The organism is Mangrovibrevibacter kandeliae (assembly GCF_024519155.1).
Lineage (GTDB): Bacteria > Pseudomonadota > Alphaproteobacteria > Rhizobiales > Rhizobiaceae > Mangrovibrevibacter > Mangrovibrevibacter kandeliae.
Map to the genome: position 1 here is coordinate 1 of NZ_JANIFJ010000010.1, position 91,354 is coordinate 91,354.

At 68.9% G+C, this 91,354-nt stretch carries 89 protein-coding genes, 2 tRNA genes and 1 other RNA gene; 61 read left to right on the forward strand and 31 right to left on the reverse strand.

Annotated features, from left to right (window positions below; genetic code table 11):
• Nucleotides 1–330 precede the first annotated feature (330 nt).
• Nucleotides 331–987 carry a helix-turn-helix transcriptional regulator gene (locus NPA30_RS18585; protein ID WP_256804304.1) on the reverse strand — a complete coding sequence of 219 codons (657 nt, stop codon included), beginning with the start codon at nt 985–987 and terminating at the stop codon, nt 331–333.
• A gap of 190 nt (nt 988–1,177) precedes the next feature.
• Between NPA30_RS18585 and NPA30_RS18590 the strand changes: the two genes are divergently transcribed.
• Nucleotides 1,178–2,191 carry a YihY/virulence factor BrkB family protein gene (locus NPA30_RS18590; RefSeq protein ID WP_256804306.1) on the forward strand — a complete coding sequence of 338 codons (1,014 nt, stop codon included), beginning with the start codon at nt 1,178–1,180 and terminating at the stop codon, nt 2,189–2,191.
• A 49-nt stretch (nt 2,192–2,240) separates the two neighbouring features.
• On the opposite strand, the gene NPA30_RS18595 is transcribed toward NPA30_RS18590, so the two are convergent.
• Nucleotides 2,241–2,711, reverse strand: coding sequence for a MerR family transcriptional regulator (locus NPA30_RS18595; RefSeq protein ID WP_256804307.1), 471 nt, complete (start codon nt 2,709–2,711; stop codon nt 2,241–2,243).
• Between the two features lie 261 nt (nt 2,712–2,972).
• Here NPA30_RS18595 and NPA30_RS18600 point away from each other — a divergent pair, with 261 nt between their 5' ends.
• The 3 genes from NPA30_RS18600 (at nt 2,973) to NPA30_RS18610 (ending at nt 8,710) form a co-directional block, all read left to right on the forward strand.
• Nucleotides 2,973–6,761 carry a peptidoglycan-binding protein gene (locus NPA30_RS18600; protein ID WP_256804308.1) on the forward strand — a complete coding sequence of 1,263 codons (3,789 nt, stop codon included), beginning with the start codon at nt 2,973–2,975 and terminating at the stop codon, nt 6,759–6,761.
• Between the two features lie 237 nt (nt 6,762–6,998).
• On the forward strand, nt 6,999–7,925 hold the full coding sequence (locus NPA30_RS18605) for a sulfite exporter TauE/SafE family protein (RefSeq protein WP_256804309.1): 927 nt from the start codon (nt 6,999–7,001) through the stop codon (nt 7,923–7,925).
• Nucleotides 7,925–8,710, forward strand: coding sequence for a TIGR02186 family protein (locus tag NPA30_RS18610; RefSeq protein WP_256804310.1), 786 nt, complete (start codon nt 7,925–7,927; stop codon nt 8,708–8,710). The genes NPA30_RS18605 and NPA30_RS18610 overlap by 1 nt, the downstream gene beginning before the upstream one ends.
• 42 nt (nt 8,711–8,752) lie before the next feature.
• On the opposite strand, the gene pdeM is transcribed toward NPA30_RS18610, so the two are convergent.
• Nucleotides 8,753–9,472 (reverse strand): ligase-associated DNA damage response endonuclease PdeM, encoded by a 720-nt coding sequence (gene pdeM, locus NPA30_RS18615; protein WP_256804311.1) that lies wholly within the window; start codon nt 9,470–9,472, stop codon nt 8,753–8,755.
• 221 nt (nt 9,473–9,693) lie between these two features.
• Between pdeM and NPA30_RS18620 the strand changes: the two genes are divergently transcribed.
• Genes NPA30_RS18620 through NPA30_RS18640 form a run of 5 tightly spaced genes read left to right on the forward strand, consistent with a single transcriptional unit; the run spans nt 9,694 to nt 11,877 of the window.
• Nucleotides 9,694–10,137 (forward strand): EF-hand domain-containing protein, encoded by a 444-nt coding sequence (locus NPA30_RS18620; protein ID WP_256804312.1) that lies wholly within the window; start codon nt 9,694–9,696, stop codon nt 10,135–10,137.
• A complete protein-coding gene (locus tag NPA30_RS18625; protein WP_256804313.1) occupies nt 10,134–10,319 on the forward strand; it encodes a hypothetical protein in 186 nt (61 codons plus the stop codon). Before NPA30_RS18620 ends, NPA30_RS18625 begins: the two co-directional genes overlap by 4 nt.
• Nucleotides 10,316–11,032, forward strand: a complete 717-nt coding sequence (locus NPA30_RS18630) for an RNA polymerase sigma factor (RefSeq protein WP_256804314.1) — start codon at nt 10,316–10,318, stop codon at nt 11,030–11,032. The genes NPA30_RS18625 and NPA30_RS18630 overlap by 4 nt, the downstream gene beginning before the upstream one ends.
• Nucleotide 11,033: 1 nt before the next feature.
• Nucleotides 11,034–11,486 carry a hypothetical protein gene (locus tag NPA30_RS18635; protein ID WP_256804315.1) on the forward strand — a complete coding sequence of 151 codons (453 nt, stop codon included), beginning with the start codon at nt 11,034–11,036 and terminating at the stop codon, nt 11,484–11,486.
• 1 nt (nt 11,487) lies between these two features.
• Complete coding sequence (locus NPA30_RS18640) at nt 11,488–11,877, forward strand: periplasmic heavy metal sensor (protein WP_256804316.1); 390 nt, start codon at nt 11,488–11,490, stop codon at nt 11,875–11,877.
• A gap of 12 nt (nt 11,878–11,889) precedes the next feature.
• On the opposite strand, the gene NPA30_RS18645 is transcribed toward NPA30_RS18640, so the two are convergent.
• The 3 genes from NPA30_RS18645 to NPA30_RS18655 form a co-directional block, all read right to left on the reverse strand.
• Nucleotides 11,890–14,418, reverse strand: coding sequence for a ligase-associated DNA damage response DEXH box helicase (locus NPA30_RS18645; protein WP_256804317.1), 2,529 nt, complete (start codon nt 14,416–14,418; stop codon nt 11,890–11,892).
• A gap of 43 nt (nt 14,419–14,461) precedes the next feature.
• Nucleotides 14,462–15,097: a YitT family protein gene (locus NPA30_RS18650; protein ID WP_256804318.1), complete on the reverse strand. Its 636-nt coding sequence runs from the start codon at nt 15,095–15,097 to the stop codon at nt 14,462–14,464.
• A gap of 102 nt (nt 15,098–15,199) precedes the next feature.
• Nucleotides 15,200–16,216, reverse strand: coding sequence for a class I SAM-dependent DNA methyltransferase (locus NPA30_RS18655; protein ID WP_256804319.1), 1,017 nt, complete (start codon nt 16,214–16,216; stop codon nt 15,200–15,202).
• 141 nt (nt 16,217–16,357) lie between these two features.
• On the opposite strand from NPA30_RS18655, the gene NPA30_RS18660 reads away from it, so the two are divergent.
• Nucleotides 16,358–16,774: a cytidine deaminase gene (locus tag NPA30_RS18660; RefSeq protein WP_256804320.1), complete on the forward strand. Its 417-nt coding sequence runs from the start codon at nt 16,358–16,360 to the stop codon at nt 16,772–16,774.
• A gap of 296 nt (nt 16,775–17,070) precedes the next feature.
• Here the strand turns inward: NPA30_RS18660 and NPA30_RS18665 are convergent, their stop codons facing one another.
• Complete coding sequence (locus tag NPA30_RS18665) at nt 17,071–17,466, reverse strand: winged helix-turn-helix transcriptional regulator (RefSeq protein ID WP_306229015.1); 396 nt, start codon at nt 17,464–17,466, stop codon at nt 17,071–17,073.
• A gap of 185 nt (nt 17,467–17,651) precedes the next feature.
• Here NPA30_RS18665 and NPA30_RS18670 point away from each other — a divergent pair, with 185 nt between their 5' ends.
• Both NPA30_RS18670 and NPA30_RS18675 read left to right on the forward strand, forming a co-directional pair.
• Nucleotides 17,652–18,428 (forward strand): SDR family oxidoreductase, encoded by a 777-nt coding sequence (locus NPA30_RS18670; protein ID WP_256804323.1) that lies wholly within the window; start codon nt 17,652–17,654, stop codon nt 18,426–18,428.
• A 291-nt stretch (nt 18,429–18,719) separates the two neighbouring features.
• Entirely contained in the window at nt 18,720–19,730 is a 1,011-nt protein-coding gene (locus NPA30_RS18675; protein ID WP_256804369.1) for a ligase-associated DNA damage response exonuclease, read from the forward strand.
• A gap of 99 nt (nt 19,731–19,829) precedes the next feature.
• Here the strand turns inward: NPA30_RS18675 and NPA30_RS18680 are convergent, their stop codons facing one another.
• The 3 genes from NPA30_RS18680 to gap form a co-directional block, all read right to left on the reverse strand.
• Entirely contained in the window at nt 19,830–21,023 is a 1,194-nt protein-coding gene (locus tag NPA30_RS18680) for a phosphoglycerate kinase (protein WP_256804370.1), read from the reverse strand.
• Nucleotides 21,024–21,147: 124 nt separating this feature from the next.
• A complete protein-coding gene (locus NPA30_RS18685; protein WP_256804324.1) occupies nt 21,148–22,932 on the reverse strand; it encodes a potassium/proton antiporter in 1,785 nt (594 codons plus the stop codon).
• 237 nt (nt 22,933–23,169) lie between these two features.
• A complete protein-coding gene (gap, locus tag NPA30_RS18690; protein ID WP_256804325.1) occupies nt 23,170–24,186 on the reverse strand; it encodes a type I glyceraldehyde-3-phosphate dehydrogenase in 1,017 nt (338 codons plus the stop codon).
• A gap of 295 nt (nt 24,187–24,481) precedes the next feature.
• On the opposite strand from gap, the gene NPA30_RS18695 reads away from it, so the two are divergent.
• From NPA30_RS18695 to NPA30_RS18710, 4 genes are all read left to right on the forward strand, one after another.
• Entirely contained in the window at nt 24,482–24,766 is a 285-nt protein-coding gene (locus tag NPA30_RS18695; protein WP_256804326.1) for a DUF4164 domain-containing protein, read from the forward strand.
• A gap of 49 nt (nt 24,767–24,815) precedes the next feature.
• Complete coding sequence (locus NPA30_RS18700; RefSeq protein ID WP_372338861.1) at nt 24,816–25,136, forward strand: cell division protein ZapA; 321 nt, start codon at nt 24,816–24,818, stop codon at nt 25,134–25,136.
• A 57-nt stretch (nt 25,137–25,193) separates the two neighbouring features.
• Nucleotides 25,194–25,350: non-coding RNA, 6S RNA (gene ssrS, locus NPA30_RS18705), on the forward strand.
• A gap of 83 nt (nt 25,351–25,433) precedes the next feature.
• On the forward strand, nt 25,434–26,033 hold the full coding sequence (locus tag NPA30_RS18710; protein WP_256804328.1) for a 5-formyltetrahydrofolate cyclo-ligase: 600 nt from the start codon (nt 25,434–25,436) through the stop codon (nt 26,031–26,033).
• A 43-nt stretch (nt 26,034–26,076) separates the two neighbouring features.
• Here the strand turns inward: NPA30_RS18710 and NPA30_RS18715 are convergent, their stop codons facing one another.
• The gene (locus NPA30_RS18715) at nt 26,077–26,586 is read right to left on the reverse strand and encodes a CAP domain-containing protein (protein ID WP_256804329.1); all 510 of its coding nucleotides are present in this window, start codon (nt 26,584–26,586) and stop codon (nt 26,077–26,079) included.
• Nucleotides 26,587–26,682: 96 nt separating this feature from the next.
• Here NPA30_RS18715 and NPA30_RS18720 point away from each other — a divergent pair, with 96 nt between their 5' ends.
• The 3 genes from NPA30_RS18720 to NPA30_RS18730 all read left to right on the forward strand — a co-directional run bounded on the left by NPA30_RS18720 (nt 26,683) and on the right by NPA30_RS18730 (nt 28,979).
• Nucleotides 26,683–27,315, forward strand: a complete 633-nt coding sequence (locus tag NPA30_RS18720; RefSeq protein ID WP_256804330.1) for a glutathione S-transferase N-terminal domain-containing protein — start codon at nt 26,683–26,685, stop codon at nt 27,313–27,315.
• 1 nt (nt 27,316) lies between these two features.
• Entirely contained in the window at nt 27,317–28,141 is an 825-nt protein-coding gene (locus tag NPA30_RS18725) for a TIGR00282 family metallophosphoesterase (protein ID WP_256804331.1), read from the forward strand.
• 91 nt (nt 28,142–28,232) lie between these two features.
• The gene (locus NPA30_RS18730) at nt 28,233–28,979 is read left to right on the forward strand and encodes a TerC family protein (RefSeq protein WP_256804332.1); all 747 of its coding nucleotides are present in this window, start codon (nt 28,233–28,235) and stop codon (nt 28,977–28,979) included.
• 29 nt (nt 28,980–29,008) lie between these two features.
• Here the strand turns inward: NPA30_RS18730 and NPA30_RS18735 are convergent, their stop codons facing one another.
• A complete protein-coding gene (locus NPA30_RS18735) occupies nt 29,009–30,094 on the reverse strand; it encodes a phosphatase PAP2 family protein (protein ID WP_256804333.1) in 1,086 nt (361 codons plus the stop codon).
• Nucleotides 30,095–30,616: 522 nt separating this feature from the next.
• Here NPA30_RS18735 and NPA30_RS18740 point away from each other — a divergent pair.
• Entirely contained in the window at nt 30,617–32,377 is a 1,761-nt protein-coding gene (locus NPA30_RS18740) for a B12-binding domain-containing radical SAM protein (RefSeq protein ID WP_256804334.1), read from the forward strand.
• A 53-nt stretch (nt 32,378–32,430) separates the two neighbouring features.
• Here the strand turns inward: NPA30_RS18740 and NPA30_RS18745 are convergent, their stop codons facing one another.
• The 3 genes from NPA30_RS18745 to NPA30_RS18755 form a co-directional block, all read right to left on the reverse strand.
• Nucleotides 32,431–33,381 (reverse strand): TadE/TadG family type IV pilus assembly protein, encoded by a 951-nt coding sequence (locus tag NPA30_RS18745; protein WP_256804371.1) that lies wholly within the window; start codon nt 33,379–33,381, stop codon nt 32,431–32,433.
• A gap of 130 nt (nt 33,382–33,511) precedes the next feature.
• A complete protein-coding gene (locus tag NPA30_RS18750; RefSeq protein ID WP_256804335.1) occupies nt 33,512–34,063 on the reverse strand; it encodes a TadE/TadG family type IV pilus assembly protein in 552 nt (183 codons plus the stop codon).
• Nucleotides 34,060–34,533 (reverse strand): TadE/TadG family type IV pilus assembly protein, encoded by a 474-nt coding sequence (locus NPA30_RS18755; RefSeq protein WP_256804336.1) that lies wholly within the window; start codon nt 34,531–34,533, stop codon nt 34,060–34,062. The genes NPA30_RS18750 and NPA30_RS18755 overlap by 4 nt, the downstream gene beginning before the upstream one ends.
• A gap of 291 nt (nt 34,534–34,824) precedes the next feature.
• Here NPA30_RS18755 and NPA30_RS18760 point away from each other — a divergent pair, with 291 nt between their 5' ends.
• The gene (locus NPA30_RS18760) at nt 34,825–35,574 is read left to right on the forward strand and encodes a YebC/PmpR family DNA-binding transcriptional regulator (protein ID WP_256804337.1); all 750 of its coding nucleotides are present in this window, start codon (nt 34,825–34,827) and stop codon (nt 35,572–35,574) included.
• 132 nt (nt 35,575–35,706) lie between these two features.
• Here NPA30_RS18760 and NPA30_RS18765 read toward each other — a convergent pair whose 3' ends face one another.
• Nucleotides 35,707–36,297 (reverse strand): Uma2 family endonuclease, encoded by a 591-nt coding sequence (locus tag NPA30_RS18765; protein ID WP_256804338.1) that lies wholly within the window; start codon nt 36,295–36,297, stop codon nt 35,707–35,709.
• 140 nt (nt 36,298–36,437) lie between these two features.
• On the opposite strand from NPA30_RS18765, the gene ruvC reads away from it, so the two are divergent.
• From ruvC to ruvB, 7 genes are read left to right on the forward strand one after another with little or no spacing between them, the layout of a single operon-like run.
• The gene (ruvC, locus tag NPA30_RS18770) at nt 36,438–36,956 is read left to right on the forward strand and encodes a crossover junction endodeoxyribonuclease RuvC (protein WP_256804339.1); all 519 of its coding nucleotides are present in this window, start codon (nt 36,438–36,440) and stop codon (nt 36,954–36,956) included.
• Between the two features lie 58 nt (nt 36,957–37,014).
• Complete coding sequence (locus NPA30_RS18775; RefSeq protein WP_256804340.1) at nt 37,015–37,269, forward strand: AbrB/MazE/SpoVT family DNA-binding domain-containing protein; 255 nt, start codon at nt 37,015–37,017, stop codon at nt 37,267–37,269.
• Nucleotides 37,269–37,682, forward strand: a complete 414-nt coding sequence (locus NPA30_RS18780; RefSeq protein ID WP_256804341.1) for a type II toxin-antitoxin system VapC family toxin — start codon at nt 37,269–37,271, stop codon at nt 37,680–37,682. Before NPA30_RS18775 ends, NPA30_RS18780 begins: the two co-directional genes overlap by 1 nt.
• Entirely contained in the window at nt 37,679–38,302 is a 624-nt protein-coding gene (gene ruvA, locus NPA30_RS18785; RefSeq protein WP_256804342.1) for a Holliday junction branch migration protein RuvA, read from the forward strand. Before NPA30_RS18780 ends, ruvA begins: the two co-directional genes overlap by 4 nt.
• A 55-nt stretch (nt 38,303–38,357) precedes the next feature.
• On the forward strand, nt 38,358–38,636 hold the full coding sequence (locus NPA30_RS18790) for an AbrB/MazE/SpoVT family DNA-binding domain-containing protein (protein ID WP_256804343.1): 279 nt from the start codon (nt 38,358–38,360) through the stop codon (nt 38,634–38,636).
• A gap of 2 nt (nt 38,637–38,638) precedes the next feature.
• A complete protein-coding gene (locus tag NPA30_RS18795; RefSeq protein ID WP_256804344.1) occupies nt 38,639–39,037 on the forward strand; it encodes a PIN domain-containing protein in 399 nt (132 codons plus the stop codon).
• The gene (gene ruvB / locus NPA30_RS18800) at nt 39,034–40,077 is read left to right on the forward strand and encodes a Holliday junction branch migration DNA helicase RuvB (RefSeq protein WP_256804345.1); all 1,044 of its coding nucleotides are present in this window, start codon (nt 39,034–39,036) and stop codon (nt 40,075–40,077) included. Before NPA30_RS18795 ends, ruvB begins: the two co-directional genes overlap by 4 nt.
• Nucleotides 40,078–40,119: 42 nt before the next feature.
• Here ruvB and NPA30_RS18805 read toward each other — a convergent pair whose 3' ends face one another.
• The gene (locus tag NPA30_RS18805) at nt 40,120–40,692 is read right to left on the reverse strand and encodes a TetR-like C-terminal domain-containing protein (protein ID WP_256804346.1); all 573 of its coding nucleotides are present in this window, start codon (nt 40,690–40,692) and stop codon (nt 40,120–40,122) included.
• 95 nt (nt 40,693–40,787) lie between these two features.
• Here NPA30_RS18805 and NPA30_RS18810 point away from each other — a divergent pair, with 95 nt between their 5' ends.
• On the forward strand, nt 40,788–41,984 hold the full coding sequence (locus NPA30_RS18810; protein ID WP_256804347.1) for an MFS transporter: 1,197 nt from the start codon (nt 40,788–40,790) through the stop codon (nt 41,982–41,984).
• A gap of 23 nt (nt 41,985–42,007) precedes the next feature.
• On the opposite strand, the gene NPA30_RS18815 is transcribed toward NPA30_RS18810, so the two are convergent.
• Together NPA30_RS18815 and NPA30_RS18820 are read right to left on the reverse strand one after the other, a co-directional pair.
• A complete protein-coding gene (locus NPA30_RS18815) occupies nt 42,008–43,450 on the reverse strand; it encodes a DUF2254 domain-containing protein (protein ID WP_256804348.1) in 1,443 nt (480 codons plus the stop codon).
• 185 nt (nt 43,451–43,635) lie between these two features.
• Nucleotides 43,636–45,810 carry an esterase-like activity of phytase family protein gene (locus NPA30_RS18820; RefSeq protein ID WP_256804349.1) on the reverse strand — a complete coding sequence of 725 codons (2,175 nt, stop codon included), beginning with the start codon at nt 45,808–45,810 and terminating at the stop codon, nt 43,636–43,638.
• A gap of 91 nt (nt 45,811–45,901) precedes the next feature.
• Between NPA30_RS18820 and ybgC the strand changes: the two genes are divergently transcribed.
• From ybgC to serA, 15 genes are all read left to right on the forward strand, one after another.
• A complete protein-coding gene (gene ybgC, locus NPA30_RS18825) occupies nt 45,902–46,372 on the forward strand; it encodes a tol-pal system-associated acyl-CoA thioesterase (protein WP_256804350.1) in 471 nt (156 codons plus the stop codon).
• 231 nt (nt 46,373–46,603) lie between these two features.
• Complete coding sequence (gene tolQ, locus NPA30_RS18830) at nt 46,604–47,320, forward strand: protein TolQ (RefSeq protein ID WP_256804351.1); 717 nt, start codon at nt 46,604–46,606, stop codon at nt 47,318–47,320.
• Nucleotides 47,321–47,389: 69 nt separating this feature from the next.
• Nucleotides 47,390–47,842: a protein TolR gene (gene tolR / locus NPA30_RS18835; protein WP_256804352.1), complete on the forward strand. Its 453-nt coding sequence runs from the start codon at nt 47,390–47,392 to the stop codon at nt 47,840–47,842.
• A gap of 16 nt (nt 47,843–47,858) precedes the next feature.
• Nucleotides 47,859–49,058, forward strand: a complete 1,200-nt coding sequence (locus NPA30_RS18840; protein ID WP_256804353.1) for a cell envelope integrity protein TolA — start codon at nt 47,859–47,861, stop codon at nt 49,056–49,058.
• Between the two features lie 84 nt (nt 49,059–49,142).
• Nucleotides 49,143–50,447 (forward strand): Tol-Pal system beta propeller repeat protein TolB, encoded by a 1,305-nt coding sequence (tolB, locus tag NPA30_RS18845; protein ID WP_256804354.1) that lies wholly within the window; start codon nt 49,143–49,145, stop codon nt 50,445–50,447.
• Between the two features lie 205 nt (nt 50,448–50,652).
• Nucleotides 50,653–51,189 (forward strand): peptidoglycan-associated lipoprotein Pal, encoded by a 537-nt coding sequence (pal, locus tag NPA30_RS18850; protein WP_256804355.1) that lies wholly within the window; start codon nt 50,653–50,655, stop codon nt 51,187–51,189.
• 230 nt (nt 51,190–51,419) lie between these two features.
• Complete coding sequence (ybgF, locus tag NPA30_RS18855; protein ID WP_256804356.1) at nt 51,420–52,394, forward strand: tol-pal system protein YbgF; 975 nt, start codon at nt 51,420–51,422, stop codon at nt 52,392–52,394.
• Between the two features lie 179 nt (nt 52,395–52,573).
• A complete protein-coding gene (gene tilS / locus NPA30_RS18860; protein ID WP_256804358.1) occupies nt 52,574–53,782 on the forward strand; it encodes a tRNA lysidine(34) synthetase TilS in 1,209 nt (402 codons plus the stop codon).
• A 172-nt stretch (nt 53,783–53,954) separates the two neighbouring features.
• Complete coding sequence (ftsH, locus tag NPA30_RS18865; RefSeq protein ID WP_256804359.1) at nt 53,955–55,883, forward strand: ATP-dependent zinc metalloprotease FtsH; 1,929 nt, start codon at nt 53,955–53,957, stop codon at nt 55,881–55,883.
• A 227-nt stretch (nt 55,884–56,110) separates the two neighbouring features.
• Nucleotides 56,111–57,457: a phosphoglucosamine mutase gene (gene glmM / locus NPA30_RS18870; protein WP_256804360.1), complete on the forward strand. Its 1,347-nt coding sequence runs from the start codon at nt 56,111–56,113 to the stop codon at nt 57,455–57,457.
• Nucleotides 57,458–57,594: 137 nt separating this feature from the next.
• A complete protein-coding gene (locus NPA30_RS18875; RefSeq protein ID WP_256804362.1) occupies nt 57,595–58,437 on the forward strand; it encodes an outer membrane protein in 843 nt (280 codons plus the stop codon).
• A 243-nt stretch (nt 58,438–58,680) separates the two neighbouring features.
• Nucleotides 58,681–59,397, forward strand: coding sequence for an outer membrane protein (locus NPA30_RS18880; RefSeq protein ID WP_256804363.1), 717 nt, complete (start codon nt 58,681–58,683; stop codon nt 59,395–59,397).
• Nucleotides 59,398–59,494: 97 nt separating this feature from the next.
• Nucleotides 59,495–59,908, forward strand: coding sequence for a DUF4864 domain-containing protein (locus NPA30_RS18885; RefSeq protein ID WP_256804364.1), 414 nt, complete (start codon nt 59,495–59,497; stop codon nt 59,906–59,908).
• A gap of 185 nt (nt 59,909–60,093) precedes the next feature.
• Nucleotides 60,094–61,269 carry a phosphoserine transaminase gene (locus NPA30_RS18890; protein WP_256804365.1) on the forward strand — a complete coding sequence of 392 codons (1,176 nt, stop codon included), beginning with the start codon at nt 60,094–60,096 and terminating at the stop codon, nt 61,267–61,269.
• Between the two features lie 357 nt (nt 61,270–61,626).
• Complete coding sequence (gene serA, locus NPA30_RS18895) at nt 61,627–63,219, forward strand: phosphoglycerate dehydrogenase (protein ID WP_256804366.1); 1,593 nt, start codon at nt 61,627–61,629, stop codon at nt 63,217–63,219.
• A 45-nt stretch (nt 63,220–63,264) separates the two neighbouring features.
• Here serA and NPA30_RS18900 read toward each other — a convergent pair whose 3' ends face one another.
• A complete protein-coding gene (locus NPA30_RS18900; protein ID WP_372338862.1) occupies nt 63,265–64,167 on the reverse strand; it encodes a DMT family transporter in 903 nt (300 codons plus the stop codon).
• Between the two features lie 175 nt (nt 64,168–64,342).
• Between NPA30_RS18900 and NPA30_RS18905 the strand changes: the two genes are divergently transcribed.
• Nucleotides 64,343–65,635, forward strand: a complete 1,293-nt coding sequence (locus tag NPA30_RS18905; protein WP_256804368.1) for an adenylosuccinate synthase — start codon at nt 64,343–64,345, stop codon at nt 65,633–65,635.
• An 849-nt stretch (nt 65,636–66,484) separates the two neighbouring features.
• Nucleotides 66,485–67,891 (forward strand): hypothetical protein, encoded by a 1,407-nt coding sequence (locus NPA30_RS18910; RefSeq protein ID WP_256804296.1) that lies wholly within the window; start codon nt 66,485–66,487, stop codon nt 67,889–67,891.
• A 101-nt stretch (nt 67,892–67,992) separates the two neighbouring features.
• Here the strand turns inward: NPA30_RS18910 and rpoH are convergent, their stop codons facing one another.
• Both rpoH and NPA30_RS18920 read right to left on the reverse strand, forming a co-directional pair.
• The gene (gene rpoH, locus NPA30_RS18915) at nt 67,993–68,904 is read right to left on the reverse strand and encodes an RNA polymerase sigma factor RpoH (protein WP_256804295.1); all 912 of its coding nucleotides are present in this window, start codon (nt 68,902–68,904) and stop codon (nt 67,993–67,995) included.
• A gap of 202 nt (nt 68,905–69,106) precedes the next feature.
• Nucleotides 69,107–70,129, reverse strand: a complete 1,023-nt coding sequence (locus tag NPA30_RS18920; RefSeq protein WP_256804303.1) for an RluA family pseudouridine synthase — start codon at nt 70,127–70,129, stop codon at nt 69,107–69,109.
• A gap of 88 nt (nt 70,130–70,217) precedes the next feature.
• On the opposite strand from NPA30_RS18920, the gene NPA30_RS18925 reads away from it, so the two are divergent.
• From NPA30_RS18925 to NPA30_RS18935, 3 genes are all read left to right on the forward strand, one after another.
• Nucleotides 70,218–70,514, forward strand: coding sequence for a hypothetical protein (locus tag NPA30_RS18925; protein ID WP_256804294.1), 297 nt, complete (start codon nt 70,218–70,220; stop codon nt 70,512–70,514).
• Nucleotides 70,515–70,592: 78 nt separating this feature from the next.
• Nucleotides 70,593–70,667 (forward strand) — tRNA-Glu (locus tag NPA30_RS18930).
• A gap of 106 nt (nt 70,668–70,773) precedes the next feature.
• Complete coding sequence (locus NPA30_RS18935) at nt 70,774–71,589, forward strand: TrmH family RNA methyltransferase (RefSeq protein ID WP_256804293.1); 816 nt, start codon at nt 70,774–70,776, stop codon at nt 71,587–71,589.
• Here the strand turns inward: NPA30_RS18935 and NPA30_RS18940 are convergent.
• Together NPA30_RS18940 and NPA30_RS18945 are read right to left on the reverse strand one after the other, a co-directional pair.
• Nucleotides 71,565–72,743: a hypothetical protein gene (locus NPA30_RS18940; RefSeq protein WP_256804292.1), complete on the reverse strand. Its 1,179-nt coding sequence runs from the start codon at nt 72,741–72,743 to the stop codon at nt 71,565–71,567. The two genes, NPA30_RS18935 and NPA30_RS18940, sit on opposite strands and share 25 nt — an antisense overlap.
• A 125-nt stretch (nt 72,744–72,868) precedes the next feature.
• Nucleotides 72,869–73,429 (reverse strand): DUF1134 domain-containing protein, encoded by a 561-nt coding sequence (locus tag NPA30_RS18945; protein WP_256804302.1) that lies wholly within the window; start codon nt 73,427–73,429, stop codon nt 72,869–72,871.
• A 246-nt stretch (nt 73,430–73,675) separates the two neighbouring features.
• Between NPA30_RS18945 and chpT the strand changes: the two genes are divergently transcribed.
• Together chpT and NPA30_RS18955 are read left to right on the forward strand one after the other, a co-directional pair.
• Nucleotides 73,676–74,323, forward strand: a complete 648-nt coding sequence (gene chpT, locus NPA30_RS18950; protein WP_256804291.1) for a histidine phosphotransferase ChpT — start codon at nt 73,676–73,678, stop codon at nt 74,321–74,323.
• Nucleotides 74,324–74,445: 122 nt separating this feature from the next.
• Nucleotides 74,446–74,820 carry a response regulator gene (locus NPA30_RS18955; RefSeq protein ID WP_256804290.1) on the forward strand — a complete coding sequence of 125 codons (375 nt, stop codon included), beginning with the start codon at nt 74,446–74,448 and terminating at the stop codon, nt 74,818–74,820.
• A 95-nt stretch (nt 74,821–74,915) separates the two neighbouring features.
• On the opposite strand, the gene ctrA is transcribed toward NPA30_RS18955, so the two are convergent.
• On the reverse strand, nt 74,916–75,611 hold the full coding sequence (gene ctrA, locus NPA30_RS18960) for a response regulator transcription factor CtrA (RefSeq protein ID WP_256804289.1): 696 nt from the start codon (nt 75,609–75,611) through the stop codon (nt 74,916–74,918).
• Nucleotides 75,612–75,985: 374 nt separating this feature from the next.
• Between ctrA and NPA30_RS18965 the strand changes: the two genes are divergently transcribed.
• Nucleotides 75,986–76,351 (forward strand): flagellar export protein FliJ, encoded by a 366-nt coding sequence (locus tag NPA30_RS18965; RefSeq protein WP_256804288.1) that lies wholly within the window; start codon nt 75,986–75,988, stop codon nt 76,349–76,351.
• A 185-nt stretch (nt 76,352–76,536) separates the two neighbouring features.
• Here NPA30_RS18965 and sciP read toward each other — a convergent pair whose 3' ends face one another.
• A complete protein-coding gene (gene sciP, locus NPA30_RS18970; protein ID WP_256804287.1) occupies nt 76,537–76,827 on the reverse strand; it encodes a CtrA inhibitor SciP in 291 nt (96 codons plus the stop codon).
• A gap of 245 nt (nt 76,828–77,072) precedes the next feature.
• Between sciP and mnmA the strand changes: the two genes are divergently transcribed.
• Nucleotides 77,073–78,257, forward strand: coding sequence for a tRNA 2-thiouridine(34) synthase MnmA (gene mnmA, locus NPA30_RS18975; protein WP_256804286.1), 1,185 nt, complete (start codon nt 77,073–77,075; stop codon nt 78,255–78,257).
• A gap of 101 nt (nt 78,258–78,358) precedes the next feature.
• Here mnmA and NPA30_RS18980 read toward each other — a convergent pair whose 3' ends face one another.
• From NPA30_RS18980 to NPA30_RS18995, 4 genes are all read right to left on the reverse strand, one after another.
• Nucleotides 78,359–79,306 (reverse strand): Gfo/Idh/MocA family protein, encoded by a 948-nt coding sequence (locus NPA30_RS18980; protein ID WP_256804285.1) that lies wholly within the window; start codon nt 79,304–79,306, stop codon nt 78,359–78,361.
• A gap of 60 nt (nt 79,307–79,366) precedes the next feature.
• A tRNA-Met gene (locus tag NPA30_RS18985) sits at nt 79,367–79,443 on the reverse strand.
• A gap of 185 nt (nt 79,444–79,628) precedes the next feature.
• Complete coding sequence (locus tag NPA30_RS18990; protein ID WP_256804284.1) at nt 79,629–80,378, reverse strand: SDR family NAD(P)-dependent oxidoreductase; 750 nt, start codon at nt 80,376–80,378, stop codon at nt 79,629–79,631.
• Nucleotides 80,379–80,427: 49 nt separating this feature from the next.
• Complete coding sequence (locus NPA30_RS18995) at nt 80,428–81,159, reverse strand: TSUP family transporter (RefSeq protein ID WP_256804283.1); 732 nt, start codon at nt 81,157–81,159, stop codon at nt 80,428–80,430.
• Between the two features lie 196 nt (nt 81,160–81,355).
• On the opposite strand from NPA30_RS18995, the gene NPA30_RS19000 reads away from it, so the two are divergent.
• On the forward strand, nt 81,356–82,675 hold the full coding sequence (locus NPA30_RS19000; protein WP_256804282.1) for an aminotransferase class III-fold pyridoxal phosphate-dependent enzyme: 1,320 nt from the start codon (nt 81,356–81,358) through the stop codon (nt 82,673–82,675).
• 37 nt (nt 82,676–82,712) lie between these two features.
• On the opposite strand, the gene pdxR is transcribed toward NPA30_RS19000, so the two are convergent.
• Entirely contained in the window at nt 82,713–84,293 is a 1,581-nt protein-coding gene (pdxR, locus tag NPA30_RS19005) for a MocR-like pyridoxine biosynthesis transcription factor PdxR (RefSeq protein WP_256804281.1), read from the reverse strand.
• A gap of 164 nt (nt 84,294–84,457) precedes the next feature.
• Here pdxR and NPA30_RS19010 point away from each other — a divergent pair, with 164 nt between their 5' ends.
• The 7 genes from NPA30_RS19010 to NPA30_RS19040 all read left to right on the forward strand — a co-directional run bounded on the left by NPA30_RS19010 (nt 84,458) and on the right by NPA30_RS19040 (nt 90,353).
• Complete coding sequence (locus NPA30_RS19010; RefSeq protein ID WP_256804280.1) at nt 84,458–85,591, forward strand: extracellular solute-binding protein; 1,134 nt, start codon at nt 84,458–84,460, stop codon at nt 85,589–85,591.
• 116 nt (nt 85,592–85,707) lie between these two features.
• Nucleotides 85,708–86,808 (forward strand): ABC transporter ATP-binding protein, encoded by a 1,101-nt coding sequence (locus NPA30_RS19015; RefSeq protein WP_256804279.1) that lies wholly within the window; start codon nt 85,708–85,710, stop codon nt 86,806–86,808.
• Nucleotides 86,805–87,722 (forward strand): ABC transporter permease, encoded by a 918-nt coding sequence (locus NPA30_RS19020; protein ID WP_256804278.1) that lies wholly within the window; start codon nt 86,805–86,807, stop codon nt 87,720–87,722. Before NPA30_RS19015 ends, NPA30_RS19020 begins: the two co-directional genes overlap by 4 nt.
• On the forward strand, nt 87,719–89,005 hold the full coding sequence (locus NPA30_RS19025; protein WP_256804277.1) for an ABC transporter permease: 1,287 nt from the start codon (nt 87,719–87,721) through the stop codon (nt 89,003–89,005). Before NPA30_RS19020 ends, NPA30_RS19025 begins: the two co-directional genes overlap by 4 nt.
• A gap of 130 nt (nt 89,006–89,135) precedes the next feature.
• Complete coding sequence (locus tag NPA30_RS19030; protein WP_256804276.1) at nt 89,136–89,267, forward strand: hypothetical protein; 132 nt, start codon at nt 89,136–89,138, stop codon at nt 89,265–89,267.
• 111 nt (nt 89,268–89,378) lie between these two features.
• Nucleotides 89,379–89,711, forward strand: coding sequence for a hypothetical protein (locus NPA30_RS19035; RefSeq protein WP_256804275.1), 333 nt, complete (start codon nt 89,379–89,381; stop codon nt 89,709–89,711).
• An 87-nt stretch (nt 89,712–89,798) separates the two neighbouring features.
• The gene (locus NPA30_RS19040; protein WP_256804273.1) at nt 89,799–90,353 is read left to right on the forward strand and encodes a hypothetical protein; all 555 of its coding nucleotides are present in this window, start codon (nt 89,799–89,801) and stop codon (nt 90,351–90,353) included.
• Nucleotides 90,354–91,354 lie beyond the last annotated feature (1,001 nt).

Consider the following 91,354-nt stretch of genomic DNA (forward strand, 5'->3'; position numbering starts at 1 on the left):
CCTCGAGCGGCCACCAGCAGCAGGCGCGCCGCGCCGCGAGCCGGCCGAGCGCCGCGCGTCCGGCGGCTCGTGCCGCCGCGCCGCGCCCGGTGGCGCAGCTGAAGACGGTCGGCACCGGCGGCGCCGCACCGAAGGTCGCTGCCTCCGAGGATGGCTGGGAGGAGTTCTGAGCCAGCCGGCAGCCGGCGGACGACCTCCGGTCGTCCCGCACTGCAGGACGTGTCACGAACGCCGGGTCCGAGCCGCATGCTCGGTCCCGGCGTTCGCGTTTGAACAAGAACGCTCACCGGTTCGGCCGACAGGCCCCGCGAGCAGGCGAGCGGCTCGCCGCTATTGGCTCGCCCAGAGAATGCGGGCGATCCACTCGATCTCGTCGACCCGGAACTGGCGGTCCGGGTAGGCCGGATTGAGCGAGGCGAGGTCGATGGTGCGCGCGGTGCGGCGCTGCAGGACCTTGGCCATCACCTCGCCGGCGCGGGTGCGCACGACCACACGGTCGCCCCGCCGCACGGCCGCACTCGGCGAGACGATGATGACGTCGCCGTCGCGATAGAGGGGCATCATCGACTCCCCCGAAACCTCGAGCGCGTAGACGGGTTCGTCCGCGGACGGGGAGGGCAGCGCGATCTCGTCCCAGCCCTGACCGGCGGGGAAGCCGGCGTCGTCGAAAAAGCCGCCGCCGCCTGCCTCCGCGAAGCCGAGCAGCGGCACGCCGAGAGCCGGCACCGTTGGCGACTTGCCGACACCGCTCGCAGCACCGCCGGTGACGAAGCCGGTGAACTCCTCGACGCTGGTCCCCGTCGCCTGCATGACCTTGGCGATCGATTCCGTCGACGGCCAGCGGGGGCGCCCGTCGCCGGCCAGCCGCTTCGACTTGTTGAACGTGGTCGGATCGAGCCCGGCCCGGCGCGCGAGACCCGAGGGCGTCATCTTGTGACGCGCCGCAATGGCATCGATCGCGGCCCAGACCCGTTCGTGGGAGAACATCGGCACACTCGGTCGTGCGGGTGGAAGGAATTAAGTCCTTTGAGAGTTCGCTTCTAGGACAGGGCCGGGCGCGAGTCCAGCATGCGCCCGGCCGTCGGGTCGTCGATCCTCGAGCCTCTCGGAACCTTGACGAAAACATGTCATTGTCGGGAAACGCCGGGAGTGCGGCGTCTGCAACCGACGGAGCTCCATGAGTCTCAGATTCGCGCCGAATTCGACGGAGGAGACGCGGCGGCGGGCGAGCGAGCCGGGGCGCGGCCGCGACGCGGCGCTCCCGTCGCAGATTCCGTGGAAGGGCTGGAAGGACATCCTCTACCGGATCTACCTGTCCTTCTTCGAGGATCGGGTGATGCTGATCGCGGCCGGCGCGACCTTCTATCTCCTCCTGGCGCTGTTTCCCGCCCTTGCCGTCTTCGTGTCGCTCTACGGCTTCGTCTCGGATCCCGTCACCATCCGCGACCATATCGCCTTCATCGGCCAGTTCCTGCCGCCGGCCGGCACTGAACTCCTGCAGGGCCAGCTCGAGACGCTGACCAGCCAGGACCCGGCGTCTCTCTCGCTCGGCTTCCTCACCGGCCTCCTGTTCTCGCTGTGGAGCGCCAACAACGGCATCAAGACGCTGTTCGAGGCGATGAACGTCGCCTATGGCGAGCAGGAGGAGCGCAGCTTTCTCAAGCTCAACGCCGTCGCCTTCTGCTTCACGCTGGGAGCGGTCCTGCTCGGCATCTTCATGATCGCCATCATCGGCGTCGTGCCGATCGTGATGAACCTGCTCGGGCTGCAGAGTCTGACCGACTGGCTGATCGCCGCGATGCGCTGGCCGGTCGCCTTCGCCCTGATCGTCGGCGCCATCGCCTTCGTCTACCGCTTCGGCCCGAGCCGCAACCGGGCGCGGTGGAGCTGGGTGATCCTCGGCGCGATCATGACGACGCTGGTCTGGCTGGTCGTGTCGGCCGGCTTCACCTGGTATCTCGGCAATTTCGCCAACTACAACGCGACCTATGGCTCCCTGGGCGCGGTGGTCGGCTTCATGATGTGGGTGTGGATCTCGTCGCTGATCTTCATCATCGGCGCCGAGGTGAACGCCGAGATGGAGCACCAGACCGCGCTCGACACCACGGACGCGCCGGAAAAGCCCCTCGGCGCGCGGGGGGCGAGGGTCGCCGACACGATCGGGCGCAACTCGTCGCGGCGCAAGTCCTGAGCGGCAGCGTCAACGGCTCTGCGTCGTCGCGGCCGCTGCGGCGCCGGTCTCAGACGTCGGCTTCCGCCATCCGCCGCCGGATGTGGTCTACCGTCACCTCCATCGCCTGAAGCGAGGCCTCAATCTCGGCCTGCTGGTCGCGCAGCACCTGCTGCTGCTCCTCGAAGCGCTCGAGCGCGACGTCGAGTGCGATCCGCTTGCCGTTCGGCTGGTGGTAGACCTCGATCAGCTGCTTGGCCTCGGTGAGCGAGAAGCCGAGCGTCTTGGCGAGGAGAATGAGGCGCAGCCGCGCCCGGTCGGCGCGCGAATACAGCCGCGTGGTGCCGCGGCGCTCGGGCTTGAGGAGCCCGCGATCCTCGTAGAAGCGCAGCGTGCGCAGCGTCACGCCGAACTCCTTCGCGAGGTCGCCGATCCTGAAGACCGCCTGCTCCGGCTCCGGGTCCTCGCGCAGGCCGAGCAGGAAGTCGACGTCCAGCGTCAAGGCAGCGCTCGAATCCTCGATACGGTCGAGTTGGGTCATCCCATCAGCTCCGTTCTTCTTATTTTTGGCGAACTGCGGTGATGTCGGGGAGGGGCAGGACCGCCGCGCCGCAATATCGAGATGAGCGCGCCGCTTACAAGACGCCGCGCCGCTTCGCAATCCAGCCTCGCTCCGTCTTGCCTTACTAAATCCTGAACGAGACACGTGCTCGTTAACCATCCGTTTGCAACTGCGGGACGAGTGTCGTGACCAGATGACCCACAACGGGCGGGTCGCCCAGAAGCTCCGAGGACCGCGCTTATGGCCCCTTCAGCCAAGACTTCCCAGCAGTTTTGGACCGAGCCGGGACGCGAGACCGAGACCTCCTCGCTGTCCACGCTCAGCCGGACGCTGGAGGATCTCGAGGCGAGGCTGGCCTTGCTGTCGCCGCAACGCCGGGCGCGGCAAGATGCCGCCCTGGCGCCCGCCGCAGCCTCAGTCCGTCATGATCCGTCTGCCGCCCTGCGGGAGCGGGACGGCGCTCTCGGTTCGAGCGCGTCGCCGCTGACCATGACGCCGCGCCAGCCGGCCTATCCGGAGGACATGACGGCCTTGCCGCGCGGCGCCGAAGCGGCGCGCGAGCGGCCGCAGCCGGCGGCCGAGGCCGAGCGCCAGGAGGCGCTCGACCGTCGCTTCCGTGAGCTCGCGCGAGAGCTCCAGGAGCTCACCGCCACCGGATCCGGCTATTCGGTCGTCGCGTCGGTCTCGGAGGAGCTGCAGCGGCTCCGTGCCGAGCTGTCCGGCGAGCTGTCGCAGCGCTTCGAGCCGAACTTCCGCGCCATGCGCGAGATGCTGGCCGACCTGCGCGAGATGATCGGCAGCCGGGAAAGTGCGCAGGTGATCTCGCAGGAGATCCACCGCGTCAGCGAGACGCTCGAACGCCTGGCGCAGGATGGTGCCGAGGGTTCGACGCTCGCCGCACTGCGGTCCGAGCTCACCGAGATGCGCGATCTCCTGGCTCGCACCGCCCGCGAGGAAAGCCTCGACGTGGTGGGCCGCCGCTGGGACGAGATCGAGCATCGTCTGGCCGACCAGGCGCAGCGCAGCAGCGAGGCCGACCACGACATCAAGCGCGAGCTGGTGCGCCTGCGCGATTCGCTGCAGTCGCTGGCGAGCGAGGATCAGGTCCGGGCCGTCGAGCAGCGCTGGGCGGAGTTCGAGACGCGCTACCTCGACGGCGAGCCCGCCGGCGGCGGCGAGGGCCTGTCGCGCATGCTCACCGGCGAGTTCGAGATGCTGCGCGGCAAGCTGGAGGAACTGGCCGGCCACCAGGCTCGACTGGTGGCCGACGAGCGCTGGGGTGCGCTCGGCGACACGTTCGCCTCCAAGGACATCGAGGCGTCCATCCGCGAGCTTTCGGGGCGTATGGAGCAGATCGAAGCCTCGCTCGTCCGGCTGCCCGAGGCGCTGCCGCTGGCGCAGCTGGAGGAGCGCATCCATGCGCTCGCGCTCGGCATCGATGCCCTGGCGCGCGAGCAGCCGCAGGTGGCCGACGACGAGCAGCTCGGCATCATCGACGACCGGCTCGACGAAATCTCGCGGGCGATCGTGGCCCTGTCGCTGCAGGCGCCGGCCTTCGACATGGCGCCGATCGAACGGATCGAGGCGCGCATCGCGGCGCTGACGGCGCGGGTCGACAAGATCACCGACGAAGGCGAGCTCGACACCGTGTCGCAGCGCGTGGCCGTCCTGGCCTCCCGGTTCGAGGCCTTGGCCGACGCGCCGGGTGCGGAAGAGCTGACCCAGCGGCTGCAGGCCTTCACCGACCGGCTCGAAGGCTTCATCGGCGAGAACGAGGCGGGCGTTCAGCCGGACGTCGCGGCGATCGAGGCCCGGCTCTCGGCGCTTGCCGCCCGGCTGGAGGCCGCCGTCTCGCCGCAGGTCGACAGCTCCATCGTCGAGGCGCTGGAGGCACAGATTGCCCGGCTGTCGCAGCAGCTCGGCGGCATGCCCGTCGCCGGTCCGCAGGACATCGATCCCGAATTCGAGCAGCGCCTGATCGCCATCGAGCAGAAGCTGGACGAAAGTCGCGACGGCATGCTCGCCTCGGCGCGGGCGGCGGCCGACGAGGCCGTCGCACGCATGCTCGAGCATGGCGACCGCCGCGAGAGCGAGCACGTCGCGCGTCTGTCGGACGACCTGCGCGCGCTGGAGCGCCTCGCCCGGGAAACCGACGATCGGGCCAATGACGTGTTCGAGGCCGTCCACTCGACGCTCCTGAAGATCGTCGAGCGGCTCGACCTCATCGAGGACGAACTGGGCGCGCAGGCCCGTGTCGAGTTCGAGGCCGCAGCGGCGGAAGACGAGGCGCTGGAGCGGGCGCGCGTCGAGATGCCCGCCTATGCCGGTCGCGATGCCGGGCCGGCCGAAGCCGCAGGCCTCGACCTCCTGGAGCGCCCGGAGACCGTCAAGGACGGTCAGGGGCCGAGCGTGAGGGCGCTTGGGCTTGAGCAGGTCGAGGCGCCGTCGCTCGACGTCGCCGACATTCTCGACCTCAACGAGGCGAACCAGCCGCTCGAACCCGGCTCCGGCGCGCCCAACGTCGCCGCGCTCCTGGAGCGGGTGCGAGCGGAGCGCCAGGGCGAGCCGCAGCCGGCCGGCAAGGCCGACTTCATCGCCGCCGCCCGCCGCGCCGCATTGGCCGCAGCGGCCGAGGCGCAGTCGCTGCGCACCGATCCGCAAGAGCCCGAACCGCGCAGCGGCCGGAGCCTCTCGGAGCGTCTCTCGCACCGCCGCAAGCCGATCCTGATGGCGGTCGGCGCAGTTCTGCTGGCGCTGATGGCGCTGCCGATGGGTCGCGCCTTCCTCTCCTCCTCGCCCGAAGAGGGCACGGCCGATCTCGGCACGGTCTCCGGCGAGGACACGAGCACGCCGCAGATGCCGGCGCCGGCCGACATCCCGTCGATCACCGCGGCCGAAGCGCCCGAGGCGGATGCGCCCGCTGCAGTGGCGGACCTGCCTGCGCCTCCCTTCGTCCCGACCATCCCGACCGATCAGGTGGCCCCGGCTGGCGCCGATGCCGGAGAGCCCACCGAGGACGCGCCACAGCCGGCCGCGACGGCGCCGGCGGCCGTCCCGCCTGCAGCCGCGGCCGCCCCTGCGGCGGCCTCGGACCCCGCAGCGCCGGACGGCCCGACGCTCGGCGAGGCGACCAGCCGGCTGCCGGCGAGCGTCGGCGACACGCTTCCCGCGGTCCCGGAGGGTTTTGCCAACGCCGAACTCGCGTCGGCCGCGACCTCCGGCGACCCGCGCGCGATGTTCGAGATCGGCCTGCGCCTCCTGGAAGGCCGGGGCGGCGAGCCGCGTCCGCAGGACGCCCTCCTGTGGTTCGCCCAGTCTGCCAAGCGCAGTTTCGCGCCGGCCCAGTACAGCCTCGGCGCGCAGTTCGAGAAGGGCAACGGCGTGGCCCGCGACACCGGCGCGGCGCGCGACTGGTACCTGCTCGCCGCGCGCCAGGGCAACGTCCGGGCGATGCACAACCTCGCCGTCCTCTACGCCACCGGCGTCGAGGGCGTGTCCGATCCGAAGAGCGCGGCGCAGTGGTTCGAGAGGGCTGCCGACTACGGCATGCGCGACAGCCAGTACAATCTCGGCATTCTCTATGCCCGCGGTGCGGGCGTCGACCAGAACCTGCGCCAGTCGTTCAAGTGGTTCGCGATCGTCGCCAAGGCGGGTGACACGGACGCGGCGGAGAAGCGGGACGAGATCGCCAAGTCTCTGACGCCCAGTGTCCAGAAGAGCCTGACCGCCGAAGTCGACGCCTGGCAGGCTCTGCCGCGGGTCGATCAGGCGAACTCGGTCGAGGTGCCGGCCGCGTGGGAAGACAAGCCGGATCCGACCGAGACCGGCAGTGTCGACATGAAGCGCGCGATCCGCAACATCCAGGCGATCCTGATCAAGCTCGGCTACGATGCCGGCACGCCGGACGGTGTCGTCGGCACCAAGACGACGACGGCCATCCGCGCCTTCCAGAAGGACACCGGCATGGCAAGCACCGGCACGATCGACGAGCCGCTGATCCGCGCGCTGTTGCAGCGCAAGGACGGTTGACGATTTTAGCTCGACCGCGGCCCAAGGTGGTTTGACAGGCAAAGGGGTTCAGGCCAAGACGGTCCGAGCCCCTGCCGTCGTTTCAGCGATCGAACATCCGCCGTTTCGTCTGCTCGCGCCGAGGTCGTTGCCCCGCCCGGGGCCGCCGCCGCGTACCGCGATGAACCGGTCTGTAAACTCCCGGAGCGCATAGTCTTTCGCAGTCAGTGATCCAGCAGCCATGAGCCCGGGGCCCGCGTGAGCTTCTACCTTCCCATCGCCGAGATTTCGGTCAACATCCTGGTGATCGTCGGGATGGGTGCGGCGGTCGGGTTCCTCTCGGGCATGTTCGGGGTCGGCGGCGGGTTCCTGATCACGCCACTGCTGATCTTCTACAACATCCCGCCGGCGGTCGCGGTGGCCACGGGCGCCAATCAGGTGATCGCCGCATCCTTCTCGGGCGCGCTGGCGCACTACCGCCGCGGCACGATCGACCTGAAGCTCGGGCTGATGCTGCTGATCGGCGGCGCCGTCGGCTCGGTGCTGGGCGTCTTCCTGTTCACCATCCTGCGTCGCATCGGCCAGCTCGACCTCATCGTGTCGCTGCTTTACGTCGTGTTCCTCGGCACCGTCGGCGGGCTGATGTTCGTCGAGAGCGTCAGCGCGATGCGCCGCGGCGGAGGCTCGGGCGAGGTCGGGCGGCGCTCCGGCCAGCACGGCTGGATCCACCGGCTGCCGCTGAAGATGCGCTTCCAGCGCTCCAAGCTCTACGTTTCGGTCATCCCGGTCCTCGGCATCGGCGCCTTCATCGGCATCCTCGCCTCGGTGATGGGCGTCGGCGGCGGCTTCATCATGGTGCCGGCCCTGATCTACCTGCTGCGGGTGCCGACCAGCGTGGTCGTCGGCACGTCGCTCTTCCAGATCATCTTCACCGCCGCGGTGACGACGATCCTCCAGGCCAGCACCAACTACAATGTCGACATCGTCCTCGCCTTCCTGCTGATGATCGGCGGCGTCGTCGGCGCCCAGTTCGGCGCGGACGCGGGGCGGCGGCTGCGCGGCGACCAGCTGCGGGCGCTGCTCGCCCTTCTGGTTCTGGCCGTCTGCATCCGCCTCGGCGTCGAGCTGGTGGTCTATCCCGGCGAGCTCTACTCGATCAGCCTGCCGAGCGGGGAGAGCGACTGATGCGGGCGATGGCGTTCGGCCTGCTTCTTGTCGTCGCCCTCCTCGCGGCGGGTCGGGCGGCGCTGGCGCAGTCGCCCGAGACCTTCGAGATCGGCCTGTCGACCGATTCCATCTCGATCACCTCGGACTTCGCCGGCGAGCGCCTCGTCATCTTCGGCTCGCTCGACAACGCCGACCAGAAGATCCTGCGGCAGGGCGGCTACGACATCATCGTCGTGCTGGAGGGCCCGCGCCGGCCGGCGGTCGTGCGCGAAAAGGACCGGGTGCTGGGACTGTGGATCAACCGCGGGTCGGAGAGCTTCGAGACCGCGCCCTCGTCCTACGCGCTGGCCTCGACACGGGCGCTGCGCGACATTTCGGGCTCGGGCATCCTGGAGCAGCTCGGGATCGGGATCGACAATCTGCGGCTCGGGTTCAACCGGGTGCCGGGCACCGCGAGCCCCAACCGCGACCAGTATGCCGCGGCGCTGCGCCGCCTGCGCGGCGAGGAGGGTCTCTACCGCGAGACGACGGCGGCCGTGCAGTTCGTTAGTCCCTCGCTGTTTCGCGCCGAACTCGCGTTGCCGGCGGCGCTGCCGGTCGGCCAGCATCTGGCGCGCGCCTTCCTGTTCCGCCGCGGCGAGTTCCTGCGCGAGCGCTCCGAGCCGCTGTGGGTGCGCAAGGCGGGCTTCGAGAACTGGATCTTCGAGTTCTCCAAGGACAACGGCTTCGTCTACGGCATCCTGGCCGTCGCGCTCGCGATCTTCACCGGCTGGTTCGGCCGGCTCGCCTTCAAGCGCGACTGACGCCGTCGGCCTGCCGCAACGTGTCCTTCGGGTCGCCGCCGTTCAGCCGCGGGCGAGGGCGGCGAAGCCGATGGCGAAGATCCGGCTGGTGCCGATGACGTAGGCCTTGGCCGCTTCCAGCCTGAACAGGCCATGGAAGGCGCGGTCGAGCACGTTGAGGCCACCCGTGGTGACGCCGAAGGATGGCATCACGAGGCGCGAGCCGTCGGTGGCGAAGCAGGCGCCGCGGGTCGAGCGGCCACCGCCGCTGACGCGGGCGACCGGGTGGAGGTGACCCGCGATCTCGCCGGCGCGCGGGGCCGGTGTCGGCTCGTGACGGAAGACCAGTCCGCCGACCGCGCGCTCCTGCCGGGTTTCGCCGCCGATGAGGGCCGGCGGCTCCGGATCGTGGTTGCCGGCGATCCAGGTCCAGTCGCGGCCGGCCATCAGCCGCGTCAGTGTTTCGCGGAAGGCGGCCGGCATCAGCGCCGCTCCGTGCCGGTCGTGGAACGAGTCCCCCAGGCAGATGACCTGCTTCGGCCGGTGCCGCTCCAGCGCGCTCTCGAGCAGCGCGAGCGTCATCGCCGTGTCGTAGGGCGGCAGGAGCATGCCGCGGCGCGCGAAGGCCGCGCCCTTTTCCAGATGCAGGTCCGAGACCACCAGGAGGTCGTGCTCGGGCACGACGATGACACCGGCCGGATCGCACAGCACCGCCTCGCCGTTGAGCTCGATCTCCACCGGCTCGCAGTCGACCCGCCGCAGGCGGCGAAGCATCATGGTCATGCGCGGTCTGCCGGGTCCCACCGTGATTCGTCCTTTGTTCCAATCGAATCCAAAACGTCTCTCGGCACAAGCCGTCGCCGTCGTCGCATCCCGCACCCGGCCGTAGGGAGGGCGCGCCGGCGCGTAGGAGGTCGCAGGGCGGCTCGTATCCAGAGCAGACGAGATCGAAGCGGCCCTGTGGCGAAGGCGATGCTTTCAGGGCCTGCAGCGGAGTTTCAAGCATGATGAAGCGCATGATCGTGCCGGTCGTCGGCCTCGCCGTCCTCCTCGCGGCACACGGCACAGTCCTGGCGCAGACGACGCCGATGCTCAAGCTGTTCGACCGGGCGGATGCCAATCACGACGGCCGGCTCGACAAGACCGAGATTGCCGCGGCGCGCGGGCGGCTGTTCGATCGCCTCGACCGCAACGGCGACGGCAGCCTTGATCCGGCTGAACTGCAGGCGGCGGGCCAGCGAGCCGAAGCCGCTTCCGCGCGGGTCCAGGCGGTCGCCGCTCGCCGCCTCGAGCGGCTGCAGCGCCTGGACACCGACGGCGACGGGTCGGTCTCCCGGACGGAATACATGGCGGGCCGCGCGGCCTTTGCGCGGTTGGACCGTGACGGGGACGGCGTGCTGTCGCGCCAGGAGGTGGAGGACGCAGGCACCCTGCGGCGCAAGAAGTGATACCGGATATCCTGATCTTCCTGTCCTGCTACAGCGGGAGACTGTCGAATGCCGCCCGGACGGCAACTCTGTGGCACCCACGGCGCGGCCTGCGCCTGCGCAGCGCCGGCGCCCGCAAGAGCGAGCTCGTCGAGGATCGCTGCGAGCGCACGCATGACGACCCGCAGCGTCGGATCGCATGACCGCCGTCGCCGCGGCTCGCACGTTCGAGTGGCAGGCGGTCGTCGCGATGCCGGCGGCGCGTGATGCGACGGCGACGGCGGTGAGCGAGGCGCGGGAGCCTCGCGCCGGCGCGACGGCAGGGCCACGCGATCCGGCCGGGGATGCGGCGCTTCTCGCGCGGATGGCCGCCGGCGACCAGCGGGCGCTGGCCGTCCTCGTGTCACGGCATGGCGGCGCGCTCCGGTCCTTCGCCACGCGCTTCCTCGGCAGTGCCGTCGATGCGGAGGAGGTGGTGCAGGACGTCTTCCTGCGCGCCTGGACGCATGCCGCCCGCTTCCGGCCTGATCTGGCGAGCCCGAGTACCTGGCTCTACCGGATCGCGGTGAACCGCTGCATCGACGTCAGGCGCGGCCAGGCGTTGCGTCGCTTCTTCGGCTGGGACGACGCGCTGGAGGAGGTGGCGAGCGATGCGCCCGACCCGCTGCGCGAACTGGCGGGGCGCGACGCGCTCGGCCGTGCGCGGGGCGCCATCCGGGCGCTGCCCGACCGCCAGCGCATGGCGCTCCTGCTCAGCGTCGTCACCGGGCTCGACAATGGCGAAATCGGAGCGGCGATGGCGCTGAGCCGCGGCGGTGTGGAACAGTTGCTGGTGCGGGCGCGTCGCACGCTGAGGGCCAGGCTGGACGCGGACGGCATCGAACGGGTAACGCCCGAGGACGGGCGGGAGGCATGACATGGACCGTGTGATTTTCGACGACTGCCTCCTGCGCTTCGGGCCGGACCTCGATCGATGGCCGGAGCCCCAGCGCAGCGCAGCGTATGCATTCGTCGGCGGCGATGCGGCGGCGGCGGCCCGACTCGACCGCGACGTCGCCCTCGGCGATCTCATCCGGCGTGCCAGCGCTGTCGCGCCCGGGTCGGACGCGGCGCTGGTCGGTGCGGTACTGGCCAAGGCGGCCGCGCCACGGCGGCGCGGCGCTCTTTCCACCAGCGTCATCGCGCATCTCGGCCCGCGCTTCGCGGTTCCGGCCTTTGCGGTCTTCTGCCTCCTGTTCGGCGGCGCGGGCTTTGCCATCGGCATTGCGGCGCAGAGCGAGACCAACGACGCGCTGATGAACGTCGCGGAGGGCGACTTCATGCTGATGGACGGCGGCGCCCTCGCGCTCGAACCCGGCGGGAACGGCTGAGATGCGGCGCTGGCTGATCCCCGCTCTCCTCGTCCTGTCGCTGGCCGTCAACGTCTTCACGATCGGCTTCGGCTTCGCCCGCTACTGGCCTGGACACACGCTCGCCGCGCTCGGGGCGGACGCGATCGATTCCTATCCGCGTTCGATGCGCAAGGAGCTGTGGCGCGAGGTGCGGATGAACCGCGACGAGATCCATGCCGAGCTTGCGCGGCTGAACGCAGCCCGTGCGGCCATGCGCGAGGCGATCTCGGCGACGCCCTACGACGCGGCAAGGGCTCGCGCGGCCGCCGACGACGTGCAGCGCATCACCGCCGAGATCCAGGAAAAGCTGCAGGCGCACATCCTTGCCGCGGCCGGCCGCGCGCATGGCGAGGACGTCGCGGCGCAGTAGGGGTAGGGCGCCTCATCCGAGCGCCCGCTCGATCAGCTCGGCCTCCGCCGCTTCGGCGAGCAGGTCGTCGCGCGCCTCGCCGGCAACGCTCTCCCGTCCGATCTCCAGCATGATCGGCACGGCCAGCGGCGAGACCTGATCGAGGTCCCTGTGCACGATGTGGTGCTTGATGCGGGCGAGGAGGTCGGAGACGCGCTTGACGTCGAGGAGCCCGGTCGCCGCATCCGCCCAGGTCGCCTTGAGGAGCAGGTGGTCCGGCTCGTGGACGCGCAGGACGTCGTAGATGAGGTCGGACGACACCGTCACCTGCCGCCCGGTCTTCTCCTGCCCGGGGTGGCGCTTCTCGATCAGGCCGGAGATCACGGCGCACTGGCGGAAGGAGCGCTTGAGCAGCCAGGAGTCGGACATCCAGCCTTCGAGGTCGTCGCCGAGCATGTCCTCGTCGAACAGGGCGTCGAGCGACAGGAGCCCGTTGTCGATCATCGCGCCCATGTCGCCGAGGCCCCAGATCGAGATGGCGTAGTCCGTGGCGACGAAGCCGAGCGGGCGCGCTCGGGCCCGCTCCAGCCGGCGCGTCAGGAGCATTCCGAGCGTCTGGTGCGCGATCCGGCCCTCGAAGGGATAGATCACCATGAAGAAGCGCTTGCCGTTGGGGAAGGTCTCGATCAGGAGCTCGTCCGCCTTGGGGATGACCGACTTCTTCTGCTGGATCGCCAGCCAGTCGGACACCTGGTCGGGCAGCGCCCCCCAGCGGGCCGGGTCGGCGAGCATCGCGCGCACCTCGGCTGCGAGGAAGGTCGTCAGCGGGAACTTGCCGCCGGCATAGGAGGGGATCTTGGCGTCGGCGTCGGGCGCCTTCGAGACGAAGCAGGTGTTTTCGAACAGCGTCTCGAAGCGCAGCACCTGGCCGGCGAAGAAGAAGGTGTCGCCGGGCTCCAGCGACTCCACGAAGCTCTCCTCCAGCTTGCCGAGCACCGGCCCGCCGCGCGACAGGCCGCTCCGACTCTTCCTCGACACCATCCGCACGTCCAGCATCGGCGCCTCGAGGATGGTGCCGGCATTCAGCCGGTACTGCTGGGCGATGCGGCCGTTGGCGATGCGCCAGGTGCCGTCGCTGGTCTTGCGGATCTTGGCGTACTGCTCGTAGACGCGCAGCGCGTAGCCGCCGGTCGCGACGAAGTCGACGACCTGCTCGAAGGTCTCCCAGTCGAGGTCGCGATAGGGCGCGGCGGAGGTGATCTCCTCGTAGAGCGCCTCGGCCCGGAAGGGCGCGGCGACGGCCATGCCGAGCACGTGCTGGGCGAGGACGTCGAGCGCACCGGCCCGCAGCGGCGGCGAATCCTGCGCGCCGAGATAGTTGGCGTCGAGCGCCGCCTTGCACTCCATCACCTCGAAGCGGTTGGCCGGCACCAGGATCGCCCGCGACGGCTCGTCCATGCGGTGATTGGCGCGCCCGATGCGCTGGGCGAGGCGCGAGGCGCCCTTCGGCGCGCCCACGTGGATCACGAGGTCGACGTCGCCCCAGTCGATGCCGAGATCGAGCGTCGAGGTCGCGACCACGGCCCGCAACCGGTTCGCCGCCATCGCCGCCTCGACCTTGCGGCGCTGGTTGACGTCGAGCGAGCCGTGGTGGAGGGCGATCGGCAGCGTCTCCTCGTTCACCCGCCACAGCTCCTGGAACAGCCGCTCGGCGTGGTTGCGGGTGTTGACGAAAAGGAGCGTCGTGCGGTGCGCCTTGATCGTCTCGTAGATCTCCGGGATCGCATAGGTGGAGGTGTGGCCGCGCCAGGGCACCCGCTCCTCGGAGTCGAGGATGGTGATGATCGGCTTGGCGCCCCCGTCGACGGTGATGAGGTCGGCCTTGGGGCGCGCGTCCGGCCGCTGCGCCACCAGCCACTCGCAGAGCTCGTCCGGGTCCGACACCGTCGCCGACAGGCCGATCGTGCGCAGCCCCGGCTGCAGCGTCCTCAGCCGCGCGAGGCCGAGCGCCAGGAGGTGCCCGCGCTTGGAGGCGACGAGCGAGTGCAGCTCGTCGAAGATGACGTAGGTGAGATCGGCGAAGAAGCGCTCGGCGTCCTTGGCGGCGATGAGGAGCGCCAGCTGCTCGGGCGTCGTCAGCAGGATGTCCGGGGGTTTGAGCTTCTGGCGCTGGCGCTTGACCTGGCTGGTGTCGCCGGTGCGCGTCTCCAGCGTCACCGGCAGGCCGATCTCGGCGACCGGCGTCTCGAGGTTGCGCTGGATGTCGACCGCGAGCGCCTTCAGCGGCGAGATGTAGAGCGTGTGGACGCCGCGCTGCGGCTCGCCGGGCTTGGCCTTGCCGCGCCGCGACAGGTCGACGAGCGCCGGGAGGAAGCCCGCCAGCGTCTTGCCGGCACCCGTCGGCGCGATCAGCAGCGCCGAGGCGCCGCCCTCGACGCGGGCGAGGAGATCGAGCTGGTGCAGGCGCGGCTGCCAGCCCTTCGCCGCGAACCAGCGCAGGAACGGCTCGGGCAGGGCGAAGGGAGCCGTCTCGGGCTCGATGAGGGCAGGGTGCGCGGTCACGGGAGTCAGAGGTATGACTCGGCCTGCGCCTCGCCAAGGACCCTCAGCGTGCCGTGTAGCGGTCCGTGCGGTGGTTGATCGCCAGGAACAGGTTGTAGACGAGGGCGCCGAGCACCGAATAGGCGATCTTGTCCGGCGTCAGCACCGTGAAGGACAGTGCCAGGATCGCCATGTCGAAGCCGAGCTGCACGTAGCCGGCGCGCCAGCCGAAGGTCTCCTGGCAGAAGAAGGCGAGGATGCCGATGCCGCCGAGGCTCGCCCGGTGGCGGAAGAGCGCGAGGAGGCCGAAGCCGAGGAGCAGGCCGGCCAGGATCGCGCCGGTCAGCCGGTCGACGAAGGCGAAGGTGATCAGCTGCGGCTGGACGGCGGTGATCAGCGACAGGAGCGCGATGGCCGCGAAGGTCTTCAGCGTGAAGCCCAGCCCCATGCGCCCGATGGCGAGGAGGTAGAAGGGCAGGTTCACCACGAAGAAGACGAGGCCGAAGTTCCAGCCGGTCGCATAGGTGATGACGAAGGCGAGGCCCGCCGTGCCGCCGGTGAGCAGGCCGAGGAAGTGCAGGATGCCGATCGACAGCGCCGAGATGACGACGCCGGTGAAGAGGCCCTGCGCGTCCTCCAACGGCGTGTGGTTGGTGGCCGACGACGTCCAGTCGCCGAGCGAGCCGAGCTGCACTCTCATGTCACGAATACTCCTGTGCCGCAGGACCGGACGGCGCCGGCGCTCGAGATCTCGCAGGGCAGCATAGCCTGCGGCACGCCGCCCGCGAGAGGCGGGATGCGGTCAATGAAGCGACGGACGGGGGGCCTCCTCGAGCGCCGGCGGCGTCGCGAGCAGGGTCGCATCGGCAAAGGCCGGCAGGAGGGTCGGGAGCGTTTCGGCCGGCGCCGGCGCGAGCACGACGACGAAGCCATCGACGTCCTCGCCGCGGTCCTGCCGCAGCACCGTCTCGCGGCAGACGCGGACAGTGAAGCCTTCGCGCTCGGCCAGTGCCTCGAGACCGGCGCGCGAGTGGGCGAAGCGCAGCGAGTCCCGCAGGACGAAGGTCTCCGGCCCGCCGTGCGCCTCGACGGTGAAGGCGAAGAGCCCATCCGCCGTCAGCGCCTGGCGCACCCGGCGGAACGCGGGCGCGAGGTCGCCGAGATAGATCAGGACGTCGGCGGCGGTGACGAGGTCGTAGCGGCCGCTTTCGCCCGGCTCGGCGACGGCGACGTCGCCCGCGCTCAGCCGGTCGTAGACGCCCTTGGCGCCGGCCTTGGCGAGCATGCCGGCGGAGAGGTCGATGCCGGCGAGGTGGCTGACCGACTTGCGCAGGCGCTCGCCCATCAGGCCGGTGCCGCAGCCGAGGTCGAGCGCTTCGGCAAAGCGCCTGGCGGGGTGTCCAAGCTCGCCGAGGGCGGTGAAGATCGCCTCCGGCGCGCGGTAGCCGAGCGTCTCGACGAGCGCGGTGTCGAAGCGGTCGGCATACTGGTCGAAGAGGCCTGCGACGAAGGCGGCGGGCGCCGCATCCGGCAGCGGCGCGAGACCGGCCTGCGCGAGCTTCAGCTCGGCGCCGAAGCGATCGGCCGCGTCGAGCCGGAGCACCGTGCGCCACGCGCCTTCCGCCTCCGCCGCAAGCCCGGCGACACTGGCGAATTCGGCCAGGCGGAACCAGCCGGCGGCCCACGCAGGCGCACGCTCCAACGCCTGACGCATCAGGTCGGCCGCGGCGGCGGGATCACCCGCTTCCGCCAGCATGTGGGCATAGTCGGCGCGGCGGTCGGCGGTGGGATCGCCGGACGAATGGATGCTGAAAGCCAAGGATGGATGCTCCGGAGGGCGGCGCGGATATGCGCTGCCGCGATGCGAAGCGCAAGGGGCCTCGCGCGACACGCACAGCCGCGTGCCAGCCTGGAGGCAAGATCCATGCTAAGGCACGAGGATTACAGCCGGGAGCACCACATGTCTGCCCACTCGATGACCGATGACGATCTCGTCGCCGCGGCCCGCGCGATCATCCGCAGCCGCTACGCGCCTGGTCGCCACGCTGTCGGCTGCGCCCTGCGCACGCGTTCGGGCCGGATCTATCTCGGCGTTCATCTGGAGTGCCATGTCGGGCGGGTCTCGGTCTGCGCCGAGGCGGTGGCGATCGGCCGCGCGGCGACGGATGGCGAAGGCGGCGCGATCGAAGCGATCGTCGCAGTGAGGCAGGCCTCAGCCACCGACGAGGCTCCAGGCGTCGTGTCGCCTTGCGGCATGTGTCGGGAAATGATCAGCGACTATGCGCCAGCGGCCATCGTCCTGCTGGCTTCGGACGACGGTCCGCGCCGCGTTCCGATCACGGAACTGCTGCCCGAGAAGTATAGGCGCGACGGTTGAGCTCGGCGTTCGGCGCTGTGGGTTGCCCGGCCCGCTGCCGAGTCTCCTTCTGGGCAAACCTCGCCCATCGCCGAGGCACTCCCTCATCCCCTGCTGGGACTTCTCCCCAATGGGGAGACGAACGCGGTTTCGGCCCCTTCCGCTTTCAACCGTTCGGGAGCGCCGGCGGACGAGCGCCCTTCTTCTCCCCGACGGGGAGAAGGTGCCGAGCGCAGCGAGGCGGATGAGGGGGCGGCAGGCGTCCGTAGCCGTGTCCGAGGGCGAAAAGGCGGCTCCGTCGTCTCCCGCCTTCCGAATCACCCCCTGCCGCGCGCCTCGAAGGCCGCACGCGCCGCCGCGATCCGCTCGCGGTGCTCCTCGGCCCAGATCCAGACCCCGCAGAAGGCGGCGCCGAGGCTGCGTCCGAGTTCGGTCAGTTCGTAGTCGACATGCGGCGGCACCACGGGGTGCACGGTGCGGGTGACGAGGCCGTCCGCCTCCATCTGCCGGAGGGTCTTGGTCAGCATCTTCTGGCTGATGCCGCCGATGAGGTCGCCGAGCCGGGTGAAGCGCAGCCGCCCGTGCTCCTCCAGCGTCTCGATCGCGAGCATCGTCCACTTGTCCGCCACCCGCTCGATGATCGCGCGCACCAGCGCTTCAAGCGCCGGATCGCTTGCCTGCGGCGGCGGCGGCAGGGGTGCGGCCCGGAGCAGATCCACGAAGGCGCCGCGACGGCTCGGGGCAGCTGAACTCCTTGGCATTGCTGACACTCTCCCTCAGGTGCGTATCGATCTTCCGGGTGCCTACTTTCCCTCGGCGCGTGGCGAACATAGCTTCCGCCGTGTTCCGGCCCAAGCCGTTTCGGCAGGCCGACCGAATTCCAACAGGAAGATCCCCCATGCAGATGACCGGCAACACCATCCTCGTCACCGGCGGCGGCACCGGCCTCGGCCGCGGCCTCGCCGAGGCGTTCCACAAGCGCGGCAACACCGTGATCATCGCGGGTCGGCGCAAGTCGGTGCTGGATGACGTCACCGCAGCCAATCCCGGCATGTCTGGCCTGGTGCTCGACATCGCCGACCCGCAGTCCATCGCCCTCTTCGCCGATCGTATCGTCACCGAGCATCCCGCGCTCGACACGGTGATCCACATGGCGGGGATCATGCAGAACGAGAACCTGAAGAAGGGCTCGACGCTTGCGACCGCCGAGGCGACCATCGCGACCAACCTCCTCGGCCCGATCCGGCTGAACGACGCGCTGCTGCCGCACCTCCTGTCGCGGCCGAAGGCGACGATCATGACGGTCACCTCCGGGCTCGCTTATTTGCCGCTGGCGATGACGCCCACCTACAGCGCCACCAAGGCCGCCATCCACGCCTGGACGCTGGCCCTGCGCTACCAGCTGCAGGACACCGGGATCGACGTGCTCGAACTCGTGCCGCCGTATGTCCGCACCGGGCTGATGGGCGAGCGGCAGGCCAACGACCCGCACGCGATGCCGCTGGAGGCGTTCACGGCCGAGGTGATGGGCATCCTGGAGGCCCAGCCGGACGTGCAGGAGATCCTGGTGGAGGCCGTCAAGCCGCTGCGCTTTGCCGAGCGGAGCGGGCAGTTCGACGAGGCCTTCAAGGCGCGCAACGACATGCTGATGAAGGTGCGCGGCGCCGAGTTCTAGGAGTTGGCCGGAGGTCGGCCCGCAATGGCAACCCTCACCCTGAGGTGGCCCGAAGGACCCTCGAAGGGTGAGGTGGCCCGACGGGCGCTCGAAGGGTGAGGTGGCCCGGCACGCCGCTTCGCTTCCGTTCCGCTCGCCCTTCGAGGCTCGCTGCGCTCGCGCCTCAGGGTGAGGGGGCCGGTGGTCTGCCCCGATGGAGGGACGGGCGGCGCGGCACGCGGGGGCACGGGATCGGCATCTGTGCCCGGACGCTTCCTGCCGGCGCCTTCGCACCTATCTGATGCCGCGATGTTGCGCCCGCACGACCTTCTCTGTCCGACGCCGAAAGGCCTCTACTGCCCGCCCGGCGACTTCTACATCGACCCGGTGAAGCCGGTGGAGCGGGCGCTCGTCACCCACGGCCATGCCGATCACGCCCGGCCCGGCAACGACAAGGTGCTGGCGACCCCGCGCACGCTGGCGATCATGGCGCTCCGCTATGGCGAGGAGTTCTGCCGCGAGCGTCAGCCCGCCGCCTGGGGCGAGGCGCTGACGATCAACGGCGTCACGGTGTCCTTCCACCCGGCGGGCCACGTCCTCGGCTCCGCCCAGATCAAGGTGGAGAAGGACGGCCTGTCGATCGTCGCGTCCGGCGACTACAAGCGCCGCGCCGACCCGACGGCCGAGCCGTTCGAGCCGGTGGCGTGCCACGTCTTCATCACCGAGGCGACCTTCGCGCTGCCGGTGTTCCGCCATCCCGACAGCTTCGAGGAGATCCGCAAGCTCATCGCCTCGGTGAAGCAGTTTCCCGAGCGGGCGCACATGGTCGGGGCTTATGCGCTCGGGAAGGCGCAGCGGGTGATCCGCATGCTGCGCGACGAGGGTTATGAGGCGCCGATCTACATCCACGGAGCGCTGAAGAAGCTCTGCGACTTCTACCAGAGCGAGGGGATCGACCTCGGCGACCTCAGGCCCGCCACGCTGGAGCGTGGCAACAAGGCGGACTTCGCCGGCGCGATCATCGTCGGCCCGCCCTCGACCTTCGCCGACCGCTGGGCGCGGCGCTTCCCGGACCCGGTGTCCTGTTTCGCCTCCGGCTGGATGCGGGTGCGCCAGCGGGCGCGCCAGCGCGGCGTCGAGCTGCCGCTGATCCTGTCCGACCATTGCGACTGGGACGAGCTCACCCGGACCATCGACGAGTTGCGGCCGCAGGAGGTCTGGGTCACGCACGGGCGCGAGGAGGCGCTGGTGCGCTGGTGCGAACTGGAGGGCATTCCCGCGCGCCCGCTGCATCTCGTCGGCTACGAGGACGAGAGCGACTGAGCGCGGGCTCGAGCCGCGCGCCGGCGGCGGCCTCCGCCGACCGCATCTTTCGATCGTCGCCGCCCGCGCGTTCGCAGGTGCCCGCCTCGGTCCGGACCGTCAGGCCTTGAGGACCTCGACGCCGGGCAGCGGCTTGCCCTCCATCCATTCGAGGAACGCGCCGCCGGCGGTCGAGACATAGGTGAGAGCCTCGGCGACGCCGGCTTGGTTCAGGGCCGAGACCGTGTCGCCGCCGCCGGCGACCGACACGAGCGCGCCCGTGCGGGTGCGCTCTGCCGCGTGCTGGGCCGCGGCCATCGTCGCCGCGTCGAACGGCGTCAGTTCGAAGGCACCGAGCGGTCCGTTCCAGACGAGCGTCTTCGCGCGGTCGATCCAGCCCTTGATCCTCTCGACCGTCTTCGGACCGACATCGAGGATCATCGCATCCTCCGGCACGGCGTTGACGGCGACCGTCTCGGAGGGTGCGTTCGCCTTGAACTCGCGGGCGACCACCGCGTCCTCCGGCAGGATGATGGCGCAGCCCGCGCTCGCGGCGGCGAGCATGATGTCGCGTGCGGTGTCGGCGAGGTCGTGCTCGCACAGCGACTTGCCGACGCTCTCGCCGCGGGCGGCGAGGAAGGTGTTGGCCATGCCGCCGCCGATGACGAGGCCGTCGACCTTCTTCACGAGGTTCTGCAGGAGATCGATCTTGCTCGAGACCTTGGCGCCCCCGACGATCGCGACCACCGGCCGCGCCGGCGCGTCGAGACCCTTCTCGAGGGCCTCGAGTTCCGCCTGCATGGTCCGCCCGGCATAGGAGGGCAGGTGCTGGGCGAGGCCTTCGGTGGAGGCATGGGCGCGGTGGGCCGCCGAAAAGGCGTCGTTGACGTAGACGTCGCCGAGTGCCGCGAGCTGCGAGGCGAACTCCGGATCGTTCGCCTCCTCGCCCGCATGGAACCGGGTGTTCTCGAGCAGCAGCACGTCGCCGTCCTGCATGTTCTGCACGATGCCGTCGGCGACCGGGCCGACGCAGTCCTCGGCGAAGCCGACCGGCTGGCCGAGCCTGTCGCCGAGCACCGCGGCGATCGGCTCGAGCGACATCTCGGGGTTCGGCTTGCCCTTCGGCCGGCCGAAATGGGCGAGCAGGATCACCCGGCCGCCGGCTGCGGCGATCTCGCGGATCGTGGGCAGCACGCGCTCGATGCGCGTCGCGTCGCTGACCTTGCCGTCCTGCATGGGAACGTTGAGGTCGACGCGCAGCAGCACGCGCTTGCCGGCGAGTTCCGCGTCGTCGAGTGTCTTGAACTGCTGCATCATGTTTCGATCCCCGTCGTCCCCGCGCGCACCATAACGACCCGTCGCGACAGGTGCAAAACGGCTGTGCTCGGGCGCAGACGTCGCGTAGGGACGCCGACGACGGTGCAGTCCTGCAGCCGGCTCAGACGCGCCCGAAGGGACGGAGCAGCGCCCGCGCCAGCCGGACCGGCACCGAGGGCAGCGGGGCCGGCGCGTCCGGCTCCAGCTTCAGGCCTGCAGCCATCACGCGGCCGGCCTCGTCGGCATCGCGCACGATCAGTTCCACCGGCCCGAACGGCACGCGGTCGCCGTACTCGGCCCGCCCGCCGAGGAAGTCCGTCATGAACTCGGCGACTGTCCGCGACGCCTCGCGGTCCGGAACCGAGATCCCGTAGGCCTCGGCCAGCACCGCCAGCGGCTGCTGCGGGTCGAGACCGAAATCCCCGAAGAAGTCGGCGTCGTCCGAACCGAGCGCGGCGGGGCTGGCGAACAGCCGGTCGAGCAGCGGCGGGTGGCGCGGCGAGATGAAGATGTAGACGTAGTCGCCCTCCTGCAGCCGTCCGGCATACTGGTAGGGCATCGAGCGGCCGTCGCGGATGACGAGCGACGGCCGGGCCCAGCGCGGGATCCGTTCGCCGCGCACCACGGGGCTGTTCGCCACGACGTGGTAGGACAGGAGCTCATGGTGGGCAGTGCCCGGCAGCTCGAGCTCGACCTTCTCCACCAGCGCCTTGCGCTCCGGCACCACCAGCCGCAGCCGGCGCGCCACCGCCCCCAGCGTCCAGCCCTGCACCAGCAGCGAGGCCAGCACGATGATGAAGGCGGTGTTGAAGAGGAGGCGCGCGGACGGCAGGTCGACGAGGAGCGGTACGATGGCGAGCAGCACCGACACCGATCCACGCAGTCCGACCCAGGCGATGAAGGCCTCTTCGCGGCGACGAAAGCCGAAGGGCAGGAGGCAGAGCCACACCGCGATCGGGCGCGCGACGAAGATCAGGACGGCGGCGAGAAGCAGCGCCTGGCCGGCGATCGAGGGAAATTGCGAGGGGGTCGCGAAGAGGCCGAGCACCAGGAACATCACGATCTGGCACAGCCAGCTGACGCCCTCCTGGAAGCGGCGCAGCGATGCCGCGGCATGGATGCCGAGATTGCTGGCCGTCAGGCCGGCGACGTAGACGGCCAGAAATCCCGAGCCGTCGAGCGCGCCGGCGAGCGCGAAGACCAGCAGCGACAGCGCGAGCGCAAAGATCGGCGCAAGGCCGCGCTCCAGCCCCAGCCGGTTCATCAGCGTGCGGATGACAGAGCCGCCGGCGAGCCCGAGCACGGCGCCGATCCCCATCTGCTTGACGAACATCCAGAGAAGACCCGGCCCGATCGCCTCCATGCCGTGCCCGTCGTGGATCAGCTCGACCAGCGCGATGGTGAGGAAGATCGCCATCGGATCGTTCGAGCCGGATTCCACTTCGAGCGTCGCGCGGACGCGCTCGCGCACGTGGATGCCGCCGATGCGCAGAAGGAAGAACACGGCCGCCGCGTCGGTCGAGCCGACGATCGCGCCGAGGAGGAGGCCCTGCAGCCGGCCGATGTCGAGCACCCAGGTGGCGGCGAGGCCGAACAGCACCGCGGTGATGAGGACGCCGGCGGTGGCCAGTGTCAGGGCCGGCGCGGCCGCCAGCCGGAAGGCGCTGAGCGAGGTCGAGAAGCCGCTGTCGAACAGGATGATGGCAAGCGCCAGCGAACCGGCGAAATAGGCGAGGGGGGCGTTGTCGAAGTGCAGCCCGAGGCCGTCCTCGCCGGCGACCAGCCCGACCGACAGGAAGACGAGGAGCAGCGGCGCCCCGAACCGGAAGGCGAGGAGGCTGGAGAAGCCGGCCGCCAGCACCAGCAGCGTGCCGACGAGGATGGCGAGATACATCGGCTCCAGCATCGGCCGTGCGGATCCTCGTGACGACGATTGGTGCGAGCCGGAAGAAGCGCGCTCCCGCGGCGCATCGACTCGCGTCGTGCCTTTCCTACGTGCGTCGCGCGGTCACGCCAAGCCGATGCGGAGTTGCCGAGGCCCGCGCACGCGTCGACCCTCCCGTTTGGCCGCATGAATCGGAAAGGCCGCATCGGACGATGCGGCCTTTCCTTGAGCGGGTCTTGAAGTGAAGCGTGAAGACGCTCAGCCGGCCTTGGCGAACACGACGGCGGTGTCGCACATGCGGTTCGAGAAGCCCCACTCGTTGTCGTACCAGGACATCACGCGCACGAAGTCGCCGTCCATCACCTTGGTCTGGTCCATGTGGAAGATCGAGGAATGCGGATCGTGGTTGAAGTCGGAGGAGACGTTCGGCGCGTCGGTATAGCCGAGAATGCCCTTCAGCGGGCCATCGGCCGCCGCGCGGATCGCCGCCTGGATCTCCTCCACGGTGGTCTTGCGCTTGGCCGTGAACTTGAAGTCGACGACCGAGACGTTCGGCGTCGGCACGCGGATCGACACGCCGTCGAGCCGGCCCTTCAGCTCCGGCAGCACGAGCGCCACCGCCTTGGCCGCGCCGGTCGTCGTGAGGATCATGGAAAGAGCGGCGGCGCGGGCGCGGTAGAGGTCCTTGTGCAGCGTGTCCAGCGTCGGCTGGTCGCCGGTGTAGGAGTGGATGGTCGTCATGAAGCCCTTGTCGATGCCGATGGCCTCGTTCAGGACCTTGGCGACGGGCGCCAGACAGTTGGTGGTGCAGGAGGCGTTCGAGATGATCCGGTCGTCGGCGGTGAGGGTGTCGTGGTTGACGCCGTAGACGATGGTCTTCTCGCCCTGTGTCGGGTTCGTCAGCGGACCGGAGACCAGCACCTTCTTCGCGCCGGCCTCCAGATGCGCGCCGGCCTTCGCCGGATCGGTGAAGATGCCGGTGCACTCCATCAGGACGTCGATGCCCATGTCGCCCCACGGCAGCTCGCGCGGGTCGCGGATCGCGGTCACGCGCATCTTGCCGCGGCCGACGTCGATGGTGTCGCCGTCGACCGTGACGACGCCGGGGAAGCGGCCGTGCACCGAATCGTAGCGGATCAGGTGGGCGTTCGTCTCCACCGGGCCGAGGTCGTTGATCGCCACCACCTCGATGTCGTCGCGGCCGGTCTCGACGATCGAGCGCAGCACGTTGCGGCCGATGCGGCCAAATCCGTTGATTGCGACGCGAACTGCCATGGTGTCCTCCTCCGGGTGGTCTGCGCTGTCGTAGCTGCCCGAATGTGGGCGGACGACAGCCGCGGCTCGGGCGTCTTCTAGCGTATTTGCACAAGGGGTAAAGCGGGCGCGACGGCGCGGTGCCGCGCGGGAGGCGGCGCGGCGGCCTCTCGTCCGCCATCCGCTTCTTTTTCCGCAGAGTCTGCCACGCGCGAGGTTGGCACTTGCACAACTTTGCTTAAAGTCGCACGAGCGTGGCGCCGAGTCGCCAGCAACCGTGTCGCTGCCGTCAGTTGCGTCTGGAGGTTCTTCCGAAATGTCCGCCGAACCCGCGCTCGCGCAGGCCGCCGATCGCCTGCGGCGGTCGCTCGACCAGCTCGGCGTCGCGATCGATCGGCAGCTGTCGCGCGAGGATCTCATCGTCAACGCCGAGGCCGAGCTGCAGCGCATGACCGCCGACCGCGGCCGCCTTGCCGGCGAGCTCGACGCCGCAGTCGCCCGCTCGGAGCGGCTGGAGCAGGCCAACCGGGAGGTCTCCCGCCGTCTGGTGGCGGCGATGGAGACGATCCGCGCCGTGCTCGACCGCCAGAAGCAGGGCTGAGGACCGCGTGCCGCAGATTGTCGTGACCATCGACGGGAAGACCTATCGCATGGCCTGTGCGGAGGGCGAGGAAGGCCATCTCGAGGCGCTAGCCGCCGAGGTGGACGGGCGCATCGCGACGCTGCGCCAGAGCTTCGGCGAAATCGGCGATCAGCGGCTGACGGTGATGGCGGCGATCATGGCGAGCGACGAGCTCGCGGAAACCCGCAGGCGGGCGGATCGGCTGGAGCAGGAACTGGCGGAAGCGAAGCGGACCGGGCAGGAGGCGAGCAGCAAGGCCACCAGCTCCGATCGTCAGCTCGCCGCCCATCTCGACCAGGCGGCGCAGTCGATCGAGCGGCTGGCGGCGCGGCTGGCGCGGCAGGGTTAGCTCTCTTGGTGCCGTGCCACTGGCGCGACGCCGAGGGCCGGCTTATATTCGGTGTCGACGGCGCTGCGCGGCTCGACAGGGGTAACTTTTCCTCGGGGCCTTAGTCATTCCGAAGGGAGCTGTCCCTGACTCGGTCCCTGGACCGGGATACACGGCGCCCACCTACTCTGTAGGTTCCCGGGATCGACTTCTCCATCGGCCGAGGTGGCCCGTCACCCCTCTGTTTCCTGCGATCGTCAGCGGTGCCGCTTGTGCCGGGCACCCGCCTGTGGTCCGCCTACGGCAGGAGGACGAGGCATGGACGATCGAGAAACGCAGATCAGCGAGGCCAAGCGCCGGTTGCGCGCCGAAGCACTTGCGCGCCGCGATGCCTTGCCCGAGGTGGCGCGGATCGAGGCGTCGCTCGCGATCGCCGACCGCGTCCTGGCCGTCCTTGACATCGTGCCCGGCACCGTCGTCTCCGGATTTCTGCCGATCCGCTCCGAGGTCGACCTGCGGCCGCTCATGGCCGCGCTCGCCGACCGCGGCGCACGGCTTTGCGTTCCCGCCATCACCGCGGGGCGGCTGGCGTTCCGGGCGCTCGTGCGGGGCGCCGAACTCGTGCCCCAGGGCTTCGGCACCTACGCGCCGGGCTCCGGCGCCGAGGTGCTCGAGCCCTCGCTGATGCTGGTGCCGCTCGCCGCCTTCGACCGCGCCGGCCGGCGCATCGGCTACGGCCGCGGCTACTACGACGGCGCCATCGCGGCGCTGCGGGTTGCCGGTCCCGCGCCCGTCACCATCGGCATCGGCTTCGCCGTGCAGGAGGTGGAGGTGGTGCCCGTCGAGCCGCACGACGAACCGCTGCAGCGTGTCGTCACCGAGCGGGAGGTGATCGTACCGGTCCCGGCGCAGGTCTGAGCCGGTGCCGCAGCGATCGCGTTGACGGTCGGGCGAACCGGCCTCAGTGTTTCGGCGCGCCGAGGATCATGGTCCAGTAGATCGTCGCACGTCCGACGCCGCGGGCCGCCGCGAGGCCGATCTCGCTGACGTCGCGGTTCAAGAGGTTGTCGCGGTGATGTGGCGAGGCCTCCCATCCGGCGAGCGCCGCGTCGAAGGTCGCATAGTCGCGGCCGATGTTCTCGGCGGTGACGCGCCAGGCGTAGCCATAGCGCTCGACGCGGCCGGTCAGCCGCCCTGCGACCGTATGACTCATCCGGTTCGCGCCGGCCATCGACGCCGATTGCGCTGCGGCCGCGTCCGCCAGCCTTGGCTCCAGGCGAAGCGGGGGCGCGCCGTTCGCCGCACGGAAGGCGTTGACCTCGGCGAGCGCGGCCTGCGTGTCGAAGGCGACGGGTTCGCTCGGCGCCAGTGGGGCGGACAGGCAGCCGGTCAGCGCCGGCAGCACGGCCATTGCGGCGGCCGCCGCGATGCGGCACAGCCAGCGCCGGCGCGATGTGCTGTCCGGCGACACCCGACCTTCACATGCTTCGGCCGGCAGACCGTCGCGCTGGCCGCCGCGGAGGCGCGACCTAGCTTGCGCCATGACACGACACGTACGAGGCACAGCATGATCGAGCTCTACACCTGGACCACGCCCAACGGGCAGAAGCCGATGATCATGCTGGAGGAAACGGGCCTCACCTACCACCTGAACCTCGTCAACATCGGAGCCGGCGAGCAGCAGCGGCCGGACTTTCTGGCGATCAGCCCGAACGGCAAGATCCCGGCGATCGTCGATCGCGACGCCGACCTCCCAGTCTTCGAATCGGGGGCGATCCTGCTCTATCTCGCGGAGAAATCGGGCAAGTTTCTGCCGGCGTCCGGAGCGGCGCGGGTGGAAACGCTGGAATGGATGTTCTTCCAGGCGGCGCACACCGGGCCGATGATCGGCCAGTACCACCACTTCGCCACTGCGGCGCCGGAGAAGATCCCGTACGCGATCGAGCGCTACCGCAAGGAGTCGCTGCGGGTTCTCGGGGTTCTCGACCAGCGTCTGAAGTCGGTCGACTATATCGCGGGCGAGTACTCTGTCGCGGACATGATGCATTTCGGGTGGGCGAGGAGCGGCCTTTCCAACTTCAAGGGCGAGGGCGCTGAAAACCTGACCGCACTTGCCGCGTGGGTGGAACGCGTCGAGGCGCGGCCAGCCGTGTCGCGGGCGCTCGACAAGCTCAATGCCGCCAAGGAGGCGAGGGGCTGAAATGCGCTTCCTGTTCCTCGGCGACATGGTCGGCCGTTCGGGGCGCACGGCGGTGGCCGACCGCCTGCCGGGGCTGATCGCCGACTTCCGGCTCGACTTCGTCGTGGTCAACGGGGAGAACGCGGCCGGTGGCTTCGGCGTCACCGAGGAGATCCTGCAGGACACGCTGAAGGCCGGTGCGGACGTGGTGACCACCGGAAACCATGTCTGGGACCAGCGCGAGGCGCTCGAGTTCGCGCCGCGCCAGGAGCGCTTCCTGCGGCCCCTCAACTTTCCGCCGGGCACGCCTGGCCGCGGGTCCGGGTTGTTCGAGGCCCGCAACGGCGCCCGGGTGCTCGTCGCCAACATCATGGGCCGGGTCTTCATGAGCCCGGATCTCGACGACCCGTTCCGCTGCGCGGGCGACCTCGTCGCAGCCTGTCCGCTCGGCGAGCAGGCCGATGCCACCATCCTCGACTTTCACGCCGAGGCGACGAGCGAGAAGCAGTCGATGGGCCACTTCCTCGACGGGCGCGTCAGCCTCGTGGTCGGCACGCACACCCACGTGCCGACCGCCGACCATCAGATCCTCGTCGGCGGCACCGCCTTCCAGTCCGATGCCGGGATGTGCGGCGACTACGACTCCTCCCTTGGCATGGAGAAGGAGGAACCGCTCAACCGCTTCCTCACCAAGGTTTCACGCGGCCGCTTCGAGCCGGCGCAGGGAGAGGCGACGATCTGCGGCCTCGCCGTCGAGATCTCCGACCGCACCGGCCTTGCCGAAAAGGTCGCGCCGCTGCGGCTCGGGCCCCGGCTGGCCGAGGCCATACCCGCCTTCTGGACCTGATCGCGGGGCAAAGCAGGCCGGCACGACGTGACCGTCTTGTAATCCTCGATTGCGTCGCCATCTGTCTGTCGCCGACCACCTGGGACAGCCGATGGCCGACCTCTTCGCGTTTCTTCTCGATCCCGCTGCCTATGCCGCCCTCGTGACGCTGATCGCGATGGAGATCGTGCTCGGCATCGACAACCTGATCTTCATCTCGATCCTCACCAACAAGCTGCCGGTGGAGCAGCAGACCCGGGCCCGCCGGATCGGCATCGGACTTGCGCTGATCCTGCGGCTGGCGCTGCTGTCGACCGTGGCGATCATCGTCCAGCTCACCGATCCCTTGTTCGAGGCCTTCGGCCACGGCTTCTCCTGGCGCGACATCATCCTGATCGCCGGCGGGCTGTTCCTGGTCTGGAAGGCGACCAAGGAGATCCATCACACGCTCGACCCGCACGAGGCGGAAGAGCCGTCGATCGGCGGCAAGGCCACGCTCTCCTTCGGCTCGGCGATCGTCCAGATCCTGCTGCTCGATCTCGTTTTCTCGATCGACTCGATCATCACCGCGGTCGGCATGACCGACGAGATCGGCATCATGGTGGTGGCCGTGATCGTCGCGGTCGGCGTCATGCTGCTGGCGGCCGAGCCGCTTTCGGCCTTCATCGCCCGCAACCCGACGATCGTGATGCTGGCCCTCGGCTTCCTCTTGATGATCGGCACGACGCTGATCGCCGACGGTTTCGGCGTCCACGTCCCGAAGGGCTACATCTACGCCGCGATGGCCTTCTCGGCGCTCGTCGAACTGCTCAACATGCTGGCGCGCCGCAAGCGCGGCGCGGGCGGCTCCGCGCCTTAGTCCGGACGCCTCCGGTCTTCAGCGCCGCCTCATGCGCGGCGATGGCCGTCTCCCGCTTCGACCGCGCCGATCGAACGGCGCGCCATGATCGCGCCGAGGCCCCAGAAGGGCACGGCGAGCGCTGCCCCGATCAGGCTGTCGGCGGCATAGTGCCAGCCGAGGGTGATCGACCCGATGAAGATCGCCGCCGCATACACGGCCATCGCGATGCCGAGACCGCGATTGATCCGGAAGGCATACAGGGCGACGAGGACGATGCTGGTGTTGTGCATGCTCGGCATCGCCGAAATGCCCTTCAGCGTGCCGGTGCCGCTGACGTAGGACGTCCAGAGCGCCTCCTGCACGTCGAGGGCCCAGAGCGGATAGATCCGGCTGCTTTCGTGGAGCATGGCCATCAGCGGGGCGTAGTCCGCGCCGAGGCCGAGGCGCTGATAGTAGACCGGGCCGGCCGAGGAGAAGATCGTCGCGAGCAGGTTGCCGCCGATGATCCAGGCGATCACGAAGCTGCACAGGAACGTCATCCGGCTCTCGACGTCGCGCTGCGAGAAGGCGGCCGACAGCAGGAAGAAGACGACGACGAAGAACCAGGCGTTGTAGATCAGATTGAGGACGAAGGCCGCCGGCGGCGAGCCGAAGATCGGCCAGAGTGCCTGCCAGGGGAGAATGCCGAAGCAGAGCGTCTCGCCGAGTTCCTTGAACGTCGTGTCCCACGAGAAGGGCACGATATCCGGTATCGCGGCCTTGATCTGAGTGAAGCTCGACATCATGACGATCATGAGGAGGAGGACGACGAGGCCTTCGACGAGGCGTCGTCCATTCACCAGGACGCTCTTCAGGTCCTGCAGAAGCGCCCGCACGGGGTGCGAGGGCCTGACCCAGAGGGCGATCCGCAGCGCCCGCCAGGCGACGAACAGCATCAGAAACGGCACGATGTCCTCGACCAGGAAACCGAGGCCATACGCGACGAGATCGGCTTCGTAAGGCAGGCCGACCGACGTGACCGTGAGAAAGGCGGCGACGGCGTGGATGAAGATGAGCGCCGCGAGCCAGCGATAGCGCATCAGGATCGACGCGACGAGAGGACCGGCAGGGGCCGTGCTTGCGATCGCTGACATGGCTGAACCTCGCGCCGGCCGTTCTGGGAACCCGGCGCGCAGTCTAGGATCGCAAGCTTAAGGAACCTGCTCCTCTTTGGGAGGATCTGCAGCGCCCTCCAATCGATGATGCCGGCCCTCTGCAACGCCTCCGTCGCCGCGTCGAAGCCGCGCGGGCGTCGAGCGCCACCGCCCGGCCGACTCCTCCCGAGGCGAATAGCCGGCGAGGGCAGGGCTCATTGTCGGCGGGCAGCATCGTCTGACCGAACCGCAGCGCGACGGGCCCGCGCGACCGTGGGCAGGATCGCCCGTTCGCCGGCGGGCGCCGCGGAACATCTTCGCCGGCAAAGACAAGTCGGCTTCTCGTGACGCGGAGATGTCGGACACTGCTGTCGCTTCCCCAACGTCGTCGCTGCCTGCGCCAAGTACGAGGCCGCTTTCGGCAGGTGAGTGATGCACAGTTGCACTGACGATGTCGCAAACATGCGTTAGAGGTTGGAGGCGCTGCTCATTGAGCAGCCACCCGATACAGGGGCGACCTGAATGGCCAAGACCTTCAAGCTCGTGCTGATCAAGCCGTCGCATTACGACGACGATGGCTATGTCATCCAGTGGTGGCGCTCCGGCATCCCCTCCAACACGCTCGCCTCGCTCTATGGTCTTGCGCGGGACTGCGCCGAACGGCGTGTTCTGGGCGCGGACGTCGACATCGAGATCGCCGGCTATGACGAGACCAACACGCGCATCCGCACCGACCGGATCGCTCGCGAGATCGAGACTTCGCCGGCTGGCGGGCTGGTGATGATCGTCGGCGTCCAGTCGAACCAGATGCCGCGCGCGCTCGACATCGCGGCGCCGCTGCGCGCGCGCGGCATCGCCGTCGGGATCGGCGGCTTCCACGTGTCCGGGACGATCGCGATGCTGCCGGACATCGACCCGGACGTGGCGCGGGCGACGGCGATGGGTGTCTTCCTGTTCGCTGGCGAGGCGGAGGATCGGCTGGAGGGCGTGCTTCTCGATGCATTCAACGAGCGCTTGAAGCCGCTCTACAACTACTTGAACGACCTGCCGGGCATCGACGGCACGCCGGTGCCGCATCTGCCGCCGCAGCGCCTCCTGCGCACCGCTGGCGCCCTGACGAGCTTCGACGCCGGCCGTGGATGCCCCTACCAGTGTTCCTTCTGCACCATCATCAACGTGCAGGGGCGCAAGTCGCGCCGGCGCTCGTCGGACGACATCGAGGCGATCGTGCGCGAGAACGCCGCGAACGGCGTCTTCCGCTACTTCATCACCGACGACAACTTCGCCCGCAACAAGGATTGGGAGGCGATCTTCGACCGGATGATCGCGCTGCGGCGCGAGGGCATCAAGATCAAGGCGATCATCCAGGTCGACACGCTGTGCCACAACATCCCGAACTTCATCGAGAAGGCGGCGAAGGCGGGCGTATCGCGCGTCTTCATCGGGCTCGAGAACATCAACCCGGACAGCCTCATCGGCGCCAAGAAGCGGCAGAACAAGATCACCGAGTACCGCAAGATGCTGCTCGCGTGGAAGGCGCAGCGGGTGACGACCTATGCCGGCTACATCCTCGGCTTTCCCAACGACACGCCGGCCTCGATCCGCCGCGACATCGAGATCATCAAGCGCGAGCTGCCGATCGACATCCTGGAATTCTTCTTCCTGACGCCGCTGCCGGGCTCGGAGGACCACAAGGTGCTCCACACGAAGGGCGTCCCGGTCGATGCCGACATGAACCGCTACGACCTCAACCACGTCTGCACCGACCATCCGGTGATGAGCCGCGCGGAGTGGGAGGGGATCTACAGGGACGCCTGGCGGATCTTCTACTCCGACGATCACGTCGTGACGGTGCAGAAGCGCGCCGCCGCGATGGGGCTGTCGCCCTTCAAGCTCGTCAACTTCCAGATCTGGTTCAAGGGCTCGATCGACATCGAGGGCGTGCACCCGCTCGAGTCCGGTTACTTCCGGCTGAAATCGCGACGCGACCGGCGCCCGACCCTGCCGATCGAGAGTCCGTTCCTCTTCTATCCGCGCTATGCCGGCGAGACGCTCGTCAAGCTCGCCCGCTGGGGCGGCCTCTGGCTGAAGCACGGTGGCCAGGCGCTGCGGGTGCGGCGGGACCGAGAGCGGTTGCGGGCGGAGTACGCCGACATCGCCCTGACGCCGGTGGACGAGAACGAAACCGAGACGCTGGAGCTGTTCAAGGGACGGGACGCCGACAGCTTCGTCGCCCGCCAGAAGAAGATCGCAGCGATCAAGGACGGCGTCGCCGCGGCCTGACAGGCCTCCTTCGCGCGATCGTCGCGACCAGCCGTCAACCGAGCGCGAACGCGCTAGTGGACGAGCCGCACGAGTTCGTCGCTCGTCTTGGTGACCGTCGGGCATTTGATGATGACGCGGATGTCGTCGTAGTCCCGGTCCGTCGTCCCCCGCCCGGGCGGCCGATCCTCCCAGCCGTAATACATGTACTTGCCCGGCGCGCAGGCTTCCGTCGCATGCTGGGGGGTGCGGTTCTTGCCCTCGGGGATGACCCCGCCCTGACCGACCGGCTTGCAGGCGGCCAAGGACGGGCAGAGGACGGTTTCGAGGATCGCCCAGCCGCCGAGGTCGTAGGCCTCGCCGTTCTGGTTCATCTGCGTGTCGGTATAGTATTCGTAATGCTCGTTCGTCGCGCTGTTCCACTTGGTCGGCGTGGTGCGGACATTGCGCGAGTTGTAGAGCTTGTAGCTCATGACCTCGCCCGAAGCACACCGGGGCATCGGATTGTTGTAGGTCGAGCCGCCATTGTCCGCGATCTCGGTCATCTGGGTGCGGCCGTGGGTGACCGGGTCCGAAGCCTTCATCGCGTTGAAGCAGTAGACCGCGATGCGGTTGTAGTCGCCGGCCTCCGGATCGAGCATGGCCGCCTGCGGCGCCTCATAGAGGTACTCGGCGCCTTTGTATCGCGCCGTGGCGGACACCTTGACGTCCAGGATCTGCGAAGCACCGGGGATGAAGCCCGACAGCGTCACCGGCACCTTGCTGCTGGCGGTGACGACGTAGTCGGTCGGCGTCGACCATTCGGTCTTGAAGCTGATGGCGCCGTAGTCGGAATTGGCGTTCGCCGCTGCGAGGAGGCTGGCGAGGATGCCGCTGCGATCGACGTCGGGACCTTTGACGGCCATGGCGAGCGCGATGGCGTCGCTCTTGTCCTGCATGTAGCTGCGGGCCTGCAGCGCGCGCGAATAATCGAGCGAAAGACCCGTGAGGCCGATCAGCGGGACGGTCATGATGGCGGCAATCATCGCAAAGTTGCCGGATCGTGAGTCTCTGAAAGCCAGAAGAAGGCGCTTCACGGTGTCGCTCCCTGATTGTGCGTTCCCTAACCGGCCGGCCGGTAATGCCGCCTTACGTCTGCTCCGACAGTTTGAGCGATCAAGAACAGTCGCTGCAGGTGAATCCGTCCAGGCGTGGGACGAGATAGTCGGTGCCGCCGATGAGGAGGGGCCGGGTGACCCCGTAGCCGCCGAGCGGTGTGTAGGGGTAGCGCGTCTCGGCGATGACGATCGTCGTGTCGCGCAGGCCGTTGAAGTCGGCCGGCAGGCTCGGGACTGCGAGCGAGGTCGAGTTGCTGCGCGCACGCGTCCAGGCGACCTTGCTCTTGCCGGTGCCGTCGATGGAGATGGCTGTGATGCGCAACTGCAGCAGATCCGGATCGTAAGGCTCGACGATGCTGTCGGACAGCGCGAACATGCCGTCGATCTCGGCCTTCGACAGGGTCGACCGTTTGGTCACGAGATCGCTGATCGTCAGGCCGACGTGCTGGACCTTCTTCTTGAGGATGAAGAGCATCGAGAGCTCAGACCCACCGAGATAGAGCGTCAGCAGGAACGGCGCGATCAAGGCGAACTCCACCGCGCCCATGGCGCGCCTGTCACCAAGGAAGCGTCGCAGGCGGCCGGCTGCGCGGAGGCGCGCCGCGCTCATTCGAACGGCTCCGTCTCGAAGCCGGCGACCGAGGCGATGAGATGGTTGCCGTCCTTCAGGTCCGACAGGAAGCGATGCATCATGTCGGTGTAGACCGGCCACTCGTAATAGACCCGCAAGGCCATGATGGTGCTCGGCGCGCCGGCGGTGTAGCCGAAATCCGCGGTGTTCAGGACGCCGCTCTGGAGCGGGTGTGCCTGCGGGAAGTCAGCGTAACTGGCATAGGTCTTGAGATCGATCTGGAGCTTGCTGCAGTCCATCAGGAAGCCGACGTCGTCGCACAGCTTCGAGCGGAACGCCGTCGCGTCCAGTTTGGACAGGGCGACCTCGCCGGTGCGCACCATCCGAGCCATCCTGTCGACCGAGCGGTTCAAGGTGAGCTCGCCGAGGAACACGAGCGAGGTCTCGAGGATCGCGAAGATGATCAAGAAGAAGGGGAAGGCCAGGATCGCAAATTCGACCGCGGCCACACCGGAGCTGCTTTGAAGGAAACCCCGTCGCATCCGCCTTCGCTTCGATGATCCTGCCGTCTGCGGCCCGTCCCGTATATCCCGAGAGGGGTGTCGAGGTCTGATCTTTACGGTTGCAGCGTTTACGGAAGCTTTCGTTGCGGGACCGGCCGGACGCGCCGCGGGCCTGATCGGCCGACCGTCGTCGGGCGGATGCGCTCCAGCAGACCGCGGACCGCGCTCTGCTTCTGGACGCTGCGCCTGCGATTTTTTATATCTCGGCCCTCAGCACACATCCCAGACGGGTTCTCCATGGCCGGCCACTCACAGTTCAAGAACATCATGCACCGCAAGGGACGGCAGGACGCGATGCGCTCCAAGCTGTTTTCCAAGCTGGCCCGCGAGATCACCGTGGCGGCCAAGGCGGGATTGCCGGACCCCGACATGAACTCCCGTCTGCGCCTGGCGATCGCCAACGCGAAGGCGCAGTCGATGCCGAAGGACAACATCGACCGGGCGATCAAGAAGGCGTCCGGCGCCGACAGCGAGAACTACGACGAGGTCCGGTATGAGGGTTACGGTCCCGGGGGCGTCGCGATCATCGTCGAGGCGCTGACCGACAACCGCAACCGCACCGCTTCGAACGTGCGCTCCTATTTCACCAAGGCCGGCGGCGCGCTGGGCGAGACCGGCTCGGTCGGCTTCATGTTCGACCGCGTCGGCGAGATCGTCTACCCGGCCTCGGCGGGCGATGCCGACACGGTCATGGAAGCGGCGATCGAGGCGGGCGCCGACGACGTCCAGTCGGACGAGGAGAACCACACGATCATCACCGCCTTCGAGGATCTCGGCGAGGTGTCCAGCGCGCTGGAAGCCAAGCTGGGCGAGGCGGAGAGCGTGAAGGTGATCTGGCGGCCGCAGACCGGCACGCCGGTCGACGAGGAGAAGGCGCAGAGCATCATGAAGCTCATCGCCAATCTCGACGACGACGACGACGTGCAGAACGTCTATGCCAACTTCGAGGTGGACGACGAGGTCATGGCACGCCTGTCGGCCGCCTGAGGGCAGATCCGCCACGCAGCCTGCATACGACGGCGGCTTCGGCCGCCGTCTCTGTTTTGGCGGACATCGACGGTCAGGACACTTCGAGGGCCGGTTCACTCGAAAGCGCTGCTGCCTGCCGACGGCGCGGCGTCAGGCGGTGCGGATCGGCGGGTTCTCGACGCCGGTGTCCTCGTAGATCTCCGCGAGGGTCAGCCGACAGCCGATCTCCGGCAGATCGACCACCGCATCGATGTTCTCGATGATCTGCGACCGCCAGCCATCCTCCTGCCGCTGCCAGAGGATCACCTCCGCATGCTCGGAGGCAACCAGCAGCACCGTGCGGATAGCAAGATGCGTCTTGTACTCCTCGACCTTCTTGAACCGGTCGAAGGCCATGGTCGAGGGCGACAGAACCTCGACCAGAAGGCGCGGCTCCATCGCCTCCATCGAGCGGTCGGGGCCGCGGCGGCCGTCGACCACGACGTCCGGGCGCCGCACGTTCTGGTTCGGGTTGCGGACGGCGATGTCGTCGGTGTGCGGTCGGCACGGCGTGCTACGGAGTTGTCGATGCAAGGCGGTCAGGATGTTCACGACGATGTCGTCGTGGCGCAGCGACGCGCCTGTCATGGCCTTCGGAGTCAGCACCGGCAGGCCGTTCACCAACTCGTAGTTGCGGTCCTGCGCGGCCTGCCAGACGAAGAACTCGTCGGGCGTCATGCGTTCGAGGCTGGGAACGCTCATCGTCGCTGCTCCGTCGGATCCACGTCATCCTAGTGCGTGGCGGCGTGATCTTCCACGCCGGTGTGCCAGGCGCTTTCCAATCCGTTCACGGTTTGTATGCTGTCTTGCGGCCGATTCGGACAGACGGGAGACGATCGGCCATGTTGCAGGAGCGGACCATTCGCATCATCGGCATCGATCCGGGACTGCGGCGAACCGGGTGGGGCGTCGTCGAGACGCTCGGCAACAGCCTGCGTTTCGTCGCCTCTGGCACGGCGACCTCCGACGGCACGCTCGATCTTGCCACGCGCCTGCGCCAGCTGCACGACCAGCTCGCGGCAGTTCTCCACGAGATGCGGCCGGACGAGGCGGCCGTCGAGCAGACCTTCGTCAACAAGGATGCGGTGGCGACGCTGAAGCTCGGCCAGGCGCGTGGCGTCGCCATGCTCGTACCGGCACTGGCCGGCCTGCCGGTAGCCGAATATGCGCCGAACGCCGTGAAGAAGGCGGTGATCGGCGTCGGGCACGGCGAGAAGAAGCAGATCCACATGATGGTCAAGGTGCTGATGCCGAAGGCGACGTTCGACACCGACGACGCGGCCGACGCGCTTGCGATCGCCATCTGTCACACCCACCACCGCCAGTCGGCACAGGCCCGCGCCGCCTTCGCCGGCGCCTGATGTTCTTGACTTGTTCGCATGCGCCGGATAGTCTTTACTTGTAAAGATCGGGGCGTCGATGATGCGGGTCAGCAGCAAGGGGCAGGTGACGATACCGCGCAAGCTGCGCCAGCTCGTCGGGATCGAGGTCGAAAGCGAGGTCGTCTTCGCCGTCGAGAACGGCAAGGTGACCATTGCACCAGCGGCGGGGGCGACGACCGCGATGGATCAAGAGCGGCTCGAGCGCCTGCTTCGAGCGCTCGACGATCTGGAAGGTACGGGCGATCTCGCGCTGGATGCGGACTCCGTCATGGCCCAAACGCGTGATCGCTGATGGCGACATTCATCGATACCAATGTCCTCATCGATGTCGCGGTGCGTGATCCGGTGTGGCGTGACTGGTCACGCAAGCAAATCCTGGAGGCCCATGGGGTCGGCCCGCTCGTCATCAATCAGGTCGTCTTTGCCGAGTTCGCTCTGCGCTACGACCACCTGGCGGATGTCGAGGCGCTGCTGCCGGCGAGCGAGTTCGTCCGCGAATCCGTACCGTGGGAAGCGGCCTACGGGGCTGCGCGCGCCTTTCGCCTCTACCGGCGCCGCGGCGGCAGCCGTCAGTCGGTTCTGCCGGATTTCTTCATCGGCGCCCATGCCGCCGTGCGCGGGTACCGGCTGATCACCCGCGACGTGTCCGGCTACAGAACGTACTTTCCGCAACTCGACCTGATCGCGCCGGAGACGCATCCATGATCGGCAAGCTCAAGGGCACGGTGGACGAGGTCGGCGAGGACCACGTTGTCATCGATGTGCATGGCGTCGGCTATATTGCCTTTTGCGGCGCGCGCACGCTGTCGGCGCTGCCGGGCGCCGGCGAGGCCGCCGTGCTCTTCATCGAGACCTATGTCCGCGAGGACATGATCCGCCTCTATGGCTTTGCGACGGAGCTGGAGCGCGGCTGGTTCCGCCTCCTGCAGAACGTTCAGGGCGTCGGTGCCAAGGTGGCGCTCGCGGTGCTCGGCACGCTGTCCACGGGCGAGCTCGCCAGCGCTGTGGCGTTGCAGGACAAGGTGATGGTGGCGCGCGCACCCGGCGTCGGTCCGAAGGTGGCGGCGCGCATCGTCGCCGAGCTGAAGGACAAGGCCCCCGCCTTCTCCGGCGGGATCGAGGGGCCGGCGATGAGCCTGCGCCGGGACCTCGGCGATGGCCATGCCAGCGCGCCCATCGCCGACGCCGTGTCGGCGCTGACCAATCTCGGCTACTCGCGCGATCAGGCCGCGGGGGCGGTGGCGGCGGCGGTTAAGTCGGCGGGTGAGGGCGCCGAGTCTTCGCAGCTGATCCGGCTGGGGCTGCGGGAGCTTAGTCGCAGTTGACAGTGCAATGGATGCTGTTCTGTGCTTACATTGGGGTAAAATGTAAGGATGCGGCATGCCTGAAACCATCATGAGCACGAAGGGCCAGATCACCGTGCCCAAGGCTGTCCGCGATGCCCTCCATCTGAGGGAAGGCGACAGGCTTCTATGCGTGGTCGTCGATGGTTCCGTCATCCTCCAGCCGCGCAATGCTGAGGTGCAGTCTTTCATTGGCGCCCTGGCGTCGCATGCCGTCGAGAGGACCAGCCTCGACGCCTACGATCTGGCGGTGGGCGAGGGGATTTCCGATCGCGTCGAGGGCCCAGCGGACCGACCCGAGAGACGTTCGGCCTGAGCATGCGGGGCATCGATACCAACATCCTGCTGAGAGCCGTGCTTGACGACGATCCCGTGCAGTCGCCGAAAGCCGCTGCATTTCTCCTCGGCCTGAACACGACGAATCCTGGTTTTGTCCCGCTGCCGGTGACGCTGGAGCTCTACTGGGTGCTCAAGACACGGTATCGCTTGTCCAGCGAGGCGATCATCGTGTTTCTGACCCGGCTGTTTGCAACCTCAACGATCCATTTCGCTGAAATCGAGAGCTTGGTCGAGGCCGTGCGCCACGTCACAGTCCGTAAGGCGGACTTCTCCGACGCGGTCATCGCGATTCTCGCTCGACGGGCCGGATGCGCGGCAACAATGACCTTCGATGAGAAGGCCGTCGCTCGAGTTCCCGCCATGGAACTTCTCGCATGAGCCAGACCTCCCGTCTAATTTCGGCAGAGAAGCGTGGTGAGGACGCCGAAGCGACGTTGCGCCCGCAGCGGCTGGACGAGTTCGTCGGCCAGGCCGCGGCCCGGGCCAATCTGAAGATCTTCATCCAAGCGGCGAAGGCGCGCGGCGAGGCGCTCGACCATGTCCTGTTCGTCGGGCCGCCGGGACTCGGCAAGACGACGCTGGCGCAGATCATGGCCAAGGAGCTCGGGGTCAACTTCCGCTCGACGTCAGGCCCGGTGATCGCCAAGGCCGGCGATCTCGCCGCCCTCCTGACCAATCTCGAAGAGCGGGACGTCCTGTTCATCGACGAGATCCATCGCCTCAGCCCGGCGGTGGAGGAGATCCTCTACCCGGCGATGGAGGATTTCCAGCTCGACCTCATCATCGGCGAGGGGCCCGCGGCCCGCTCGGTGAAGATCGACCTGTCGAAGTTCACGCTCGTCGCCGCGACGACCCGTCTCGGCCTCCTGACGACACCGCTGCGCGACCGGTTCGGCATTCCGGTGCGGCTCAACTTCTACACGGTCGAGGAGCTCGAGCTGATCGTGAACCGCGGGGCGCGGATCATGGGCCTGCCGATGGATCCGGAGGGCGCCCGCGAGATCGCCCGGCGCGCGCGGGGCACCCCGCGCATCGCTGGTCGCCTGCTGCGCCGGGTGCGCGACTTCGCCCATGCCGCGAGCGTCGAGGTGGTGGGGCGCGAGATCGCGGATGCGGCGCTGTCGCGGCTCGAGGTCGACAGTCTCGGTCTCGACCAGCTCGACCGGCGCTACCTCGATCTCATCGCGCTGAACTTCGGCGGCGGGCCGGTGGGTATCGAGACGATCGCGGCGGCCCTGTCAGAACCGCGCGACGCGATCGAGGACATCGTCGAGCCTTATCTCCTGCAGCAGGGGTTCCTGCAGCGAACCCCACGCGGCCGACTCCTCACGGCCCATGCCTTCCGCCACCTGGGGCTGGCGGTGCCGCAGGCCTATCAAGGTGCGCAGACGAGTCTCTTCGAGGGCGAGGGGAAGTAGTCCGAAGCTTAAACTCCCACTGAAGGATCTTAAAGCGACGCCTCAATGATCCCTCGACGCCTCGGCGGCCCGGAACAGCGGTTCCACCAGCCGTCGACACTGCTCGCGGTCGAGCGCATCGTCGAACAGGATGCGGTAGATGATCGGCGCCACCACCCGGTCGACCACCGTCTCACGCTCCGGAAAGCGCTCGCCGCGCTCGCTCGCGCGCTCGGCCAGCCGGTCGATCTGCTGGCGTGCGAACTGGCAGCAGGTGAGCGCCGTATGCGCCTCGCCGCGACCTGCGACGACGTCGCGGATCAACTCGCGGCCCGGCCCCGTCGCCATCTCCTCGGCGTAGGTGCCGGCCCAGGCGGTGAGGTCGCTCTCCGCTGCTCCGGTGTCTTCCGGCTCGTCCGTGCGGATGCGGGCGACGGCGACGTCGGCCAGCAGCGAGGGCAGGTCGCCCCAGCGTCGATAGATGGTCGAGGGCGTGACGTCGGCGCGCTCGGCGATCATCGGTATGGTCAGCCCTGCACGATCCACCTCTTCCAGCAGCGCATTCACCGCCGCGTGCACCGCCGCCTGAACCCGGGCGCTGCGACCGCCCGGCCGGCTGTTCGTCTTCTCGCTCATCGCCTCGTCATGCCGCACTAATGCAAACCATTTGCTTTTATGTCGCGATTGGAGTATCTGCCTAACGCAACAGAATTGCATTTAGGTCCTTGACCATGATCCTGTCCAGAGCTGATGCCGATCCCTCGAGGCGCGGCCTCTTCGTCTATGCCTTCACGCTCGGCGCCTTCTTCGCGGCCTCCGCCGCACCGACGCCGCTCTACCGGGTGTACCAGCAGCTCTGGTCGATCTCGCCGACGGGAATCACCGTCGTCTTCGCGGTCTATGCCTTCAGCCTGCTGGCCGCGCTTCTGACGATCGGGTCGATCTCCGACCATATCGGCCGACGGCCGGCGGTGGCGCTCGCGCTGGTGCTGCAGGCGATCGCGATGGTGCTCTTCATTCTGGCCGACGGCTATGGCTGGCTCGTCGGGGCGCGGCTCCTGCAGGGGTTCGCCACCGGCGCAGCGGCGAGCGCCATCGGCGCGGCGCTGGTGGATGCGGACAGCGGGCAGGGGCCGATCGTCAACAGCCTCGCGCCGCTCGTCGGCATGGCGGTCGGCGCGCTGCTCTGCGGGGCGCTGGTGGAATATGCGCCCGCGCCGGCGCATCTCGTCTACATCCTCCTGCTCGCGCTCGTGGTTGCGCAGCTCGCGATGGTGGCGCGCACGCCGGAGACGGCGACGCGGCGCGGCGGCCTGCTGGCCTCCCTCTGGCCGCGCGTCGCGGTGCCCGGCGCGGCGCGGCGGATGCTCCTCCTCATCACGCCGATCAACGTCGCCCTATGGACGCTCGGTGGCTTCTTCCTGTCGCTGATGCCCTCGCTGATCGTCTCGGCCACCGGCAGCCGATCGACGGTGCTGGCGGGTGCGGTCGTCGCCGCGCTGATGCTGAGCGGCGCAGCCACCATCCAGCTGATCCGCGGCCTGCCGGCGCGACGCGTGGTGCTGACGGCCGCTCCGATCATGATCGCAGGGATGCTGGTGCTCGTCCTCGGCGTGCATCAGGGTTCGGTGCCGGTGCTGCTCGTCGGCACGCTCGGGACCGGCATCGGCTTCGGCGCCGGCTTTCTCGGCTGCGTCGGAAGCATCGTGCCGCTGGCCGCGCCGGACGAGCGGGCCGAGCTCCTCGCCGCCTTCTATGTCGAGAGCTATCTCGCCTTCAGCGTTCCGGCGATCATCGCCGGCGTTCTCGCCGGTCAGGTCGGGCTGCGCCTGACGACAGACATCTACGCCGCCGCGATCATCCTGCTCGTCGTCGTCGGCTGTGCCGCCCTCATGATGGATGGGCGGACCCGTACGGCCCGGGCCTGAGCCGGAACCGGCGACGATCCTGCTCACGCCGGAGCAACGCGCTCGGCGTCGCGCCGGTGGAGGGCCGGCATCGGCTCGCGGTGGAGCGGGTGCTCGAGCACGCCGGCGAGCCGTCCGCCCGCCTCCCGCACACGCGCCAGCGACGCGCCGGTGAGCGTCTCGCCGGACAACTCCAGAAGCTCGGCCCCCATCTGGCGCAGCACGCGAAGATCCTCGGTGCGCGTGCAGGTCTTGGCGATCCGGCCGAGCACGTCGAGGAAATGTGTGGCCGCAATCGGATCTCCGGCCGCGTACTGACGCAGATGACCGAAGGATTGCTCCAGATAAAGGGCGAAATCGGCCGGCAGGCCGATCACGCGAAGCTTCCCGTCCGCGTCGAGGCGCAGTGGGCTCGGGGGTTCGCGCCCGGCGACTCCCGCCATGAAGGCGCTCATCCAGTCGATGCAGGTCACGGCCGTGTAGGGATCGTTCACCCCGGGTGAGAGGGCCCGCCCGCCGATTTCGACCAGTTCGTCGATCAGGAACAGGAGATCGTCGGCGGGCGTGCGCCGGGCGCCGATCGCCAGCGCCGACCGGACGGCGTCGCACGCCTTGTCGTTCAGCCGCTCGGCCGGCCACGCGTCGAAGAGCACGGTGCCGGGAAAGATGAAGCTGCCGGCCTGCACGACCATGCGGATCACCAGCTGATGGTCGCGCGCCGCCGACATCAGCGTCGTCTCGTCGATGAACTGGATGTAGCCGCTCCGATCGGCGAGCACCTCGCCGTAGCCGGGCTCGTCGGGCGGCGACTGGCTCCCGGCCCGGAACGGCGCCGGCACCTGCCAGAAGGCGGCGGCCGCCGTGTCGGGGTCGGGCGGCGGGGCGCCGATCGGCGATGGAAACCGCTCTTCGATCTCGCCGACCAGCGCCCGGCCAATCCCGTCGATCACGTTCGAGATGTGGATGTTGGCCGGCACGTGGTGGATGAAGAAGATCAGGACCCCGATCGAGCACAGCGCCAGCACGATGGCGACGAGGATCGCGACGTTCGGCACGAAGGGCGCCGCGGGCGCACCGGCCGCCGCGGCTTCGTCGGCCGAGTGCACCGTGCGCAGCACCAGCACCGAGTAGACGAAGGTCGCGGTGAAGACGCCGAGCGTGAACTGGTTGCCGCGGTTGTTCATGAAGTTGGTCAGGAGCCGCGGGCCGTAGCTGCCCGATGCGAAGACCACGGTTGCCATCGTGACCGAGAACACCGTGCCGGCGACGCCGATCATCGAGCCGCCGATCGCCCCGAGCACTGCGCGCGCGCCGTCCGGCTGGCTGGCGAAGAGGAACGGCGTGTCCCCCCAGAACTGGGGTGTAAGGTAGGTGTCGACATAGACGAGGACGAAGGACAGGACCGCGGCGAGGATCGCGAGCACCGATGGGATGAACCAGTAGCTCGACCGGATCTCCTCGTAGATCTTCAACACCTTCGCCCGCATCGGTACTCCGTAACTCTCGCTGTCCGCCGTCCAATGGGTTCATAGCACGCGGCACCGGGAGGGCGAGGGCGCGGCACCTGAAGAAGCCGTCCCCGAGCCGATCCTGAACGAAAAACGGCTCCGGAGGCAGGTCCGGAGCCGCGGGTGTGATCATGCGGCGCTCGGCGGCCGGGTGGCCGCGCGGCTTACATCTTGCCGATGGTGAAGAACAGCGTTTCGCCGGAGGAGTCGTCGACGCCGTCATTGTCGGTGACGACCCAGCCGGCGCCGTCCTTGTCGATGGCGAAGCCCTCGACCTTATCGACGACGTAGCCGCCGGTCGCCTTCAGGTCCGGCAGGAGATCGCGCACCGTCTCCTTCTTGACCACCGGCAGGTCGCCGCCGAGCGTGGCGGGCTTCAGGTCGGCGAGCGCCACGCGGGTGATCGCCTTCAGCTTGGCGGCCGAGCCGATCAGGTTGTCGCGCTCGATCAGGTAGGCGTAGTCGCCGCTGACGGTGATTTCGGACAGGCCGACCCAGGCGCCCTCGGCCGAGGGCGCGTCGAGCGGATAGCGCACGCCGCCCCAGGTCTTGGCCTTGGTGTCGTAGGCGAGCAGCTTGGTGGTGTTCTTCGGATCGTCCTTCCAGGGGCGCTGGACCGCGACCCAGAGCGTGTCGCCGACCTTGGCAATGCCTTCCGAGCCGAAGCGGGTGGCACTGTCCTTGAGTTCGGCCGGGAAGGGAACGGTCTCCTCGACCTTGCCCGCGCCGTCGACATGGACCAGCTGGTGCGGGATCTCCTTCTCGGGATTGCCCTCGCTGGCGAGCCAGAAGCCGCCGGCGCCGTCCGTCGTGATGCCCTCGAGGTCGAGATTGGCGGCCGGCTTGCCGTCCGCGGTGACACGGATGGCCTGCGTGATCATCGCCGGCTTCTGCGTGTCGTCGATCACGAAGATCGTCGGTTGCTTCTTGTAGAAGGAGTCGCTGACCGAATAGAGGCGCCCGGCGGTCTCCGGATCGGCGGCCAGTGCCGAGAGGGCGCCCCAGCCGATCGGCTTGCCGTCCTCCATCTTGGACTCGATCTGCGGATAGGCGGGCGTACCCTCGGCACGCTCGTAGATCATCACGTGTGAGCGAGCGGCGCCGTCTTCAACGAGATCTGCCTCGTTGGCGGTGGCGAAGAGGTTGCGGCCGGGGATGGCAATACCGCCCTCCGGCGAAATGCCGGACGGCAGCAACTGCAGCAGCTGCGGCTCCCTGCCGGTGTCGCGGTAGACGCCGACCACCGAGCCGCGCTCGGCGAGGAGGAAGATCAGCGTGTCGTCGCCGAACTTGGCGACCTCCAGGCCCTCCGGCTCGACGCCCTTGGCGTCCGACCGCTTGTCCGGATAGTGGCCGATCTGCGCGACCTTCATCTCGAAAGACGGGCCGGACTCGTAGGAGACCGTGCCGTCGCGGTTGAAGATGGTGAAGCCGCGGGTGCCGCCCTTCCAGTCGCCCTCGTTGGCGATGACGAACCGGTCGGTGCCGAGCCACTGCACCGCATCCGGCTCACGCGGGCGCTCCTCGATCGCGTCCGAGAAGTCCAGCGCGCCGTCGTCCTTGGCGTCGACGCCGTCGAGGGCGACGGTGCCCGCCGGGTAGTCGGCCTTCACGTCGCCGGTCTTGCCGTCGACGATGACGAGGTGGTTGTTCTCCTGCAGCGTGACGATGACCTCGTTGTCGGCGTTGATGTCGACGAACTCGGGCTCCGGATCCTCCGGCGCGATGTCGCTGTAGCCGGTGAGGTCCACCTTCTTCAGGTTGGCGCAGTCCGCCACGCCGTCTTTCAGCGGCACGACGACCAGGTAGCCGGCCGGCATCTGGGGCAGGGCACCGTCGTTGACGTCCTCGTCGCGCTCGTTCTCGATCGCGACGGCCGCGAGGCTCTTGTCGGGCGACACGGCAACCGAGTCCGGCTGGCCGCCGAGGTCACAGGTCGTCTCGACAGACTTCGAGGCGAGGTCGACCACCGCCAGCAGGCCCGACGGGTTGGTGTAGCTCTCGGAGGTGTTGACCCCGACCAGCACCTTGCCGGACACGGCCGCAACCGAAGTCGGCTCGCCGTCGAACTTGACGTAGCCGGCCGGCTTCGGCGCCCTGGCGTCGGTGATGTCGATCATGCCGATGCCGCCGAACGGGCTGTCGCTGTAGATCAGCGTGTTGCCGTCCGCGCTCGCGGTGATGATCTCGGCCGAGGTCTCCGACTTCGGATCGGCGTCCGCCGGCAGATTTTCGGCGACCGGAAAGGAAGCGATGCGGTTGAACACCGGATCGGCCTTGGCGATGGCCGTCGAGGCCAGAAGCGCCGCGGCGAGCGTGGCGAGCTTGGTCACGGTCATGGTAACCCCTGATGAGATGCTTTAACGAGCGCTTCCAATCAGCATGATGTAACACGTCCATGACATTGCACGGCCTTGCACGGGAGCCTCGGTGACCACGACCGCGAGCCTTTCCGGCTATCTCACTGAAATTGGGCACGTTCTGAACGTACGGGTGTATTTCGAGGACACCGACTTTTCCGGCGTCGTCTACCACGCCCGCTACCTCCACTTCATGGAGCGGGCGCGCACCGATTTCCTGCGCCTGCGGGGAATCGACCACCGCACCTTGGCGGCCGGCGGCTTCGGAGAGCCGATGGCCTTCGCGGTCCGGCACATGGACATCGACTTCCTGCGCCCGGCCCGGATCGACGACATCCTCGAGGTGCGCACCGAGACGCTGCTGCTCGGCGGCGCGCGCATCGTGCTGGGGCAGGAGATCCGCCTCGGCGCGACGACCCTCGTGACGGCGAAGGTCAAGGTCGCGGTGATCTCGCCGGAGGGCAAGCCGCGGCGCATGCCGGAGCGGGTCATGGCGGTGCTGGGCGCGGCGAGTGCCGCACCGCAGCAGCCGCCCGCGTGATCGTTAACGCCCCCTTAACCCTAATGCTGTTTCAATGGTGTCCAGAAAATTGGTGCTATGCAGCACGCCATTGTTTCACCTGATTCGCCAGCAAAGAGGGACGCGGGGGCCAAGGGCGGCTTGTGACACGGCTCGAGGCAGGGCGGAGCGCCGGGCGCTTCGCATGGCGCTCGGCCGGTCGGCGCCGCGACGGTTCCTTCTCGTCCGAAGAAGGAAAGTTCGAGGGGCACGATGAACGAGGTTGCGCAGAGCGCACTTGAGGCGCACGCGTCGGGCGTATCGGTGTGGGCACTGTTCTGGCAGGCGTCGATCATCGTCAAGCTCGTGATGCTGGGGCTGCTCGCCGCCTCGATCTGGACCTGGGCGATCATCATCGACAAGTCGATGCGCTATTCGCGTTTCCGCTCGCAGCTGAACAAGTTCGAGCACAATTTCTGGTCGGGCCAGTCGCTGGAGGAGCTCTACAACACGCTCTCCGAGCGCAAGGCCGCCGGCATGGGTGCGCTGTTCGTGGCGGCGATGCGCGAGTGGAAGAAGTCCTTCGAGAAGGGCGCCCGCTCGCCGATCGGCCTGCAGACCCGCATCGAGAAGGCCATGGACGTGACCCTGGCGCGGGAGATGGACGGGCTTGAGTCGCGCCTCGGCTTCCTCGCCACCGTCGGCTCGGCCGCGCCCTTCATCGGCCTCTTCGGCACGGTGGTCGGCATCATGACCTCGTTCCAGGCGATCGCCGCCTCCAAGCAGACCAATCTCGCGGTGGTCGCGCCCGGTATCGCCGAGGCGCTGCTCGCCACCGCCATCGGCCTCGTCGCCGCGATCCCCGCGGTGATCGCCTACAACAAGCTGTCGGCCGATGCCGGCAAGCTCGGCATGCGCCTTGAGGCCTTCGCCGACGAGTTCTCCGCGATCCTGTCGCGGCAGATCGACGAGAAGACCGCGGCCCGCTGAGGCGGCCGACGGATGTGACGCATACGGCGGGCCGACGAGCCGGCCGCAGCTTTCGAAGGATCGACACGGATGGGCATGTCGGTAGGGGCGTCGGGGGGCGGTGGATCGCGCCGCAGGCGCGGCGGGTCGCGCAGGCGCCCGATGAGCGAGATCAACGTGACGCCGATGGTCGACGTCATGCTGGTGCTGCTCATCATCTTCATGGTTGCTGCGCCGATGCTGACTGTCGGCGTGCCGCTCGAACTGCCCGAGACCTCGGCCAAGGCGATGAACTCCGACACCCAGCCGATCACCATCTCGGTGAACGCCAAGGGGCAGGTCTACATCCAGGAGACCGAGATCGCGGTCGACGACGTCGTCGGCCAGCTGCAGCAGATCGCCAAGACGGGCTACGAGGAGCGCATCTACGTCAAGGGCGACCGCTCTGCCGACTACGGCACGGTGATGAAGGTGATGGCGAAGATTTCCGCCGCCGGTTACCGCAACATCGGGCTCGTGACGGCGCAGGAAGCCACCAGCTAACGGACGCCCGGGCATCATGAAGCCGAGCATCGCCGCCTCCGCCGTCCTGCACGCCGCGCTTCTGAGCTGGGGCCTCTGGTCCTTCTCGTCGCCGACGGCCTTCGACGTGTCGAACGCCGAGGCTCTGCCGGTGGAGATCGTGCCGATCGAGGACCTGGCGCAGTCGCTGGTCGGCGACGACAAGGCGAAGCTCAGCGACAAGCCGGCGCCGAAGCCGACCGAGAAGCCGGCCAAGCTGCCGATGCCGGCCGAGCACGTCGGGGACAACGAGGTCGATCTCGACAGCCCGCCGAAGCCGCAGCCAAAGCCGCGTGCGGTCGAGCAGGCCGCCGCGCAGAAGCAGACGCAGAAGGCGCCCGATCCGCAGGTGGCGGCCAAGGACGCGCCGCCGCCTCCGCCGCCCCCGCCGACCCCGAAGGCTGAGCCGCCGAAGCCCGAGCCCGCCAAGCCGGAGCCGCCGCAGCCGCAGGTGGCCGAGACCCCGCAGCCGCCGGAGCCGAAGCCGGAGGTCGACGCCGTCGAACAGACGATCGCCGCCGCGGCCGAGGACGCGCCGGCGGTCGCTCCGGTGCCGCGCAACGTCCCGCTCCCGCAGGTCAAGCCGCAGCCGCCCAAGCCCGAGGTGAAGGTCGCCGAGGCCAAGCCCGTCGAGACCAAGCCGCAGGACAAGCCGGCGGAGACCAGGCCCGCCGACACCCCGGCGAAGACGGACCAGGCCAAGCCCGCCGAGAAGAAGGCGGCGAGCAAGGAGACCAAGAAGTCGGAGAAGAACACCGAGACGGAATCGGAGTTCAACGCCGACGACATCGCCGCGCTCCTGAACAAGGAGAAGGCCGCGGGCGGCGGTGCGAAGCGCTCGACCCAGCAGGCTTCGCTCGGCGGCGAGCGCAACACCGGAACGAAGCTGTCGCAGAGCGAGCTCGGCGAGCTGCAGGGTCTGATCAAGAAGAAGATGAAGGAGTGCTGGGCCGCGCCGTACGGCGTCGACTCGACCGAGTCGCTCCGGGTGTCGATCCACATGCGGCTCGACCCGTCGGGTGCTCTGGAAGGCGTTCCGTCCATCGTCGACGGCGGCAGCGGCTCGACCACCGCGCGCGCGGCCGGCGACGCGGCGCTCCGTGCGGTCCGGCGCTGCGCGCCGTACAACCTGCCCACCGACAAGTACGACGCCTGGTCCGAGCTCACGCTCAACTTCGATCCGAGCGCGATGTATTGACCGCGGCGCGCTGCGCCGCCCGCCGACGTCCTGCAGTTACGGCGCGTGTTCGCGCGCCTTCCATCCGAACCGGAAGGGTTTGACATGAAGCGTAGTTTCACCGCGGCTCTCGCCGTCCTGGCGGTCGCGCTCCTCGCAGCGGCGGCGCCGGCGCGCGCGGCGCTCACGGTCGACATCACCGAGGGCACGGTCGAGCCGCTGCCGATCGCCATCAACGACTTCCAGGCGAACAGCAAGGTCGGCACGGACATCACTTCGGTGATCACCGCCGACCTCAAGCGCTCTGGCCTCTTCGCGCCGATCGACCACGCCGCCTTCATCCAGAAGAACCTCGGGCCGGACGAGACGCCGCGCTTTTCCGACTGGACGGTGATCAATGCGCAGGCGGTCGTCACCGGCCGCGTATCGCCGGAGGCCGACGGACGGCTGCGGGTCGAGTTCCGGCTGTGGGACAGCCTCGCCGGCCAGCAGATGGACGGCCAGCAGTTCTACACCAACCCGGAGAACTGGCGGCGGGTCGCCCACATCATCGCCGACGCGATCTATCAGCGGATCACCGGTGAGAAGGGCTACTTCGACACCCGCGTGGTCTTCGTCGACGAGACGGGCCCGAAGAACAAGCGCGTCAAGCGGCTGGCGATCATGGACCAGGACGGCGCCAACGTGCGCTATCTCACCAAGGGCGGCGACCTCGTGCTGACGCCGCGCTTCTCGCCGAACCGCCAGGAGATCACCTACATGTCGTTCGGCAATGCCGAGCCGCGCGTCTATCTCCTCCAGATCGAGACCGGCCAGCGCGAGATCGTCGGCAACTTCCCGGGCATGACCTTCTCGCCGCGCTTCTCGCCGGACGGGCAGAAGGTGGTGATGAGCCTCCAGCAGGAGGGCAACGCCAACATCTACGCCATGGATCTGCGCTCGCGGGCGACGACGCGGCTCACCAATACGGCGGCGATCGACACCTCGCCCTCCTACGCGCCGGACGGCAACCGCATCGTCTTCGAATCGGACCGGGGCGGTCGCCAGCAGCTCTACGTGATGAACGCCGACGGCAGCGGCCAGCAGCGCATCTCCTTCGGCGATGGCGCCTACTCGACGCCGGTCTGGTCGCCGCGCGGCGATCTCATCGCCTTCACCAAGCAGACCGGCGGCCTGTTCCAGATCGGCGTGATGCGCCCCGACGGCTCGGGCGAGCGCATCCTCACCTCGGGCTTCCACAACGAAGGCCCGACCTGGGCCCCGAACGGGCGCGTGCTGATGTTCTTCCGCGACCAGGCCGGCGGCGGCGGGCCGCACCTCTTCTCGATCGATCTGACCGGTCGCAACGAGATGCAGGTCCCGACGCCGGACTTCGCCTCCGATCCCGCCTGGTCGCCGCTTCTGGAGTAGGCGAGGCGACCGAGGGCAAGCTTCGGAAAAGGCTGGGCAAAGATCGCTCTTTGCCTGCCGGCCGGAATGCCGCATAAACGCCATCTGCGACCGTTCTCTAACGCCTGTGTCGTGATCGTACGTGAGACCGTCCTTCACCCGGCGTTAACTGTTTCCGCGTAAACGGTCGGTAACGGAATCCCTTCGAACCTTAAAGGAATCGGCGATGCGCCGGACTGCTTCCAAGGCCTACAGCCACATTGCCCTGCCGCTCGCCCTGGCCGCGCTCGTTGCGATCTCCGGCTGCGCCTCGAAGAAGACCGGCCTGCCGGACAATGCCGGCGAGCTCGGCCTGGGCGCCGGCGCCGGCGCCGGCGGGCTTGGTGGGTCCGGTCCCGGGTCCAACCAGGACTTCACGGTCAATGTCGGCGACCGCATCTTCTTCGACACCGACTCGTCCTCGATCCGCGCCGACGCGCAGCAGACCCTGAGCCGGCAGGCCCAGTGGCTGCAGCAGTACCCGCAGTACGCGATCACCGTCGAGGGCCATGCGGACGAGCGCGGCACCCGCGAGTACAACCTGGCGCTCGGCGCCCGCCGCGCCGCCGCCACCCGCGACTTCCTCGCCTCGCGCGGCATCCCGGCGAGCCGCATCAAGACGATCTCCTACGGCAAGGAGCGTCCGGTGGCCGTGTGCGACGACATCTCCTGCTGGTCGCAAAACCGGCGGGCGGTCACGGTGCTCGGCGCGCCTGGCAGCTGATCCTCCGCCCGTTCGGATGTGTTCGACGACCGACGGCCCCGTGCGGGGCCGTCGGCGTTTTGTCTTGGCCGATCGAGACACGAACGTCGGCGCCGCGCCGTTCCGCCGCGTCAAAGTTTGGCCGAACTCGCCCGTTCCATGCTATGAGGCCGTGTCCGGCCAGCCGCGCCCGATCCCCGTGTCTGCGGCTGGCGGACGCTTCGTGTTTTTCGAGTGATGGAGCCTGAAGCATGGCGCTTCGCAACACCGTCCGCCTCGCGGCGATCGGACTGAGCTTGGCCGCGGCCTGCGGTCCGGCCAGCGCCCTGAACTTGCCCTTCGGCCTCGGCGCCGAGCGAAGCGAGCGCGCCGCACCGGTCGAGGCTCCGGCCGAGAAGCCGGTGCTCCTGGCGCAGGCCGATTCCTCGGTTCGCATCAGCCAGCTCGAGGAGGAGGTGCGCCGTCTCACCGGCAAGGTCGAGGAGCTCTCCTTCCAGCTTCTGCAGATGCAGGAGCAGATGCGCAAGCAGCAGGAGGACAACGAGTTCCGCTTCCAGGATCTGGAAGGCAATGCCTCCGGCGCCGGTCAGAAGCGGACCGAAGCCGCGCCGGCGCCGGCTCAGCCGACGGGTCCCGACGTCGCCGCTGCGACACCGCCGCCTGCCGCGCCGCGCGCTGCCGCGCAAGCGCCGGCAACGCCGCCGGCCGATGGCGGCATCGGTGACGGCGGCGACCAGATCGGCCAGATTCTCGAGGCGCCGAACCTCGATCTCGGCGCCGCCGCTGCCGCACCGTCGCAGGCGCCGGGGGTGTCCTCCGACACGGTCGCGTCGATCGATCCGAAGACAGCCGACGACCTCTACACGCTCGCCTACAACTACATGCTGGCCGGCGACTATCAGCTCGCCGAGCAGAGCTTCCGCCAGTACGCGCAGACCTACCCCGGGGCCAAGGACGTGCCGGACGCGCAGTACTGGCTCGGCGAGAGCCTGTTCGCCCAGAAGAAGTACACCGACGCGGCCGAGGTCTTCCTCAACGCCCAGAAGCAGTATCCCAAGAGCGGCAAGGCGCCGGAGATGATGCTGAAGCTCGGCATGTCGCTTGCCAAGCTCGACAACCGCGAGACGGCCTGCGTGACCTATGCCGAGGTGTCGAAGCGCTATCCGAGCATGAGCGCTGCCGTGCAGAAGAAGCTGTCGGCCGAGAAGGCGTCCGCCCACTGCTGAGCGCGCCTGCCCAGGCCTTCGAGCCAGAGCCCGCTGCATCGAGGCCGGGGGCGAAACGCCCGGGCGCGGAGCCCCTGACTGCCGGCGAGACACGTGATCTTCTAGATAGTTCGCTGCGGCGCCTCGCCGCGTGGAGGACGTGGGCGGGCGAGGCGCAAGATGCCCGGCCACTGCGGATCGTGCTCGCCGTCTCCGGCGGGCCGGATTCGCTGGCGCTGATGCTGGCCGCAGCGCATCACCGCGCGGCGCAGAGCGACGCGCCTGACGTATGCTTCTCCGTCGTGACCGTCGATCACGGCTTGCGCCCGGACGCTGCCGCCGAGGCGCAGGCGGTTGCCCGGCTCGCCGGCAGCCTTGGGCTTCCGCATGAGACGCGGCATTGGCACCCGGTGCCGCCGGTCACGAACCTGCAGGCGCGGGCGCGCGAGGCGCGGTACGCGCTCCTCGCCGCGGCGGCGCGCGACGCGGGAGCCTGTGCGGTCATGACCGCCCATCACCTCGACGACCAGGTCGAAACCCATCTCATCGCCGCGGCGCGCAAGGCCGGGGACCGCGGCCTCGCCGGGATGCGAGAGATCCGCGATCTCGAGCCGGGGATCGCCCTCCTGCGCCCGCTGCTTGCCGTGCCCGGCGTGCGGCTGAAGGCGAATGTGGCCGCTGCCGGTCTTTCCGCTGCGGATGATCCGAGCAACCGCGATCGACGCTTTGTGCGGGTGCGGCTGCGCGAGGCGCTGGCCCGCGAGGACGTCGACCGGTCGGCCGTCCTTGCCGCCATCGCGACCCATACGGCGGCCCGCGACGCCTTCGACCGTAGGCTGGCCTCGTCACGGCATACGGCGGACGGGCCGCTCTTCGATGTCGATGCCGAAGGTGTGATCCGGATGCGCCGCTCCGCCTTCGCGCGGCTGCCGCCTGCACTCCGGCTCGCCTGGCTGGCGCGTGCGGTCGTGGCGGCGGGAGGCGGCCTGCACGCGCCGGCGCGTCCTGCGCTCGAACGGCTCGACGCGCGCCTCGAGCGTGAACGAGAAGCCGCGGCGACGCTGGGTGGGGCCGCCATCGGTGCCGATGCAGGGGCGATCCGCTTCACACGCGAGTGGGGGCGACGAGGCATCGCGGCGGTGGCGCTCGACACCGGCGTCCGGCACACCGTCTTCGACCGGCGCTTCGACGTCCACTTCGCATCGTCGCCCGCGCCAGGCTTGCGTCTTGCGCCCTTCGGGATCACGGGGCGCGGCAATCCGCACGAGCGGACGCTGCCGGTGCTCCTCGCGCCGGACGGCGCACTCCTGGCCGTCCCGCCGGGTCTGCGCGGCAAGGTCGACGCTGTCTTGCCGGTACTGACGATTCGCCAGAGGATCGTCTGGCGACTGCTCCGCGACCTCTTCTGAGGCCCGTGAGGCAGGGCGCAGGAGCGCTTTGTTTACGGTGTGGCCCGTCGGCGCCGGCCGGACCGTTGCCATTCTGCCGCAAAACCGTCCGAAGCGGTTGGCAAGAGTCACACCTACACCTATCTTCGAGAAAAGCGCACGGGCGACCTCGGGCGCGGGCTCAGGGCACGTAATGAACCAGAATTTCCGCAACTTTGCGCTTTGGGCGATCATCGCACTCCTCCTGATCGCGCTCTTCCAGCTCTTCTCGAACGGCTCGCCTTCCGCGGGGGCACGCGACATCCCGTACTCGCAGTTCCTGAACGACGTCTCGCAGGGGCGCGTACGCTCCGTGACGATCCAGGGCCAGCGGATCAACGGCACCTATTCGGACGGCTCGAGTCCGTTCCAGACCTATTCGCCGGGCGACTCCCAGCTGGTCGGTCGGCTGGAGCAGAAGGGCGTGACGATCAGCGCCAGCCCGCCGAGCGACAACACCAACCCGATCTGGTCGATGATCCTGTCCTTCGGGCCGATCCTGCTGATCCTCGGCGTCTGGATCTTCCTGATGCGCCAGATGCAGGGCTCGGGCGGCAAGGCCATGGGCTTCGGCAAGTCGAAGGCCAAGCTCCTGACCGAGGCGCATGGGCGGGTGACGTTCTCGGACGTCGCCGGTGTCGACGAAGCCAAGCAGGATCTCGAGGAGATCGTCGAGTTCCTGCGCGAGCCGCAGAAGTTCCAGCGTCTCGGCGGCAAGATCCCGCGCGGCGTCCTTCTCGTCGGCCCTCCGGGCACCGGCAAGACGCTGCTTGCGCGCTCCGTCGCGGGTGAGGCGAACGTGCCGTTCTTCACCATCTCCGGCTCGGACTTCGTCGAGATGTTCGTCGGCGTCGGCGCCAGCCGCGTGCGCGACATGTTCGAGCAGGCCAAGAAGAACAGCCCCTGCATCATCTTCATCGACGAGATCGACGCGGTCGGCCGCCATCGCGGCGCCGGCCTCGGCGGCGGCAACGACGAGCGCGAGCAGACGCTGAACCAGCTGCTCGTCGAGATGGACGGCTTTGAAGCGAACGAGGGCATCATCCTCATCGCAGCCACCAACCGTCCGGACGTTCTCGATCCGGCGCTGCTGCGCCCGGGCCGCTTCGACCGTCAGGTCGTGGTGCCGAACCCGGACGTCACCGGTCGCGAGAAGATCCTCAAGGTGCACGTGCGCAACGTGCCTCTTGCGCCGAACGTCGACCTCAAGACGATCGCCCGCGGCACGCCGGGCTTCTCCGGTGCCGATCTCGCCAACCTCGTCAACGAGGCGGCGCTGATGGCGGCCCGCCGCTCCAAGCGCCTCGTCACGATGCTCGAGTTCGAGGACGCCAAGGACAAGGTCATGATGGGCGCCGAGCGCCGGTCGATGGCGATGACCGAGGAAGAGAAGAAGCTGACGGCCTATCACGAGGCGGGGCACGCCCTGGTCGGCCTGCACGAGCCGTTCAACGATCCGCTGCACAAGGTCACCATCATCCCGCGCGGCCGCGCCCTCGGCGTGACGATGAACCTGCCGGAGCGCGACCGCTACGGCATGCGCAAGAACGAGATGGAGGCGCGGCTGGCGATGATCTTCGGCGGACGCGCCGCCGAGGAGATCATCTACGGGCTCGACAACGTGACGACGGGCGCCTCCAACGACATCCAGCAGGCCACCAACATGGCCCGCGCGATGGTCATGGAGTACGGCATGAGCGACAAGCTCGGCCGGCTGCGCTACCGCGAGACGCAGGACGAGGTCTTCCTCGGCCATTCGGTCGCGCGCCAGCAGCACATGTCCGAAGAGACGGCGCGGATGATCGACTCGGAGGTTCGCGGCATCGTCGAGGTCGCCGAGAACAAGGCGCGCAAGATCCTCAACGATCACATCGACGAGCTGCATCTGCTCGCCAACGCGCTGCTCGAATACGAGACGCTGTCGGGCGACGAGGTCCGTGATCTCCTCGCCGGTCGGCCGCTGACCCGCGACATGGGGGACGACACGCCGCCCTCGCGTGGCTCGGCCGTGCCGAAGGCCGGCTCGCGCCCCTCGATCTCGCGCGACGACAAGGAGGGCGGGCTCGAGCCGCAGCCGACCTGATCGGCGGGCAGGCCTCGCAGCAGAGACAGGAAGAGGTGGCTTCGGCCGCCTCTTTTCGTTTGCGGGCGGGGTGCCGGACACCCGCCGCGTGACCGCGCGCCGAACGCGACGGCATCGTCGAACCGTGACCAGCGGTTGCGCAAGTCTTATCGGGTGACATTCTTTTTTACTTTCGGCGCTAGGCTGCGCCGGATACACGGTCGCGCAACCTCCGATCAGGGACTGCGATGAGCAAGAGATATTTCGGCACGGACGGCATTCGCGGCCGCGCCAACCAGCATCCCATGACCGCCGAGGTCGCGATGAAGGTCGGCATGGCTGCCGGGCTCGCGTTCAGGCGTGGCAACTACCGCCACCGCGTCGTGATCGGCAAGGACACGCGCCTGTCGAGCTACATGATCGAGAACGCGATGGTCGCGGGCTTCACCGCCGTCGGCATCGACGTGTTTCTGCTCGGCCCGATGCCGACCCCGGCCGTGGCGATGCTGACGCGCTCGCTGCGCGCCGACATCGGCGTGATGATCTCGGCGTCGCACAACCCGTTCTACGACAACGGCATCAAGCTGTTCGGCCCGGACGGCTACAAGCTGTCGGACGACATCGAGGCGTCGATCGAGGCGCTGCTCGAAGAGGATCTGTCCCGCCGCCTCGCCGACAACGGCCATCTCGGCCGGGCCAAGCGCATCGACGGCGTTCACGACCGCTACATCGAGTCGGCAAAGCGCACCTTGCCGCGCCAGCTCTCGCTGGAGGGGCTGCGGGTCGCGATCGACTGTGCCAACGGTGCCGGCTACCGCGTGGCGCCGGAGGTGCTGTGGGAGCTCGGCGCCGAGGTGGTGAAGATCGGCGTCGAACCCGACGGTCTCAACATCAACAAGAACTGCGGCTCGACCGCGCCGGCGGCGCTGTGCGCCAAGGTCAACGAGGTGAGGGCCGACATCGGCATCGCTCTCGACGGCGATGCCGACCGGGTGCTGATCGTCGACGAGCGCGGCGAGATCGTCGACGGCGACCAGATCATGGCCGTGATCGCCGAGAGCTGGGCCGAGGATGGCCGGCTGGCCGCCGGCGGCATCGTCGCCACCATCATGTCCAATCTCGGCCTGGAGCGCTTCCTGCAGGATCGGCACCTGCAGCTCGCCCGCACCAAGGTCGGCGACCGTTACGTCGTCGAGCATATGCGCGAGCACGGCTACAATGTCGGCGGCGAGCAGTCCGGTCACATCGTCCTGTCGGACTTCTCGACCACCGGCGACGGCCTCGTGTCGGCGCTGCAGGTGCTGGCCGTGGTCAAGAAGAACGGTGGTACGGTTTCCGAGGTCTGCCGGCGCTTCGACCCGGTGCCGCAGATCCTCAAGAACGTGCGCTTCTCGGGCGGGGCGCCGCTGGAGAAGGAGGGGGTGCAGACGGTCATCGAAGCAGCTCGCCTGCGGCTTGGAAACGCCGGGCGCCTCGTCATCCGTCCGTCCGGCACCGAACCGTTGATCCGGGTCATGGCGGAGGGCGACGATCCCGCGCTTGTCGCCACGGTTGTGGACGACATCGTCGGCGCCTTGCAGTCGGTGGCGGCGTAGGCGCCGGGCCTGCAACCGAAAAAACGCTCCTATGGTAAATCTCGTCGTAAAATAAACGGCCCGTTAACCATCGGCTTTTACCTTAGGGTTGCGAAAGTCACAGAGCTTTTGCACCGCAACCGCTAGGAGTGAAAGCGATGCAACGCATTACCGCCATCACGATGCTGGCGTGCGGCCTGATGGCGGGTGTGACCGCCGCTCAGGCCGCCGACCTGGTCGAAGAACAGCCGATCTACGAGCAGCCGGCGCCGCAGTCCTATTCCAACTGGTACATCCGCGGCGACGTCGGCTACCTGTTCAAGTCGAAGACGTCCGGCGACTACTACTTCTACAACCAGCCGTTCCCCGGCATCGACTCGCACGAGTACTACGACTCGATCGAGCTGAAGAACAACGCCACCTTCGGCGCCGGCGCCGGCTTCCGGCTGAACGACTACGTCCGTGGCGACGTGACGGTCGACTACTTCAAGACGGACGTGAAGGGCTCGAGCGAGTGCAGCTATCTCGTCGAGATCGGCTACGGCCTCGACCCGGTCGACAACGACTGCCGTTACAACGACTCGTCCAAGGCTTCGGTCTGGATGGCCATGGCGAACGCCTATGTCGATGTCGGCCACTTCGGCATCGTCACGCCCTATCTCGGCGCGGGCGCTGGTTTCGCCTGGGTGAAGTACGACGACATGAACGACGAGATCGCCTGCAGCGGCGGGCCCTGCGGCGGTGATCCGGACGTCTATCGCAGCACGCATCCGGGCGAGTCGTCGGTGCGCTTCGCCGCGTCGCTGATGGCCGGTGCCAGCTTCGACCTGACCCAGCAGCTCAAGCTTGACGCGGGCTATCGCTACACCCGCATCAGCGAAGGCGACGCCTTCGGCTTCGACGCCGACGACCGCTCCTTCGGCGCCTCCGGCGTGCAGGGCCGCGACCACGGCTTCAACCTGCACCAGATCCGCGCCGGCCTGCGCTACGAGTTCAACTGACCGAGCGGGCTCCGGCCCATCTCGCAGACGCACCGCCGCCGCCGCTCCGCAAGGGGCGGCGGCGGTTTCCGTTTCAGGGGTCTCCGTCTGCGGCCGGTGCCCCCGGACGGGCAACTGCGGCCACAGGCTTAACGACGCCTTACCGAACAGGGTTAAGCGTCCGTTAAGCCTTTTCTTCGACAGTCTCCCCAGGGCGCGGCGATTCGAGGCTGCGGTCGTCACCAAGGCTAAAAGGCTGATCGCATGCGCGCGACCAAGACACTCCTCCTTGCCGGTCTCCTGGCCGCATCCGCACTGGCGCCGGCAGGTGCCGCCGACCTGCTGCAGAGCCCGCTCTACGAAAACGCCCCGGAGGTCGTTCCGGTCGAGATCGGCAACGCCTGGTACCTGCGCGTCGACGGGGCGTACGACTTCAAGAGCGATGTCGATGCCTCCGCCGACGGTGGGCTCGGTCGATCCGACGGGACGCTGCAGCTCGACGGCGCGCCGGACTTCGGCGTCGGCGCAGGCTATCACTTCACCGACATGCTGCGCGCCGACGTCACCGGGCGCTACTGGCGCGGCGACCTGTCCGGCGACTTCTCGGGCGGCGGTGTCGGCGGCAAGCTGCGGGCCTGGGAGGTCATGGCCAACGCCTATGTCGACCTCGGCACCATCGCGGGCTTCACGCCCTATATCGGCGGCGGCGCCGGCGCGGTGAACCTGCGTCTGGAGGACGTGTCCTGCGCGGCCGCCTATGCCTGCGACGGCAGCGCAGACGCCTCTGGCGACTGGCGCTTCGCCTACGCGGCGATGGCGGGCGTCGCCTACAGCTTGACGCAGAATCTGCAGCTCGACGTCGGCTATCGCTATACGCATGTGGGGGAGGGCGATCTCGGCTCCTTCGGTGACCTTCGCCTCTCCGACGACGGGTTCGATCGGCACAGCATCCAGGCCGGTATCCGTTACTCGCTCTGGTAGGATGACGGCCCTGCCGTGCCTCAAGAGGCGTGTGGCGGCAGTTGCACTTGCGGCTCAGTAATCTAGTCTCTTCGGGGTGCAAGCCCCGGAGAGTTCCATGCGCCTGATCGCAGCCCTCCTTCTCGCCCTGATCATGCCGCTCGCCGCGGCGGCGCAGAGCCCCACCGACGACGCCGCCATCCGCGCCGCGATCGAACGACAGCTGGAGGCGTTCAGCTCCAATGACGGAGCGGCGGCCTGGTCGTACGCGGCGCCGAGCATCCAGCAGCGTTTCCCGACGCCCGACGCTTTCATGGCGCTGGTCGAGCAGGCCTATCCGCCGGTCTACCGCTCGCGCTCCCACAGCTTTGGCGACCTTGCGCAGACCCCTCTCGGTCTCGCCCAGCGGGTCGAGATCGTCGATGGCGATGGGGTCGCCTGGGACGCCCTGTACACGGTCGAAGAGCAGCCCGACGGCAGCTGGAAGATCACCGGCTGCTACCTCGCCAAGAAGGCCGGCGTGACCGCCTGAGCCGCCCGACGAACGCAGTCGCGCGACGAGCGGCGGCGGCGCGGCCCCTTCCTCGGGGGCCGGTGCGTAATGTCGCGCCCCGCCAGTTTGAAGGACAGGCCGCTTGTCACCGGACTCGCCTTCGCGTATCAGCGCCGGCGGGACACTCCTCCCCAACGAGGAGCTTCTATCTGGAAGGGTAGCTCATGGCTATGACCGCAAAGCCGGACGTGCGTCCGGCCAATCCCCGATTCTCCTCCGGCCCCTGTGCCAAGCGACCCGGCTGGTCGCTTGAGGCTCTGCAGGACGCGGCGCTCGGCCGCTCGCATCGGGCCAAGATCGGCAAGACCAAGCTTCAACAGGCGATCGACGAGACGCGCGAGATCCTCGGCGTGCCGGCCGACTATCGCATCGGCATCGTACCGGCGTCGGACACGGGCGCGGTCGAGATGGCGATGTGGTCGCTGCTCGGCGCGCGTGGCGTCGATTGTCTCGCCTGGGAATCCTTCGGCGCCGGCTGGGTGACCGACGCGGTCAAGCAGCTGAAGCTCTCCGACGCGCGCACGCTCGAGGCGCCCTACGGCGAGATCGTCGACTTCGCCGACGTCGACTTCGACCGCGACGTCGTCTTCACCTGGAACGGCACCACCTCCGGTGTGCGCGTGCCGAACGGCGACGCGATCCCCGCGGAGCGCCAGGGCCTGACCATCTGCGACGCGACCTCGGCCGCCTTCGCGCAGGACCTGCCCTTCGACAAGCTCGACGTCGTCACCTTCTCCTGGCAGAAGGTGCTGGGCGGCGAGGCGGCGCACGGCATGCTGATCCTCAGCCCGCGAGCGGTCGAGCGGCTGGAGAGCTACAAGCCGGCCTGGCCGCTGCCGAAGATCTTCCGCATGGTGAAGGGCGGCAAGCTGATCGAGGGCATCTTCAAGGGCGAGACGATCAACACGCCGTCGATGCTCTGCGTCGAGGACTATCTCGACAGCCTCGCCTGGGCGAAGCGGATCGGCGGCCTCGCCGAACTCAAGCGTCGCGCCGATGCCAATCTCGCCGTCATCGAGCGCTTCGTCGAAGCGAATGGCTGGCTCGGCTTCCTGGCGAAGACGCCGGAGATCCGGTCGAACACCTCGGTCTGCCTCACCTTCACCGATCCGGCCGTCGCGGCGCTGCCCGAGGACGGGCAGGCGGCCTTTGCCAAGGCCGTCGCGTCGGTGCTCGAGAAGGAGGGCGTCGCCCTCGACATCGGTGCCTATCGCGATGCGCCGGCCGGCCTTCGAATCTGGTGCGGCGCGACCGTCGAGACCAGCGATCTCGAGGCGCTGATGCCTTGGCTCGCCTGGGCCTACGAGGCGCAGAAGGCGACCCTCGCGCAGGCGGCCTGATGCCCGCTTCCGGCTTTGCCGATCGGAGCAGGCGGAAGGCGGCGATCCCGCGGATGGTGGCAGGCATCCTGTCCGACGCAGCGGTATCAGTCTCCTCAAGCGCCTGAACAGGCAGCGCCGGAGCAGGCGTTGCCGAATTCTCCACACCGGCGTCATCCCGGCCTCGAGCCGGGATCCATTCCAGATCGCCGATCCTGTTCCGATCGGGTCGAGGGATCGTTCTTCTCGGCCGGATTGCCCGCCGAAAACGGCGAGGCATGCATCCCGGCTCAAGGCCGGGATGACGGCCGAAGGGATCGAACACGTTTTTCCTGCGACGTGGAGCTTCGGCCCGTCGCCCGCAGAAGGACCACAGTCATGGCACCCCGCGTTCTCGTTTCCGACAAGCTCTCGCCCACCGCCGTCCAGATCTTCAAGGACCGCGGCGTCGAGGTCGACTATCTGCCCGACCTCGGCAAGGACAAGGAGAAGCTGCTCGAGGTCATCGGCCAGTATGACGGCCTCGCCATCCGCTCGGCCACCAAGGTCACCGAGAAGGTGATCGAGGCGGCGAGCCGCCTGAAGGTGGTCGGCCGCGCCGGCATCGGCGTCGACAACGTCGACATCCCGGCCGCGTCGCGCAAGGGCATCGTGGTGATGAACACGCCCTTCGGCAACTCGATCACGACCGCCGAGCACGCCATCGCGCTGATGTTCGCGCTCGCCCGCGAACTGCCCGCCGCCGATGCCTCGACCCAGGCCGGCAAGTGGGAGAAGAACCGCTTCATGGGCGTCGAGATCACCGGCAAGACGCTGGGTGTGGTCGGCTGCGGCAATATCGGCTCGATCGTGGCGAGCCGCGGCCTCGGCCTGAAGATGAAGGTGGTCGCCTTCGATCCCTTCCTGTCTAGCGAGCGCGCCGCCCATCTCGGCGTCGAGAAGGTGGAACTCGCCGATCTCTTCGCCCGGGCCGACTTCATCACGCTGCACACGCCGCTGACCGACAAGACCCGCGGCATCATCGACGCGAAGGCCATCGAGACGATGAAGGACGGTGTGCGCATCATCAACTGCGCGCGCGGCGGCCTCGTCGTCGAGGCCGATCTCGTCGATGCGCTGAAGTCGGGCAAGGTGGCCGGCGCCGGCATCGACGTCTTCGAGACCGAGCCGGCGACCGAAAGCCCGCTCTTCGGACTCGCCAACGTCGTCTGCACGCCGCATCTCGGCGCATCCACCGAGGAGGCGCAGGAGAACGTCGCGCTGCAGGTGGCCGAGCAGATGTCGGACTACCTCGTCAATGGCGCGGTCTCCAACGCGCTGAACATGCCCTCGATCACCGCTGAAGAGGCGCCGATCCTGACGCCCTACGTCAAGCTCGCCGAAATCCTCGGCTCCTTCGCCGGCCAGGTGACGGAGACGGCGATCAGCGAGGTCGAGATCCTCTATGACGGCGCACCGGCGGGCATGAACACCAAGGCGCTGACGAGCGCGGCGATCGCCGGCCTGCTGAAGCCCTCGGTGCAGACCGTCAACATGGTCTCGGCGCCGCTGATGGCCAAGGAGCGCGGCATCATGATCTCCGAGGTCCGGCGCGACAAGTCGGGCGTGTTCGACGGCTATATCCGCGTGACGGTGAAGACGGCCGGGCAGACGCGCTCGATCGCCGGCACCTGCTTCTCGGACGGCAAGCCGCGCTTCATCCAGATCAAGGGCATCAACATGGAGGCCGAGGTTGGCCGCTACATGCTCTACACGGCCAACAAGGACGTGCCGGGCGTCATCGGCTCGCTCGGCACCACCTTCGGCAAGAACGGCGTCAACATCGCGAACTTCCATCTCGGCCGCGACGTCGAAGGCGGCGATGCGATCGCGCTCCTCTACCTCGATGGTCCGCTGAGCGAGGCGTTCCTCGACGAGGTGCGCGCGCTGCCTTCGATCGGGCAGGCGAAGCCGCTCGAGTTCGAGATCTGATGCGATAGGGGCTGGCGCCGTGCCTCGACGCGGCGCCGGCGCTCGTCAGGTCGCGCCGGCCGGAGCGGGCTTGAGCGCGCGACGCTCCGCCAGCGCGATCCCGCCCAGGATGCAGGCGAGCGCCGCAACGTGATAGAGATGCAGTTCCTCGCCGAGGAGGACGATCGCCAGCAGCGCGCCGAAGATCGGGATGAGGTTGACGAACAGTCCCGCCCGGTTCGGCCCGATCGCCTCGATGCCTCGGATGTAGAGCGTCTGCGAGATGACCGAGGCGAACAGCGCCATGTAGAGGACCGCGGCAAGGCCCGCCGCGTCCGGCATCTGTACGGCGCCCGACTGCCACTCCCATCCGAGCAGCGGCAGTGAACCGACCAGCCCGCCCACATTCAGCACGAAGATGGTCGACAGCCAGTGCACCTCCGGCTTCAGCCGCAGGAGCAGGGTGTAGGAGCCATAGCAGAGGACCGCGATCATCATCAGCGCGTCGCCGAAGTTGAAGTCGAGCGCGACCAGCGTCGCAAGGTCTCCATGCGCGGCCGTCAGCGCCACGCCGATCAGCGTCAGCAGGAAGCCGGCGATCTGCCAGGCGCTCACCCGCGTGCCGAAGAGAAGGAAGCTCCCGGCAAAGACGACGAGCGGCATCGCCGACTGCTCGATCATGACGTTGATCGCGGTGGTGTAGTGGACGGCGAGATAGAGCAGGCCGGCAAAGCCGGAGAAGCCGATGGCCCCGAGCAGCAGCATGAAGACCAGCCTGTGGCGCAGGCGCGCCGCGTCGCGCTTCAGGTGCGGCAGGGCGAAGGGCAGGAGCACGAGAACGGCGATCAGCCAGCGCAGGCTGTTGACCACCATCGGCGACACGTGCGGCACCGCGATCTTCGCGGCGATGGAATTGCCGCTCCAGAACAGCGTGGTGGCCATCAGGAGAAGGTAAGGGTGGGAAAGAATGCGCAGCATGCCCGCCCTGTAGAGGCTTTCCGGCGAATGCGGAAGCGCGCGCGGCCCCTCGCCGCGGCGGTCGCGGCGCCCGCAGGACCGTGGCGGGGTCGCCGAATGCTTGACGAATCTCTATAAGTGTCGCTGTTCCGCGTGAGGGAGCGCGCGAAGCCAAACCGGAGTATCAATGGCAAACGTCGTCGTCATCGGGTCGCAGTGGGGCGACGAGGGCAAGGGCAAGATCGTCGACTGGCTGTCCGAGCGTGCCGACGTGGTGGTGCGCTTTCAGGGCGGCCACAATGCCGGCCATACGCTGGTGGTGGAGGGCGTATCCTACAAGCTCTCGCTGATGCCGTCCGGCGTCGTGCGCCAAGGCAAGCTGTCGGTGATCGGCAACGGCGTCGTGTTCGACCCGCACGCCTTCGTCGCCGAGAAGAAGCGGCTCGGCGAGCAGGGCGTCGCCATCACGCCGCAGACGCTGCGCATCGCCGACAACGCGGCGCTGATCCTGTCGCTCCACCGTGAGCTCGACGCCATCCGCGAGGGCGCCAGCACCGGCACCAAGATCGGCACCACCGGACGCGGCATCGGCCCGGCCTACGAGGACAAGGTCGGCCGGCGCGCGATCCGCGTCATGGATCTCGCCGACGCCGACGGGCTGCCGGAGCGGATCGAGCGGCTGCTCGCGCACCACAACCCGCTGCGTCGCGGCCTCGGCCAGCCCGAGATCGACGCTGGGGCGATCCTGGACGAGCTGACCTCGGTCGCCGGCGAGGTGACCCCTTATGTCGATCGCGTCTGGAAGCTTCTCGACGAGCGGCGTCGTGCCGGAGACCGGATCCTGTTCGAGGGCGCCCAGGGCACGATGCTCGACATCGACCACGGCACCTATCCGTTCGTCACCTCGTCCAACACCGTGGCCGGACAGGCTGCGGCGGGCTCCGGCCTCGGCCCCCAGAGCATCGGCTTCGTGCTCGGGATCACCAAGGCCTACACGACCCGGGTGGGCGGCGGCCCGTTTCCGACCGAGCAGGAGAACGAGATCGGCACCTTCCTCGGAGAGCGGGGTCACGAGTTCGGAACCGTCACGGGGCGCAAGCGTCGGTGCGGCTGGTTCGACGCCGTGCTCGTGCGCCAGGCGGTCGCAGTCAACGGCGTGCACGGCCTCGCGCTCACCAAGCTCGACGTTCTCGACGGGCTGGACGAGATCAAGATCTGCGTCGGCTACAGGCTGAACGGCGAAGTGATCGACTCGCTGCCCGCGAACGGCAAGGCGCAGCTCGAGGTCGAGCCGGTCTACGAGACGCTGGAAGGCTGGAAGGCGACCACCGCCGGCGCCCGTCGCTGGAGCGAGCTGCCGGCGCAAGCGGTCAAGTATGTCAGGCACATAGAGGAGCTGGTGGGCGCGCCGGTCACGCTTTTGTCCACCTCGCCTGAGAGAGATGACACGATTCTTGTTCGCGATCCGTTTCAAGACTAGACATCCCGGTAACCAAGTGAAAGCTGGATCGATCCAGTTGGGCGGAAGCTTCAGATCAGCGAGTGACGTCGTTCCATGGCCGATTTGAGCGCAGTTCTGCGTAAAACGATCGACGGACTGCCGCGCCAGACTCCGGCGCTGCGCGAGAAGGTGTACGAGAAGGCGCGCGCGGCGATCGTGCGCCAGATCGAAACCGCCGATCCGCCGCTCGGCGAAGACGTGGTCGCGGCGCGGCGCGGCGCACTGGAAGACGCGATCGCACGCACCGAGTCGCACTACACCGGGCTCGAGTCCCCGTCGGCCGAAGACACTGCGCCGGAGGCCGCCTCCGCCGCGCCGGCACCCGTGCCTGCCGCTCCGCCCCGCGCCACACCGCCGGCCGCTCCACCGCAGGCCACGCGTCCCGCGCCGCCGCCGCCCGCGGCCGATCGTCCGGCGCCAGCCGCGCCTCCGGCCGCCGCCGCGCCTGCTGCCGCGCCACGCGCGCAGCCTGCCGCTGAACTCCCGCGTCCGGCTCCGCCGCGCCCGTCTCCGCCGCGCGCCACGCCGACCTTGCCGCCGGGAGGGGCGCCGCTGCAGCCGGCTTCCTCGCCGCTGCCGCCGCGGGCCGACGCGCCCCTGCGTCCGGCGCCGCCGCCTGCCGCCGCGGCACCGAGCCAGACCCATGCCCGACCGGCGCCGGTTGCAGCGCCGCAGCCCGCGGGACAGGCTCCTTCCGCCTCCACAGCCGCGCCGCCCGCTTCGCCGCGTCCCGGCCCGACGCCGCCCATGCCGCCGACCGTGTCGCCGGCTGCAGCCCCCCGCGCGCCTGCGGCGCGGCTCGCGCCGGGCACGGCTGCGGCGCCCGCGATGCCGCCGCCCGTCGGCCCGGTCTCCAAGCTCCCGCCGGCAAGCGTGCCGGATGCGCGACCTGCGCCGCCGGTCCGCCGCGAGCCGGTGTTCGAGCCGGTGGAGCTCGACGACGAGCGACCGGCCGAAGCCTATGGGGCGCAGGAGCACGGCTTCGTGCCCGAGGACGGCGGCGAAGACGACGAGGCGACCGGCTATGTCGATCCCTACGAGGCGGTGGGTCTGCCCGCTGCCGATGTCGAAGCGCCGCGCTATGCGCCAGCGCGCCGCGTCGGCCGCCGCTCGCGCGTGCCGCTCCTGGCGGCGAGCGCTCTCGTGCTGTTGCTGGGCGGCGGCGCCGCCGTCGGCTGGATCTATCGCGACGACCTGCAGGCGCTGCTGAACGGCACGGGGAGTGCGTCGCCGTCGCCGGCTCCGGTGGCAGATACTGCGCCGGCCACGCCGGCAGCGACGACGCCCGCGACCTCCACCGACACGCAGGTCGCTTCGGCACCGCCTGCCGCACAGCCGTCCGCGCCAGCCGATGGCGCGCATACCGGGACCGCGGCGCCGGCAAGCGCTGCGGCCGCACCCGAGCCACGCCGCCGCTTCACGCAGCGCTTGCTCGCGGACGGTTCGGAGGTCGATGCAGGGCCGGCGAAGCCCGTCACCAACGATTTCGACGAAGGCACGGAGGTCGCCGAGGCCTCTCCGGTGCCGGAGGACCAGCCGGCCGCGGCTGCCGCCCCAGACGCCGGCACGGTGACGCCCGATACCGCGGCGACGGGCGCGCCGGCCGAGGCACCCGCTGCACCAGCGGCAGGCAATGCCCAGCAGCAGACCGCCGCGCTGCAGCCGCAGCAGGGCCCGGCGTCGATCGCCGTCGGCCAGCGCGCGGTATTCTACGAGGAGCGCTCGAACAGCGAGCCGGCGACGCAGCAGACCGGCAACGTCGTCTGGACCCTCGTCAACGAGGCGCCAGCCGAGGGGCAGCCGCCCGAGCCGGCGATCCATGCCGTCGCCGACGTGCCGGACGAAAACCTGAAGATGACGATGACGATCCGGCGCAATTCGGATGTCACGCTGCCGGCGAGCCACGTCATCGAGCTCAGCTTCGAAGTGCCGCCGAACTTCCAGGGTGGCGAGATCGCCAACGTCCAGCGCCTGGCGCTGAAGCCGACCGAGCAGGCACGGGGCGAGCCGCTGATCGGGGTGGCGGGGAAGATTTCGGATGGCTTCTTCATCATCGCCCTCAACAACCTGCAGCAGGCGACCGACACCAACCTCGACCTCTTGATGAAGCAGGAGTGGATCGACATCCCCGTCGCCTACTCGAACGGACGCCGGGCGCTGCTGTCGATCGAGAAGGGCCTTCCCGGCGATCGGGTGTTCGAGCAGGCGATCAGCGCCTGGAAGGCGAAGACGTGACCGCAAGTGCCTGGAAATTCTAGAAGGCCGTCCAAAACGAAAGGCCCGGATCACCGATCCGGGCCTTTCTCGTTCAAGCTCTGCGTGAGGCGCGCGAGCGCTCAGGCCTCGGCGTGCGCCACCGGCCGAAGCGCGCGTCGCGCGGCCTCGGCGCTGTCCCGCACCGCCTTCTGAACCTTCTCGAACGCGCGCACCTCGATCTGGCGCACCCGCTCGCGGCTGATGTCGAACTCGCCGGACAGCTCCTCGAGCGTCAGCGGATCCTCGGCGAGGCGACGGGCCTGGAAGATCCGCCGCTCGCGGTCGTTCAGCACGTCCATGGCCTGCTGCAGCATGCCGCGACGCTGCTCCAGCTCGTCCTGCTGGACGAGTGTCTCTTCCTGGCTTTCCGATTGATCGACGAGCCAGTCCTGCCATTCGCCGGACTCGCCCTCGGTCGCGCGGATCGGCGCATTCAGAGAGGCATCGCCCGACAGGCGGCGGTTCATCGAGACCACTTCGTCCTCGGACACACCGAGCGTCGTCGCGATCTGCTCGACCTGGTCCGGCCGCAGATCGCCCTCGTCGAGCGCCTGGATGCGGCTCTTCATCTTGCGCAGGTTGAAGAACAGGCGCTTCTGATTGGCCGTGGTGCCCATCTTCACGAGGCTCCACGAGCGCAGGATATATTCCTGGATCGCGGCCTTGATCCACCACATCGCGTAGGTCGCCAGGCGGAAGCCCCGCTCCGGATCGAAGCGCTTTACGGCCTGCATCAGCCCGACGTTCCCCTCGGATATGACCTCGCCGATCGGCAGGCCGTAGCCGCGATAGCCCATCGCGATCTTCGCGACGAGACGCAGGTGGCTGGTCACCAGCCGGTGCGCCGCGGCACGATCCTCGTGCTCGGCATAGCGCTTGGCCAGCATGTACTCTTCTTGCGGCTCCAGCATCGGGAACCGGCGGATTTCGTCCAGATAGCGGCTGAGGCCGCCTTCACCCGAGGCAATGCTCGGAAGGTTGGCTTGGGCCATGACTTGCCCCTCCATTCACTCGATCTTCGACCGCTTCGAAAGCCGGCCTAGACGCGCAACGCTCAAAAAGCCGCAGCGCGCTACACCTCATATGGGGATGAGAACGTGGGATTACACGACGGAAAACGGGGCACACGCAAACGTGTGCAGCCGCCTCAGGACAGATCCTGCCGGCCGCGGACGATCATCGCCCATCAGGTCTTCAAACGCGCAGTGCGTCGAGAAGTTCCAGCATGTCGCCCGGCGGGTCGCGCTCGAACAGCAGAGCCTCACCGCTCACCGGGTGCTGGAAGCCGAGCCTGAAGGCGTGGAGGGCCTGCCGCTCGAAGCGGTCGATCACCGCCGCCGCCGGCTCGGGCAGCCGCCTGGTCTTGGTCCTGAACCCCGCGCCGTAAAGCGGGTCCCCGACCAGCGGATGGCCGAGATGGGCCATGTGCACCCGGATCTGATGCGTGCGGCCGGTTTCCAGTTCGCATTCGACGAGCGAGACCGGCACGTCGGCGGTTCCCAGCACCTCACGCACGGTGAAGTGGGTGATCGCCTCGCGCGCGTCCGGCCGGTCCGCCGAGACCACCGCGCGCTTCGTCCGGTCCTGCCCGGCGCGCCCGAGCGGCGCGTCGACGGTGCCGTTGCGGCGCGGGAGCTGGCCCCAAACCAGCGCGAGATAGCCACGCTCCAGCCGGCCGTCGCGGCCGTGCGCGGCGAACTGCTGCGACAGCGCCCGGTGGGCGGTCTCGGTCTTGGCGACGACCATCACGCCGCTGGTGTCCTTGTCGAGGCGGTGGACCAGCCCCGGCCGCCGCACGCCGCCGATTCCGGCCAGCGTCGCGCCGCAGTGGAAGAGGAGGGCGTTGACGAGCGTGCCGCGCGGATTGCCGGCGCCGGGATGGACCACGAGACCCGCCGGCTTGTGGAGCACGACCAGCGCGCCGTCTTCGTAGAGGACGTCGAGCGGGATGTCCTCCGGCTCGGGCTCGGCGAGCTCCGGCTCGGGCAGCGCGATCTCGATCGTCTCGCCGACGGCGACCTTGCGCTTGGGCGACAGGACCGGTGTGCCGCCGATCGTCACCGAGCCGCCCTCGATCAGCGCCTGGACGCGGCTGCGCGACAGTGCGCCGGTGAGCGCCGCGGTCAGGAACTGGTCGAGCCGCGTACCGGAGGCGGCCTCGTCGACGGTGAAGGCGCTTGCCTCGCTCTCGTCTTCGCTTGTAGGAGCCGTGTCGATGTGAAATCCCCTGAATGGCTGGATGATGACGATCGACGACGAGCCGGAAGCGCCGCTCGACCCCGCCGCCGAGCGCCTGCGGCGCAAGATGCTCCGGCTCCTGGCCGTGTCGGTCGGGACGCTGATCTTCGGCGTTATGGCCGTGCTCGGGGCGATTGTCTACAAGGTCAACCGGCCGGCGCCGGCCGATCGCACCGAGGCTGAGACGAAGGCGCTCCCGGCCGAAGCCGCGATCGATCTGCCGGTCGCAGGTGCGATCCGGCAGATCGCGCTCGATGGCGATCGTGCTCTGGCACTGGTGGGGGAGGGAGCGGACGAGCGGCTCCTGGTGATCGACCTTGCCACGGGGGCGGTCGCAGCCCGCTACACCCTCCGCCGCCCGTGACCTCGCGCGATCCCGGACGGCGGCAGAAAAGTCCTTGCCTTCGCCGGATGGCCCGATTATATCGGCCACCACTGGTCAGCGCCCATCGTCTAGCGGTCAGGACGGCGCCCTCTCACGGCGCAAACAGGGGTTCGATTCCCCTTGGGCGTACCAGTCATCCTCTTCTCTCGATCATCGTCACCGCTGCCCGGCGAGCCCTGCTCCTGCGTGGCGCGGGCCGCATCGTCGCTGCCGCATGTCCGAGGGAGGCCGGCCCGAGATGAGCGGGCTCATCCCCATCGAGGATCCGGGCGACCCGCGCATCGCCGTCTTCCGCGACGTGCGGGAGCGCGACATCGTCGGGCGCGAAGGCTTCATCGCCGAAGGCACCGTGGTGCTCGACCACTTTCTCGCCTCCGAGCGCTTCCGGCCGACCGCGCTGCTCGTCCTGCGCAACCGGCTCGACGGACTGCGTGACAGGCTGCTCCAGGTGCCCCGCGACGTGCCGGTCTACGTCGCGGAGCGTCCGGTGATCGACGCCATTGCCGGCTTTCCCATGCACCGGGGCGTGCTGGCGCATGGCGAGCGTCGGGCCCCTGTCGAGGACGCGGCGCTCCTGCCACGTCTTGCGGCAAGCGGGGGCCTCGTCCTCCTCGCGGTCGGGATCGCCAACCACGACAATGTCGGCGCGATCTTCCGCAACGCGGCCGCGTTCGGCGTCAGCGCCGTGCTGCTCGACGAGACCGCCTGCGACCCGCTCTACCGCAAGGCTCTGCGCGTCTCGGTCGGCACCGTCCTCAGCCTGCCCTGGTCGCGCGGCGGGACGGCCGAAGCGCATGCGGCGACGCTCGCGGGTCTCGGATTCCGGTGTCTTGCCCTGACGCCCCGCGGTGCGACGCCGCTCGGCTCGCTCGAGCGCGGCGACGGAGCGGTCGCGCTGTTTCTGGGCGCCGAGGGACCGGGACTGCCCGGCCCGGTGATGTCCGGCATGGAGACGCTGCGCATCGAGATGGCGCCCGGCCTCGACAGCCTGAACGTGGCGACGGCCGCAGCGGTCGCGCTGCATCATCTCTATTCGCGGGCGCCGCCTGCCTGACGGGTGACAGGTCCGGCACGTCCGTCCTCGCGCATCAACTGGCGGACCCGGTCGGCGAGGCTCGCGGAGGCTTCGTCCGCTCCCTTGGGCGAGACCGGCGCCGCCTCGATCAGCCGGAGCGCCTCGGAATCCGGGCCCTCGGCCTCTGCGGTGATGCGGATCACGCGGGCGGCGATGTCGCTGATCCGCTGGCGGATCTCGCCCTCGCTCATGTCCGGCAGGATCGGCTCGAACGCGAGGTCGGGTCTCGTCTGTGCCGGGGCCGCGGCCGTCGCGGCCTTCGGCTTGGCTTCACGGGCGGGAGCCTCGTGCGGAACGGCGCCGGGCGTCGAAGGCCGGCCGGGCTTGGCCGCCAAGGCTGCGGCCGTCGGTGCCGCCGCGGGCGGGGCGATCGGCGCATCGGCCAGCGACACGGCCTGGCGCCGCTTGAAGGCGGCGATCTCGTCCTCCCGGTCGGCGAGCCGCGCGGTGATCCGCGACAGGCGCTCGTTCAGCGCCGTCGTCTGGTCCTTTTCCCGCTGCAGCTGGCCGTCCATCGTCGCCGTTTCCGAGCGTGTCCGCTCGATCGTGTTCTGCAGGTCCCGCCCGCGCTTCTCGGTCGCGCGCAGCGTGTCCGACAGGCGCTCGATCTTGGCCTCTGCCGCCGCGAGCTGAACCTTGCGCTCTTCAGCGATGCCGCCGAGCTCGCGATAGCGCCCGGCGAGCGCGTCCATCTCTTCGACCCGCAGCGACAGGTCGTGACGGGTGCTCTCCAGCGCGGCGCGCAGACCGTCGTTCTCGTCCTCGATGCGCCGCAGACGTGTCTCGATCTCGCGCGCCTGCCGGTCCGCCTCGCTCGCCCGCTCGTCAGCCGTGCGCGAGCGGCTTCGAAGCTCGGCGTTCTCGATCGCGATCCGGCCGGCCTCGGCCCGCTCCCGCGCCGCCCGAGCCTCGCGTTCCCCGAGCAGCACCTCCTGTCGCCGGATCCACAGGGCGGCCTCCGCGCGCACCTGATCGGCCTCCGCCCGCAGCTCGTTCGCGGTGGTCGGAATGGTCGCCTCGAACTCGCGCCAGGCGAGCCGCTGGGCCTTGCGCCACAGGACGGGCGCGAGGAGCAGTGCCGCGAAGACCGCCAGCAGCACGCCGAAGGAGAAGGTGAGGGCGGTCGCGATCATGGCATCCTGGGCGGTCGGGGAAACAGGCGACCCTCATGTAGCGCGTCGGGGCGCCGAAGGCACGTGACCTCGGCGCCGCACGGCGCAAACCGCTGCCGGAGCGGCCCTTCTGCGACGCCTGACCGTCAGAACGGGTTCCAGGTCGGCATCGGGGTGATCTTCAGATACCCGAGATTGAAGCCGAGCCGGGCGCCGACACCGGTCTTCACCGGGACGATCGTGATGTCGTTGAGCTTCAGCATGGTCATGCCGACGCCGCCGACGAGATAGGCGCTGCCGGTCACGCCGCCGAAGCGGCCGTAGACGGCCTCGACGGACGGCAGGTTGTAGACCAGCATCATGGTGCGGGCGCCGTCGCCGCCGACGTCGAGGCCGAGCGAGGGACCCTGCCAGAACACCCGGTGCTCGCCCGCGTTCTTGGTGAACAGCGTGCCCTCGCCGAAGCGCAGGCCGCCGATGAAGGCGCCGGAGGCTTCCTCGCCGAGGATGTAGCCGTTCGGCAGGCCATACTGCTGGAACGCCTTCTCGATGACGCTCGCCAGTCCGCCCGACGTGGCGCCGAAGAAGCGGTGGCCCTCGTCGACGATCTCGTTCACCGTGTAGCCGTTCTCGACGGCGCGGGCCGGCGTCGCCACGGCATAGGCGAGGCTCAGCGCGGCGATGATGATACCGAGCGCGCGGCGCATCGGGAAAAGGTCGACGAGCATGCGGTGCTCCCATCCGGAATGACGCGACGGCGATCGGGGCAGCCGGATCTTACCCTTACCGTTGTTTCCCTCGCATTTGAGCAGATCGTGGTTGTCAAAAGCCTAACGCACGACCTCCATGGAGCCCGTGTTGACGGGGCCCGCCGCCAAACCCATTGTCGCCTCGACGGCGGCTCGATTGATTCGCCGCTGCAGTCCAGCCCGTCGAATCATGGAATTGCGGTCATGAACCTTCCCGAAGTCTCGGCATCGGATCTCGCAGCGCTGCTCGCGAGCCGTCTGTGCCATGACATCATCTCGCCGGTGGGCGCGGTGCAGAGCGGCCTCGAACTGCTCGACGAGATGCCGAACGATCCGGAGTCCATGGCGCTCGTGCGCAACTCGACGAAGAGCGCGGTCGCCAAGCTGCAATTCGCGCGGATTGCCTACGGGGCGTCCGGATCGACCACGGCGCAGATCGATCTTGGCGACGCGCAGAGCGCGGCCGAGGGCTTCATGAGCTTCGAGCGGGCCAATCTCACCTGGACGGGCGCGCGCGCCTATGTCGCCAAGAACGTCGCCAAGGTGCTGCTCAACCTGCTTGTGGTCGCCAACGCTTCGGTGCCGCGCGGCCGCGAGGTGGTGCTCGAGATCGACAGCGTCGAGCCCGTCGTCGCCGCGCGGCTCATCGCACGGGGCAAGCCGTTGCGCGTGCCCGCCAAGTTCAAGGCGCTGCTGGAGGGCGCGCCGCTGGAGGAGGGCATCGACGCTCACGCGATCCAGCCCTACTACACGCTCCTCCTGGCGCGCGAGACCGGGCTCTCGATCAGCCTCACCGTCGCCGAGGAGGAGGCGGTGTTCACCGTCGCATCGGTGCCGGCCCAGCCGGTCTGAGCCGGTCCGCCAAAATTCACTCGATGTTGGTGATGCTTCGTAACCGGTCGGAAAAGTCGACCGGCTAGTCTGCGACGCTGCACGGGCAGGTTCCGTGCGGCTCGAGGGGCTGGGAGAAGCGGATGCAGAGCTGCCTGATCGTCGATGGGTCCGAGGTGATCTGCAAGGTCGCCGGCCGCATCCTGTTCGAATCCGGCTACGGCGTGTCGACCGCCCATTCGGCGAAGGAGGCGGTCGCGGCCATCGAGTCCCAGGGCATGCCGGGAATTCTGATCGTATCGGCCATTCTCGAGGAACGGCCTTGCGAGGATCTGATCCGGGCCGTGCGCGCCATGCCGTCCGGCCAGTATCCGGCGATCCTCGGTGCGATCGTCGAGGCCAATCTCGGGGTCATGACGCGGCTGAAGCGGGCCGGCGCGACGGGCTTCATCTACAAGCCGTTCGATCGCCGCCTGCTGCTCGGCTGGCTGGCGCCCTACGCCTCCAAGGCGGCCTGACCGCGCGACCGGCGCCCGGCGACGGCCCGACGCGAAAAGGCGACCCGGCGTGCCGGCGGGCACGGCGGATCGCCTGTTGAACCTGGCGCAGACCCTCAGGCGGCGCGGGTATCCTCTTCCGGCTCGCGCAGCACGTAGCCGCGGCCCCAGACGGTTTCGATGTAGTTCTTGCCCTCGGTGGCGTTGGCGAGCTTCTTGCGCAGCTTGCAGATGAAGACGTCGATGATCTTCAGCTCCGGCTCGTCCATGCCGCCGTAGAGATGGTTCAGGAACATCTCCTTGGTCAGCGTGGTCCCCTTGCGCAGCGACAGGAGCTCCAGCATCGCGTACTCCTTGCCGGTCAGGTGGACGCGCTGGCCGTTGACCTCGACCGTCTTGGCATCGAGGTTCACCGTCAGGTCGCCGGTGTGGATGACCGACTGGGCATGGCCCTTGGAGCGACGGACGATGGCATGGATGCGGGCGACGAGCTCGTCCTTGTGGAACGGCTTCGTCATGTAGTCGTCGGCGCCGAAGCCGAGCCCGCGGACCTTGTCCTCGATGCCGGCCATGCCGGACAGGATGAGGATCGGAGTCTTCACCTTGGACAGACGCAGCGTCCGCAGAACCTCGTAACCGGACATGTCCGGAAGGTTCAAGTCCAGGAGAATGATATCGTAATCGTACAGCTTACCGAGATCGACGCCTTCCTCGCCCAGGTCGGTCGTGTAGACGTTGAAGCTTTCAGACTTCAACATCAGCTCGATGCTCTGAGCGACGGCGCTGTCATCTTCGATCAAGAGAACGCGCATCCACTTATCCTTCCGCCGGCTTGCCGGGAGTCACACTTCCGACAAGAAGTTCCTTTTTCCAAATCGTGACCAGAGAGTGGCACGGATTGGTTAACAAGATCTGTGGCCCTTCATAGGCTTCGGGACGCGAGCTCATTTCGCGATGGTCTCAACCTGGCTCCTCACATGACCCATCCGGCCGACGCAGTCGGCGGCTCCGCAATCATCGCGGCATTTGTGGTCGGTCGATTTACCCGGCCTTAAATCCTCATCTCTATGATTAACGGTGCGCGTAAACAGACAGTTAAGAGCATAGGCCGCGAGGCTTGCCCGAAACCGCCGCGCTTTTGAAATCGAGCTGCCGCGAAGGCGGCGCCGCAGATGGGAAGACCGACATGAAGCGGGACAATCTGGTGCGACTCACCCGGTTCAAGGTCAACGAGAAGCGGTTCCAGGCCGAGCAGCTGGAAATGATGATGGCCGACTTCGAGCGCATGGCGGACGAACTCGACGCGCAGATCGCCAGCGAGGAGAAGAAGGCCGGCATCACCGATACGGCGCATTTCGCCTACCCGACCTTTGCCAAGGCGGCGCGCGCCCGCCGCGACAACCTGATGAATTCGGTCAAGGATCTGCGGGTGCAGATCAATGCGGCGCGGATCGCGCTGGAGGAGGCCGAGGCCGAACTGCAGAACGCCGAGAAGCTGGAGCAGCGCGACGGTCTGCGCGACGAGGCCGAGGAGCGGCGCGCCAGCGCCTGACGCGAGAGGCAATAGGGCAGCGGCCGACCGCTTCGGTCGATCGAGGGTGAAGCGGCTCGAACGGGCCGCTTTTTTTATGGCTGGGGCAGGGCTGGCGCGTGCGGGCCTCTGCGCCGGGCGAGCTGACAAGAAAAAGCCGACCCGAAGGCCGGCTCTGAAGCTTTTCGATCGAGCGGCGCTCCACCTTAGTGGTGGAGGTCCTTCTTGCGATACTCCTGGATCTGCGTCGTTCGCAGGCCCGCGAGCCCGTGTTGGTCGATCGACGTCTGCCACGACAGGAACTCTTCGACCGTCAGCGTATAGCGCGAGCAGGCTTCGTCCAGGCTGAGCAGACCCCCGCGAACCGCGGCAACAACTTCGGCCTTACGACGAATAACCCACCGGCGAGTGTTGGAAGGAGGCAGATCCGCAATGGTAAGCGGGCTGCCATCCGGACCGATAACATACTTCACTCGTGGTCTAACCGGATCGGTCATTGCACTCTCTACATTCATCAAAGACCCAATCAAGGCGACCTTAGCTCCGCGTTTTTAAAAAACCGTCAAGCGTGCTGTAACAATTCGTCAAGAGCTTTATTAACGGAGCGTATCCGGCCTCAGTCATGGGCTGTGGCCTTTTGCGCCGGCGCGCATTAGATGGGGTCGACGCGGTCGCTTGGATCGACCGACACTGCCGCTGCCGTGCCCGATTGCGAGCCGTCCGAAGAGGGGCGGGAATGCCGATGTTGAACAGTCTCGACCTGCCGAAGTCTCCGGCCGACACCCGCGTCGTCGTCGCCATGTCCGGCGGCGTCGACTCCTCGGTGGTGGCGGGTCTGCTCGCGCAAGAAGGCTATGACGTCATCGGCATCACGCTGCAGCTCTACGATGCCGGAGAGGCAGCGACGCGCGCCGGCTCGTGCTGCGCCGGACAGGACATCTACGACGCGCGCCAGGCGGCCGAGACGATCGGGATCCCGCATTACGTCCTCGACTACGAGGCCCGCTTCCGCGAGGCGGTGATCGATCCCTTCGCCGAAAGCTATCTCGCCGGCGAGACGCCGATCCCCTGCGTCGCCTGCAACCAGACGGTCAAGTTCCGCGATCTTCTGGCGACAGCGCGCGAGCTCGGTGCCGATGCCCTGGCGACCGGTCACTACATCGACAGCCGGGCCGAGGGCGCACACCGACGGCTGCGGCGTCCGGTCGATCTCGACCGCGATCAGAGCTACTTCCTCTACGCCACGACGCAGGAGCAGGTCGATTTCCTGCGCTTTCCGCTCGGCCGGCTGACCAAGCCGCAGACACGGGCGATTGCCGAGCGTCTCGGCCTGTCGGTCGCGGCCAAGCCGGACAGCCAGGACATCTGCTTCGTCGCCAAGGGGCGCTACAGCGACATCATCGAGAAGCTGAAGCCGGGAGCCGGGGAGGCGGGCGACATCGTCCATCTGGACGGGCGACGCCTCGGCCGCCATGCCGGCATCCTCCACTACACCATCGGCCAGCGCCGCGGCATCGGCGTGGCTGCCGGCGAGCCGCTCTACGTGGTGGCGCTGGAGCCGGAGACCAACCGCGTCCTGGTCGGTCCGCGCGAGGCGCTGGAGACCCGCCGCGTCGCGTTGCGCGATCTCAACTGGATCGGCGGCGCTCCGGTCGAGGCGCTGCTGGGCGACGGGCGCGAAGTCTGGGTCAAGGTGCGGTCGGCCCGTCCGCCGGCCGCCGCGCGGCTGGTCGAGGACGGCGAGGGTGGCGTCGCGGTGGAACTCGCAGACAGCGAGATCGGCGTCGCACCGGGACAGGCCTGCGTGATCTACGACGGTGCGGGCGCCGGGGCGAGCGTGCTCGGCGGCGGCATCATCCGCCGACCGCAAACCCCCGCCGTGTCCGTGCGGGACGCACCGCCGGCACGGGCGTCTTCGGCGGCCTGACCGCAGCCAATCCTGCGGGGCGCCGGCAATCCAAGAGCTTGGGTGCCGCAGATCTCGGCCAGCCGAGGCTCGGCTGAGCCCCAGTATGGCACCGCGGTTCCTCAGGCGCGCGGCGAAGCGAGCGCGAGGATCCGCACGTTCTCCACCGCGTCGGCCGCACCCGTGTCCGGCTCGCGGCGGCTCGCGATGCAGTCGATGAAGTGCCGAAGCTCACGCTCGAGCGGCATCGGACCGTTGACCGGGAGAAACTCGGGCTCGGCGTTGGTGAAGCCGAAGCCGCCGGCTTGCGGCCAGACGCGGTGGGCATAGAGGGCGAGCCTCTGCCCCTCGGGCGCGAGATCGTCGAAGGTGATCATCCCCTCGCTGCCGATCACCGAGAAGCGCCGATCGCGATAGGGCGAGACGCGCGAGACATGGATCTCGGCCGTCACGCCGTTGTCGAAGGTCAGATCGATATCGGCCGCGTCGGTCTGGTCGCTGAGCACGGTGCGGCGCACGGCCTCGACCCTGGCCACGGCCGAGCCGGCGATCTCGAGCACCAGGGAGATATCGTGGGGGGCGAGGTCCCAGACGACGTCCATGCCAAGAAAGCGCCCGAGCCCCAGCCGGCAGGCGGAGATGTGCCGGACCGCCCCGATGCGTTCCCCCTGAACCGCATCGGCGAGGGCGCGGAAAACCGGATGGAAGCGCAGGAGATGGCCGACCATCAGCAGCCGGCCGCTCGCTGCGGCCGTCGCGGCCGTCGCCTCCGCGTCCGCTGGATCGAGCGCGATCGGCTTCTCGATCAGGACGTCCTTGCCGGCGGCGAAGGCGCGCCGCGCGGTTGGCCCGTGCAGATGAGCGGGGAGCGCGAGCACCAGCGCGTCCAGATCCAGCGTCTCGATCGCCGCGTCGGGCGACAGTGCCGGCACGCCGAAGCGGCCGGCGAACTCGGCGGCGCGCTCCGGGTCGCGGTCGGCGACGGCGGCGAGCGCGCCGATCTCGCTGAGGGTGCGGATGTGGTTGCGGCCCCATTGGCCGCAGCCGATCACGCCGATCTTTGGCTGCATTAGGGAGTCCCGATGCTCGCGGCGGCGAGGCGAGAGCCCCGCGAATTGTCCGACGATGGATGGTAGCGGAGGAGGGACTTGAACCCCCGACACGCGGATTATGATTCCGCTGCTCTAACCAACTGAGCTACTCCGCCCCAAGGGGCTGCGGCAGACCGCTGAGGCGCGCCGCGAAAGCCGCGTCTCTATAGGGTTGGCCCGCTTGCGCTGTCAAGCGCGCGGGCGCCTCTGGAGCGTGCAAGGTGCGAGTGCGGCCAAGGCGTGAACCCCGCCGCCGTCGTGTTCCCGGTGCGTGCCGGCAGGCCCGCTTCTGAGCGGCCCGTCACCCCGCCTTGTGCACGCGCAGCGGCGCCCAGCTCTGGCTGACCGGCATCAGCTCGACCTGGTTGACGTTCACGTGCTTCGGCAGGGTCGCCACCCAGAAGATCGTCTCGGCGATGTCCTCCGGCTGCAGCGCGTCGGCGCCCTTGTAGAGCCGGTCGTAGGCCTCCTGATCGCCGCCGGTGCGCACCAGCGTGAACTCGCTCTCGCAGAGACCCGGCTCGATCGAGGTGACGCGCACGCCGGTGCCGTGCAGGTCGGCGCGCAGGCCGCGGGTGAACTGCTGCACGAAGGCCTTGCTGCCGCCATAGACGTTGCCGCCGGGGTAGGGCCAGTTGGCGGCGATCGAAGCGAGGTCGACGATCGCCCCGCGCCGTTCGATGAGCTTCGGCAGCAGGCGGTGGGTGATCGCGACGAGGCCGGTGACGTTGGTGGCGATCGTCGTCTTCCAGTCCGACAGGAGGCTCTCCTGCGCCGGCTTGGTGCCGAGCGCCAGGCCGGCATTGTTGACGAGGAGGTCGATCTCGGAGAAGGCCGCCGGCAACGTCGCGAGGGCAGCGTCCATCGCCGCCTCGTCGGTGATGTCGAAGGCGAGGGGGTGGAAGCTCTCGCCGAGTTCAGCCTGCAGCGCCTCGAGACGGTCGGCGCGGCGTCCGGTGCCGACGACGCGCCAGCCGGCCACGGCGAAGCGCCGGGCGGTGGCCTGGCCGAAGCCGGCGGTGGCGCCGGTGATGAAGAGGGTCGAGGTCACGGGAGAACTCCTTGCGGATGGGTCGGGGCGCAGAAGGGTGAGGGCCTCTTCAGGCGAGGCTGAGGGTGCGGGCGAGGCTGCCGACGGCGAGGAGGACGAGGACGAGCGCGACCGCCCGCTTCCAGGTTTCGGCGTCGAGCCGGCGGAAGCCGACATGACCTGCCAGGAGCCCCAGCGCAAGCGCCGGCAGCAGCGCCACCGCCGGGACGAGCGCCTCGGCCGGCAGGACGCCGAGCCCGACGCGCAGCAAAAGGCTGCCCGCATCGGTGAGCGCGAAGACGACCGTGAGCAGCGCCCGCGAGCGCGCCGGTGAGCGGCCGGCGAGGATCAGCCAGGCGACCACCAGCGTGCCGCCGACCGAAAAGGCGCCGATCATCGCGCCGGTGAAAAAACCTGCGGCCGCGGCCGCGGTCTCGCCCTCCAGGTGACGCGAGCGCACCCGCATCAGCGCCGCCAGCGCCGAGACGAGGACGGCGAGGTTGAGGCCGAGGAGCGCCGGCTCTTCCGGCAGCACCTTGAGGAGCAGGACGCCGGCGAGCGCGCCGACGAGGGCGGCAGCGCCGGTGATGGTGGCCTCGCGCCGGTCGAGCCCGGCGAGCGCGCCGCCGCGCATCAGGAGCGCCGTCGCGACGAGGTCGAGGAGGAGGACGATGCTCGTCGCGGTCGCCGTCGGCCAGACCAGCGACAGGATCGGCGCGGCGATCAGCGCGAAGCCGAAGCCGGTCGCCCCGCGCACCAGCGCGGCGAGGAAGACGGCGAGCGAAAGGAGGAGAAGCGTCACGACCACATCCGGGAGCACGCAGCGATCCATGCCGCGCCGGCCGCGCCGCCGACAGGGCCAGCCGCCGACTTCGGTGGAGCCAGGGCGGCCGAGCGGGCGGCGCTGGACCGGTCGAAACCATCCCCTGGCCCTAACGGCATGACGCCGGGCGGGCGCATCAGCGACGCACCACCAGACCCGCGTCGCGAGGCCGAGAATGTCCGCCGCCATCGACATGCAGCACCACTGGCTGCCCTTCACCAACAACCGGCTGTTCCGCGAGAGCCCGCAGATCTTCGCGCGGGCAGAGGGCGTGCGCTACGAGACACCGGACGGCGCCACCATCCTCGACGGCTCCTCGGGCCTGTTCTGCACGCCGGCCGGCCACGGCCGCCGCGAGATCGCCGACGCGGTCCACCGCCAGCTGCTGACGCTCGACTACACGCCGCACTTCCAGCGCGCGGCGCCGAACTCCTTCGAACTCGCGACCCGCCTTGCCGCGATCCTTCCGGCCGGCCTCGACAGGATCTTCTTCGCCTCCTCGGGCTCCGAGGCGGTCGACAGCGCCATGAAGATCTGCCTCACCTACCATCGGGCGAAGGGCGAGGGGCAGCGCAGCCGCTTCGTGTCGCGCAACTGGGGCTATCACGGCGTCAATCTCGGCGGCACCTCGCTCGCCGGCATGGTCAACAACCGCCGGGAGTTCTCGGGCGTCACGGCAGACGTCGTCCACATGCGCCAGACCTGGCGCGAGGACCAGCGGTACAGCCCCGGCCAGCCCGAGAGCGGCGCCGAGCTCGCCGACGACCTGGAGGAGATCTGCCGCACCTATGGCGCCGAGACGATCGCCGGCGTCTTCGTCGAGCCGATCGCCGGCTCGATCGGCACGGTGGTGCCGCCGAAGGGCTATCTCGAGCGACTTCGGGCGATCTGCGACCGCCACGGCCTGCTGCTCGTCTTCGACGAGGTCATCACCGGCTTCGGCCGCACCGGCGCGCCCTTCGCGGCGCAGGCCTTCGACGTGACGCCGGACCTGATGACGATGGCGAAGGCGCTGACCAACGGCGCGATCCCGATGAGCGCAGTGGCGGTCCGGCGCGAGATCCAGGACACGATCTTCGCGGCCGCGGGCGCGGTGGACCGACCGGAGCTGTTCCACGGCTACACCTACTCGGCCCATCCGGTCGCCTGCGCGGCGGCGCTCGCCACGCTCGACATCTACCGCGACGAGGCGCTGTTCGAGCGGGCCGCGGCGCTGTCGCCGGTCTTCCTCGACGCGATCTTCGGGTTGCGCAACCTCGCGCAGGTCACCGATCTGCGCGGCTACGGCATGATGGCCGGCATCCAGCTGAAGCCCGGCGCTGCGCCGGGGGCCAAGGGCTCGCTGGTACAGCGGCTGCTGTTCGACGCGGGCCTGCACGTCAAGGCGACCGGCGACGCGCTGATCGTCGCGCCGGCCTTCGTCGCCAGCGAGGACGAGATCGCGCAGATGGTCGCGGTTCTTCAGCAGGTGCTGGGGCGCAGCGACCTCGACTGAACCAGCGGTCGCTGGCGGCGCCGGCATCGGGCTGCGGTCAGGGGAGGGGGCGCGCCGGCTGTCGCTCGTGCGAGAGCAAGGCGGCGGCGTCCTGCGCCGCCGCGGTCCGCGCCGATGGAGCCATTGAGGTTTGCGTCTCCGCAGCAGCCGCAATCGCGTCGGCGAGCCGCGCGAGGCCGGGCGCGATGGCCTCCGTCGCGATCGCGCCGAAGCCGAGGCGAAGGTAATTGCGCTCGGGCGTCGGCGCGGCGAAATGCACGTCGCCGACCTCGACCACGACGCCGCGCCGCAGGGCTTCGGCCTGCACATGCTCGGGCCGGACGCCCGGCGGCAGCTTCAGCCAGATCGCCGAGCCGCCGGTGGTCATCACCGGGCGGCAGTCGGGCAGGCGGCGCTCGATCTCCCTCAGCATCGCCGCCCAGCGGACCGCAAAGGTCTCCTGCTGCCGGCGGATGTGCGCGTCGTAATGGCCGTCCGCGAGGAAGATCGCCATCGCCCGCTGGTCGAGCGCAGAGGGATGGCGGTAGACGAGGCGGCGCAGCGCCCTCAACTCCACCACCACCTCGGGCGGCGCCACCAGGAAGCCGAGCCTGAGGCCGGGAAACACCGGCTTCGACAGGCTGCCGACATGAATCACGCGCTCGCAGCGGTCATAGCCCTTCAGCGCGTGCTGGCGCGGCCCGACATGGTTCACCTCGTGCTCGTAGTCGTCCTCGATGATGAGGATGTCGTGCCGTTCGGCCGCCTCGAGCAGCGCCAGCCGGCGCTGCATGGTCATCGTCACGTTGGTCGGCGCCTGGTGGCTCGGGGTGACGTGGACGAGGCTGCAGCCGGCCAGCCGCTCGTCGACCTTGAGCCCGTTGCCGTCGACCGGGATCGGCCGGATCTCGGCGCCCGCCAGCGCGAAGATGTTGCGCGCATCGGCATAGCCGGGATCCTCCACGCCGACGGTGATGCCGAAGCCGCAGAACAGCCGGGCAAGGAGATAGAGCGCGCTCTGGGCGCCGTTGGTGACGAGGATCTCCTCCGGCCGGGCCCGGAAGCCGCGGCGTGGCAGGATGCGACGCTGGATCTGCTCGACGAGCTCGGGATCGTCGGCGTCGACGAGGTCGCTCATCCAGCTCTTCAGGTGCTCGTTGCGGCTGGCCTGGCGGATGCAGTCGCGCCAGCGGCTGACCGAGGTCGGGTCGGCCGCCACCTGGCCATAGACGAACGGGTAGGGATGGCGGTGCCAGTCCTTCGGCTTGGTGATGCTCGGCTGGGACGAGGGACGCTGGCGCATCTTGCCGGTCAGATCGGCGTGTCGGGCCGTGGCGATCGCCTCGACCGGCGGCGCGGTTCGCCCCTTGGGGATCGTCTGCTGGCGCAGGAAGGCCTCGTCGACGAAGTAGCCGCGCCGGTCGACCGGCACGAGATATCCGTCCTGTGCCATGCGCTCGTAGACCAGCGTCACCGTGTTGCGCGAGACGTCCAGCAGGCGCGACAGGACCCGCGTCGCCGGCAGCGGCTCGTGCGGCACGATCAGCCCGGCGAGAATCGCTTCGACGATGCGCTCCTGGATCTGCTTCTGCAGGGGCCGCGCGGGGTCGAGAGGGTCGGCGAAGATGCGGTCGAACATGGCCGGCGCCGTGATCCTCCTGGCTCCATCATTATCGGATGCTGGCTCTAAATCGCCCGCGGTGCAGCATCATACGCTTCGCCCATGCCGCCTTCCAAGCCGCCCTTACGGCTGGCCCGGGCCGGCGCCGGAACCATCGTCCCCAGTCGCTCGCGAGGCTTGCCATGACCCTGATCCTGAAGCCGGTGAACCGGCGCACGCTCATCAAGACCACCGCGCTCGGCGCCGGGGCTCTCGCCATGCCGGCGCTGATCTCGCGCCAGGCGCTCGCCTCCTCGGGCGAGATCAACATCATGATGTGGTCGGACTATCTGCCGGAAAGCTTCACCAAGGCCTTCACCGAGAAGACCGGCATCAAGATCAACTTCATCGGCATCGGCTCGAACGAGGAGATCCTGAACAAGCTGAAGGCGACCAACGGCGAGGGCTTCGACCTCGTCTCACCGACGCTGAACCGGAACCTGCAATGGCAGGACCTCGGCCTGCTGCAGCCCTACGACATGTCGAAGGTGGCGATCGACAAGGTGAACCCCTCGATGGCGCTCGGCGACAAGTTCTGGAACTTCGGCGGCAAGGGCCCCGTCTGGATCCCGCACATCTGGGGCACCGAGGGCGTCGCCTGGCGCATCGACCAGTTCACCCCCGCGGGCGAGTTCCCGAGCTATTACGACGTCTGGGACGACGCCAATGCCGGGAAGACCATGGGCCGCGGCCACTCGATGCTGCTCGGCCTCGGCCTCGGGATGGAGCGCCGCGGCGAGATGGAACCGGGGTCGATCTGGTCCGCCTACGAGAGTGAAGACAAGATGAAGGCGGTGTGGGGCAAGCTTCTCGAGACCGCGATCGCCAAGAAGAAGAACATCAAGCTGATCTGGAACGACGCCGACACGCAGAAGAACGGTCTCCTCAACGAGGGCGTCATCGTGGCTCAGACCTGGGACGGCCCGCCGCTGGCGCTGAAGACAGCCGGCGAGCCGGTGATGTACCGCGCGCCGGTCGAGGGTGCGCTCGCCTGGGTCGACGGCATGTCGATGCCGACGGGGGCGAAGAACGTCGACCAGGTCTATGCCTTCATCGCGGCCTGCTACGATCCGCAGCTGGCCGGCGAGGCGATCAAGACGCATGGCTACAACTCGCCGGTCGTCGGCGCCGACGAATTCGCCGGGGAGGTTTATGCCAGGAACTTCGCCGACGCCTATCCGGGTGACGCGCTCGCCAAGCTGAACCCGTGGCCGGCCGAGCCGACCTGGTACGCCGAGACCCGCACCGAGTTCACCAACCGCTTCATGAGCGCCTGAGGCTGCGGCCCTGCCGCATTCGGCGTGGCGGCTCGTCGCCATGCCGCGTTTTGCCTGGACCCGACACGGCGGCCGCCCGTCGTGTCGCCTCGACTGACGCAAGCCGCCGGAGCCCCATGACGCGCGACGTTCTCCTGGATCACGTGACGATCCGGTTCGGAAGCTTCACGGCGGTGGACAACGCCTATCTCAACATCTCCGGCGGCGAGTTCTTCTCCTTCCTCGGGCCCTCCGGCTGCGGCAAGACCACGCTTCTGCGCTGCATCTCGGGCTTCGTCGAGCCGACCGAGGGGCGGGTGATGATCGCCGGGCAGGACATGGCGCGGGTCGGCCCCAACAAGCGACCGACCGCGCTGATCTTCCAGAACCTCGCGCTCTTCCCGCTGATGAGCGTCGCCGAGAACATCGCGTTTCCGCTGGAGGTGCGCGGCGTGTCGCGCAAGGGGCGGCGCAAGCGCGCCGACGCGCTGCTCGACCTGATCGCGCTGCCGGGCGTCGGGGACAAGAAGGTCTACGAGCTCTCCGGAGGCCAGCGCCAGCGCGTCGCCATCGCCCGGGCGCTCGCGGTCGAGCCGGACATCCTGCTCCTCGACGAGCCGCTGTCGGCGCTCGACCTCAAGCTGCGCCAGCACATGCGCACCGAGCTGAGGGCGATCCAGCAGCGGGTGGGGCTGACCTTCATCTACATCACCCACGACCAGGGCGAGGCGCTGACGATGTCGGACCGCGTCGCGGTGATGAACCGCGGCGTGATCGAGCAGGTGGACGCGCCGACGGCGATCTACGAGACGCCGCGCACCGCCTTCGTCGCCGCCTTCGTCGGCGAGACCAACGTCATCCCCGGCACCGTCCTCGCCCAGTCCGGCGTGCAGGTGCGGCTCGGCACGCCGCTCGGCCCGCTCGTCGGCACCGCGGCGGGCGGCCGGCGCTACCAGGCGGGGGAGGCGGTGCAGCTCTTCGTGCGGCCGGAGCAGCTGGTGATGGATGCCGAGGGGCCGATCGCGGCCACGGTGGAGAAGGAGGAGTTCGAGGGCGCCACCCGCCACGTCTTCGCCCGCGCTGGTCTGCAAGCCCTGCGCCTGTCGCGGGTGAACGCCGGCGCGGCAGGCGCGCTCGGGCCGGGCGCGCCGCTGCGCCTCGGCTACGACGCGGCCCGCGCGAGCGTGCTGCCGGCCAGCGACGGCGGCGGGGCGATCGACGCGGGGCTGACGGCATGAGCGCGCTCGCCGCGGGCCTGAAGGGCTTTGCCGGGCGCTATGGCCCGGGCGTCGCGCTCTTCGTCGGGATCGCGGTCACGGTGTGGGTGGTGCTCCTCATCACCCTGCCGCAACTCGCGATGATCGACATCTCGCTGCGCGGCAGCGGCGCGCTGCACGGCGGCACCGGGGCCGGCCACACCCTGTCGAACTACGCCTATTTCCTCTTCGGGCCGAACGGCCAGGGCAATCTCTTCGACGTCGCGATCCTCTTGCGCACCATCGTCGCGGCGGTCGCGGTGACGCTGATCGACGTCGTGATCTGCTACCCCGTCGCCTACATCCTCGCGCATGTGGCGAGCGGCGTCGGCGCGCGTCTGATGGTGCTCGGGCTGATCGTGCCGTTCTGGATCAACGAGATCCTGCGCGCCTTCGCCTTCCGCATCATCTTCGGCTCGACCGGGCTGATCAACGGGCTCGGCACCAGCCTCGGCTTCCTGGCGCATCCGGTGGACTTCATCGGCGCCGACGTCGCCCTCTATTCGAGCCTCGCCTATTCCTACATCCTCCTGATGATCTTCCCGATCTACAACGCGGTGGAGGCGCTCGACCGCAACCAGATCGAGGCGGCGCGGGACATGGGCGCGAGCTGGCCGCGCATCCACTGGCGGATCGTTCTGCCGGTCGCCAAGCCGGGCATCGCGTCCGGCGCCACCATCGTCTTCATGCTGACCGCCGGCGCGCTCGCCGCGCCGCAGATCCTCGGCGGCCCGTCCAGCCTGTGGTTCACCCAGCTCGTCTATCAGTGGTTCAACGAGGCCGGGAACTGGCCGCGCGGCGCGGCCTACGCGACCGTCCTCCTCGTCACCTGCCTCGGCTTCGTGCTCCTGATGATGAAGGTCTTCCGGGTGCCGATCGGGGCGATCGGCCGATGAGCGCGGCGAGCGCTGGCGGCGGCGGGCGCTGGGCCTCGACCGGCTACGGCGCGCTGTTCTACCTCTTCCTGTTCGGCCCGCTCCTGATCATGACGGGCACGGCCTTCAACTCGTCGAGCTTCCCGCGCCTCAGCCCCTGGGAGTGCTTCACCACCGACTGGTTCGGCGTCCTCCTGAACGACCGCCGGCTGATGGACGGGCTGTGGACCAGCGCCGGCATCGGCCTCGGCGTCGTGCTCATCGCCGTGCCGATGGGACTCGCCGGCGCGCTGGCGCTGAGCGAGATCGCGCCACGGCTGCGGGCCGCGCTCTACACGGTGCTGATCACGCCGGTGCTGGTGCCGGGCGTCGTGCTCGGCATCTCGACCATCGTCTTCTGGGGCCAGGTCGGGCGCGCCCTCGGCATGCCCACCACCGGGCTCTTCTTCGACGGGGTGTTCCTGACCATCGCGGGGCAGGTGACCTTCGTCTCGGCCTATGCGATGCTGATCTTCTCGGCCCGGCTGCAGCGCTTCGACCCGACGCTGACCGAGGCGGCGCTCGACCTCGGCGCGAGCCCCGGCCAGGCCTTCCGCAAGATCCTGCTGCCGTTCCTGCGCCCGGCCATCGCCTCGGCCGCCTTCCTGACACTGCTCGCCTCCTTCGAGAACTACAACACCACCGTCTTCACCATCCTCGCCGACGCCACCTTCACGACCGCGCTCGCCTCCAAGGTGCGCTACGGCATCGACCCCTCGCTGTCGGCGCTGGCGGTGATCATCATCGCGCTGACGCTGATCGGCGCCATCACCCACGAGGCGGTGATGCGCCGGCGGGCCGCGATCCTCTCAGGCCGGGCGGCGCGCTCGCGCCTCTACGGCCATCCGGCCGGCCGGCTGGCCGTGCATCCGGCGACGATCCTCGCGCTCCTCGTCGCGCTGGCCGGCCTCGCGGTCTGGCAGGGCAGCCGCTACGACTCATCGGCCTGCCGGGCCGGCGTGCTGGAGGAGCGGCGGGCGCTGCAGGAGAAGCTGATGCAGGAGCAGCGCGCGCGCATGCGCCAGACCGCGCCGGCGCCGGCCGTCCCGACCGAACCCCCGGCGCCCGGTGGCAACGGCTCGGGGTTCGGCGGCGCCTTCGGCTCGGGCCTGAGGCCAGGCGGTTCGAGCGCTGCCCCGGCGCCGACACCGGCCGCGCCATCTCCTGCGGCTCCGGGGTCTCCGCCGCCGGCGCCCGGTTCGAATCCTGCGCCGGCCACGCCCTTCGGTGGCGCCTTCCAGGGCATCCGGCCGCCCGGCGGCTGAGCGGGCGACGCCCGAACGCGACGTCGATGCGACCGCCTTGATCCGGCCGGGCCGGCGGGGCAGGGTGCCGCTCCCATGGCGCCCGCTGCAGCCGTTGCAGCCGTGCCCCACCGCTCAGGACCTCCTGCCGATGAAATTCACCGCCGCCCTCACGCTCCTCGCCGTCCTTGCCGGCTGCGCCGAGATCAACAAGCCGATCCGCCCGAACGACCCGTGGGGTGCCCAGGCCGAGATGCAGAACAACCCGGCGCTGCCGCAATAGGCCCGGGCGGGACGAACCGCTCCTGCCGCCGTGGAGGCGAGCGGCCGGGCGCGTGCTGCAACCGCGGGAGCCGGCGGCCGTTCTCCTCGCAAGCCCTTCGAGGAGACCGCCATGTTCCGCCCCGCCACCCTCGCTCTCGTCGCGCTCGCCGCCGCCAGCCTCGCGCCCTCCGCGGCGCTTGCCGGACGTTGCGGCGGCCAGAACAGCTCGACGCGCGAGGGCCAGGTGATCCTGTCGCCGCGCGAGGCCGCCCGCGCCCGGCCGGTGCAGCTCGCCGACGGCACGGTGGTGCGCCGGCCCGACAACCAGGGCATCCCGTTCCTGTTCGGCCTCGGCGATGCCGACGGGGTGCCCTCCGGCGCGCCGCTGATGGCCGGCGCGACGCCGAGTGTCGAAGCCTCGACGCCCTCCTGCGGCCTCGTGCCGGGCCAGGCGCCGGAGTAGGGGGCGCTGCCCGGTCGCAGCCGTCATCCTCGCGCTTCCACGGGATGAGATCTCGACCGTCTCCAGACAGCGAGACAGAGTCGGTCGATGCAGACGCAAGCCCGGTTCGACGTCGAGAAGAACGAGGCCGTGATCCGCCGGGCGAACGTGCTTTCGATGCCCCGGATCATCGGCTTCACCGCGGCTCTGGCGGGCCTCGTCTGCGTCGCCGGGCTGGTCGATGGCGGCGAGATCGCCCGCTATGCGCGCGCGGCCTTCTGGGTTGGCGTCCTGGTTCCGCTCGTTCTGCTCCCGCTCCATCTGATGGAACGCGACCCGCGGATCAACGCGTCGATCGGCATCGGTCCGACGGGGATGGCGCAGTCCGACCTCTGGTCGGCGACCTTTGTCGAATGGACCGACGTGCGGGTGCTGATCCTCCAGCCGCCGATGCTATACGGCCGGTATGGCCCCGCCCTCAGCGCGCTCGTCGCCTTCACAAGGGACGGCCGCAGGCAGAAGATCGTCCTTCCGCCGCTGGACGGGCAGGGGCCGAGACAGCTCCTGACCATCCTTCAGGCCATCACCGCGCGTCACGGCATCGAATTCGTGATGGCGCACACCGACGAGGGCGACCGGCGCGCGCGTCAGCTGGGCCTGTGAGGGGCTCGAGGTCGGGCTGCCGAGGCGGGACGCGTCGCGTCCGTGCGGACATGCGTCGGCGCTCTCGCGCTCGTCGAGCCGGGTTGTGATGTTCTCCTGCCGTCCAGATCCGTCGTCATCCCGACCGTGAGCCGGGATCCACGCCTCAGCGGTTCGGACGGCCGCATCGGACGCACTCGTAGGGGTGACAGTCGACCGACTTCGGGCTCCGCCGGCTTGGCATGGATCCCGGCTCAAGGCCGGGATGACGAGTCGGGAGGTTTCCGCCGGTCAGACACAACGGGGCGATCTCGCGCTCGTCGAGCCGGGTTGTGATGTTCTCCTGCCGTCCAGATCCTTCGTCATCCCGGCCGTGAGCCGGGATCCACGCCTCAGCGGTTCGGACGACCGCATCGGTGGCTGACGCACTCGTAGGGGCAACAGGCGACCGACTTTTGGCTCCGCCGGCTCGGCATGGATCCCGGCTCGAGGCCGGGATGACGAGACGGGAGGGTTACCGCCAGCCAGACGCAACGGGGCGCTCTCGCGCTCGATGAGCCGGGTTGTGATGTTCTCCCGCCGTCCAGATCCTTCGTCATCCCGGCCGTGAGCCGGGATCCCCGCCTCAGCGGTTCGGACGGCCGCATCGGTGGCGGACGCACTCGTAGGAGCAACAGTCGCCCGACTTCGGGCTCCGCCGGCTTGGCATGGATCCCGGCTCGAGGCCGGGATGACGAGACCGGAGGGTTTCCGCCGGTCGGACACAACGGGGCGCTCTCGCGCTCGATGAGCCGAGGTGTGGTTTTCTGCCCCGCCCTTAGGCTTCGCCTTGCGGCTCGCTGGCGGGGCGGTTCTCTGCCCCGCCCTTAAGCGTCGCCTGACGGCTCGCTGGCGGGGCCCCGGGGGGCCGCCCGAGTGACGGGCGGCGGAACGCCGGAGGCAGACCCTCCGATATTGTTTTATGTTCGGTCCGCCTCCGGCGTTCCGCGCGGCGTTTTCCAAGACGCGCGCGAGGTCTCGTG

Excerpts from the sequence above, each read along its gene's own strand:
- NPA30_RS18660 (WP_256804320.1), top strand. The coding sequence starts at position 16,358 with ATGTCTGCCCACTCGATGACCGATGACGATCTCGTCGCCGCGGCCCGC.
- NPA30_RS18670 (WP_256804323.1), top strand. The coding sequence starts at position 17,652 with ATGCAGATGACCGGCAACACCATCCTCGTCACCGGCGGCGGCACCGGC.
- serA (WP_256804366.1), top strand. The coding sequence starts at position 61,627 with ATGGCACCCCGCGTTCTCGTTTCCGACAAGCTCTCGCCCACCGCCGTC.
- NPA30_RS18650 (WP_256804318.1), bottom strand. The coding sequence starts at position 15,097 with ATGAGAGTGCAGCTCGGCTCGCTCGGCGACTGGACGTCGTCGGCCACC.
- NPA30_RS18780 (WP_256804341.1), top strand. The coding sequence starts at position 37,269 with ATGGCGACATTCATCGATACCAATGTCCTCATCGATGTCGCGGTGCGT.
- NPA30_RS19010 (WP_256804280.1), top strand. The coding sequence starts at position 84,458 with ATGACCCTGATCCTGAAGCCGGTGAACCGGCGCACGCTCATCAAGACC.
- NPA30_RS18595 (WP_256804307.1), bottom strand. The coding sequence starts at position 2,711 with ATGACCCAACTCGACCGTATCGAGGATTCGAGCGCTGCCTTGACGCTG.
- NPA30_RS18585 (WP_256804304.1), bottom strand. The coding sequence starts at position 987 with ATGTTCTCCCACGAACGGGTCTGGGCCGCGATCGATGCCATTGCGGCG.
- NPA30_RS18695 (WP_256804326.1), top strand. The coding sequence starts at position 24,482 with ATGTCCGCCGAACCCGCGCTCGCGCAGGCCGCCGATCGCCTGCGGCGG.
- NPA30_RS18730 (WP_256804332.1), top strand. The coding sequence starts at position 28,233 with ATGGCCGACCTCTTCGCGTTTCTTCTCGATCCCGCTGCCTATGCCGCC.
- NPA30_RS18765 (WP_256804338.1), bottom strand. The coding sequence starts at position 36,297 with ATGAGCGTTCCCAGCCTCGAACGCATGACGCCCGACGAGTTCTTCGTC.
- NPA30_RS18630 (WP_256804314.1), top strand. The coding sequence starts at position 10,316 with ATGACCGCCGTCGCCGCGGCTCGCACGTTCGAGTGGCAGGCGGTCGTC.
- ftsH (WP_256804359.1), top strand. The coding sequence starts at position 53,955 with ATGAACCAGAATTTCCGCAACTTTGCGCTTTGGGCGATCATCGCACTC.
- mnmA (WP_256804286.1), top strand. The coding sequence starts at position 77,073 with ATGTTGAACAGTCTCGACCTGCCGAAGTCTCCGGCCGACACCCGCGTC.
- NPA30_RS19040 (WP_256804273.1), top strand. The coding sequence starts at position 89,799 with ATGCAGACGCAAGCCCGGTTCGACGTCGAGAAGAACGAGGCCGTGATC.
- NPA30_RS18885 (WP_256804364.1), top strand. The coding sequence starts at position 59,495 with ATGCGCCTGATCGCAGCCCTCCTTCTCGCCCTGATCATGCCGCTCGCC.
- NPA30_RS18750 (WP_256804335.1), bottom strand. The coding sequence starts at position 34,063 with ATGAGCGCGGCGCGCCTCCGCGCAGCCGGCCGCCTGCGACGCTTCCTT.
- NPA30_RS18980 (WP_256804285.1), bottom strand. The coding sequence starts at position 79,306 with ATGCAGCCAAAGATCGGCGTGATCGGCTGCGGCCAATGGGGCCGCAAC.
- NPA30_RS19025 (WP_256804277.1), top strand. The coding sequence starts at position 87,719 with ATGAGCGCGGCGAGCGCTGGCGGCGGCGGGCGCTGGGCCTCGACCGGC.
- NPA30_RS18820 (WP_256804349.1), bottom strand. The coding sequence starts at position 45,810 with ATGACCGTGACCAAGCTCGCCACGCTCGCCGCGGCGCTTCTGGCCTCG.
- NPA30_RS18635 (WP_256804315.1), top strand. The coding sequence starts at position 11,034 with ATGGACCGTGTGATTTTCGACGACTGCCTCCTGCGCTTCGGGCCGGAC.
- ruvA (WP_256804342.1), top strand. The coding sequence starts at position 37,679 with ATGATCGGCAAGCTCAAGGGCACGGTGGACGAGGTCGGCGAGGACCAC.
- NPA30_RS19020 (WP_256804278.1), top strand. The coding sequence starts at position 86,805 with ATGAGCGCGCTCGCCGCGGGCCTGAAGGGCTTTGCCGGGCGCTATGGC.
- NPA30_RS18680 (WP_256804370.1), bottom strand. The coding sequence starts at position 21,023 with ATGCAGCAGTTCAAGACACTCGACGACGCGGAACTCGCCGGCAAGCGC.
- NPA30_RS18610 (WP_256804310.1), top strand. The coding sequence starts at position 7,925 with ATGCGGGCGATGGCGTTCGGCCTGCTTCTTGTCGTCGCCCTCCTCGCG.
- NPA30_RS18600 (WP_256804308.1), top strand. The coding sequence starts at position 2,973 with ATGGCCCCTTCAGCCAAGACTTCCCAGCAGTTTTGGACCGAGCCGGGA.
- NPA30_RS18935 (WP_256804293.1), top strand. The coding sequence starts at position 70,774 with ATGAGCGGGCTCATCCCCATCGAGGATCCGGGCGACCCGCGCATCGCC.
- NPA30_RS18905 (WP_256804368.1), top strand. The coding sequence starts at position 64,343 with ATGGCAAACGTCGTCGTCATCGGGTCGCAGTGGGGCGACGAGGGCAAG.
- rpoH (WP_256804295.1), bottom strand. The coding sequence starts at position 68,904 with ATGGCCCAAGCCAACCTTCCGAGCATTGCCTCGGGTGAAGGCGGCCTC.
- NPA30_RS19030 (WP_256804276.1), top strand. The coding sequence starts at position 89,136 with ATGAAATTCACCGCCGCCCTCACGCTCCTCGCCGTCCTTGCCGGCTGC.
- NPA30_RS18775 (WP_256804340.1), top strand. The coding sequence starts at position 37,015 with ATGATGCGGGTCAGCAGCAAGGGGCAGGTGACGATACCGCGCAAGCTG.
- NPA30_RS18620 (WP_256804312.1), top strand. The coding sequence starts at position 9,694 with ATGATGAAGCGCATGATCGTGCCGGTCGTCGGCCTCGCCGTCCTCCTC.
- NPA30_RS18790 (WP_256804343.1), top strand. The coding sequence starts at position 38,358 with ATGCCTGAAACCATCATGAGCACGAAGGGCCAGATCACCGTGCCCAAG.
- NPA30_RS19000 (WP_256804282.1), top strand. The coding sequence starts at position 81,356 with ATGTCCGCCGCCATCGACATGCAGCACCACTGGCTGCCCTTCACCAAC.
- NPA30_RS18875 (WP_256804362.1), top strand. The coding sequence starts at position 57,595 with ATGCAACGCATTACCGCCATCACGATGCTGGCGTGCGGCCTGATGGCG.
- NPA30_RS18700 (WP_372338861.1), top strand. The coding sequence starts at position 24,816 with ATGGCCTGTGCGGAGGGCGAGGAAGGCCATCTCGAGGCGCTAGCCGCC.
- NPA30_RS18740 (WP_256804334.1), top strand. The coding sequence starts at position 30,617 with ATGGCCAAGACCTTCAAGCTCGTGCTGATCAAGCCGTCGCATTACGAC.
- tolB (WP_256804354.1), top strand. The coding sequence starts at position 49,143 with ATGAAGCGTAGTTTCACCGCGGCTCTCGCCGTCCTGGCGGTCGCGCTC.
- NPA30_RS18890 (WP_256804365.1), top strand. The coding sequence starts at position 60,094 with ATGGCTATGACCGCAAAGCCGGACGTGCGTCCGGCCAATCCCCGATTC.
- NPA30_RS18735 (WP_256804333.1), bottom strand. The coding sequence starts at position 30,094 with ATGTCAGCGATCGCAAGCACGGCCCCTGCCGGTCCTCTCGTCGCGTCG.
- ctrA (WP_256804289.1), bottom strand. The coding sequence starts at position 75,611 with ATGCGCGTTCTCTTGATCGAAGATGACAGCGCCGTCGCTCAGAGCATC.
- NPA30_RS18795 (WP_256804344.1), top strand. The coding sequence starts at position 38,639 with ATGCGGGGCATCGATACCAACATCCTGCTGAGAGCCGTGCTTGACGAC.
- ruvC (WP_256804339.1), top strand. The coding sequence starts at position 36,438 with ATGTTGCAGGAGCGGACCATTCGCATCATCGGCATCGATCCGGGACTG.
- ybgF (WP_256804356.1), top strand. The coding sequence starts at position 51,420 with ATGGCGCTTCGCAACACCGTCCGCCTCGCGGCGATCGGACTGAGCTTG.
- NPA30_RS18945 (WP_256804302.1), bottom strand. The coding sequence starts at position 73,429 with ATGCGCCGCGCGCTCGGTATCATCATCGCCGCGCTGAGCCTCGCCTAT.
- NPA30_RS18725 (WP_256804331.1), top strand. The coding sequence starts at position 27,317 with ATGCGCTTCCTGTTCCTCGGCGACATGGTCGGCCGTTCGGGGCGCACG.
- NPA30_RS18910 (WP_256804296.1), top strand. The coding sequence starts at position 66,485 with ATGCCGCCGCCCGTCGGCCCGGTCTCCAAGCTCCCGCCGGCAAGCGTG.
- NPA30_RS18815 (WP_256804348.1), bottom strand. The coding sequence starts at position 43,450 with ATGCGGGCGAAGGTGTTGAAGATCTACGAGGAGATCCGGTCGAGCTAC.
- tolR (WP_256804352.1), top strand. The coding sequence starts at position 47,390 with ATGGGCATGTCGGTAGGGGCGTCGGGGGGCGGTGGATCGCGCCGCAGG.
- pal (WP_256804355.1), top strand. The coding sequence starts at position 50,653 with ATGCGCCGGACTGCTTCCAAGGCCTACAGCCACATTGCCCTGCCGCTC.
- NPA30_RS18805 (WP_256804346.1), bottom strand. The coding sequence starts at position 40,692 with ATGAGCGAGAAGACGAACAGCCGGCCGGGCGGTCGCAGCGCCCGGGTT.
- NPA30_RS18840 (WP_256804353.1), top strand. The coding sequence starts at position 47,859 with ATGAAGCCGAGCATCGCCGCCTCCGCCGTCCTGCACGCCGCGCTTCTG.
- sciP (WP_256804287.1), bottom strand. The coding sequence starts at position 76,827 with ATGACCGATCCGGTTAGACCACGAGTGAAGTATGTTATCGGTCCGGAT.
- pdxR (WP_256804281.1), bottom strand. The coding sequence starts at position 84,293 with ATGTTCGACCGCATCTTCGCCGACCCTCTCGACCCCGCGCGGCCCCTG.
- NPA30_RS18880 (WP_256804363.1), top strand. The coding sequence starts at position 58,681 with ATGCGCGCGACCAAGACACTCCTCCTTGCCGGTCTCCTGGCCGCATCC.
- NPA30_RS18965 (WP_256804288.1), top strand. The coding sequence starts at position 75,986 with ATGAAGCGGGACAATCTGGTGCGACTCACCCGGTTCAAGGTCAACGAG.
- NPA30_RS19015 (WP_256804279.1), top strand. The coding sequence starts at position 85,708 with ATGACGCGCGACGTTCTCCTGGATCACGTGACGATCCGGTTCGGAAGC.
- NPA30_RS18940 (WP_256804292.1), bottom strand. The coding sequence starts at position 72,743 with ATGATCGCGACCGCCCTCACCTTCTCCTTCGGCGTGCTGCTGGCGGTC.
- tolQ (WP_256804351.1), top strand. The coding sequence starts at position 46,604 with ATGAACGAGGTTGCGCAGAGCGCACTTGAGGCGCACGCGTCGGGCGTA.
- NPA30_RS18810 (WP_256804347.1), top strand. The coding sequence starts at position 40,788 with ATGATCCTGTCCAGAGCTGATGCCGATCCCTCGAGGCGCGGCCTCTTC.
- NPA30_RS19035 (WP_256804275.1), top strand. The coding sequence starts at position 89,379 with ATGTTCCGCCCCGCCACCCTCGCTCTCGTCGCGCTCGCCGCCGCCAGC.
- NPA30_RS18720 (WP_256804330.1), top strand. The coding sequence starts at position 26,683 with ATGATCGAGCTCTACACCTGGACCACGCCCAACGGGCAGAAGCCGATG.
- pdeM (WP_256804311.1), bottom strand. The coding sequence starts at position 9,472 with ATGACCATGATGCTTCGCCGCCTGCGGCGGGTCGACTGCGAGCCGGTG.
- ruvB (WP_256804345.1), top strand. The coding sequence starts at position 39,034 with ATGAGCCAGACCTCCCGTCTAATTTCGGCAGAGAAGCGTGGTGAGGAC.
- glmM (WP_256804360.1), top strand. The coding sequence starts at position 56,111 with ATGAGCAAGAGATATTTCGGCACGGACGGCATTCGCGGCCGCGCCAAC.
- gap (WP_256804325.1), bottom strand. The coding sequence starts at position 24,186 with ATGGCAGTTCGCGTCGCAATCAACGGATTTGGCCGCATCGGCCGCAAC.
- NPA30_RS18955 (WP_256804290.1), top strand. The coding sequence starts at position 74,446 with ATGCAGAGCTGCCTGATCGTCGATGGGTCCGAGGTGATCTGCAAGGTC.
- NPA30_RS18745 (WP_256804371.1), bottom strand. The coding sequence starts at position 33,381 with ATGATTGCCGCCATCATGACCGTCCCGCTGATCGGCCTCACGGGTCTT.
- NPA30_RS18590 (WP_256804306.1), top strand. The coding sequence starts at position 1,178 with ATGAGTCTCAGATTCGCGCCGAATTCGACGGAGGAGACGCGGCGGCGG.
- NPA30_RS18710 (WP_256804328.1), top strand. The coding sequence starts at position 25,434 with ATGGACGATCGAGAAACGCAGATCAGCGAGGCCAAGCGCCGGTTGCGC.
- chpT (WP_256804291.1), top strand. The coding sequence starts at position 73,676 with ATGAACCTTCCCGAAGTCTCGGCATCGGATCTCGCAGCGCTGCTCGCG.
- NPA30_RS18640 (WP_256804316.1), top strand. The coding sequence starts at position 11,488 with ATGCGGCGCTGGCTGATCCCCGCTCTCCTCGTCCTGTCGCTGGCCGTC.
- NPA30_RS18760 (WP_256804337.1), top strand. The coding sequence starts at position 34,825 with ATGGCCGGCCACTCACAGTTCAAGAACATCATGCACCGCAAGGGACGG.
- NPA30_RS18925 (WP_256804294.1), top strand. The coding sequence starts at position 70,218 with ATGCTCCGGCTCCTGGCCGTGTCGGTCGGGACGCTGATCTTCGGCGTT.
- NPA30_RS18685 (WP_256804324.1), bottom strand. The coding sequence starts at position 22,932 with ATGCTGGAGCCGATGTATCTCGCCATCCTCGTCGGCACGCTGCTGGTG.